Below are 115343 nucleotides of genomic sequence, written 5' to 3'. Positions count from 1 at the left end.
GTCCCTCGTGTTGGTGTCTCTCGTGTTGCTCGCGGCCAGGTGGTCGCCTGGCTACAAGCCCTCGGCGATCGAGCCGCACGGCCGAATCATCTAGGCGATTCGCCGCTAGACCGCGTCTTGCTAGACGACGAGCGCAGAGTGCACCAAGTGCCCGGCGAGCACCTCGCGGCCGGGCAGTGCCCCGATCTCGAGCAAGAAACCGAACTGCACGGAGGCCGCTCCCGCGCGTTCCAGGAGGTCGGCGACCGCGAGCGCGGTGCCCCCGGTGGCCAGGACGTCGTCGATCACGAGCACTCGCTTTCCCTCGATTCCTTGAGGGTTGAGCGTCAATTCCGATGATCCGTATTCGATCGTCGCATCGGCTTGCAGGAGTTCGCCGGGCATCTTGCCCTTCTTGCGCACCATCGTCATGCCGAGCCCCAAGTCTTGGGCGATCACGGGGGCAAAAATGAAGCCCCTCGCGTCCACTCCCGCGATCAGGTCGACGCCCTCGCCAGGCGGCGGCGTCAGCGCGTCGCACGCCGCCCTGAACAGCGCGGGGCTCGCCAGGATCGGTGCGATGTCGTAGAACAAGACCCCAGGCACGGGGAAGTCGGGAAAGGTGTCGAAGTCGTCGAGCGTGATCATGTGCCAATCCTGGCACGACGCGCGCCCCGGTCTGGCGGGCCCTCGGTCTCGCGGCCGGGAGGCTAGGCTCGCGTCATGACTGAACGCACCCTCATCCTAGTCAAGCCAGATGGCGTCGAGCGCGGCATGTCCGGCCAGATCCTCGCCCGCATCGAGGCGAAGGGCTACACGCTCGTCGCCGTGGAACTGCGCACCGCATCGGCCGAACTGCTCGCCCAGCACTACGAGGAGCACGTGGGCAAGCCGTTCTATGAGTCGCTCGTCGAGTTCATGGTTTCGGGCCCCGTCCTGGCGGTTGTCGCCGAGGGCGACAGGGTGATCGAGGGCTTCCGTTCGCTTGCGGGTGCGACGGACCCGACGGTGGCCGCGCCAGGCACCATTCGCGGCGATCTTGGCCGCCAGTGGCCCACCAAGGTGATCCAGAACCTCGTGCATGGCTCGGACAGTCCCGATTCCGCCGCGCGCGAGATTGGCATTTGGTTCCCCTCCCTGTGAGGGCCTAGCCGCACCCTTCACTAGACTCGCCACGTGCACCTCAAATCGCTGACGCTTAGGGGCTTCAAGTCCTTCGCGTCCGCGACCACCCTTGAATTCGAGCCGGGGATCACGTGCGTGGTGGGGCCAAACGGCTCCGGCAAGTCGAACGTCGTCGATGCCCTCGCCTGGGTGATGGGCGAGCAGGGCGCCAAGACCCTGCGCGGCGGCAACATGTCCGACGTCATCTTCGCGGGCACGGCAGGCCGCCCGCCGCTTGGGCGCGCCGAGGTGGCGCTGACGATCGACAACTCCGACGGTGCGCTGCCCATCGAGTACTCCGAGGTGACGATCAGCCGCACGCTGTTCCGATCAGGCGGGTCCGAATACGCGATCAACGGTGCGCCTTGCAGGCTGCTCGACATCCAGGATCTGCTTTCCGACTCTGGGCTGGGCCGCGAGATGCACGTGATCGTTGGTCAGGGCCAACTCGACGGCGTGCTGCGGGCAACGCCCGAGGAGCGCAGGCACTTCATCGAGGAGGCCGCGGGCATCCTCAAGCACCGCAGGCGCAAGGAGAAGGCGCTCCGCAAGCTCGATGCGATGCAGGGCAACCTGACCCGAGTACAGGACCTCACGGCCGAATTGCGCAGGCAGCTCGGCCCCTTGGGCAAGCAGGCGGAGGTCGCGCGTCAGGCCCAATCGATCCAGTCCGAGGTGCGCGATGCACGCTCTCGGATTCTCGCCGACGACATTTCAATGCTCACGATCGCCATCGCCAAGGATCAGGCCGACGAATCCGCGATCAAGGAGCGTCAGGCGCAAGTCGATGCGGCACTTGCCGAGGCGAAGGCGCGCATGGCCGAACTGGAAACGGCATCGGCCGAGGCGACGCCCGCGTTGACGAAGGCCAACGACATCTACTACCGGTTGACCTCCCAGCGCGAACGCCTGCGCAACCTCGGCACGTTGGCCGAGGAGCGCGTGCGGATGCTCGGTTCCGCCGTCGATTCGCAGCCCGTCACCGACCTCATCGACCTCGCGGACCAGCTCGAGCGTGCCCATGCGGCGCGCGAGGAGCTCGACGGAGAGGTGCAGGAGGCGACGACGGCTCTCGAATCGGCTGAGTCCGCGCGCGCGGAGGCGGAACAGGTGGCCGAGGCGTCAGAGAGGCATCTGGCCAACCTATTGCGCTCGGTTGCCGATCGCCGTGAGGGTGTCGCGCGGCTCGCGGGCGACGTGGCCGCCCGCCGGTCGAGCGTCGAGGCGATGGAAGCGGAAATTGGTCGCCTGCGTGAGGCACACGACGCGGCGCAGCGCAGGGCTCGCGATGCGGCGACTGAGTTCCAGAGGCTCGAGACCACCGTGATGGACGTCGAGCGCGGCGAGGAGGACCTCGACGCCGCCCATGAGGCCGCCGTCGGGGCGCTTGACGAGGCCAAGGAACGGCTCGAGCACGTGAAACAGGGCCTGCGCGACGCCGAAAGGGAGCGCGACACCTGGGCGGCGAAGGCGGAGGCGCTGAGTCTGTCGCTCACACGCAAGGACGGCGTGGGCGAGCTTCTCGCGGCGGGAGTCCGCTTTGTGCGGGGAACCGTCGCATCGCACATCACCATTCGGGACGGGGCGGAGGACGCGATCGCCGCGGCGCTCGGCACGCTCGCGGAGGCCGTCGCCGTTGACTCGGTTGACGACGCGGTCGACGCCATCAGGTGGCTGCGCGACGAAGACGCGGGGCGGGCCAGGTTCGTCGTTGCGGATTCCTCCGCGGTGGTCACAAACCCCGACGCGGCACTGCCGCCTGGCGCCGAGTGGGCATCCGACCTCATCGAAGACTCGTCGGCGCTCGCCTCGACCGTGAGGGCCTTCGTCTCCGGTGTCGTTGTCGTCGAGGACCTGGCGGCCGCGAGGGCGCTCGTCGCGGCACATCACGACGTGGTGGCGGTGACCCGCAGGGGAGACCTGCTCGGCTCGCGCAACGCATCGGGCGGAGCCGGAGACGCGCCAAGCATCATGCATCTCCAGGCGGCCTTCGACGACGCGTGCCACAAGCGAGACGCGGCAGCTCACCAGGCGGAGCAGCAGCAATTTGCGCTGCGCGCCGCGGCCGAGGAGGAGCAGCGGGCGTCTGTGGCGCACGAGGCAACCCTCGCCCGTCTCCACGAGTCCGACGCGAGAATGTCCGCGGTCGCCGAGCAACTGGGCCACCTGTCGTCCTCCGCGCGTTCTGCGGGCGCGGACGCCGAGCGCCTCGAGAGTCAAATGTCGGATGCGAGCGCACGCATCGAGGCCAACCAAGGCGAGCTTGCGGGTCTCGTGGAGCGGCTCAGGGCCGCGCAGGCAGAACCGGAGCAGACGGAGTCGGACACCAAGTCGGCGCACATCAAGCGCGACGAGGACTCGGCGGCCGCGCAGATTGCGCGCGCCAAGGAGACCGAGGCGAGGCTCGCCCTGCGCACGGCGGAGGAGCGGTCGCGCGCACTCGCGGCGCGTGCGGAGAGTCTCGAGAGGACGGCGTCCGCCGAGCGCGACGCGCGGGCGCGGGCCGATGAGGCCGCCCAGCGCAGGCAGAAGCAATCCGAGGCGGCGCGTGAGGTCATGGCGGGCGTCGCCGCCACGCTCCCTGTCATCGACGCGTCCGTGGCGAGGGCCGACGACGCGAGGGCCGACGTTGAGTCGAGGCGGTCGGAGCGGACGACCGCTCTCGTCGAGGTGCGCGCCCACGTCGAACAACTGTCGGGCGAGTACGGCAGGCTGACGAACGAATCGCACCGCGACGAGGTGATGCGCGCTCAGCAGCAGGTGAGGCTCGACCAACTGAGCGAGCGCGCGATCGAGGAACTGGGCATGGACCCCGGTCAACTCGTCGACGAGTTCGGTCCACAGCACGACGTGCCCGTGATCGACGCGGAAGGCAACGAGAAGGCGGAGCCTTTCGTGCGTGAGGCTCAAGAGAAGCGGCTGCGGCATGCCGAGCGCGGGCTCGGTCAGTTGGGGCGGGTCAATCCGCTCGCGTTGGAGGAGTTCGCGGCGCTGGAGGAGAGGCACAAGTTCCTCCAGGACCAGCTTGCGGACATCAAGTCGTCACGCGAGGACCTGTTGAGCATCGTGACCGAGATCGACCAGCGAGTGGAGCAGATCTTCACCGAGGCGTTCAACGACACGGCCGCTCAGTTTGAATTGATCTTCCCGCGCCTCTTCCCCGGCGGGGAGGGCAGGCTCGTGCTGACCGATCCCAAGAACATGCTCGAGACGGGAATCGACGTCGAGGCAAGGCCCGCGGGCAAGAAGGTGAAGCGGCTGTCGCTGTTGTCCGGCGGCGAGCGTTCGCTCACCGCCGTCGCGATGCTCGTGGCGATCTTCAAGGCGAGGCCAAGCCCGTTCTACGTCATGGACGAGGTCGAGGCCGCGTTGGACGACACCAACCTTGGACGCCTGCTCGAGATCATCAGGGAACTGCGGGATGAGTCCCAGCTCATTGTGATTACGCATCAGAAGCGCACGATGGAGGTCGCGGATGCCCTGTACGGCATCACGATGCGTGGCGATGGTGTGACGACGGTCGTTTCCCAGCGCATGGGTGACGACGCGGCCTAGACGACGCGGTCACGACGACGCGGCCTAGCGGGGAACGCAAGGCCGCCCGAAGCGTTATTACCTACAGAGGCCTTCGCGAGAACGGCCCTGCACCCAATGTCTCAACGGCGAGACTTTATGTACAAACTGTCCGTTGTTGGAGGCATCATGGTATTTGGCGCTATGTTCGACATTTTCGCGTGGGGCATCGTTCTGTCCCTGTTCTCCATGGGCTTGGCGTTCCTCGCCGAGGGCCGCGGAGCTCAGGCGATTCGGGCGCTTCGTCGCGCCAAGTCGCACAAGGAACACATCGATCTTTACGCCACCCTTCGCCGTGACGAGGGCGATTGGCAGTTGGTCGGCAGGTTGTCGGAGATCGACAGGGCCAAGGCCGATCGCGCTGGCCTCCGGCCGGTCGGCGAGCACCTCCGCTGATGTAGACGGGCGAGCCTGGACTCGTCGGCGCGCCCAGAGGCCGACACGTCACATGCATTTGCGACACTAGAGATGTGGACATTTCCTGGATTCCCGGCCAAGCAGACCTCGCCGTCGTAGTAGTCGCCTCCGTGGCGATTGTGGGAGTGGCCCTCGCCACGTGGCGATTGCGTTCTCGAGGCGAGAAGGCGAAGCCAAGCACCCCAGCTCCCGTGGCGACAGCGGCCACGGTCGAAGCGCCCGCCCCGACCCGGACGCCCGCGGGTCCGGGTGCCTTCGAGATTCCAGAGAGCGTCGATTCGCGTTTCGCGCTGAGGCGTTCACGCGTCGGCGGTGCGCTGGGGGAGCGGCTCGCCGGCTTCTTCGGGCGTCGCGACCTCGGTCAGGATGCCTGGGATGAGCTCGAAGAGGCGTTGCTCCTCGCCGATGTGGGCGCGGCGGTCACCGAGCAAATCATCGCGGAGGTTCGCGCGAGGGTCTCCGGGGGCGAAGAGAGCCCCAAAGCGGCGGTGCGTGCAGCGTTGCTGGCGGCCATTGACCCGGAGGCGGACCGCTCCTTGAGAGTGGGCGTCGCTGGCGCAGGAGTACTCGCCCCCGTTCTCGTCGTCGGAGTGAACGGTGTGGGCAAGACCACGAGTGTCGGCAAGATCGCACGCGTCCTTGTCGCCGAGGGCTATTCCGTCGTGCTCGCCGCAGCAGACACGTTCAGGGCCGCCGCCGCAGACCAACTCGAGACGTGGGGAGCCCGCGTGGGCGTCGCCACGGTCAGGGCCGATGCCGAAGGAGCCGATCCCGCATCGGTCGCCTTCGACGCGACGCAGACCGCGCAGCGCGACGGCGTCGACATCGTGCTGATCGACACCGCGGGAAGGCTGCAAAACAAGGCCGGGCTGATGGATCAGCTCGGCAAGATTGCTCGCGTGGTCACCAAGGTGGCTCCGATCAGCGAGACGCTCCTCGTCCTCGATGCCACGACGGGCCAAAATGGTCTGGCCCAGGCACGCGTGTTTGCGGAGGTCGCGCCGCTCACGGGGATTGTGCTCACCAAGATGGACGGCACCGCCAAGGGCGGGATCGTGCTCGCGGTTCAAAGGGTGCTTGGCGTACCCGTGAAGTTTGTGGGCCTCGGCGAGGGCGCCGACGACCTCGCTCCCTTCGATCCCGAGGGTTTTGTCGACGGTTTGCTTGGCGACTAGCGCGACAAAAGGGGCGCCCAGAGGAATCGGGCGGCAAGGCCATACGGTCGAGTTCCCCAACTGCTACCGTGCACTTAAGCGCCGTAGCGCGGCGACGAAGGGGCGGAATCATGACGCAAGCAGCAGCAGGTTGGTACCCGCAGCCGGATGGAACCCAGCGGTATTGGGACGGTTCGGCGTGGACTGAGCACATTGCTCCCGCCGCAGAGCTCGCCACGCCGCCCGCGCCGCCCGCTGCTCCCGTGAACGGCTATGCGGCGTTGCCGTCACAAGAGCCCCTGGGGGTCGCGTCGTCAGCGCCTCGCCGGCGCGTCTGGCCCTGGATCGTTGGAATTGGCGGAGGACTCGTCGTACTCGGTGTCATTGCTGTCGTTGCCGTCGTGATGCTCGTGGGCAAGGTCACCGCGGGCCCCAAGAGCGTCGCGGATGCCTTCAACACCGCGTACATGTCGGGAGACTGCAAGACATACCTCGACCTCACCACTGCCGACTTCAGGGACGGAGATGGTTACCCGGGGACGTGCGAAGAGGCCGCGGTCTCATACTTTCCCGATCCCAGTAACGGGACGTTCTCGATCAGCCTTGACGGCGTCGAGACAAGTGGATCGACCGCGACCGTCACGGGAACGCTCACGTCGCCAGACTTGGGAGACGGCCCGCTGACGTACCACCTCGTCAAGGTGGACGGAAAGTGGATGGTCGACTCCATCGAGTGACGTGAAAGTCGGTCGAATAGTGCCCCCAATCATTGGGGCAGCGGCTCTGCCCCTCGTGCGCAACACGACTTTTACCTGGCCGGCGATTTCGTAACGGTACGGAAACACGGGGGAGGTTCGTGCGAAACCATCCTGCGGGAGTCTTGCATCACTGCTGGCCGTCCGGCTCGCGGAGGGAGATTAGACAATGGATTTCACGCTTGATACTGGCAACACCGCGTGGATGATCGTTGCGACCGCACTCGTGCTGCTGATGACGCCCGCGCTGGCGTTCTTCTACGGCGGCATGGTTCGCACGAAGTCCGTGCTCAACATGATGATGATGAGCTTCATCACCATCGGAACCGTCGCGGTTGTCTGGGTGGTCTACGCATATGGACTGGCCTTCAACGGCTCCAGCGGCCTGCTGGGCAACTTCGTCGGCAGCCCCAAGGGCTTCTTTGGACTCAACGGAGTGAGCGACAGCACAAGCCTCGCGGCCTCCGCGGGGGTGCCGTTCCTGGTCATGGTGGCCTTCCAGGCCACGTTCGCCATCATCACGGTGGCCCTGATCTCGGGCTCGCTCGCCGACCGTCTCAAGTTCAGCACCTGGACCGTCTTCACGGTGCTGTGGGTCACGCTCGTCTACACGCCCGTCGCACACGGTGTGTGGGACGGCGGCTTGCTCGGCTCGTTCTCGCCGACCCCGGTGATTGACTTCGCCGGTGGAACGGTCGTCCACATCAACGCCGGTGCCGCGGGTCTTGCATTCGCGCTCGTGCTAGGCATCCGTAAGGGCTTCGGCAAGGAGCCTTTCAAGCCTCACAACCTGCCTTACGTCATGCTCGGTGCCGCGCTCCTGTGGTTCGGCTGGTTCGGCTTCAACGCCGGTTCGGAGTTCGCCGCAGACCCGACCGCCGGTCGGGCCTTCCTGAACACGACGGTCGCTCCCGCGGTCGCCATGCTTGGTTGGCTACTCGTCGAGAGGATTCGTGACGGTCACGCCACGTCGCTCGGTGCCGCCTCCGGCATCGTCGCGGGTCTGGTCGCGATCACCCCCGCGGCCGCCTCGGTGGACACCTGGGGTGCGCTCGCCATCGGCCTCATCGCAGGTATCGTGTGTGCCTACGCGGTGGGTCTCAAGTACAAGTTCGGCTTCGATGACTCGCTTGACGTCGTGGGAGTCCACTTGGTCGGCGGCATCGTCGGCACGATCCTGATCGGCTTCTTCGCGCACCTCAATGAGGGCACCACCTTTGCGCCGAAGGGTGCATTGAATGGCCTCTTCTACGGAGGCGGTGGGGAGCAGCTCGGCTCGCAGGTCATCGGCGCGCTCGTGGCGGTTGTCTATTCATTCGTCGTGACGCTCGTGATTGTTTACGCACTGAAGTACACGATGGGTCTGCGCGTGAGCGAAGATGTAGAAGTGGCGGGCATCGACTTCGCCGAGCACGGCGAAACCGCATACGAGGAGGCGAACCAACGATGAAACTGGTCACTGCGATCATTCAGCCACACCGCGTGGACGAGGTCCGCGCCGCAATTGAGGCCGTAGGCGTCAAGGGCGTCACGGTATCCGAGGCTGCCGGCTACGGCCGTCAGAAGGGCCACACCGAGGTCTACCGCGGTGCCGAATACACCGTGGACCTGGTTCCCAAGACTCGTCTTGAGATCCTCGTCGAGGACGCCGATGCCGCAGCAGTGACCGACGCGATCGTGTCGGCCGCTCAGACGGGCAAGATCGGCGACGGCAAGGTCTGGGTCATTCCCGTTGACGACGTCGCTCGCGTTCGCACCGGCGAGCACGGCGCCGACGCTCTCTAAGGAGTTCAATAAACGATGGGTCGATCGGACGCAGTCCGGGATGATTCTCATGCTGAGGTCCCGCATCCCCTGGGGGTGCGGGACCTCAAGCGTGAGAGGCAAGAGTTGGCGCTAGCGCTCTCTCACAGTCCCGGCCGAGAGCGGCGGCAGGCGCTCGCCGCGCTCGTCAACGAGCGGCTCGCCGAGCACTTCGCGATGGTGGTCGACGGTGTCGACGGCTTGACGCTCGCCGCCGTGGGGAGCGTCGGGCGGGCGGAGGCCGGGCCGCAATCCGATCTCGACCTCGTGTTGCTTCATGACGGCACCTCCAAGGGCAAGGCGGCCGCAGCCGCCGCCGCCCAGCGCCTGTGGTACCCGATCTGGGACGCGGGCCTTCAGCTCGATCACTCGACCAGGTCACTCGTCGAATGCAGGCAGGTCGCCTCCAAGGACCTGGCCGCCGCGGCGGGGCTGCTGGACCTGCGACACATCGCGGGCGATGAGCTTCTCGCTCAGCAGGCGAGGTCGGCGATCCTTGCCGACTGGCGGTCGGCCGCCCGCAGGCGCCTTCCCGATCTTCTCGCAGCGTCCCGCGCCCGCGCCGAACGCTGTGGCGAGCTCGCGTACCTCATCGAGCCGAACCTCAAGGAGTCGCGCGGTGGACTGCGCGACTACGTGAGCCTGACCGCGCTGTCCGCGACGTGGCTCACCGACAAGCCGCACGGCTCGGTAGACGACGCGGCAAACCACCTCTTGGACGTGCGCGACGCCGTGCAGATGGTGACCGGCCGCGCCACCCACATCGTGGGTAGGCACATTGCATCGGACGTGGCGGAGCACATGGGCTACGACGATGTCGACGAGCTCTTGGCATCCGTTGCGGGGGCGGGGCGCGTCATCGCCTTCGCCGTCGATACGACGGAGAGGGGCGCGCGACGCTCGCTTGAGAAGTCGGGCGTCGGTTCGCGGGCCTTCCTTGCCAAGCGGAGGGGTAGCGCCCCGCGTCACGTTCACGTCGCGCAGGGCCTCATTGACGTCGACGGAGAGTTGGCCCTCGCTCCCGGCTATGTCGCCGAGGACGACGCGGCACTGCCCGTGCGGGCGGCCGCCGCCGCGGCCACCAAGGGGCTGGCCTTCACGCCGAGCCTGCTGGAGGCGTTTGCGCGCTGCCCCGAGCTGCCTGTGCCGTGGCCGGAGGAGGTGCGAGAGCACTTTGGAGAGCTTCTGCGAGCGTCCCAGCACCTCGCGTCGGTATGGGAAGCGCTCGACGTCGCAGGACAGATCGTCAGGTGGATTCCGCAATGGGCGCCGGTCCACAACCGCCCGCAGCGCAACCCGTTCCACGTGTACACCGTCGATCGCCATCAGGTCGAGACCGTGGTGCTTGCCGGTCGCATGCGTCGCCAAGTCGGTGACAGCGACCTGCTGCTGTATGCCGCACTGTTCCACGACATCGGCAAACAAGCGGGAGTGATCGACCACTCGGCGTACGGCGCCGCGCTCATTCCGGGGATTGCCGCACACATCGGCCTGCCCGAGGCGGTGGCGGCCGACATGCAGATCCTGGTACGCGAGCACCTCACGCTCGCCGACTTCGCGACCACGCGAGACGCCGGCGATCCCGCGGTGGCCACGGAGCTCATGGAGCGGCTTGACGGCCGGCACGATCTCTTCGAGACGCTGCGCGTGCTGACGGAGGCCGATGCAAGGGCCGCGAGCCCCAAGGCATGGACGACGTGGCGCGAACAGCTCATCGAGAACCTCACGTCGCGTGTGCGCGCCTCTTTAGGGCCGGAGCCGCAGGTACGCTAGTCGAACCGCTCACGCCGAAGGGAGAGCCATGTTCGCCAGCTTGTCTGATCGACTGACAGCCACGTTCCGCACCCTGCGCGGCAAGGGGAGGCTCACCGAGGCCGACATTGACGGCACCGTCGCGGAGATCAGGCGCGCCCTGCTCGACGCCGATGTGGCCCTGCCCGTCGTCACTACTTTCACGGATCGGATTCGCGCCCGCGCCGTCGGCGCCGAGGTATCGGGGGCCCTCAACCCGGGCCAGCAGGTCGTCAAGATCGTCCACGAGGAACTTGTGGAGATCCTGGGTGGCAGTGCGCGGCCCCTGAGCTTTGCCAAGTCGGGACCCACGGTCATCATGCTTGCTGGCCTCCAGGGTGCGGGCAAGACGACGTTCGCCGGCAAGCTCGCGCACCACCTGAAGAGCCAGGGCCACACGCCGATCCTGGTGGCGGCCGACCTGCAGCGCCCCAATGCCGTGACGCAACTCGAGGTCGTCGGCGAGCGCGCAGGGGTGCCGGTCTACGCGCCCGAGCGGGGCGTCACGCGGGACGACGAGCGGTCCAAGGGTGATCCCGTCAAGGTCGCGAAGAACGCGATCAAGGAGGCGGTGAAGCGCCAGCATTCGGTCGTGATCGTCGACACCGCCGGACGCCTTGGCGTCGACGCGGAGCTGATGAAGCAGGCGGGTGACATCCGCAAGGCGGTAGACCCTGACGAGGTCTTGTTCGTCATCGACTCCATGATTGGCCAAGACGCGGTCGCGACGGCACAAGCCTTCCAACAGGGCGTTGCCATGACCGGCGTGGTGCTCACCAAGCTCGACGGCGACGCGCGCGGTGGCGCGGCGCTCTCGGTCCGTGAGATCACCGGAGTGCCGATCCTCTTCGCGTCGACTGGTGAAAAGCTCGACGAGTTCGAGGTGTTTCACCCCGAGCGCATGGCGAGCCGCATCCTCGACATGGGCGACATTCTCACGCTCATCGAGCAGGCCGAGCAGAAGTTTGACCAGGTCGAGGCCGCCCGCATGGCCGACAAGATGGCCAAGGGCGAGGACTTCACCCTCACCGACTTTTTGAGTCAGATGCAGCAGCTCAAGAACATGGGCTCGATGAAGAAGATGCTCACGATGCTCCCCGGCATGGGCCAGGCGCGCGAGCAGATCGAGAACCTCGATGAGCGCGAACTCACGCGCACCGAGGCGATCATTCAGTCGATGACACCGTACGAGCGCGACAATCCCAAGGCCCTCAATGGTTCCCGACGCTTGCGCATCGCATCGGGATCGGGCACGACCGTGGCCCAGATCAACTCGCTGGTCAAGCGGTTCGAGGACGCGCAGCGCATGATGAAGGCGATGGCTGGCGGCGGCGGAATGCCGGCCATGCCAGGCATGGGCGGTGGCCCTGGCGCCTTCGGTGGAATGCCGGGCGGCAAGAAGTCAAAGGGAAAGCAGGTCGCTCCGCGCCAGGTCAAGGGAAAGTCGGGAAACCCGGCCAAGCGCGCCGAGCAGGAGAAGGCCTTGCGCAACCGTGCCGATGCTCCGCCTGCCCCTGGCAGCGCCTTCGGCGTGCCTCAGGCCCCCGCACCCGAGTTTGATCCCTCGCAACTGCCAAGCCTGGGCAAGTACCTGCGCGGATGAGCGCCTACGAGCTGACCGGTCCCATCCTTGCGGACGAGGATGTGGTGGTCGGCCGTGCGTGGGTGGTCGGTGGGCGCATGACCTACGAGAAGCCGCGCCACACCGACGTGGTGCGCGTCGACGGTTGGGTACTCCCCGGGTTCGTTGACATGCATTGCCACCTCTCCGTGGGTCCAGCGGGCCTCGTCGAGGGCGATCAGATCGTCAAGCACGCCGTGATCGAGCGCGATGCTGGCGTCCTGCTCCTTCGCGACACGGGAGCGGCCGGGTCGCTCGACGCGCTGGTTGGCCGCGAGGACCTTCCCAAGGTCATGCGTTCGGGGCGCTTCATCGCCCGACCCAAGCGCTATCTCAAGGGGTACGCGGTCGAGGTCGAGCCCGGTCATCTCGTGGCCGAGGCTGCGACCCAGGCCCGCGCCTCGGGCGATTGGGTCAAGATCATCGCCGACTGGATCGATCGTGACCTGGGCGACGATGCCGACCTCACACCGCTATGGGCGGATGCGGAGCTTGCGGATGCGGTGGCCGCCGCCCATTCCGAGGGCGGGAGAGTCACGGCACACACGTTTGCCACTGAGTCTCTTGACGGGCTGCTCGGTGCGGGGATCGACTCCATCGAGCACGGCACGGGCATGACCGCCGCGCATATGGAGCGCGCAGCGGCAGCAGGCATTCCCGTGGTGCCGACGCTTCTGCAGGTGGCGAATTTCGCGTCCTTCGCGGCACTGGCGGAGGAGAGGTTTCCCGTCTTCGCCGCACGAATGCAGCGAATGTATGAGCGCAGGTACGTGCAGGTGGGCGCGATGCATGACGCTGGAGTCACACTCCTGGTGGGCACCGACGCGGGAACGTCCGTCGCTCATGGCGACCTCGCCCGCGAGGCCGCGGAGATGGCCACGTGCATGCCCGCGGCGGAGGTGGTCGCCGCGGCCACCTGGCGCGCACGCCGATTCCTTGGCGCTCCGGTGCTCGCCGAGGGAGATCCGGCCGACCTGGTGTTGCTCCGGGTAGACCCCCGGGAGGACATCTCGGCCTTGTCTGCGCCCTCCGGGATCATGATGCGAGGTCTACCCGTTCTCTGAACGTGCTCTGATCGGTCTGTGAGGTTCGGGCATCAGTCTTGTCGTATCGCGCCGGGAAGGGCGCCTGGTACTGGGAGAGATTAAATGAAGCGAAATGCCGTAGCGGTTGTCACCACGGTGTCAACGGTGATGCTTGGCGCCGGTTGGGCGGCTGGCATCGTTGGCGCCGCAACGAGCGCGAGCCCGAGCGGCACGTCGATCAGCGCCGTTGGCAATAGCGCGGTGGGGTCCACCATGGCACCGTCGGCGACGGCCACGGGTTCGCCGACGCCCTCGCCTTCGCCTTCGACTTCGACCAGTCCGTCCGCCAGCGCCTCGTCGGCCCCCGCGGCGACTTCGGCCCCAGCGACGACTTCTGCGCCGCCCCCGGCTCCCGCGAAGACGTCGGCCCCGGCCCCGGCTCCCGCGAAGACTTCGGCCCCGGCCCCGGCTCCCGCTCCGGCCGCCCCGTCGGGCACCTTCAGTGGTTCGGCCGTCAACACCCGCTACGGCAGCTTCCAAGTCGAGATCACTGTCGCGGCGGGCAAAATGACCAACATCAAGATGCTGCAGGACGGCGCCCAAGACTCGACCTCGCAACAGATCACCGGATACGCACTGCCCCTGCTCATCAACGCGGTGTTGCAGCAGCAGAAGGCGAATGTGGGTTACGTGTCCGGCGCGAGCTACACGACTCAAGGCTTTGAGGGCGCTGTACAGTCCGCAATGCAAAAGGCAGGGCTAGCGTGAGCATCGACATGAGACCAAGAATTGCGACTTCGCGGGTAGACCTTGAACAGAGGGCGGAGACCGACTCCGCGTGGAGAGACACGCTGGAGACGGTGTTCTGGCTGTCAGGTGTCGGCGCGATATCGCTCATGCTTGCGGCTGGCGCGCCCATCACCACGGTCGGCGAGTCCTTGACTGCCGTCGGCCGTGCGACGGGAATCGTCGCCGCCTCGATGATGATGATTCAGCTCCTCGTGATCGCGCGCATCCCGATCGTGGAGCGTCGGCTTGGCCACGACCGCGCAGCCTTGCTTCACGGACGTTTGGGGCGCATCGGCTTCTTCATGATCGCGGCCCACGTCTTCACGCTGATCTTGGGTTACGCCGCCAGGACCCACACGGGTTGGTGGAACCAGGCGTGGAACTTCTTGCTGAACTTCAGCACGCAGATGACGCTGTCGGTGATCGGGTTCTGGCTACTGATCGCGGTCGTCGCAACGTCGCTCGCGGCCGTGAGGCGCAAGTGGAAGTACGAGAGTTGGCACACGGTCCACCTGCTCACCTACCTCGTGGTCGGGCTGTCTATCCCTCACCAGTTCACCTCGGGCACGACGTTTTCGGGCATCGCGCATTCCGCAACCGATACCTTCGCCAGATGGTACTGGGCGATCCTGTGGACGGTGAGTGTCGGCGGATTCTTGCTTTACCGCATCATCAAGCCCGTGTGGACGCTTGCGAGGCATAACCTCACGGTCGAGAGGGTCGACCGCAACCCGGACGGCACAATCTCCGTGTGGATCGTCGGTCGCGGCCTGTCGCGCATGAAGACCAAGGCGGGACAGTTCTTCCTGTGGAGGTTCCTGACCCCCGGAATGTGGCTCGAGGCGCACCCGTTCTCGCTGTCGCGCTCCCCGCGAGGGAACGTGTTGCGCATCACGGTCAAGCCCGTCGGCGACTTCACGGCGGCCATGGCCGATCTGCTGCCTGGCACCAAGGTGATGGCCGAGGGCCCGTTGGGTCGATTCACTCCTCACCACCGGCGGGCGCACGGAACGGTTTTGATCGGCGCGGGCTCGGGAATTGCCCCGATGGTGTCCCTGCTTGAGGACCTCGACGGTTCCGGCCCGATCGTGGTGATGTTGCGGGCACGAACGCCGGAAGAGATCCCTCACCTCGACGAGGTGCGTGCTCTGGCCGCGGACCGCGGAGCGACGCTCTATCTGCTCACCGGGCGTCGGGCACGCGGCTGGCTCCCTCAGGGAATGGCGGCTCGCATGACGCAACTCGCTCCGGCACTGATCGCGTCCGACGTCTACGTGTGCGGTCCGCAGGTATGGGCGAACACGATTCTGGCGGAGGCGCGCGCCTGCGGCGCCCCAGAAGAGCACCTGCACATCGAGGAATTCGCCTGGTGACTCTTCACCTGTAGCGCTCGGAGTTGTGGCGCAGGGGTGGAGCCTTTAGACCGACTACGTGGGCGTGCGTGCGGCTCGCCGTCGGAGGGCCTCGCGCGCAATGGTGGCGAGGTGGCGCAGGCCGTCGCGTAGGGGGTGCAGGTTGGAGCGCCGTCCGTTGGCGGGCGCGTGCAGGGTGATGGGTGTTTGGGCAATGCGCAGGTGCTGATGGTGGGCGTGGGTGAGCATGTGGGTGGCGAACTCCATGCCCGTGCTCCACGTGGGCAGGTCGGTCATGGTGGTCCGGGTGAAGGAGCGCAGCCCGCAGTGCAAGTCATGGACGGGGGTGCCGGTGGTGGCACGGGTCAGGGCGGATAGCGCCCAGTTTCCGGCACGGTGGAGGCTACTCATGGCGACGCGCGCGGGTGGTTGGTTGAAGCGGTCGCCGATGACGATGTCGTGGGTGTGGTCCAGGGCGATGGGGTCATAGAACGCGTCGAGGTCGGTCAGGTCGTAGGTGTTGTCGGCGTCGGCCATGATCACGATGCGTCCGCGGGCCGACCCGATCCCGGTGCGCAGGGCGTTGCCGTAGCCGACGCGAGGCTCGTTGATCACGCGGGCGCCGGCCGTGCGGGCGTTGGCGGGGGACGTGTCGGTTGAAGCGTTGTCGACGACGAGGACCTCACCGGTCAGGTTGCGGCGGGCGATCCACGCCAGCGCGAGGGTGGTGCAGACCGCGACGGTGGCCGCCTCGTTGCGGCACGGCAACAGGATCGTCACGTCAAGCGGGGTCGCGTCTGGTAGCTGGATGGCGAGGCTTGCGAGCCGGGCGCGCGGCTGGCCGGTCATGGTTGGCAGCTGCTGTAGAGGGCCCAGTCGGCGTTGGATTGGCGGGGCGGGGCATCGGTGGGGAAGGTGGCTTGTTGTGTCAGCGGGGTCATGGGTCCGTAGCCAGCGAGTTGGGCGGCATCGTTGTTCAGGGGCTGGAGCAGCACACCCTTTCCGGCTTGGTCGGCGACGGTGATGTCGCGCAGCGGTCGGTCGAGGGTCAGTGCGACCATGGCCACCATGGCGGGGCTGCGGACCACGACGGGTGCATCGCAGCGACGGGCAAGGTCGGTGTCGAGTAGTTGTGAGGCGGCGGTGAAAGCGTCGGCGCGCACCTGGCGTGCGTAGCTGACGTCGTGCCAGGCGGACACGTTTGACCCGGCGGAGGCGCCCACGAGCACCACCCCGACGGCCGCCGCTACGGCCGTGGATAGCCGCGGGTTGCGGGCGAGCCGGGCGGCGAGGGGGATGCAGCGTGCTGCTAACGCGACGCACAGCAGCGCCGGAAGTAGCAGGTAGCGGGCGACCAGTGGCGTTCCGGTGAGTCCCTGGGCAAGGTAGGCGATCAGGGCGACGCCGACGAAGATGCCCGTGATGATCGTTGCGTGCTGTTGAGCGTCACGCGCGACCGGGGCAGCCTGGACTTGACGCGCGGAGGCTCTACTCACCGAGGTTTTGTGTGCGGAGGCATTGCGTGCGGAGGCATTGCGTGCGGAGGGCTTGCGTGGGGCGGACCTTCCCGGACGGGCCTGCGGTGTGAGGGCACGTCGCGCACGGGAGCGCCCAGCCAACACCGCCACGACAAGCGCAGTGGCGGCTGCCCCCACGGTGAGCCAGCCGGTGGGGCCTGCCAGCCCGGGCAGGGCGTGGGTCAGGGCGACGATCGGCCCGCGTGGGTTGTTGTTGACCTGTGCGTTGGTGCTGGCCGAGTGCAGTGCGACGAGCGGGTCTCCTCCTGCCGCGCCCGTCGCGAGCCATGCCACTACTGCCAGTGCCAGGCCGGCGGCGAACATCCAAGCGGTGCGAATCCAGGCGGGCCGGGCTGCGGGGCCCTCTTGATCAGGGCCGTGGTGATTGGCGCTGCGGCTATCCGCGCCCCGGTGGGCCATGAATGCCAGTGCGAGCGGTACCACCGCGAACAGGACCGCCTCGGGGCGCAACAGTGCCGCGCCCACGAATGCCGCGACGGCGAGGGTTTGCCGACCTCGCAGGGTCAGGAGTACCGCGCCCAGCCCGATCGCGCTGTAGGCGACGTCGGCGGAGGCACCGAGCACGAGCAGGCCTACTGCGGCGCTGCCCGCGGTGCAAGCGACCGCGGCGCCGACGGCGATGCGGCTTGCGGTCACTTCGAACGTCACGAGCCCAAGAAGTGCCAGCGTGGTGAGCCCCGCCGCGACTCCCAGGCCGCCGGCGGCATTGATGGCAAAGTGAACCGGCGCGAACCCGGCGCCGAGCCCCGCGAGCAAGGCCAGGGGGTGGGGTGTGGGGGAGGAGGGGTGCGTGAAATCTAGGCCGTATCCGTGGGCAAGGTCCCGACCCCACGCCAACGCGAACGACGTGTCGTAGCCCGGCGTGATCGACGGTGCAAACACCGCTACCAGGACACCCGCAACGATGATGCCGAGGATGAATACGGCAAGGTGCCGGGAGGTATGCCGTTCATCCATTTGGTTGACCCCCCCGGCGAAGACCCCCATGGCCGCCCATCGTCGTGCTACCCTACCGCTTGATTGCTCGAGGTCGAGTGAATTCTCCAAGGGGGGGACTCAACGCAATGCGTCCAATACACGTGCACCCATCCGTGCGGCACACCGCATCTCATTCATCGCCGCGTAGTTTGGCGGTCGCCTTTCGCAGGTTGATTGCCGTGCTAGCGACCGTGGCGGTCAGCCTGGGTGTGGTCACGGCGTCACCTGCGTTCGCCGAGCCGCAGGTTCCCGTACCTCCCGCCGCCGCCGCGGCGCCATCCGGCACGGTCGCCGGTGCGGTGGCCCCTGCGGTGCAGACCCCCACGTCGGCGCCCGTCTCGACCGCGCGGATGGAGTCCTGGACCCCGACGAGTCACTCGGTAACAGTGGATGGCCAGACGACGCTGGATCTGTTTGCCCAACCGGCCTTCAAACGCAGTGCCGACGGGTGGTCGTCAATCGATTCGACGATCACCGCTGGCACGGGCGACTACCCGTTTGAGGCGCTGGGCCTCGCAAACCCCGTGCACTTCGGTCTCACCGCTGATGCTCTGATGACGATCGATACCGTCAACGGGTCGGTGGTGTTCGGACTTCCGGGCGCCACCATCAACACGCCGACGCTGACTGACGGAGTGGTCACGTATGCGGGGGTCTTTCCGGGAGTCGATCTGGAGTTCCGCACCGATGGCGGACGCATCGGCAAGCACTTCGTCTTGGCCGACGCTCAAGCCAAGTCTGACTTCCGCTTCACCATCACCGACCCGGGGCACACCCTGGGAACCCCGATCGAGGGGGCTGGGGAGTCTTGGACATTCTCCGCTGCGGTCGCCTACGCCACCGGCATCGAGTTGCCCGCGCCCGCGGCCTGGACGCAGGCCGACCAGGGACCGGGCCTGCCAGGGAGTGCACACCAGAACGTGTCGGTCACCGGAGGCGGGTATGCGATCGACCTGAGCGTCGACCCGCTGTGGGCCGAAACGGCCTCGTACCCCCTGGTGTTGGACCCTGCCGTGCAGTGGACCGATGAAACCTGGACCGACAACAACGGGCTTTCGGTGGCGTTCGGACCCACGGGTGCTACCGACTGCGCCGGCAGCCCGTGCCAGTTGGCGGACCCCGTTGACGGGGGCATCAAGGTTGGCTCGATTCGAGACGCCATTCCCGTAGGTGGGGGGCAGATTACGTACACCTCTTACCTCGCCTATGTAGGTGCGGATGTGAGTGCTCTCGCTGGCCGTCAGGTCACCTCAGCCGTGATCGGCAGCTACGAGTATTGGACGTCGCTCGCAGTCAAGGCGTTGTGTTCGCCGATCGGGACCGACAGCACGGGTGCGGACCTCGCGGCCGCCCGATGCGGTGATTTCAAGTCGCCAGTCGAGGGGAGCTGGTGGCACGGCTCGGACACTGGCTGGGACAATTGGAACTGGCACTGGGCTGCCGATGTGACTGCAGACGTGCGTGCCGCGGTGAAGGGTGACGGTCCGACGGGATCGATCGCGGGCTTCGCCATCGACGCTGGCTATATGGGAAAGGATGCAAACGGGAACGACATCTGGATCCAGGGCGGGAACGGTGTGGACGTGCCTGAACTCCGCTTGGTCTACACCGGATACCCCGTCCCGCGCCCGCTGACCGCAGACCAAACGTTTGGTTGTGACTGCTGGGCCGGCCACTCGTCGGGGAACCAGGCGATGGCGGCGGATCCGGTGAACACGGCGACTGGTGCGCTCATGGAGCAGTTCGGCGACGTGTCCGTGGCGGGTGTCGGGCAGTCGATCAGCCTGTCGCGGACGTACAACTCCTTGGACACGGCATCGGGACCGTTCGGCCCGAGCTGGTCATACGCGTACGGGGCGTCGCTCGTGGAGAACGCCTCCGGTGAGTTTGTCTTCACCGACGGGTCAGGGACACGCACGCGCTTCGGCGCGCTTGTCGGCGGAGGGTATGCGCCGATCGATCCGGCCGTCTCGGCGACCCTCACCGACGGCCCAGACGGAACCCGCGTGATGCGCAACCTGTCGGGCAACACCATGACGTTTGATGCCTCCGGGGCACTCATCGCGGCGGCGGACGAGCGCGGTCAAGGCCTGACTTTCGCTTACACCGGCGGCGCCTTGACCACGATCACCGACGCCCTGGGGCAGACCCTCACGTTCGGCTGGGACGGGACGGGGGCCGACGCGCGCATCGTGTCGGCGACGACTTCCGACGGTCGCGCCGTGGGTTACGCCTACACCGACACCGCTGGTGCGAAACGCCTGACCGGCGTGACCGCAGTCGACGGGACCACCACGACGTACGCGTATGCGACCACGGGTGGCCTGTCGAGCATCACCGACCCGCTGGGCCACGTCAGCGCACGCAACACGTACAACAAGGCGGGACGCATCGTCAGCCAGCGTGACCAGACCGGCGCGAAGACCACGTTCGCGTGGGACGCAGCCACCCAGACCGCGACCGTGACCGACCCGACGGGCAAGGTCCGCACGGACGTGTACAACGGCCTCAACCTCGTCAAGCAGATCGACGGAAACGGGGCGGTCGTCGAGCAGCTCTACGACGGCGACAACAACGCCGCCGCGACGGTCGACGCCGCGAACCGGCTCTACCGCAGCGAGTACGACGACCGCGACCGGCTGGTGCTCAGGGTTGCCCCTGCGCCGCTGTATTACGCCGAGTCGTGGACGTATGACGACGCGGACCGGGTCACGAGCCACACCGACGCCGATGGCTACACCACGTCTTACACGTACGACGCCGCGGGGCTGGTGACGTCGGTGAATAACCCCGATGGCGGCACCAACACCTACACGTACACGACGGGTTCGGAGGGGGCTCCTGCGAACCTGCTCGCGAGCTCCACAGACGCCCTGGGTCGGACCACGACCTTCACGTACGACACTGCCGGTGACTTGGTCTCTACGACCACGCCGGGCGGGCAGACCACCACGTCGACGTACGATGCGACGCACCGGCGCACCTCGACCACCAGTCCGTCGGGCGCTGTCACGAGCTACACGTACGACGCTGCCGGTCGGATGCTGACGGTCACCGACCCCACTGGGGCGGTCACGACCAACACCTATGACGCTGCGGGGCGGTTGACCGCGACTGCGGATGCCCTGGGTCGCACCACGAGGTTTTTCTACGACAGGTCTGACCGGCTCATCCGGACCAGGGACGCTGCGGGGAACAACACCAGGACGTCGTATGACGGGGCGGGTCGTGTCGAGACCACCACCGATGCTCTGGGTGCGGTCACCACGTACGCGTATGACGATGCGGGACGCCTGATAAGCACCACGGATGCGCTCGGACGCGTCACCACCATGGCGTATGACGCTTTGGGTCAGTTGACGTCGACCACGGACCCGACGGGTGGGGTGACCTCTTACACCTACGACGTGGTGGGCCAGCGGACGTCGGTGACGGACCCTGACGGGGTGACGCAAACCACGACGTATGACAGGCGTGGGCATGTGGCGGCGGTGACGAATGCTGCGGGCGGGTTCCAGCAGACCTATTACGACTCGATGGGTCGCCCGTCTCAGACGACGGACTCCGATGGGGTTTACACCAACTACACGTACGACCTGGCTGGCCAGCTGGTTGTGCAGGCCAAGGCCCGGTCGACGTCGGATTACATCGCGGGCTACGACGAGGATCGCACGACGTATGCGTATGACGCGGACGGTCATACGACCTCTACGGTCGATCCGCGCGGGAGTGTTCCCGGCGCGGACCCGGCGGCCTTCACTACGACGGTGACGTACGACGCCGACGGCCGTCCCGTCACGTCGACCGACCCGTTGGGTCGCACCGTCACGACGGAGTACGACGCGGATGGGCGTCCTGTGACGGTCACGGATCCGGCGGGCAACGTCACCACCACCTCGTATAACGCGGTGGGGTGGACCACGTCGGTCAGGGCGCCGGGTGAGGGCAGGACTCATTACCGCTATGACCGGGTGGGGAACCTCACCAAGCGGATTGACCCGTTGGGCAGCGAGACGACCTACACGTACGACGCTGCGGGCCGGGTGCTGACGCAGACCGACCCGTTGGGTCGGGTGACGAGCACGTCGTATGACGCGGTGGGTAACGTCGCGCAGGTCGTGAAGCCCTCGGGCACCCAGACGGTTGATGACCCGACGGACGGCACGGTGTCGTACACGTACGACGCGGCGAACCGGCCGGTGGCGACCACGTTCTCTGATGACACGGCCGGGTTCACGTATGACTACAGTGCGGCTGGGCGGTTGTTGACGGCGGCGCGCGTGCAGAACGGTGGTGTGTCGGCGTCGAGCGCGTACACGTATGACGGCGCGGGTCGTAAGACGTCGGTGGTGCGTACGGGGCCTGGTGGTGGGGATGCGAACTATTCGTATACGTCTGCGGGTCGCCTGTCGGGTGCTGCGTGGTCGACGGGGATGCAGGTCGCTTACAGCTACAACCAGGCCGGTGAGTTGACGGCGGTGGCCCCGTCGGGAACGGGCAGTGTGCCTGCGGTGAACTATGGGTATGACCCGTCGGGGAGGGTGTCGACGGTGACGCGTCAGGGTTCCACACCGGTGACGACGGCTGCGGTGTATGACGCTGCGGGGCAGTTGGCGTCCCTGTCGCATGCGACGGCTGCTGGGGTTTTGGAGGCGTATGGCATCACTCGTGACACGCGTGGGAACCCGACGCAGGTCGACACGACCACGGCGTCCGGTACGACGTCCGCGTTGTACACGTATGACGCGGTGAGCCGGCTCAGGAGTGAGTGTTACCCGGCCACGGGTGACGTGTGCACGGGCAAGTCGCCGCGTAACGCCTACACCTACGACTTGGTGGGAAACCGCGCCACGGAGACCTCCCGCACCGTGGTCGGCACCAAGGCGACGACGGTGTCGACGGTGTCGACGGATTACGCGTATGACGCTGCTGATGAGTTGCTCACGAAGTCGGTGGACGGCACGGCGACGGTGACGAACACGTGGTCTGCGAATGGGGCGTTGGCAACCTCAACCACTCCGACGGGCACGCAAACCTATGTCACTGACCTGACCGATGAGCTGGTGTCGTACACGCCGTTCGAGAACGGGCCCACGGTGGGTTACACCCAGGATGCGCAGGGTAATCGCACGTCCCGCACGGTGGATGGGTTGTTGGATGCCACGTGGGCGTGGGACGACTTGTCGAGTTTGCCGATGCGCATCGGCGAATACGACCCGGCCGGCACGCTGACCACAGGGTGGCTGCCGGACCCAACATCGTCCACGGGGGCGTCTTTGGCGCAAACGTCGGGCTCGGTGAGTTCGTGGTTGCTGTCTGACCCGTTCGCGAACACTGTCGCCACGGTGTCCACCATCGGGAACACGGTATCGGGCACCAGGACCATGGACGCGTTCGGTGTTCAGCGCACCACGGCAACAGGGTCACTGGCCGACGCGTCGAGCGGATTCGCCGGACAGTACCTCGACGGCGCGACGGGTTTGTATGACATGCGGGCCCGCGACTACGACCCGGCAAGTGGCCGCTTCACCGCCACCGACCCCGTCGCAGTGCCCACCGGCATGCCGTACGTCGCCGGGTACTCCTACTCATACAACAACCCGTTGATGTTCTCCGATCCCAGTGGCATGTTGCCGGGGTGCAATGGGTTGTTCTCGTGGGTGTGGGGCCTGGCCAACATGAGTTGCGGTAGCAACAAAGGGGCGAACGACGCTGGCAAGGTCACCGGCGGCTTCGATGAGAAGTCGAAGGAGATGGCGACCAGCGCTGCGGCCGGTGCAGTCATGATGTCCACGCCTGGCGGACAGGCTCAGATCGCGGGGGGTTACGCGTCCTCCGTGCAACAAGACGGCTGGCTCAAAGGCACGCTCAAGGCAAGCGGTGCCTACGACTTAGCAAACGACGCATACATGACTCCCATGTATCTCTACCAGGGCGATTATTGGGACGCAGGTAGAAGCGCGGCAAACCCGACCTGGACCGGAGTGCTGACGTACGACTCAGCGATGCTCGGGGCAATGGACATCGCGGCCGGGGCACTGGGCCCGCTCGAGGCCGCAGGATGCACCGCGCGCACAGAAGCAGGTGCGGCCCCCAGCGTTGCGCGCTTTGTGGCCTCTGCCGATGGCACGATTATCGACACCCAATCGTCGGCGCTATTTCAACAGATTGAAAACGTCGTGAAGTCACTGCGGACGACGAAGAAGCCGCCGCCTGGCGTCTATCAGGGCGGCTACAAGAACCAAAAGGGCGTGTACGCGAATCTTGGGGGCGATCTGCCGCCGAAGCCTCTCGGCTACTACACCGAGAGCGCCGTCTGGCCTGGTGCGCCTGGAACCGAGCGTATTGTCGTCGGGCAGAAGCCTGGCGAGGTGTGGTATTCGCCCGATCACTACGGGACGTTTAGGAGTTGGCCGTGACAACCGATTGGATCGCAATGCCAGGTTCGCCGACCCTCGAGGAGAAAAGTGAACCGTACCTAGTTCGCGCGAGCGAAAGCGGCCACCTTCGCCAGTTTCTTTCATCCGCAGGGGCGAGCGTTGTCGACGTAGACCTTGGAGACTCGACATCCCTCGTCGACGTGGTCGGTGTGCTCCGGGAGGGTCTTGAGTTCCCCTCTTGGTGCGGATCCGGTTGGGATGCGGTTCATGATGCCTTTCCCGAGTTGCGAGCCGCTTGGCCCCTTCCGCTGGCCATCGTCGTAGCGGGTCTGCCGAAACTGATGGCAGCGAAGCCGCATCTCGCGCTGAACACCGTTCTGGGGTTGAGCAGACTTTGTGAGGAGTTCTCGATCGCTGGAGATCAAGTGCTGGTCTTCTACGTGGGTGACCGCTGGGACGACTGAGTCTTGGGGTTCTGGGGGCGAGCTGACGGCGGTGGCCCGTCGGGCACGGGCAACGTGCCTTCCGTGAATTACGCGTATGACCCGTCGGGGCGGGTGTCTTCGGTGACTCGTCAGGCACAGACCCCGGTGACGACGGCTGCGGTGTATGACGCTGCGGGGCAGTTGGCGTCCCTGTCGCATGCGACGGCTGCTGGGGTTTTGGAGGCGTATGGGATTACGCGTGACACGCGGGGTAATCCGACGCAGGTGGATACGACGACGGGATTGCTGCACAGGTTCACCACGGTTTGTGCAGTAACATGAAACTATGGCACTAGTAACACGTTGGTGCAATGCAGACTGGGTGCTTCAGATCCCGCGGCTGCACAGTTCCCACCCGCGCAGTGCAGCAACATGAAACTATCTACATAGTTCAAGTGAGGAGCAATCATGGGGCACTACGCTCGCGTCACAGACCCGTCCGTCAACGACGGGCGCTCCTACGAGGCATACATCCCCTCGCGGCTCCAGGATATTCAGTTGCGTCTGTCTCCCACAGTTGCCACGAAAATCGACCGGGCTACCCGAAGCATCGCAGCCATCGACGCTCGTCTCGGGCAGTCCTCATCCCTGCCTGCGCTCGAAGCCCTCATCAAGTCCGAAGCAATTGCTTCCTCGTACATCGAAGGGCACCTCGTGTCTGCGGCGGAACTCGCGCGCAGCGCCAATGACTTCCGCTCCGCCTCGGCAGACGTGCGCGCCGTACTGGGAAACATCGAAGCGACACACCGTGCCGTGCGAATTATGGGGGACCCGTCTCGCGCCATCTCGGCCGAAGACGTCGTCAGGATTCAGTCGGACCTCATGGAGGCGCATCCCCGAGGTGGGGCCCGCTCGCCTTACAACGGGTTCCGCAACAGCCAAGCCATCCTCATCCCGCCCAACGCGCTACGGGGTGAGCTCGCGACGATCGCCGACGCCACTCACATCCCACCGCCTGCAAGTCACGTGGGCGGTGCGATGGCTGACCTCTTGGACTACATCAACACACCCCCCACCGATGCGCCGCCCCTCGTGCGCGCGGCACTGGTCCACGCCCAGTTCGAAACGATTCACCCCTTCCCCGACGGAAACGGGCGCACGGGCCGCGCCCTCATCCAGGCCATGTTGCGGCGCGACGGCGCGGTACGCCACGCGGTGCTACCGCTGTCGCCCTACTTGGCAATGAATTCGGACGCCTACGTTCAGGGCTTGAACTCCGTGAGATTCACGGGGCTCGAGCCCGATCAAGAAGCCCTTGGGGCCTGGTTCGAGATGTTTGCCGACTGCGCCTACAGTGCGGCGCTCAATGCCGCCGAAGCCGCACAGAGCATCGAACTAGTCGGCGAAGTGTGGACCAGCCGCCTGCGGAACTCTGGCGTGCGGACCGGGGCGGCCGCATATTCCGCATCGGACTACCTGCTCGGAGCAATAGCCACCACGACCAGAGATCTTGCCGCCAAACTCGACGTCGGTGAAGACACCGCACGAACGGCACTGAGGCGACTGGAAAAGGTGGGGGCCGTGTCTGCCACGAAGACCGGCGATGGCACCGTCGTCTTTGTCGCCGACGAGGTCGCAGGCGTCATTGCTCATTCGCAACGCGACATCGCGGTGATCCAAACGCCACCCGTCGATGATGTCTTCGTGAATGCCGTCGGCGTGGCAATCAAACGTCCTGCGCCTAGCCGGACCAGTCGCGGCAAGGTGTGCGGCGCACCAATGCCTCGCTCGCGTACGCACTGCAACTTGCCGGAAGGTCACGCAGGCTGGCCCACATCGGGTCACCGACACGTTCGCCGCTGAGACGCGGACCAGAACCGCAAGGCGCGACACCTCCGCGCCTCGGGAATGACGACCGCGATACCAGCGTTGCGCTCATGAGCCGCAACCGAGGCTCGCGAGTCCGAGAGGTGCAGGCATGGAAGCGGTGAGCCGCCACACGGCGAACGTGTATCAGGACACGGTCACCGCGATGGGCATGCCGTTCCTCATCGAACTTCACGCACCCGAGTCAGAGACCGCTGCTGCGGCTGCGGTACGGCAGTTTCACGCCGCGTTGAGGCGTGCAGACGACGTCTTCTCCCTGTTCAACGACGATTCCGAGCTTTCGCGCCTCAATCGCGGTGAAATCACCGTGGACGAGTGCGAACCGGAGATGCTTGAGATCCTCCAGTCGTGCGAGTGGTACCGAGGCGCGACCCTCGGGGGCTTCGACGCAAGGCTTCCGGATCGGCTCGACCCCTCCGGCATCGTCAAGGGGTGGGCCATTGCCAAGGGGGCGGCGGCCTTCGACCGCGTGGGCGCGAGCGCCTGGATGGTCGGAGTGAGCGGGGACATCCTTGTGTCGGGCGAGGGCCACACGTGGCGCGTCGGCATCGCCGATCCCCGCCTCAATGGCGACCCCACGGGCACGCCAGTGATCGATGTGGTCACGCTCGGCGGTCCGTTCAGGGCCTTGGCGACATCGGGTTCCGCTCAGCACGGCGACCACGTGTGGGATCCGAGAACCGGTCAAGGTGCGCGACACTACCTGCAAGTTTCCGTCGTCGCCGACGACATGGTCAACGCCGATGCCTGGGCGACGGCGATCGCCGCGGGGGGTGAGACGGTGCTGTCCGCCGCTCTCGATGCTGGCTATGAGGCCCTGGTCGTCACGAACGAATTGTGCGACGGCTCCTTCAAGGCGCATGCCTCGGCAGGCTGGCCTTCCGTTCTCGAGTAGTAGGCCGCGCTCACCCCGCGACGGATGGCCACCCGGGGCTCTTTTGCGCCTCGAAGGTCCCGTCGTACCGCCCGCCAATGATCATCAGCACCTCATACCCGTCCTCCATCGCGAGGCCCGCCGTGCGCAGGCCTCCGGCACAGATGGCCGTGGCCCACGCGTCGCACGACACGAAGTCGGTGCCAGCGACGCTGACCTGCATGAAGTGCCGTGCCAGCTCGCCGGTCACGGGATCCCAAATGTGGTCGACGACCTGAGCGCCCCCTGACGTGGCGAGCGCGGGGTGCTCGGGGCCGAGCCTGACGACGTCGACGACGTCCGTGCCCTGCGGGCTGCCCTTCACGTGCGGGTTGGCGATGCCGATGTCGCGCACGCCGCCCCGCGTCATCACGTCGCCCGACGCCCCGACCATCCAGTTCGATGCGACGGCGTCCAGGCGCCAGACCGCGCGCGCGACCGCCCACGACTTCACGATGCCAGTGGGGTCGAGCGAACCGCCTGGCTTGTGTGCGTCGAAGGCACCGCCCGTGCGCTCGCGGTACCACTCGCATGACTCGAGCACCTCGCGGACCTCGCCCGGGCACTCCTCGAGCGTGAGTTCGCCGCGCAGGTGGCGCGAGAGCACCGAGTCCGCGTCCCACAGGGAGAACACGTCATTGGCCCACAGCAGATCTTGGTGGAACGACTCGACACCAAGCGCGGCGGCGTCGGTGTCGACGACGCCATCCAGGAACACCTCGAAGGGCATCGCCATCGCGTCGACCGTGCGCCGGTACGTCCCGCGTGTTTTGTCTGACATCAATTCAGCCCCGCCTTCATTCAGCCCCGCCTTTATTCAGCCCCGCCTTCGCGAATACACCCGGGTGGGATTCCGTAAATCCCGACGACGTATGTGACGCGCCGTTGGCCCGTCGGCTAACGGCGCGATGCGATCATGCCAGACCGGCGGCCTTCATGGCCGACTGGACGGCGCCCTCAAAGCCTTGAGTCGTGTAGCTCGCACCGGACACGTAGCCCACATTCGCAGTCTGCTTCTGCAGCACGGCCTTGATGAGCATGGGCAGGGCGTAACCGGTGATCTGTCGCGACGTCCCGTCCTGAGCGCCGCTCTGCAGCATCGAGATGTCGGTGATCTTGCCCGCCGCGACCGTGAGCTCGACTTGGAAAGTGCCATAGCGGGTACCGACAGGACTACTGTCGAACTTCCCGCTCGCCGCCGCCGCGGACGTTGTTGGTGCGGATGCTGCACTGCTCGAGCTGGCGCCTGCGCTTGAAGAGGCCGCTCCCGACGTGCCCTGAGCGGATGCGCCGAGATTCGTCCCTGACGCCGAGGCTGTGCCGCTGGTAGCGCTCGTGAGTCCGTTGCCAGCGGCCCAGCCGCCGATCAGCATCGACGTCGAGGCGGCTACCAGTGCTACGGAACGTCCGGTCTTCATGTGTCTATGATGCCTACGGAATGCTCAAGGTTTCCTGAGTCCCTGGACCGAGTTCCCTGTGAGGCGCGCCAACGACGGCACGGCACCGCGCGGAGACCGAATCGCACGGCACGTGGAATCGGGACTCGCGTCGGCGACCAAAACTCTGGCATACTTGTCCGCTGTCGCCTGCGTTGCGGGCGGCCATTCGTCTTGTCAGGCGCCCCGCACCCGTGGGAAGTTCGCCCGGCTCACACCGAATACAGGAGATACGGCCATGGCTGTCAAGATTCGCCTCAAGCGCTTCGGCAAGAAGCGCGCCCCTTATTACCGCGTCGTCGTCATGGACTCGAAGACCAAGCGTGATGGTCGTGCCATCGAAGAGATCGGCAAGTACCACCCCACCGAGGAGCCCTCGGTCATCGTCATCGACTCCGAGCGCGCGCAGTACTGGCTCTCCGTGGGCGCCCAGCCCACCGAGCAGGTCGCCGTGCTGCTGAAGCTCACGGGCGACTGGGGCAAGTTCAAGGGCGACAAGGACGCGAAGAACACCGTCAAGGTTGCCGCGGGCAAGGTCAGCCCCGAGGACGCGATCAAGGCTCACGCCGACGTCGCAGAGAAGGCCAAGGCCGAGAAGTCGGCCTCCAAGGCCGCCGAGAAGGCCGAAGCCGACGCAGCCAAGGCCGCCGAGGCTGCCGCCGCCGAAGTCGCCGCAACTGAGGCAGCAGCCGCAACCGCCGCCGCGGAGCTTGCCGCTGCCAAGGTCGTCGAAGCCGACGCAGTCGCCGACGAGTCTCACGAGGTTCCCTCCGACGAGGGCACCGAGGTCGAGATCGAGATCGCCGAGGGTGACCCCAGCGACGGCGATGACAAGGTCGAGGGCATCCTCGACGAGGAGAAGTAACCCATGATTCACGACGCCGTGGAGTTCCTGGTCCGCTCGATCGTCCGCAACCCGGATGACGTGCGCGTGACGGAGCGTGCAGGGCGTCGCGGCGTGACCCTCAACGTGGTTGTCCACCCGGACGACCTGCCGCGCGTGATCGGTCGTCATGGCCGCACGGCCACGTCGATCCGCACGCTCGTTGACGCGGTCTCGCGCGAAGACGTGAGGGTAAACATCGTCGACGTGGCCTAACCGCCGCATCGTAGAAAGGCCCGGTTCCCTGCAGAGGGAGCCGGGCCTTTTGTGTGTCTCGCGCCATTGACGCTCCGAACCAAACTCGCGCCGACTCGCGGAACGTACCGGCGCTGCGCCGGCAGTTCCTCGGCGTGTTGGGGAGCGGGTTGGTTCGTAGCGACGCCTGGGGCAGAGAATGAGGCCCGCGTCCCCGTACGCTTGACCCCATGAAGGTGACCGTCGCGCACATTGGCAGACCGCAAGGGCTCAAGGGCGAGGTTTCGCTCGATCTCCGCACGGACATTCCCGAGGAGAGGCTCTCCCCGGGCTCGGTCCTCGAGACGATCCCCGCCGATGCTGGTCCCCTCACGGTCGCGACGTCGCGCACCGCATCGGGCCGCTGGTATGTGGGTTTCGCGGGCGTGGCCGACCGTAACGCCGCCGAGGAGCTGCGCGGCATCGAACTGATCGCCGAGGCCGACGACGGCGATGAGGACGACGCCTGGTACGTCCACGAGCTCGTGGGTCTGCGCGTTGAGCGGCCGAGCGGCGAGGTGCTCGGAAAGGTCACCGACCTGCTGAACATGCCCGCCCAGGACCTGCTGGAGATCAAGCAGACGAACGGGGTCAAGGCCCTCATTCCCTTCGTCGAGGAGTTCGTGCCCGAGGTGGACATCGAGGGCGGTCGCGTTGTCTTGACCCCGCCTTACGGCCTGCTCGCCGGCGAGGAGCCGATCGTGACCGACGAGACCCGCGGCGACGATGCCGGAGACGAGAAGGCCTGATGCGCCTCGACATCGTCACGATCTTTCCCGAGTTCTTCTCGGCTCTTGACGTATCGCTGTTGGGCAAGGCGCGGGCCGCCGAATTGGTCGAAACGAACGTCCACGACCTGCGCGACTGGGCCGCGATCAGGGCCGACGGCACCCCCGATGTGCACCGCACCGTCGACGATTCGCCGTTCGGCGGGGGCGCGGGAATGGTCATGAAGGCCGACGTGTGGGGCAAGGCGCTGGACGACGTGCTCGAGCCGGGTGGCGTCCTCGTCGTCCCGACGCCCGCAGGCGTTCCCTTCACCCAGGCACTCGCCCTCGACCTCGCGACCGCGCCCCAGCTCGTCTTCGCCTGCGGGCGCTACGAGGGAATCGACGCCCGGGTGCCCGAGCACTACGCATCGGCGGGCTTTCGCGTGCTGGAGGTCTCCCTGGGCGACTACGTGCTCAATGGGGGAGAGGTCGCGGCGTTCGCGATGATCGAAGCAGTGACGCGACTGATCCCCGGCTTCATGGGAAACGCGCAGAGCATCGTCGAGGAGAGCCACGCCGACGGCCTGCTCGAGTACCCGTCGTACACGCGCCCTGCGTCCTGGAGGGGCCTGGACGTGCCCGAGGTGCTCATGAGCGGTCACCACGGCAAGATCGAGAAGTGGCGGCACGAACAGAGTGAACAACGCACGCGCGAGCGCAGACCCGATTTGCTCAGCCCCGACTTACTCGGCCCCGACTTGTTAGCGCCCTAGGACGCAGGTGTGGCAGAATAGCTCGTTGGTGCCCGCGGCGCCGGGACCTGCCACAGGGGGCCCTGCACAGTTCGCGATGACATCACAACAGACAGATGCCGCAAGGCAGAGATCGCAGATGTCCTGTGGCGTGTGCGAGGAGTGACACATGAGAAAGCTTGACGGCGTCGTTGCCGATCAGTTCCGCGACGACATGCCGGCGTTCCGCGCCGGAGACACGGTCAAGGTGCACGTGAAGGTTATCGAAGGTACCCGTTCACGTATTCAGGTCTTCCAGGGCATCGTCATCGCGCGCCAGGGTTCCGGAATCGGCGAGACCTTCACGGTCCGCAAGGTTTCGTTCGGCGTGGGTGTCGAGCGCACCTTCCCGTTGCACGCGCCGACCATCGACACGATCGAGGTCGACCGCCGCGGCGACGTCCGCCGCGCGAAGCTGTACTACCTGCGCGGACTGCGCGGCAAGGCAGCTCGCATTCGCGAGAAGCGCGAGAAGTAGTCATCGCTCACACAGGCGACGTCCCGGCGGCTGGCTTCGGGCCGTCCGTCGGGCGTCGTTTGTGGTTGTGGATCCGTGAGGTCCTCATCGTGCTTGTGAGCGCACTGCTCTTGTCGCTGCTGCTCAAGACATTCGTCTTTCAGTCCTTCTGGATCCCCTCCGGGTCCATGGAGAACACCCTCCAGATCAATGACCGCATCCTGGTGTCGCTGTGGCGACCCGGTCCGCTTGACTTGCGACACGGCGACATCGTCGTCTTTAGGGATCCGGGCGGCTGGCTCAACCCCTCGGAGGTTCCCGTTCCCACCGGCGAGGCCAAGGCGTGGAACTCGTTCGCGACCTTCGTGGGCCTGTTGCCCCAAGACGCGGGTCAACACCTCGTGAAGCGCGTCATCGGCTTGCCAGGTGACACCGTCGCTTGTGATCCTTCCAATGATGTGGTGACCGTCAACGGCGTCGCGCTGAAAGAGGATTACCTCAAGCCTGGCTCTGTCAGTTGCAGCTATGCCTGGTCGGTTACCGTCGACCCGGGCAGGCTGTGGGTTCTCGGCGACAATCGCTCGAACTCCGCCGATTCCCGCGCGCACATCGGTGATCCGGGAGGCGGAACGATTCCGCTCAGTTCGGTCGTCGGCACCGCCTTCGTGACGGTCTGGCCCGTGGATCACTGGAAGTCGCTCGGAAACCCCTACCCGAAGAATTGATCGCGGTGGGCTGTGATGGCGCAGAACTGATGGAGCTGCACTGATGGTGCTCTCCCTCGGCTATGAATCCGCGCTCTGGGATGCAGGTGCACGGGTCGTCGTCGGCATCGATGAGGTGGGCAGGGGAGCGCTCGCAGGCCCCGTGAGCGTCGGGCTGGTCGCCGTCTCGCGTTGCGACTCCTGGCCGGATGGCCTCGCGGACTCCAAGCAACTCACGGCTCGCGCGCGAGAGGCCCTCATCGCGCCCTTGTCCGCATTCGGCGTGGGCCGCACGGTGGGGCATGCGAGCGCCGCCGAGATCGACCAACTGGGAATCATCGGCGCCTTGCGCCTGGCGGGAGTGCGCGGGCTGGCCGCGCTTGCCGGGGAAGGCATCGTGGCCGATGCCGTCCTCCTCGACGGCACCCACGATTGGCTCACTACCCCTCCTGCGGACTTGTTTTCAACTGCCGCGGACGACGTCGTGACCCCGCCGGTCACCATGGTGGTGAAGGGTGACGGCCTGTGTGCGTCGATCGCGGCCGCGTCCGTGATTGCCAAGGTGGAACGCGACGCGATCATGCGCGCGGCCCATGTCGAGCACCCCCACTTCGGTTGGGAAGGCAACAAGGGCTACGGCGCGGAGGCACACCTCGACGCGATTAGGGAGCATGGGCCCAGTGACTGGCACAGGGTTTCGTGGAAGTTGCCCGAGCGAGAGCCGTCGTCCTAGGACCCCTCCGGCCAACCAAGCCGGCGCATGATCGCCTTCCTGCCAGCGGGGTTGAGCCCGCTGGCGCCCACGCCGAGGTATCGTTCTGCGATACCAAGCATGGCCCGCGCGGCATGCTCCGGCTCCTCTGCGATGGCGGCCGAGATCTGTGCCGCGAGATCTGGCAACGCTAGTTCGACGCGGCGCAACCCGTCTAGGCGATCAAGAGCGGAGAGATCCTTGTGGCTGCGAGTTCTTGCGGCGCGTAGGAGAGCGTGAACCGCGTCTCCTCGGATAATGTCTCCTGCGCTCAAGGACTCTCCTCTGCGGGCCCTTCCCACGCCGTGCAGCAGTGCCGTGAGGAACATTGCGGCGTCGCGGGTTGCATCGGGCACGTTGGCGGGGAAGGGCGTCGACACGGCTTTTGTCATGACATCCGCGACGCCGCCGCGGTCGAGGAGCACTGCGTAGCCGTCCGCGGCCCATGTGCCGAGGGACTCGACGGTCGCGACGCCCCACTCGACCAGATGGCCGTCGTCGTAGACGGCCTTTCCTCCGCCGTGGTATTCCTCGAGCGTCAGGACGATGCGATGCGACTCAGGCATCCAGTCGACCTGTCCCACGTACCGGCCCTCTGCGCCGGGAACGACGATGATCGCGACGTCGTGATCCGACCACTCGTCAACTCGGGTGGGGTCCGCCGTTGATCCCATCGCGACGACGCCCACCACGTCGTCTCGCGCGGCCAAGATCGCGAGAGCGGCTTCGAGCCACGCTCTGTGCTCTTCAGGCGTCATGTGGCGCGGTGGAACAGGGGACCGAGCCGGTCCCAAGCGGACGCGCGAACGTAAACAGGCACCCTGTGCCGACGGGTGCGGGTGGAGATAGTCTTGCCGCCCTCGACCGGCTCGCCGGTCCAGGCGTCACGCCAGTCGCCGCGAGGCACGTATACGTCCCACTCCTCGCCGGGTGCGAGAACGGGCGCGACGAGCACGTCGTCGCCGAGCGTCCACTCGGGCGGGGCAGACCATACGGCCGGGTCGTCGGAGTAGTCAAAGAACAGCGGACGCATGAGCGGGCGAGAGGTCTCCACTGCCGCTCGCGCCTGCTCGGCGATGTAGGGCCGCAGTCGCTCCCTGAGTGCCACGATCTCGCGCACCTCCTCGATCACGGCAGGGTCGTTCCACCGCTCTGCAATGTTCCACGGCGTGCGGTCCCGCGATGGCGTGCGGTGGTGGTTGAACTCCGAGTGGTACTGCATGATCGGCACAAACGCGCTGGCGGCGAAAGCCCGCACGTATAGCTCCGGGTCGGGGACGTCGCCCGAGAATCCGGCAATGTCCCAACCCCAGTAGACGATGCCCGATGCCGCGGCGTTGAGGCCGGCCCACATGGACCATCTGAACGCGTCCCAGGTGGAGTTTTCGTCACCAGCCCAGAACGTGCCGTGGGCTTGCGAACCGGTGAAGCCGGCGCGAGAGAAGGTGACCGGCGCCTTGCCGCAGCGCCTCATCAGGTCGCCGTAGGCCTTGGCGTAGGCCACCGGGTTGAGGTTGTTGGCCTCGGCCCCTGAACGTCCATCGATATACACGAGGTCCGAGCCCCACGCGTGCTCGCCGCCGTCGGTCTTGAAGCCGTCCACGCCCATCTGCTCCACCAGGTAGCGCCGTTTTTCGGTCCACCATGTGGCGGCCTCGTCGTCCGAGAGGTCCGGCATGAGGCTAAGCGGGAACCACCAGCCGCGATTGCGGTACGGCCGCAGCGACCCGTCGGCGTGGCGCGTCCGTATGAGGTGGCCCTCGAGGATCGCCGCGTCGGCGTCGAGTCTCGCCTGACCCTGGGGATGGGGTCTCATCTTCATGAGCGGGATTTGCCACAGCAGCAGGTGAATGTCTGCGTCATGCAGCGCGTCCGCCATGCCCTTGGGGTCGGGCCACGCGCCGTCGGCGGGAAAGGTGAAGTCTTCGAGGCGGAGGGGGCCACCGTCTTCTCGGAGCTTGTATTGCGCGTCGCGCCACACGGTGAACATGCTCTCATCGCTCCAGGCCTCGACCACGATGGAGCCCACCGGGATCTCGTGCTTCGCATGCAGGGCCGCTTGTCGTTCGACCTCGGCCTGAGTGTTCCATTCGTTGCCGCTCGCCCATAGGCGCAGCACCCAATCAGGAAGTTCTTCGGGGCGACCGACGCACTCAAGGAACGCGTCGAGCACCTCGGTGGGCGAACCCGTGAATGTCCGCACTGAGAGGGCCGTCGTCGCATCGGAACGTGCGGCGGTCTCCGCCTCGATCGTGAGCAGGCCGCCGTCGGACTCGCCGACGTCGAACCACACTCGCCGCGAAGTGTCGACGTGGAAGCCCCAGCCCGAGCCGCCGACGACGTGGGCGAAAGGCATCGGCATGTACGTGCGCCGCACGGCGCCTTGAGACTTGTACTGCTCGAACACCACAGAATCGAGGCTGGTGCCGCAGTGATCGAGGCGGTCGAAGCGTTCGCCGAAGCCCGCCACGTGCTCACCGCTTGCGAGGGGGAGGGAGCACCGCACCTTCGCGACCTGTGTAGCGGTGCGTAGTGCGCGTACCGAGCCCGGAACGATGCCGCGCCGGCCGTCCACCGCAACCAGGCCGTCCGGTTCCTCGCTCCAGTGCGCGACCTCAGCACTGGAAGTGCGAGTGCGCCGCTTGGTGGTGCCATCGGACGCCGTCAGTCGGTAGGTCAGTGACACCGCGTCGGCGGCGACGTCGATCGTGGCTTCCCATCCACCCGACTTGCGGGCCAGCTTGGCTTGCGCGGACGCGAGGTGGCCGCCATCTACTTGGTGGCCGCGCGATGACCTCGCCACCGGCTCGCAAGGGACGTCGCGCGTTGTTTGGGAACCGTCCGCCAGGATCTCGGTCAAGTGGAGGGTCACCTCGACCACGTCGGTGGAGGTTCGCGAGCCGATGCGCATGGGTTCGCCGGCAACCGGCAGGATGGGCCAACGCTGGTCTGTGTCGGGCGAGTACGGATGCCCCGAGCCCAGGGGACTGTGGCGGATCATCATCGTTCAAGCTCCTTTGCAAGGCGAAGAACCATCGCGTGTGACCACAGCAGCGGGGTTGCCACCTCGCCCCACCGGTCGACCCACTCCTGCTTGCGGTCGGGTGCCAGCAGGTGGTGGTCCACCTGTTCGGGAAGGTCCAGCGTCTCCGTGGCGGTCGACATGGCCCACGCCAAATAGTCGGCGGCGCGCTCTGGCTCGCCTAAGGCGGCACGCGCGAGGCCGGCGAAACAACTCAGCAGCGGCCACTGGCCGCCTCCGTAGAACGTGTCAACGACAAAGCGGTGTACCCCGTAGGCCACCGCGAGGTCGGCCTCGACCGCGTCGACGGTTGCGCGCGCGACCGGGTGGTCGGCTGCAATGAAACCGAGGGGCGCGATGAGAGACGTGAGCGAGCCGTCCACGGCGGCCGACCCTACCCACTTGACGAGGTGGCCGTCGATCACGCCTTCCGTGAGAACGAAGTCGCGGATGGCCGCAGCGGTGGAGGCCGCCAGTTCGGCGTGTGCGAGGTCGAGCACGCCCATGCGGGAGGCAGCATCCAGGCCGGCGCCAATGCAGCCAAGGGTCGAGATGTGCAGCTCGTCGAGGCTCTCCTCCCACCAGTCGTAGCAGGGGCGTTCCCAGGAGGAGGCAAGGTACGCGACCGTGAGTTCGATGGCTTCGCGATAGGGCTGCGAGTCAGTTGCGTGTCGCGCGACGTGCTCGCCGAGCGCCCAGAGCCAGGTGCCGTAGCCGTCGAGTTGAAAGTCGGTCCAGTCGCTTTCGCCTCGAGAGCCGTCGAAGTGGAACCGTGCGGGCAGCATGTCGGAATCCGAGAGTGGGGCGTCGGAGCGTGCGGCGGCGACGGCCTCCCGAATCTTGTCTCCGTGCAGCATGGTGGTGGATGCGCACCACCCGAAGAACGCCTCGGCGGAGTCGATGTCGCCACATGCAGACATCGCGTCGGCGATGAAAGCGCCATCGCGAAACCAGCAGTAGCCGCGGTAGGCCGAGAACTCGGGACTCGCGGGGTATGCGCCTTCGGGGGTTTGCAGAATCCGGATGATGGCGCGCGAGTGCTCCGCCAGATCCGCATTCGACGCGTTCTCGACCGTGGACATGTGTTCTCAATTCTTGGGGTGCCAGGGGTACGGTGTGAGGGCCTGGTGGCGGCGATTACTGGGCGCCGCCACCAGGCTTCGCGCGAGATCAGCCGAGGAGTTTGTTGATCTCCTTCTCAGCCTTCGCCAGCGCTTCTTCGACCGTCATACGGCCAGCCGCGGCCTCGGTCAGGTCCTGACCGACGAGGTCCTGCATCTGTGCCTGGTTGTCGCCGATCGTCGGGGGTAGTGCGACGCCCTTGAGCGAGTCGAACACGGCCTGCCGGTTGGCGGGCGCACCCTTGTCGAGGTAGGGGGCGAGCTGTGCGTCATCCGCGATCGCGGGAAGTTCCCAACCGGAGTTGAGGCGTATGTCCACCATGATCTTGGAACTGGTGAGGAATTCCGCGAACTTCTGAGCGGCGTCCTTGTGCTCGGACGTGGCCGACACTCCAACGGCGTTCGAGAACACGGCGCTCGCCTGCTGAGCCGAACCCGGCTCGACGGCAATGTCCCAGTTGAGCGAGGTGTCTGCTGCAAGGGTGCCGAACAGCCAAATGCCGGTGTGCCACATCGCGAGTTTGCCGGCGGTGAACAGGCCGGTGTCGAAGTCCGGCGTACCCGCACCCTGCTCGGCCGTGGGCATGACGGAACCTGACTTGTCTACGAGCCAGTGCGCAGCGGCAATGCCCTCGGGAGAGTTGAACGCCACAGCGGTGCCGTCCGCGTTCAGGAACGAGCCTCCCGCCTGCACCAGCGTCTTGTAGAACTCGTAGTAGCTGATCGGCTGGTAGTCGCCGAAAACGTCGCCCTGTGTGAGCTTTTCGGCCGCAGCCTTCTCGTCGGCCCACGTCCAGCTGGACGTCGGGTAGGAGACGCCGGCCTTGTCGAAGAGGTCCTTGTTGTAGAACAAGACGACCGTGGAGAACGACGTCGGCAGTGCGTACGAGGTGCCGTCGGTCGCGTAGGCATCGACGAGCGACGCGCGATAGGCCGAAGTGTCGACTCCCTTGAGCGGAGCGAGCACGCCATCGGCCTGGTAGCCCCGGTAGTTGGCGTACTCGATGTCGAAGACGTCGGCCTGAGTGCCGCCCGCGAGGTCGGTCTGGAGCGCGGTGAAGTAGTCGCTGTATGGCAGCGTCTTCACATCAACGGTGATGTTCGGGTTTGCCGCCTCAAATGCGTCGACGATTGTCTTGAGGTTCCCCTCGTTTCCGCTATTGGAGATGAAATTCGAGTACGTGATCGTGACCGGTGCGTTCGCGACGGGGGCGCCACTGCTGCTGCCCGTGGGGTCTGGGCTGGAGTTCGAGCACGCCGCAAGCGTCATGCCGAGGGCGGCCGCAAGGCCGACCCCCGCGATTGCTGATTTGCGCATGGTGTGGTTCCTTTGGTTACTGGGTGATCCCGGGCTATTTGAGGCCCGAGCCTGCTACGCCCTGGATGATGTACTTCTGGGCGAAGATGTAGAGCGTGAGCATCGGGATGATGCTGACGATGGAGCCGGCCATGATCACGTCCCACTGGGTCGTGAACTGGCCTTGGAGCGAAGCGAGGGCGAGCGGAAGCGTCTTGTGGTCGTCGGAACGCAGGATGATTAGCGGCCACAGGAAGCTGTTCCAGCTGCTCATGAACGCGAAGACTGAGAGCGTCGCGAGCGCCGGGAGCATGTTGGGCACGATGATGCGCGAGAAGATTCGGAAGTGGCCGGCGCCGTCGAGCGTCGCGGCCTCGTCGAGTTCGCGGGGGATGGTGTTCATTGCCTGGCGGAGCAGGAAGACGCCAAACGCGCTCGCGATGGACGGCAGCAGTACGCCGAGGTAGGTGTCGAGCAGCTTCAGGTCACGCATCAATACGAACAGCGGCACGAGAAGCACCTGGAACGGAACCATCATGGTCGCCAGGTACGTCGCGAAGATTGCCTTCTTGCCGCGAAACTCGAAGCGACTGAAGCCATATGCGGCGAGCGTGCTCGTGACGAGCTGGGCAACCGTGATGGCGACAGCGAGGCCGATCGAGTTGAGGACCACGCGGGCGAACGGGGTGCGCGTGAAGAGTTCGCGGTATCCGTCCAGAGAGGGGTGGCTCGGGATGAGGCTCGGGGTCGCCGACAGGCCGGCGCCGTGCGTGAGCGAGGTCGAGAGGGTCCACACGAACGGGAACACCATGGCGAGTGCGCCGATGACGACGATCGAGTTCAGGGCGATGGTGCCGGCGCGGGTCCGGGTCCGGGTCCGGGTGTGAGTGTGGCTAGACATACGTCACCCACTTCTTCTCGCCGCGCATCTGGATCAACGTCACCGCGAGCACCACCACGACCAGCAGCCATGACAGCGCCGACGCGGTGCCCGCCTGTCCGTATCGGAACGTCAGGTCGTAGATGCGTTGAACCACGACCTCCGACGAGCCCGCGGGCCCACCACCGGTAAGCGCGTAGACCTGGTCGAAGACCTGGAAGCCGTTGATCAAGGAGATGATCACGACGAAGAAGATTGAGGGCGTCAGGAGCGGCAGGGTGACGGACCACAGGCGCCGCCATGCCCCTGCGCCATCGATGGTCGCGGCCTCTTGCACGTCCACGGGAATGGTCTGGAGTCCCGCGAGCAGGATCACCATGACGAAGCCCAGGTCCTTCCACGCGCTCGCGAAGATGATCGACGGCATTGCCCATGAGGGGTCCGTCCACCAACCGGGGCCGTCGATGCCCACGGCCTCGAGCACCTTGTTGACGATTCCCACCGAGGGGTTGAGGAGCCAGCGCCACACGAGCGCGACGGCGATCCAGCTCGTGACCACGGGAAGGAAGTAGAGACCGCGCACGAAATTGCGGCCGCGCATGGCGCGGTTCAAAGCCAACGCGAGTGCCAGGCCTCCGACGAAGACGAGAGGGAAGTAGCCCACGATGTAGTACACGGTGTGCCCGAACGCGGCGCGGGTGTCGGGATCCTTTACTAGTTGGACGTAGTTGTCGAAACCCACCCAGCGCATCGGTCCAATGAGGTTCCACTTGTGGAGGCTGGTCCACATGGCCCGGACCATGGGGATCAGGGAGAAAACGAGCAGTGGGAGCGCCGAGGGGGCGAGGAAGGTGAGCGCGATCAGGGTGTGCCGACGGTGACGCGATGCGCGGGTGGGTGTGCGGACGTTGCGGCGCGGCGCGGAACCGAGGTTCAGCCGCGAGGTCACGGGACGTGTGCTCACGAGGAGCTCCTGCTGCCGCGCGGCTCCATGAGACGCTCGCGAACTAGGCGGCCCTGTTCGCCGGAGGCGCCGTCGGCGTCGAACGGTGTCGACAATACGAGGGAGGCCGCCCCTTGGGCCCACCTGTCGTCTTGCCAACCCTCGACCGCCACTTCGATTCCTCGTTTGCGTGGCATGACGGACGAGCGTAAAGCCGGCTCGAAGCCGAGGGACCAGTGCTTCCACGACTCGGCGCCCTCGCCAAGGATCACGATCAGTTCCGGGTCGAGGGTGTTGACGACGCCCGCTATCGCGCGCCCAAGGAGGTGTCCCGCCTCGGCGAAGATGCGTTGTGCCGCCTCGCTGCCACCGCTTGCGACGCTGGCAAGGGCGGCGATGCTGGCATTGGCTCCGATGACGCCTTCACGCCGAGCCGTTTCGATGAGCGCCGCCTGGCCGATGATGGCCTCGAGGCATCCGAGCGCGCCGCACTGACAGCGGGGCCCATTCTCCGCGACAGGGATGTGGCCGATCTCGCCTGCATTGCCCGAGTGGCCGCGCACTACGGCGCCTCCGGCGACGATTCCAGCTCCGATGCCGGTGCCAATGGTCACCACCAAGAAGTTCTCGTGACCGCGGCCCGTGCCGAAGAGTGACTCCGCGAGCGCCAGAGCGTTGACGTTGTTGTCGATGAGGACGGGTAGGCCCGTCGCGTTGCGCAAGGTGAGCCCCAGTGGCAACTGGCTCCAACCGAGCTGGGTGGAGTCCACCACGCCTTCGCTCTGTTCAAGGACGTTGCCCGGCAAGCCGACGCCCACCCCGAGGAGGTTGGCGTGAGTGGAGTGGGAGCAGAAGTTGCTTACTGTGGCGGACAGGCGCGCTAGCGCCATGGTGTGGCTCGCGTCGAACTGCTCCGTTGCGGTGCGAGTCACAGTGCCGCCGAGATTGACCTCCACGAGCGTGAGGTGATCGGGCGCAACCTTGACCCCGATCACTCCGAAGCTGCCCGTAGTCAGGCCGAGCAGTAGGGCCGGCCGGCCACCACGCGAGGGACTGTGTTCGAGTTCTGTGAGTAAGCCGTCGTCAAGGAGGTCGCGAGTCAACTTGGTGATGAGTGCGGGGGAGAGTGTGAGAACGCGCGCCAGATCCGCGCGGGATGTGGCGCCGTGCGCACCAATATGAGCGAGTATGGCCGCCCGGTTGGTGTCGGTGCGGGCCGAGGAAATGGCCACGATTGAACTCCTTTGTTCACAACTAAAAGAACTATATGACTAAGTCTCGTCGTGTGTCAATCATTTCCAGTTTCGGCGTCGCGATGCCACAGTGCGGCGCGATATCGGCCATGATGGTGAGGTGAGCAGCGAAGACCTGGAGAACTACGAGACCGAGGCGGAACTCGCCCTTTACAGGGAGTACCGTGATGTCGTTGGGCTCTTCCGCTACGTGGTCGAGACCGAGCGCCGCTTCTACCTGTGCAATAAGGTCGACTTGCAGGTGCGATCGGTGGGCGCCGACATCTACTTCGAGGTCACGATGGCCGATGCCTGGGTGTGGGACGTTTACCGCTCCGCGCGGCTCGTGCGCAATGTGCGCGTGGTGACGTTCAAGGACGTCAACATTGAGGAACTCGACCACGACGACGCGATGCCCGACATCAGGCAGCTGCGCGGAGGTCGCTAGCGGCGCCGCAACGGTCGCGGCCCGCACCCCGCACCACATTCGGTGCAGTTTGCGCAATTATGCAGAGTCTGCAAGAATGCAGATCATGCACACTGTAGAGACGCCCGACGAGGCCATCGTGTGCCCTCAACCTGGGTTACGCGAACGCAAGCGCGAGGCGACTCGCAGGCGTGTCGAGAAGGCCGCGATCGAGCTTGCCTTGGCGAACGGCCTCGAGCACGTCACCGTGGATCAGATCTGCGAGGCCAGTGACATTTCGGCCCGCACCTTCTTCAACTACTTCGGATCCAAGGAAAACGCCATGATCGGCATCGGATCCAAGCTGCCGTCCCCAGAGGCCGTCGAGGCCTTCGTCACCGGGATGCGAGGTCCCATTCTCGAAGATTTCCTCGTCATGCTCGCGCGGACCTTCGCCGAGCGCGGGCCCGATGTGGCGCTTTTTCGCGCGCGTCGCGATCTGTTCAGCAGGGAACCGCAACTCGCGGCCATGCAAATGGCCAAGATGACGGCCGAGCGAGACGAGTTCACGACCATCGTCAAGCGTCGAGTTGCCACCGCCAACCCGGACCTGATCGAGGCCGCCCAACTCGAAGAGGCGATCTTGGTGGTCGGCGTCGGCATGGGTGCGCTCCACGTGGTCGGACATCAATGGCACGAATCTTCCGGCGAGGCGTCCCTCGAGGACCTCGTCCACCAACTTCTGCCGCGCCTCAGGCGCGTCACCGAATCCAGCCGACGTCCCATCGGCGCCTAGCAAGGAGAATCCATGACTGAGTCACCCATTACTCAGGCACCCAGAGCCGCGGTCACGCCGCATGGGCGGCGCAACATCCTTCTCATCTTTGTGGGACTGATGACGGCCATGCTGCTGGCGTCGCTCGACCAGACCATCTTCAGCACCGCGCTGCCCACCATCGTGGGCGAGCTCGACGGCGTCGACCACATGCTTTGGGTGACCACCGCCTACATCCTCGCCGCGACAATCATGATGCCGGTCTACGGCAAACTCGGCGATCTGATGGGCCGGCGCAGCCTTCTCATCGTCGCCATCACGCTGTTCGTGACCGGTTCCATCGTGGGCGGGTTCTCCCACGGCATGACCGAGCTCATCGTCGGCCGCTCCATTCAGGGCCTCGGCGGCGGTGGGCTCATGATCCTGTCCCAGGCGACGATCGCCGACGTCGTGCCCGCCCGTGAGCGCGGTCGCTACATGGGCATCATGGGCGGCGTCTTCGCCCTGTCGTCTGTGGCGGGCCCGCTGCTGGGGGGGTGGTTCACCGAATCGATCGGCTGGCGCTGGTGCATGTGGATCAACATCCCGCTGGGCGCGATCGCGATCACCTCTGCAGTGCTGTTCCTTCACCTTCCCAAGCGTGAGCGTTCGGGGCGGAAAATCGATGTGCTCGGCATGATGCTCCTCGCCATCGCGGCGGCGTCGCTCGTGCTCGTGAGCTCGTGGGGCGGCAACACGTACCCGTGGGGCTCGGCGGTCATCATCGGCCTCATGGTTCTTACGGTCGTGGCCGGATTCGCGTTTGTGCGGGTCGAGCTTGCGGCTGAGGAGCCGGTGATGCCCATGTACCTGTTCAAGAACCGCAACTTCCGCCTGACCACGTCGGCCGGGCTGCTCACGGGAGTGGCCATGTTCGGTGCGCTGGCCTACATGCCCACGTACCTGCAGATGGTGACCGGCGTCAGTGCCACGAACGCAGGCCTCCTCATGATCCCCATGATGGGCGCCTTGCTGATCACCTCGATCATCTCGGGCCAGTATGTGAGCCGCACGGGCAAGTACAAGTCACTTCCCGTGGCTGGCGCCGTGTTCGTGACGGCCGCGCTTTACCTGCTGTCGACGATGTCAGCGACTCAGCCGGTGGCGCTCACGTGCTCCTACCTGGCCGTGATGGGCATCGGCCTCGGCCTACAGATGCAGATACTCGTCCTCATCGTGCAGAACTCGTTCTCCATCAATATCGTGGGCACCGCCACCGCGGCGAATAACTTCTTCCGCCAGATCGGGGCGTCGCTCGGTGCCGCGGTCGTGGGATCGCTGTTCACGTCACGCCTGGTCGCGTTGCTTGCGGAACGACTTCCGTCTACCGCTGCGGGCGGCGACACGAACGCGCTCACCCCTGCGGCCGTTCAAAACCTGCCCGCTCAGGTGCGCGACGTGATCGTGGGTTCCTACAGCGATGCGCTCGCCCCCGTGTTCTTGTACATGGTTCCGCTCGCGATTCTGACGTTCGTGTTGCTGCTGTTCATCCGCGAGGACGTACTCGCGACGACGATCGATCGCAGCGACATCCTTCCCGAATCGATGGACATCGACCCGTCGTCATCGGTGTACCTCGAGGAGCATGAGCCCGTGGCTGCATCGGAGGGTGGACGCGAGGAACGCTAGCTGCACGCACGCACGCACGCACGCACGCGCGCCGTCAGTGTCGTCCCCAACCTCGCGCCACGCGCCTGATCCCCAACGCGAGTCTCCGCGGAGCCTGGCCGTGGCCCCCTGCTGACAGGGTCGGCCATGGGAGGTGAGCCATGGCGGCCAAGGACGAGGTGGGGCGGCACGGCGAGGATGTCGTGGCCCGCGCCCTTGAGGAACAGGGCTGGGAGGTTCTCGCCCGCAATTGGCGATGCCCGATCGGCGAGATCGACATCGTGGCCAGAGATGGCGCCGATGCCGTGACCGTTGAGGTCAAGACGCGCAGGTCGGCCACGTTTGGCTCGCCACTCGAGGCCGTGACTCCCGTCAAGCGGGCGCGGCTCAGGCGTCTCGCGGGGGCGTGGCTCGCCTCTCAAGAGCGGCACTTCGACGGAATCAGGATCGACGTCGTGGGGGTCACCCTCCCGCCCGCTGGCGCCGCAATCTTGACGCATGTGAGGGGCATCGAGTGATCGGTCGCACGCGCTCGGTGGTGCTGACGGGAGTGGTGGGTCACGTCATCGACGTGGAGGCGCACCTTGCGCCATCCCTGCCTGCGTTTACGCTTGTGGGATTGCCCGATGCCTCGCTCAACGAGTCGCGGGATCGCGTGAGGGCGGCGGTGACGTCGTCGGGCCTGGCATGGCCGCAACGCCGTATCACCGTGAACCTTTCGCCAGCGTCGCTTCCCAAGTCCGGCTCGGTGACCGACGTCGCGATCGCCGTGGCAGTGCTCGCGGGGGCGGGACTGATCGACGCTCGTCAGGCGGCGGGCGCCGTGCACCTGGGTGAACTCGGCCTCGATGGCCAGTTGCGACCCGTCCGCGGCATCCTTCCCTCCGTCGCGGCGGCGGTTGAGGCCGGGGCCACTCGCGTGGTGGTCGCGGAGGGCAACGCGGACGAGGCCAGGCTCGTACCGGGCGCGAAAGTCACCGCGGTCTCGTCTCTCGCCGAGCTGGCGGCTATTTATGGAAACGAGGACGCGCGACCGGATCCACGGAGCGTCGACTCTCGCGTCGTCTCTTCGCCGAGGAGGGTCGAGCCGGTCGCTGACCTGGCCGATGTGAGGGGTCAGCCCGAGGCCCGATGGGCGCTCGAGGTCGCGGCCGCTGGCGCGCACCATCTGCTCATGGTGGGGCCGCCCGGAGCGGGAAAGACCATGCTCGCGTCGCGCCTTACCGGAATCCTTCCAGACCTCATCCCCGTAGACGCGCTCGCGGCGACCTCAATCCACTCGATATCGGGAACCCTCAGCCCGGAAGAGGGCCTCCTCGTGAGGCCGCCGTTTGAGGCGCCTCACCACTCGGCGTCGGCCGCGGCGATCGTCGGGGGTGGGGCACGCATCGCGCGGCCGGGCGCGATTTCCCGTGCGCACGCGGGCGTTCTCTTCTTGGATGAGGCCCCAGAGTTTCCCGGGGCGGTGCTGCAGACCTTGAGGCAGCCGCTCGAGAGTGGCGAGATAGTGCTCCATCGTGCGTACGGCGCCGCGAGATACCCCGCTCGCTTCCAGCTGGTACTCGCGGCGAACCCCTGCCCGTGCGGGCACTTCTACGGCATGGGAGAAAGGTGCACCTGCAGCGCGCTCGCCAGGCGCCGCTACTTCTCGCGGTTATCGGGCCCGCTGCTCGATCGCGTCGATATCCAGGTGGAGGTCATGCCGGTGGCGAGGGGGGCCTCAGAGTCGGGGGAGGCGACCGAGGTGGTTGCGGCGCGGGTTCGCGAGGCGCGGGGCAGGGCACAGGCGCGATTCGCGGGGCTGCCATGGTCCGTCACGTCGCACGCTCCGCCATCGTGGTTGAGAGAGTTCACTCCGCGCGCATGCGTGGCGGTGGTGCACGCGGCGCTCGACAAGGGGAGGCTCTCAGCGCGTGGTGCCGACCGCGCGTTGAGGATCGCCTGGACGTTGAGCGACCTTGAAGGAATTGACGCGCCATCGCCGGATCACGTCGCGCGAGCGATGATCCTTCGATCGAGGGAGGGCCCCCTATGACACAGTCCGAAGAGGCCGCGCTTGTCGCGTGGAGCGCCATGGCGGCACCCGCCGATGAAGCTGCGGGGGCGCTCGTTGCGTCGATTGGCGCGGCGGAGGCGCTCGAGTGGGTCCGGTGGGGTGCGCGAAGCCTTCCTGCGGCCGCGGCATCCCTGTACGGTCGCTGCACGCGGGAGGTCGCGGAGGCGGCCGTGTTGGCGCACGAGCGGTGGGAACGGCGCCTGGATGTTGCCGACGAGCCTCACTCGCGCAGGGCGACGGCTATCGGCGCGAGAGTCGTCACCAGGGGCGCGCCCGGTTGGCCATCGGCTCTGAGTTCACTCGGCGCCGCGGAGCCGTTTGCTCTCTACGTGAGGGGCTCGGCCGATCTTGATGCGGCATGGAGCCAAGGCGTGGCCATCGTGGGAGCGCGGTCGTCCACGGCGTACGGATCTCACATGGCGGCCGAGCTCGCGTCCGGCATTGCCGCGGCCGGTCGCGCGGTCCTGTCTGGCGGCGCGTACGGCATCGATGCCGCCGCGCATCGGTCGGCTCTCGCCGCCGAGGCACCCACGGTCGCGGTGATGGCGGGAGGTGTCGACAGGCTCTACCCCGCCGGAAACGACGCGCTGTTACAGGCAGTCATGAACGTTGGGGCGATCGTGAGCGAGGTGCCGCCCGGCTTTGCCCCTCATCGCTCGCGCTTCCTCACTCGCAACCGATTGATCGCCGCAGCGTCGGCCACGATCGTGGTCGAGGCGGCCCTGCGGTCAGGTGCTCTGAGTACCGCACGGCATGCCGCCGGGCTGCTACGTCCGATCGGTGCGGTTCCCGGCCCCGCCACGTCGCCGTCGTCGGCTGGATGCCACGCGCTCATTCGCGATGGCATCGCCATACTGGTCACGCGTGTTGACGACGTGCTCGAGCTCGTCGACAGCTCGACCGAATGGGCCGAGAGGAATGTGGGCGAGGTCGAACGTTTGGGTGAGCGCGGAAGGGAGGGGGTCGCTCGCCCGAGTTTCGACTCCCCAGCCGACCGCGCGGTATACGACGTGACGTCGAGCCGAGCGATAACAGTCGAACGGGTGGCCGAGCGTGCCGGCCTGGCGTGGATTGATGCGACGACCGCAGCGGGACGCCTCGAAATGCAGGGACTCATTGAGCGAAGCAAGGGCGGCTGGAAGCGAGCGCGATAGGTCACGAAATACCCCAAACGAGACAAAATGGCCCAAAAAGGGGGTTACTTGTGGGTCTGATGTGACAAATGTGGCTCAAGGGGTTGATTTGACGGGTGTGACGATGCCAGAGTGTCAACATGTCAACGACGTCTGGCACGGTGGTGGAGCGCTTCGCGTCCTCGCTGCGCCATGGCGCCGGCGCCTCGGACCACACTGTGAGGGCCTACGTCGGAGACGTCGAAGCACTGGCCGCCTTCCTTGGCCTGGACGATGACTCCACGTGGACCGACGTCGCCCTTGCCGATTTGCGCGCGTGGCTCGCGCGCCAAGCGGCCGACGGTAAGACCAGAACAACCCTTGCGCGCCGTGGCGCGTCGGTGCGGGCCTTCTTCGCCTGGGCCCACCGTGTCGGCATCGTGGAGCACAACCCCGCCGCACGGCTGGCATCGGCAAAGGCTTCCGTGACGCTCCCTCACATTCTTGATGTTGATGAAGCGTCCCGGTTGCTTGATACGGCGGAACTGCACGCTCAGAGCGGCACGGCGATCGACGTGCGGGACTGGGCCATGGCGGAGTTGCTGTACGCCACCGGGATCCGCGTCGGGGAACTGGCAGGAGTCAACGTCGGTGATGTGGATATGAACGAGCGCACCGTTCGTGTGCTTGGCAAGGGTGACAAGGAGCGCGTCGTACCGTTCGGCGTTCCAGCACAGCGCGCGCTCACCTCATGGTTGGAGAACGCTCGCTCGCAGTTGGCAGGCGATACCGCCGCGTTGTTCGTCGGTCACAGGGGATCGCGGGTGGACCAGCGGCAGGTTCGCGAGGTCATCCACAGGCTCGCCTCCGGTGCGGGCGTCCCCGACATTGCTCCGCACGCACTGCGGCACTCGGCTGCCACGCACCTCCTCGAGGGGGGATCCGATCTCAGGTCGGTTCAAGAGGTGCTCGGCCACGCGTCTCTGGCCACCACTCAGCGCTACACCCACGTGACGGCGGACCGCTTGCGGCACGCCTATGAACTCGCGCACCCGCGGGCCTAAGGGGACAAGATAATGACGACCTTCTCGGATCCGCTCGACCTTGACGCACGTGATGCCGATGTCGCGGCAGCATGGGAGTCCCTGGCGTTTGCCGACAGCGAGAACCGCCGTGCGGCGCGCGAGCTGCTCATTACGCGCTACGCGCCACTCGTGACCCAAGTGGCGACCCGGATGATTGGACGGTTGCCGGACACCGTCGAGCTCGCGGACCTGGTGTCGTATGGAATGTTTGGCCTCATCGACGCCATAGAGAAGTTCGAGCTCGACCGCGGCTTCAAGTTCGAGACCTACGCAAGCACCCGCGTGCGCGGCGCGATCATCGACGAACTGCGCGCCGCCGACTGGGTACCGCGTTCGGTGCGCGCCAAGGCGCGAGCAGTCGAGAACGTGACGAGGTCCCTTGAACAGGGACTCATGCGCAAGGTGACCGACGACGATGTGGCGATCGAGCTCGGTTGGGAGTCGCGCGAGGTGAGGACGGTGCGCGCGCAAGTGGCGTTGAGCCATATTGGCGCCCTCGATTCGATGAGCCCCGACTCCGACTCGTTCTCTCACGAGCACGCCACTTGGCTGAGCGTTCCAGGCGTGGCCACGTCGATGGAGGTCAAGGAGACTCACGCGCTGCTCTCCACCGCAGTTCAGGGGGTGCGCGACCGTGAACGCCAGGTGCTCCACCTGTACTACTACGAGAACCTGACCTTGGCACAGATCGGCCAGGTGCTTGGAGTCACGGAGTCGCGAGTCTCGCAGATTCACTCGGGTGCGGTGAGAAAGCTGCGCGAGAGCCTGGACAAGACCGGCGCCTTCTCTTAGTCGTCGTCTGCCTCTTAGTCACCATCTGTGGGGAGCAGCCGAACCGGCCCGAACCCTTCGAGGTAGTCGAGTGGGTCGACGTAGGTGCCGTTGAGCCTGAGTCCCCAGTGAACGCACTGGCGCCGCACACAGTGGAGCGGAGTGTCTGCCACCGTTCCGATCGTTTGTCCCCGCGCGATGATGTCGCCAACGACGGCCGTCGAGTCGACGGGCTCAAATGAAGACACGAGGCCCTGAACGTGTCGGATCGAAACCACCGGCCTGTCGACGACAAAACCTACGTAAGTGACGACCCCGGTGGCGGGCGCGGTGACGCGCTCGCCGGTGTCGGCCGCGAGGTCCACACCGCGATGTCCCGCGAGCCATGGTTGCGGGGGCAGCGAAGCCAAACGCTGGACGGTGAAGGGTGCCACGGGCGCCGACAAGGCAACGCGCCTTGTGGCCGCATCGGCAGGGTGCGCGCACGCGAGAACCCCGATAGAGAGGGCAGCCAGCACCGCAAGGGCGCCGAGAAATGCATGCCGATGCGTCGGGCGAGCTTGCCGCATAGGCCGATTTGCGCGCCGCTCGGACTCAATTCTGGGAAACGCTGTCATGGTGCCCATCGGACCGCGTGAGGCCGTCATCGGTTACGGAACGCGTTCGGAGCGGAGGAGGGCGGGCGCCCGCGCGTCATGGGGACGACCGCGCGTACCTGTCAGACAAGCTCGGGGACCACGCGAGGGCGCTCATCGGCTACGATTGACCCCGCACCTTCGCAATGGAGGTGACAACGCGCGTCATTCGTGCCCTTGGTTTTTCAGGGGCGCGCCGGGAAGGCGATGGTCCGAGGCGACTCGGTGCCGGCCCGCGTTGGCGCTAGGGGTAGTCCCACACGGGATTGCCATCAACCGAAGACTCCGGTTGGGCTCACGCCCGCCGGCCACTTAGCACGCGCAAGCGTGCGGACAAGGAACTCTGCCATGGCAGTTGTGACCATGCGCCAGATGCTGGATGCGGGCGTCCACTTTGGACACCAGACCAGCCGCTGGAACCCCAAGATGAAGCGCTTCATCCTCACCGAGCGCAACGGCAACTACATCATCGACCTGCAGCAGTCGGTCTCCATGATCGACACCGCCTACGAGTTCGTGCGTGACACCGTCGCACACGGCGGCAGCGTGCTGTTCGTCGGCACCAAGCGCCAGGCTCAGTCGACCATCGCCGAGCAGGCCGCTCGCGTCGGAATGCCCTTCGTCAACGAGCGTTGGCTCGGCGGAATGCTCACCAACTTCCAGACCGTGAGCAAGCGCATTCAGCGCCTCAAGGAACTCGAAGAGGTCGACTTCGACGATGTCGCCGGTTCCGGCCACACCAAGAAAGAACTTCTCATCATGCGCCGCGAGAAGGACAAGCTGTTCAAGGTGCTGTCCGGCATCCGCGACATGGGCAAGACCCCCTCAATCGTGTGGATCGTTGACACGAACAAGGAGCACCTCGCGATCGACGAGGCCAAGAAGCTCGGCATCCCGGTCGTTGCCATCCTCGACTCGAACTGCGACCCCGACTCGGTCCAGTACGGCATCCCTGGAAACGACGACGCGATTCGCTCCGTTGGCCTGTTGACGCGCGTCATCTCCGACGCTGTGGCCGAGGGCATCCGTTTGCGCCACGCCGCCAAGACGGGGGACGAGGCTGCGGTCGCCGCCGAGGCAGAGCCGCTCGCCGATTGGGAGCAGGAACTCCTCGGTGGAGCTGACGCTGCTCCTGCCGCTGACGCTCCGGTGGCCGAAGTCGCCCCCCTCGACGCAGCAGCCGCCGCGGTTGAGACCCCCGCACCTGAGGTGAAGGCCGCACTAGCCGAAGACGCACCTGCCGAGGCTGCACCTGCCGAGGAAGCAGTTGCCGTTGAGGCTCCCGCCGCCGTTGAGGCTCCTGTTGCTGACGCTGCACCTGTTGTCGCCGACGCACCTGTTGTCGTTGAGGCTCCTGCCGAGGAAGTCATCGTCGTCGAAGAAATCGTCGTCGAGGCTCCTGCCGAGGAAGTCGTCGTCGTTGAGGCTCCCGTCGCTGACGCTCCTGCTGCAGAGGCCCCCGCGGCCAAGCCAGCCGCGAAGCCTGCAGCCAAGCCCGCCGCGAAGCCTGCGGCGAAGAAGACCACCAAGAAGACCGACGCCGCCGAGACGGCCGACGCTGACGCCGACAAGTAAGGGACGCACATGGCGAACTACACCGTTGCCGACATCCAGACGCTCCGTGAGCGCACTGGTGCTGGAATGCTCGACGTCAAGAAGGCCTTGGACGAGACGGATGGCGACCTGGACAAGGCCGTTGACGTGTTGCGCATCAAGGGCCTGAAGGGCGTCAGCAAGCGCGAGGGTCGTTCGGCTTCCGAAGGGCTCGTCATCACGCACATCGGAGCCGTCGGTGACGGCCAGGTGGGCACGCTCATCGAGCTCAACTCCGAGACCGACTTCGTCGCCAAGAACGACAAGTTCGTGGCGCTTGCGCAGTCCGTGCTCGGTGCGGTCGTAGCCGCTGACGCTGCCGACTTGGACGCGGCCCTCACGGCCCCGCTCGAAGGTAAGACCGTCAAGGAGGTCATCGACGAGAACGCTGGCGTGCTCGGCGAGAAGGTCATCCTTCGCCGCGTGGCTCGAGTTGCGGCACCCGTCGTGGTCGACTACCTCCACAAGACGAACAAGGATCTTCCCGCTCAGGTGGGCGTGTTGGTCGGCTCGGACGCGAAGGCTGCCGATGTGGCCAGGGATGTGGCAATGCATATCGCCGCGTACTCGCCGCTGTACCTCACGCGGGACGAGGTTCCCGCGGACGTGGTCGACAACGAGCGTCGTGTTGCCGAGGAGACCTCGCGTAACGAGGGAAAGCCGGAGGCCGCCCTTCCGAAGATCATTGAGGGTCGCATGAACGGCTTCTTCAAGGAGAACGTGCTCGTCGAGCAGGCGTTCGCCAAGGACCCCAAGACCACCGTTGGCAAGGTCGTTGAGGCTACGGGCGGCGCGGTGGTCGGCTTCGCCCGTTTCCGTGTGGGAGCCTAGGACCCAACACCCGTTTAGCTGCGCGCCGCGAGGAGATTCTTATGCCCGATGTCACCAATGAGTCGGGCGTAGTCCCTCCCGCGGCGCGCCGCGTTTTGCTCAAGTTGTCTGGAGAAATGTTCGGCGGCGGTGCCGTCGGTCTCGACCCCATCGTCGTGCGCAGGGTGGCAGACGAAATTGCCGATGCCGTGGGTCAAGGCGTGCAGGTCGCGATCGTCGTTGGCGGCGGCAACTTCTTCAGGGGAGCGGAACTCAGTGCCTCCGGGATGGAGCGCGCGCGTGCCGACTACATGGGCATGCTCGGCACGGTGATGAATGCGCTCGCGCTTCAGGACTTCCTCGAGCAGGCAGGGGTCGCGACGCGCGTGCAGACCGCGATCACGATGGGCCAGGTCGCGGAGCCCTACATTCCGTTGCGCGCCATCCGTCACATGGAAAAGGGCCGCGTGGTGATCTTTGCCGCGGGCGCAGGCATGCCCTACTTCTCGACCGATACGGTGGCGGTGCAGCGCGCCCTGGAGACCCTATGCACCGAGGTCATCATGGGTAAGAACGGCGTGGATGCGGTCTACACGGCAGACCCGCGCACCGACCCCACGGCGGTGCGTCTTGAGACGGTGACCTATCGCGAGGCGTTGCACAAGCGTTTGGCAGTGATGGACTCCATGGCGTTCTCGCTGGCAATGGACAACCGGGTGCCCATGGTGGTGTTCGGTCTCGATACGCACGGCAATGTGACGCGTGCCCTGCTAGGTGAGAGAATCGGGACGCGGGTCACCCCTTAGGTGACCGCACGAAGGGACAGACGTGATTGACGACATCCTCCTCGAGGCCGAGGACAACATGGACAAGGCCGTCGAGGTCGCCAAGGATAGCTTTGCCTCCATCAGGACGGGGCAGGCCTCGTCGGCGATGTTCGCGCACATCCTCGTTGATTACTATGGCGCGCCCACGCCACTGCAGCAGCTCGCGGCGATCGCTGTCCCCGAGCCGCGCACCGTCACCATCAGCCCCTACGACGCGAGCGCGAAGCGCAACATTGAGACGGCGCTGCGCAACTCGGATCTAGGCGTCAACCCGTCCGATGACGGCACGCTCATACGCGTGAACTTGCCAATCCTCACGGAGGAGCGGCGCAAGGACTACGTCAAGCTTGCCAAGTCGAAGGCCGAGGACGCCAAGATCACGCTCCGCAACATGCGACGCAAGGCCAAAGACGCGATCGATGCCGCCGTCAAGGACGGCGACGTCGGCGAAGACGACGGTTCGCGGGGTGAGAAGGAGCTCGATTCCCTCACCAAAAAGCACACTGACGTCATCGATGCGCTGCTCGCTCACAAGGAGAGCGAGTTGCTGACGGTCTGATGGCGGCCGACGACTCCGAGCGCTCGCGGTCGGCACCCGACGAGCAGCCTCGTGAGCAGACTCCGCCGCGCGGGAAGCGTCAGCGCGCGGCCGACCTGTTCTCCCCGCATCGGTACCGCGCCCTGCAGTTGAAGGCTTTTGAGCGCAGGGCAGGGCGCGCGACCGAGCCCGACGCAGACGTCCCAGACGACGACGACGTGATTGATCCCCCTTTGTATTCGGACATGCCCGCGGCGGAAGCAGCCCGCGCCAACTTCGAGGGCATAGAACGCCACGAACCATTTGACCTGTTGTCTCCCATCGACGCTCCGCAAGTCTTCGACTTCCCCTTTGATCCGAACGCGGGGGTTGACGACGGAGAGTTGGGCGACGACGACGAGGTCGAGCACCCCGAGTGGGAAGAGCCGGCGTCTGGCGAGTTCCAGACCGGTGAGCTTCCGGACGGCGAGGACGAATCCGGTGCGTTGGAGCCCGCGGAGCACGAATCCGGTGAGGTTGAGGGGGCCCAAGTCGAAACCGTTCAGCTACAGACCTATCGGCAGGCCGAGTTCGGTGGACCCGGGGATTCGCTTGAACCCGACGGCACCGAATCGTGGGAGGAACGGCCGGACGTGCCATCCGGCAAGGGCGGGCGTTTGGCAGGCAGGAACATGCCGGTCGCCACGGCTGTCGGGCTGGCCTTGCTCGCCGTCACCGTCGCTGCCTCGTACTACCACGAACTCGCCTTTGCCGCGGTTCTCTACACGTTCGCCGTCGGTGCCGTCATCGAGTGGAAGCGGGCGCTCGAAAGGCACGGTCGGAGAATTCCGGTAGTGCCGCTCGTCGCTGCCACCCTTGGCCTCGGAGTCGCGACCTATTACGGCAAGGCCGAGGGTCTCGTGGTGGCTTTGCTCGTCGGCTGCGCGGGAGTTGTTGCGTGGCGCATCGGCGATGAGCGTATCGAGAACACGCTGGCAGACTCGCTTGCCGGAATCCTCACGCTGCTGTGGATCCCTTTCCTCGCGTCGTTCCTCTTCCTGCTTGAACTCGCGGACAACGGTTGGGAGCGGGTGGTGATCGTCGTTCTCGCCGTGGTGGGCAATGACACGGGCGCCCTGATCGCGGGCTCGCTCCTCGGGCGACATAAACTCCTAGAGCGCGTGAGCCCAGCGAAGACCTGGGAGGGCGCGATCGGCGGCCTCCTGTTGGGCACCGCAGCGGCGTCCGTGGCTGCGTACTTCTTCTTTGACGGTAAGTGGTACATCGGCGCCGCGGTCGGTTTCGCGTCGGCCGTCGCGGCCGTGATCGGGGACCTCGCCGAGAGCGCACTCAAGAGGGACATCCAGGTCAAGGACATGTCCAGTGCGCTTCCCGGACACGGAGGCATCCTTGACAGGATCGACTCGCTCCTCTTCGCGGCGCCCGTCGGCTATGTCGTCTTTGCCATCTTCCTTGGCACCCTGGGCGGAGGAGGGCTCTGATGGAGGTTCGACCCATGCCGGCGATCCAGATGGCGGCTCCCAAGCGCGGAAAGCCGCCGCTTCATTTTGCCGACCTCGATACCGAGGGAAGGGCCGACGCCGTCGCGGGGCTCGGTCAGCAGAGTTTCCGCGCCAAGCAGCTCGCGACCCACTACTTCGAGCACCTCACGGTCGATCCCGACGACATGACGGACCTGCCGGCTGCGGCAAGGGTCGGACTCGCCGAGGCGCTCTTCCCGACGCTCATGACTCAGGTACGCACGCTCGAGGCGGACAAGGGCGCCACGGTGAAGACGCTTTGGTCCCTGCATGACGGGGTCAAGGTCGAGTCGGTGCTCATGAAGTATCCGGAGCGCGCGACGCTGTGCGTCACGAGCCAGGCCGGTTGCGGGATGGCATGCCCGTTCTGCGCAACGGGGCAGATGGGTCTCACGCGAAACCTCTCGGCCGCCGAAATCATCGAGCAGGTTCGCCTTGCGGCACGGGCGTCGCGTGACGGCGTCCTCGGGGGCGATCCCGTCCGGTTGTCGAACGTCGTCTTCATGGGTATGGGGGAGCCGCTCGCCAACTACAAGGCGGTCATGGTTGCCGTGCGCGCACTCGTCGCACCCGCTCCGCTCGGCTTCGGCCTATCGGCACGCCACGTGACGGTGTCGACCGTGGGGCTGGTACCGGCCATCGACAAGCTGGCTGGTGAGGGTATACCGGTGACGCTGGCCGTGTCACTGCATGCCCCCGATGATGAGTTGCGCAATGAACTGGTACCGATCAACAACCGCTTCAGCGTGGACGAGACCCTCGACGCCGCCAAGCGCTATTTCGACGTGACCGGCAGGCGAGTGTCGATCGAGTACGCGCTGATTCGCGATATCAACGATCATGCGTGGAGGGCCGATCTTTTGGGTCGCAAGCTCACTGGGCGTGGCACCGGTTGGGTGCACGTCAACCCCATTCCGCTCAACCCGACGCCGGGAAGCAAGTGGACAGCATCGGACCCGGCCGTGGAACAAGCATTTGTTGACACGCTCAGTGGTCACGGGATACCCGTCACTATCCGCGATACTCGTGGCAGTGACATTGACGGAGCGTGCGGACAGCTCGCCATCAAGGAGGACTCATGAATGACCTGTTCCCGAGTGCGGGCTTCATGCGAAGGGGATACCAGCGTGGGCAGGTTGAGGCGTTCTTCGCCGAGGCCAGGTCTGCGTATGAGCGGCCGATGCTCGACGACCAGGCGCTGTCGTCCCTCGACGTCAGGCGTGCGGCCTTCGACTTGAAACGCAGCGGCTACAAGTGCGGTGCGGTCGATGCGGCCCTCGACAGGCTTGAACTGGCGTTCTCTTCGAGGGCGCGCGACCAGTTCGTGCGCGCCTACGGCCAGGAGGCATGGATGACGCGCCTTGCCGAGGGAGCCCAGGCGCTCTATCCGCGGTTGCGCCGTCCTCGCGGAGATCGCTTCCGCGCTCCCGTCGGTTCGCGGCGCGGCTACGACGCCCGCGAGGTCGACATGTTGATTGAACGGCTCATCGCCTTCTTTGACAAGGGCGCGCCACTTGCCCCAGACGAGCTCCGGAGCGCGACGTTCCGCCGCAAGGGCAAGAGAGCCGCCTACGACGAGCGCACCGTGGATGCCTTCCTCGCGCGGGCCGTCGACATCCTGCTGGGAGCACAGTGATCTCTCGGTCGATCTCGCTATTGGGATCGACCGGCTCGATCGGCGTTCAGGCCCTGGACGTCATCTCGAGAAACCCCGCTCGCTTCGAAGTGGTCGCTCTGGCCGCGGGGGGAGCGGATCCTGTCGCACTTGCCGCGCAGGTCGCGGCCGTGCGTCCGCGGCTCGTGGCCGTGGCCAATGCGTCGGCCGTTCCAGCCGTCGTCGCCGCGTGTGAAGCGGCGGGACTGGGGCGAGTCAACGTGGTGGGCGGCTCTGCCGGCGTGATCGAGGCCGCCAGCATCGGCGCCGATGTGGTCTTGAACGGCATCACGGGCTCCGTGGGGCTTCGGCCCACACTCGCGGCGATCGCCGCGGGCTCAACCCTTGCGCTCGCAAACAAGGAATCCCTGGTCGCCGGGGGTGCGCTCGTGCGCGACGCGCTCCTCAGGCCCGATCAGATCGTTCCGGTCGATTCCGAGCACTCCGCCCTCGCCCAAGCGCTGCGCGGAGGTTCGGCGAACGAGGTCAAACGGCTCATCCTTACGGCCTCGGGCGGTGCTTTCCGCGGCTGGAGCAGGGAATCGCTCGAGACGGTGAGCCCCGAGCAGGCGCTCAAGCACCCCAACTGGGACATGGGACCCGTGGTCACGATCAATTCCGCGACCTTGGTCAACAAGGCCCTCGAGGTCATCGAGGCTCATTGGCTCTTCAACATGCCGTACGAGCGCATCGATGTGGTCGTCCACGCCCAGTCGATCGTGCACTCGATGGTGGAGTTCACGGACGGTTCGACCCTGGCTCAGGTATCGCCTCCCGATATGCGGCTCCCGATTGCCTTAGGGCTGTCGTGGCCCGATCGCGTGGCCGAGGCGATTCCCGCGCTCGACTGGACGCGCGCGTCGTCGTGGGACTTCGAGCCTCTCGACGAGGACGTGTTCCCCGCGATCGCCTTAGCGCGCGAGGCCGCAGCCGCATCTGACCTGCATCCGGCCGTGTTCAATGCCGCGAACGAGCAGTGCGTCGCCGCCTTCGTTGACGGCCGTTTGCCCTTCCTCGCGATCGTGGAGACGGTGCGCGAAGTGGTCGAGGCCTACGAGTGGCCGGGCGTCGTGTCGCTCGAGGCGGTCGAGGACGCGGAGCGTTGGGCGCGGGCTCACGCCGACGCGCTAGTCGCAGCCCGATAGCGACTGCAAATGACAAGAGCCAGATAGCGACCTCGCGCTGGCTTACAGTAGGTGCATGCTTAGCGCGCTTGGGATCGCCTTCCTCGTAGTCGGACTCGTGGTGTCGATCGCGCTCCACGAGGTCGGCCACATGGTTCCCGCCAAGCGCTTCGGAGTCAAAGTTAGCGAGTACTTCGTCGGATTCGGGCCGACGCTGTGGTCCCGCAAACGGGGCGAGACCGAGTACGGCATCAAGGCGTTTCCCCTGGGCGGCTATGTCCGGCTCGTGGGCATGGTTCCTCCCGGAAGCGCGGTCAAGCCGCTGCGGGTGCGCGGTTGGATGCGCGACCTGATCGAGGACGCGCGCTCGGCTTCGGAGGCCGAGATCGGCGAAGACGACGCCCGCGCCTTCTATCACCTTGCCTGGTGGCGCAAGGTCATCGTCATGGCGGGTGGCCCCGTCGTGAACCTCCTGATCGCCATCTTCCTTTTCACCGTGGTTCTCTCCGGGATGGGCGTACCGATGCAGACGCTCACCGTGAGCGACACCGTCCCGTGTGTGCCCGCAACCGCATCGTCGCAGTGCACCGCCGCCGACCCCGCTTCTCCCGCCTCGATTGCGGGGCTCCAGGCAGGCGACACCTTCGTGTCAATCGACGGTCAAGCGTTCACTAAGTGGTCGGATCTGACGGTGTATGTGGCCGCGCGACCCGGGGTGCCGCTCAACGTGGTCGTTGACCGGGCGGGAACCGATGTGACGCTGAAGCTCACTCCCGCCTCAATCCAACGAGCGGTCGCCGGTGATCCCAACGCCACCGAGACCGTGGGATTCATGGGCGTGTACTCCGCCCAGAAGCGTGAGCGCCTCCCGATCGGCTCGGGTGTGTCCCTGACAGGTCAGTACACGGTGCAGACCTTCGGCGTCGTCGCGCATTTGCCTCAACAGTTGTGGCACGTCGCGCGTGCTTCCGTGGGTCTCGAGCAACGGTCTAGCTCCTCCGTGATGGGCCTTGTCGGCATCGGCAGGGCCGCGGGTGATGTCGCATCGTCGAACGTCGCCGGGATCACCTGGGTCGACAAGCTCCAGGAGGAGCTGTTGCTGCTCGCGGGCCTTAACCTCGCGCTCTTTGTGTTCAATGCGCTGCCGCTGGTGCCGCTCGATGGCGGGCATATTGCGTCCGCGATCTGGCAGGCGATCAAGATTGGGTGGGCGCGATCACGGAACGCTCCGCGCCCCGCACCCGTTGATGTGGCACGGATGATGCCGGTGGCTTACGGCGTCTTCGGAATACTTATCCTCATGAGCCTTGTTCTTGTCTTCGCCGACATTGTGGCGCCCGTCCGCGTGGCGTGACAGGCACAAACCAAGGAGTGACTCACGTGACTGTTGGACTGGGAATGCCCGCCATGCCGGCCCCCACCCTCGCTGCAAGAAGGCCCACCAGGAAGATCAAGGTGGGCAGTGTCTACGTTGGGGGAGACGCACCCGTTTCGGTGCAATCCATGTGCACCACCAAGACAGAAGACATCAATTCGACTCTCCAGCAGATCGCGGAGCTCACCGCGGCCGGTTGCGACATCGTGCGTGTGGCCTGTCCTACGCAAGACGACGCCGACGCGCTGCCCGCGATCGCGAAGAAGTCGAACATCCCCGTGATCGCCGACATCCACTTCCAGCCGAAGTACGTATTCGCCGCGATCGAGGCGGGCTGCGCGGCGGTGCGCGTCAACCCAGGGAACATCAAGAGGTTTGACGACCAGATCAAGGAGATCGCCCAGGCCGCGAAGGACCACGGCACGTCGATCCGCATCGGCGTCAATGCGGGCTCCTTGGACCCTCGCCTGCTCGCGAAGTACGGCAAGGCGACGCCCGAGGCGCTCGTCGAGTCCGCGGTGTGGGAGGCGAGCCTCTTCGAAGAGCACGACTTCCACGACTTCAAGATCTCGGTCAAGCACAACGACCCCGTGGTGATGGTGCGCGCGTATGAGATGTTGAGCGAGCGCGGCGACTGGCCGCTGCACCTTGGTGTCACCGAGGCGGGCCCCGCGTTCCAAGGCACCATCAAGTCGGCGACCGCGTTCGGCGCGCTGCTCAGCCAGGGCATCGGCGACACGATTCGCGTGTCACTCTCGGCTCCTCCCGTTGAGGAGGTCAAGGTGGGCATTCAGATCCTGCAGGCACTGAACCTCCGCCCGCGCAAGTTGGAGATCGTGTCGTGCCCCTCATGTGGGCGTGCGCAGGTCGACGTGTACGAGTTGGCCGAGAAGGTCACGGCTGGGCTTGAGGGCATGGAGGTGCCACTGCGCGTCGCCGTCATGGGCTGCGTCGTGAACGGACCCGGCGAGGCGCGGGAGGCCGACCTCGGAGTCGCGTCCGGCAACGGCAAGGGCCAAATCTTTGTCGGGGGCGAGGTCATCAAGACCGTGCCCGAGAACATGATCGTCGAGACCCTCATCGAGGAGGCCTTGAAGCTGGCCGAGACGATGGAACCCGTCGAGGGGGCGACCCCGCAGGTGGTTACGGCGGGATGACCGACTCGCTGTTGCGGAGGGGCCAGTATTCGCTGGCTCCCGCGCAGCGACGCGATGTTGCGGAGGGGCTCGCCTTGTGCGCGCTCGACCCCGTCACCAATGTTGTTCCGGCAATGCACCTCGAGACCGCATCCCGGGCAGGGGTCATTCCTAGCGGGCTGTGGGTGGTGCGCAAGCGCGGCCGCGTGAGCAGGGACCTCGCGGGCGTGATCTGGTGCGGCGCCAACCTCACGGCTGTGCTTCCCGCTGGCGATGACGACGAGACGGACAATGCGAGAGCGGAAGTTTCGTCGGCCATCGTCTCCAGGCTGACCAGGCCCGCCGCATTGGTAGGCGAGGCGAATTTGACGCTCGACCTGTGGGGCAGGGTCGAGCGCTGGTGGGGGCCCGCGCGGCAACTGCGGCCGTCTCAGGTGTCCATGTCGATCGACGGAAACCCTCTTCCCGTTGCGGAGGCCTCTGTTGACGCCGAGCCGATGCGCAGGGCCACGATGGCCGACTACGACGCCTTGCTGCCGGCCGCGGTCCACATGTTTGTGGGAGAAGTGGGCTACGACCCGCTGACTTACGGCAGGGACGCGTACGAGGACAGGCTCACGCGACTCGTCCGGCAGGGCCGTAGCTATGTGCGTTATGGCGTGGTCGACGGAAAGCGGTCGGTGTTGTTCAAGGCCGAGGTGGGGGTGGTTGGCGGAGAGGTTGCCCAGATTCAAGGCGTGTGGGTCCATCCGGCGATGAGGCGTCGTGGGCTCGGGGCCGAGGGGATGGCAGACCTGGTGCGCCACGTGCGTGCCGATCATGCGCCCACCGTGGCGTTGTACGTCAACGACTTCAACGTCGCGGCGCTGCGCGCGTATGAGGCAGTTGGCTTCGCGCGCGTGGGGACCTTTGCGACCGTGATGTTCTAATGCGAGTTGCCCTTGGAGCGGGGGCGACCGCAGCGGTCATGATGCTTGCCGCGTGCGGCATTGACGCCCCGCGGCTGCCTTTCGAATCGACGCCCGAAGGTGTGCAGACTCAACCCACTGTCGTGGCCGACGCGGGAGCCTCGGCTCCGCTCGTGACGCCGGGGTTGACCATCGAGTACGACATCGACGACCCGTCGGCGATCACGGTGGTTGTCACCAAGACGCGGCCGCTGGACCCCATTGACTACGCCCCTGCCGACCTGGTGTCAGTGGTCGGAGTGCCTGGTCGTGGGAGTCAGAGCCTGCGAGCGGTCGCAGCGGAAGCGATGACGCGCATGTACGAGGCCGCCCTCGAGGCGGGGGCTCCGTTCAGTATCTTGAGCACGTACCGCCCGTATGGCGTGCAACGGTCGCTGTACTCGGGATACGTGTCAGCCTCCGGTCGTGCGGCCGCCGACAGGGTGTCGGCACGGCCGGGATTCTCGGAGCATCAAACGGGACTTGCCGCCGATGTCTTCGATGTCCAGGCGAACCAGCTCAAGGCTTCCTTCGGCACGTCCGCCGCGGGAGAGTGGCTTGCCGCCAACGCCTATCGCTACGGCTACATCGTGAGCTATCCGAACGGCAAGGAGGCCGTGACGGGCTACAAATGGGAACCCTGGCACCTTCGCTTCGTTGGCCTCGACGTCGCCGCCTCGATGCACGACCAAGGCGTGGTCACGCTGCAGGAGTTCATGGGCGTGGGCGCCTCGCCTTCCTACGAATGATGGGTTCGGGGTAGGGACGCGCGCTTCGACTCCTCGAGGGGACGGACGCGCGCGCCGCCCGACTACGCTTAGCCTCATGCTCCGCATGACGACTCTTTTTCTCCGCACGCTCCGTGAAGACCCCGCCGATGCCGAGGTTGCGTCGCATCGGCTCCTGATTCGCGCGGGGTATATCCGCCGCGCGGCTCCAGGCATCTACACGTGGCTCCCGCTGGGCCTCAAGGTGCTCGCCAAGGTCGAGCGCGTGGTCCGCGAAGAGATGGACGCCGCTGGTGGCCAAGAGGTGCACTTCCCTGCGCTGCTGCCGCGTGAACCCTACGAGGTGACCGGCCGCTGGACCGAGTACGGCCCCAATCTCTTCCGCCTCGCAGACCGCAAGGGCGGCGACTATCTCCTCGCGCCCACGCACGAGGAGATGTTCACGCTGCTGGTCAAGGACCTGTACTCGTCGTACAAGGACCTGCCGCTCACGATCTACCAAATCCAGACCAAGTATCGCGACGAGGCGCGCCCCCGTGCGGGCCTGCTGCGCGGCCGCGAGTTCATCATGAAGGACTCGTACAGCTTCGACATGGACGACGAGGGCCTCGAGCGCTCCTACGCGTTGCAGCGCGAGGCGTACGTCCGCATCTTTGACCGCCTCGGCATTCCGTTCGTGGTGGTGCAGGCGCAATCGGGCGCGATGGGCGGATCCAAGTCCGAGGAGTTCCTCGCTCCCACCGAGGTGGGGGAGGACACGTACGTGCGTTCGGCCGGCGGCTATGCGGCCAACGTCGAGGCAGTCACGACGCCGGTTCCTCCCGCTCTCGAACTCGCCGACGCTCCCGCGGCACACGTCGAGAACACCCCCGATACCCCGACCATCGCGTCGCTCGTCGCCGTGGCGAATTCCGCTCACCCCCGCCCCGATCGCGAGTGGGTGGCGGCGGACACCCTCAAAAACGTCGTGCTGGCGCTCACGTCCCCCGCGGGCGAGCGCTCGCTCCTGGTGGTCGGCATTCCCGGCAACCGCGAAGCCGACATGACGCGACTCGAGGCGGCCCTCTCGCCGGCGACGGTCGAGGCGGCCAACGAGGACGACTTCAAGAAGCACCCCGAGCTGATTAAGGGCTACATCGGCCCAGGCGCCCTCGGCCCGCAGGCTCGCGCGGCGGGTGTGGTGCGCGGCGCGGAGGACGACACCGCCATCCCGTACCTTGTGGACCCGCGGGTCGTCGTGGGCACGCGTTGGATCACCGGCGCCGACGCTCCAGGCCGCCACGTCTTCGACCTCACGATGGGTCGCGACTTTGTGGCAGATGGCACGATCGAGGCCGCCGAGGTGCGAGCTGGTGACGAGGCCCCCGACGGCTCGGGACCGCTCGAGCTCGCGCGTGGCGTCGAGATCGGCCACATCTTCCAGCTTGGACGCAAGTACGCGGCCGCGCTCGACCTCAAGGTGCTGGACGTCAACGGCAAGCAGGTGACCCCCACGATGGGCTCCTACGGCATCGGCGTGACCCGTGCGGTGGCGCTGCTGGCGGAGAACAACCACGACGAGCTCGGCCTCACGTGGCCCATCGGCGTGGCGCCGTATCACGTGCACGTCATGGCGACGGGCAAGGACGAAGCAGTGTTCGCGGTGGCGGATGAGCTTGCTACGGGACTCGAATCCGCGGGCATCGAGGTGCTGTACGACGACCGTCCGAAAGTCTCGCCAGGCGTGAAGTTCAAGGACTCCGAACTGCTGGGAGCGCCGTACATCCTGGTGGTGGGCCGCGGCCTCGAAAACGGGACCGTCGAGTTCAAGAACCGCGCGACGGGGGACTCGGTCGAGATCCCGGTGGGCGAGGTCGTGGCGGTTGTTGCCACTGCAGTGCGCGAGGCTCTTGCGGGGTAGGTAGCGCGCAGTGAGGGGGCAGCAGTGATCGTTGAACGAGGAGTCCTCGCGCGGTTGAATCATGGGCGCGCAGACGGTCTGAGGGTCAAGGGGTAGCGTCGGTCAGGTCAGCCCGCCGTCACCGCGCCGCAAGCCATGCGACACCGGCTCGGCCTAACCTCGTCTCATGACCGCCATCTGGGCCCACCGCGGCTCGCGCCTGCGCGCACCCGAGAACACGATGCCCGCCTTCGAACTCGCCGTAGCCGAGGGCGCCGATGGCATCGAGCTGGACGTGCACCTCACGGCCGACGGCCGCCTCGTGGTGTGCCACGACCCGACCGTCACGCTCCTCGACGGCTCCACCGCGCTCATTCGCGACCTCACGTTTGACGCGGTGCGGGGCGTCGACTTGGGGAACGAAACCTCAGGCGCCGTGGGCATCCCAGAGCTCCACGATGTCTTCGAGCTCCTTGCACCCACCAGCCTCGTGCTCAACATCGAGGTCAAGAACGGCCCCATTCTGTACGCAGGAATCGAGGAAGCGGTCATCGCCGCCCACCGCGCCTCGGGCATGGCGGAGCGCATCGTGTACTCGTCCTTCAATCACCTCACGCTCGTTGCCTTGCGCGAGCGTGAGCCGTCAGCCGCGATCGCGCCGCTCTACGAGGAGGCGCTCGTCGACCCGTGGGCCTACGTGCTCCACATGGGCGCCAACGCAGCGCATCCGTATTATCCGACGCTCGGTCTACCAGGGATGATCGAGGGATTTGCCGCCGCAGGAGTTGCGGTGCGGGCGTGGACGGTGAACGACGAAGCAGACATGCGCGCGCTCATCGGAGCAGGCATCGACGCCATCGTCACCGATGACCCGACAGCCGCACTTAAGGTCCGCGCCGAATTCGACTAGCCCGGACACAAACGGCGCGATGGCTGCTAGGACGATGACGCGGGAGTGGGCACAGACGATGACGAGGGGGACGACGCCGAAGGCGCCGCGGATGGTGTCGCGGATGCCGATGACGTAGCGGCGCCCACGCGGAGCCCTGGCAGCGTCGGCAGGTCGGCCGTCGTGAAGCCGGGCGTGGCCATCGCCCTCGCGTAGGAGTCGAACGCGGCGTTGAGGAGCCACGCGGCATCGGCCGTGGACGCGCCATCAAGCAAGGCGGCGTAGTGATCGCCGAGGTCGATCTCGATCGAGCGTTCGAGGGCATCGCGCGAGTCGGGGTCCGGCAGGTTCGCGTCCCGCAGTTGGTACAGCGGTGTGCGCGGGTCGGCGGCGTCGGATTTCGACGCCAGCACAGTGGCCAGGGAATCCGAGCGCTCGCCGTGGAGGCGCATCCTGGCGAGGATGCTTTCTCTGAGCGAACCGAACTCCAGGGCGGCGATCGTCTCATACGCAAAGCGCGCTTCGTCCTCGGCAAGGGCGAGAGTGCTCAACTGCTCGTCGCTCAGACCCGACGTGGCGGCGCTAGGCGCGAAGCCCGCCGAGCCCGACGCCGATCTGCTGGCAAGAGGGAAAGGCGCGTCGCCGGAGTCGCCGGGCAGGGGCGTCGGCTTGGTCGCATTGGGCGAGGTGACCGACTCCTCGGGTGTGGGTGACGCCGACGCCTGCGCCGATGCTTGGGCTGCGGCGTCATCGGCAGCCAAGGTGGCTGCGGCGCGTGCCGCCGACAGTTCGCGCAGCGCCCAGTCGAGATCGATCGAGCGGGCCAAGAAGGCCAGGTCCGCGTCGTCCGTCGTGGCCGCGACCTCCTCGGCCTTGGTTCGCACCGCGTCGATCGCGTCGGCCAGCGTGGCAGCCGGAGCGGGAGTGACGCTGGGGCTGGGGGCGGGCGTCGTGCCAGGGTGCGCTACATACACGCCGCCCAAGACGTCGAGGTGCGTCTGAGCCGTTGCTGCCGCACCGGGGGCGGCCCCGTCCGCCGAGGCGCCCGCGTCCGTGGCCGCGGCGAGCACGGCGGCCTCGGCATCGGCGAGGGAATTTCGCGCGACGGCGGTCGCGTCGGGGGAGGGGAAGGTGACGGGATCCGTCTCGAGGCGAATGTCGCAAGCCGAGAGCACCAGCGCCGACGCGCACACAAGCGCGGCGACTGCAGTACGCAGCGACCCCGCACGCAACGACCCCACACGCAGCCACCCCGAGCGTCCGCCCAACCCCACATCTGCCATGCGCGTCAGTCTCCCACGCCTCCGCCGCAGGCCGTAGAATCATGGCCAACGACAAATGAAGCAACGGGAGGCAGCGAATGAAACTCGACGAACGCATCGCCGACCTAGCGCGACCTGCTGCAGAGGCCGCTGGCCTCATTGTGGACTCGGTGACGGTGTCCGCCGCCGGCAAGAACACCAAGGTGCTCGTGACCGTTGACCTTCCCGAGGACGCCGTCGGTTCGGTCGACCTCGACACCGTTGCGACGGCCTCGCGCGCGATCGGCGACGCGCTTGACGCGGCCAACGTTCCCGCGGGCGCGTATCTCCTCGAGGTGTCGACTCCTGGCACCGACCGTCCGTTGACGCTGCGAAGGCACTTCATGCGCGCACGGACGCGCCTGGTAGACCTAGAAATGGTCGAGGGAAGCGCGCAGACTGGACGAATCGTTGACGTGACGGGTGACGCGTTGGTGCTCGACATCGACGGCGAGACAAAGACTGTGGCACTGGACGACGTGAAGCTCGGACGCGTCCAGGTCGAAATGAAACGACTCGACTGACGCCGTTTGGCCCAGTCGACAGAACGGACGGAAGACACAAGTGGACATCGACATGATGACCCTCAGGGGGCTCGAAAAGGAGCGCGATCTCAAACTCGACGTGCTGATCGACGCCATCGAGCAAGCGCTCCTGAGCGCTTATCACAAGACTCCCGACGCTCACGATCACGCTCGTGCACTCGTGGATCGCAACTCGGGCAAGGTGAGTATCCAGGCCCGCGAGGAGCTTGAGGACGGAGAGCTCGGCCCCGAGTTCGATCACACCCCCGCCGACTTCGGGCGCATCGCCACGTCGACGGCGCGTCAGGTCATCGTGCAGCGACTGCGCCAGGCGGGTGACGACGCGGTACTGGGCCAATACGTGGACAAGGAAGGCCATCTGGTCTCGGGAGTCATCCAACAGAGCGCCGATCCCCGCAACGTCCATGTGGACATCGGCGACGTCGAGGCCCTCCTTCCCGGCCACGAACAGGTGCCCACCGAGGTGTATGGCCATGGCGAGCGCATCCGCGCGTACGTGGTGAGCGTTGGCCGCGGCCAAAAGGGTCCAGCTATCACGCTTTCGCGTACCCACCCGGCGCTCGTGCGCAAGCTGTTCGAACTCGAAGTGCCGGAGATCGCCGATGGCACCGTCGAGATCATGAGCCTCGCTCGTGAGGCCGGTCACCGCTCCAAGATGGCCGTCAGGGCCACGGTTCCGGGCGTCAATGCGAAGGGCGCCTGCATCGGCCCAATGGGGGCGCGCGTGCGCGCCGTCATGAGCGAGTTGCGCGGCGAAAAGATCGACATTGTCGACTGGGCCGAAGACCCCGCCACGTTCGTCGGCAACGCACTGTCTCCATCGCGCGTCGTCTCCGTGACGGTCGTCGACGAGGAGGCAAGGGCCGCCCGTGTCATCGTTCCCGACTTCCATTTGTCGCTCGCCATCGGTAAGGAGGGCCAAAACGCCCGCCTCGCCGCCAGGCTGACCGGCTGGCGCATCGACATCCGGTCCGACGAGGCCGTCGACGAGCCGGGTGCCTCAAACTGACGGGGAGCGGTAGACTAGTGAAGCCGGACCGCTCTTCTGAGTCTTCTGCGCGCCCCCATGGCTCACTGCCGATGCGGACGTGCGTCGGATGCAGGCAGAGAGAGGTCCGGTCGGTTCTCGTGCGAGTGGTGTGGATGGTTGATCGCGTAGCGGTCGACGAATCCGCATCGGCGCCCGGAAGGGGAGCATGGCTCCATCCCAACGGGACGTGCCTTGCTCACGCGGCGAAGCGGAAAGCAATCAGTCGCGCATTGCGCGTGGCCGATGCCGGTGTGGAGGCCTTGGCCGAGCACCAAGCCTTTCGTGAGAACCGAGAATTGTTGCCCACCATCGACCGACGGGATGAAAGCCCATGGCCACCTAATGAGTACCCAGCAATGAGTGCCCCGCAGTAACGATGGTTCGACCCTGTCTTGGTCGGACCGAGACAGGAGAATTGTGGCAAAGCCCCGCGTTCATGAGATCGCGAAGGAAATCGGAGTATCGAGCAAGGACTTGATGGCCAAGCTTTCTGAACTTGGTGAATACGTCAAGGGACCGTCCTCGACACTGGAAGCACCCGTCGTTCGCAAGGCCAAAGAGGCCTTCCCGAACGCGACGGGTCCCGCTCCGGAACCCTCGACCCCCAAGGTGGCGAGCGCACCCAAGCCGGGCGCACCTCGTCCCCCAGCGCCCAAGCCGGCCGTTGCACCCGAAGAAGCGGCACCCGCACCCGCGGCATCCGCACCCGCGGCACCTGCTGGTTCGTCAGCGGGCGCACCCGCGACGACCGCCGACGCCGCGAGCCCGTCCAACAAGTCGGCCGCAGCGTCCGCACCTCAGGCGGCCCCGGCGTCTGCCGATGCTGCCACCGCAAGCACCGACGCGAGTGGCACTCCCGCCGCGACGCCCTCCGACATGCCCCGGCCGCGCCCCCGTCCGGGCGGCAATAACCCGTTCCAGCCTCGCGAGGGCGCCCCGCGTCCGCGTCCGGGCGGCAACAATCCCTTCCAGGCGCCACGTCCAGGTGCGCCCCGTGGACCACGTCCGGGCGCTCCCGCAGCGGGGTCCCCAGGCGCCCGTCCGGGCGCTCCGGGCGCACGTCCCAGCGGTCCGGGTGGCGCAGGCCGTCCCGCTCCGGGTGGCGCTCGTCCTGGCGGCTTTGTTCCGCGCACAGGTGCCGCAGGCGGAGCTCCAGGCAGCCGTCCAGGCTTTGGCGGAGGTCCGGGTGCAGCCGCACCAGGCAGCCGTCCAGCCGCAGGTAGCCGTGGTCGCGGTGGAGGCACCGCTGGTGCCTTCGGCCGTCAGGGTGGCAGGCCGACGCGTGGACGGAAGTCCAAGCGGGCCAAGCGGGCCGAGTACGAGCAGCAGCAGGCGCCATCCATTGGTGGCGTGCAGATCCCTCGCGGCGACGGAAACACGCCGTTGCGCCTTCGTCGCGGTGCGACGCTGAGCGACTTCGCCGACAAGATCGATGTCAATCCAGCTTCGCTCGTGACCGTGCTGTTCCACCTCGGTGAGATGGCCACTGCCACGCAGTCACTCGATGAGGACACCTTCGCGGCGCTGGGCGCCGAGCTTGGCTACCGCATCGAGATCGTGTCGCCCGAGGACGAGGACAAGGAACTGCTCGAGGACTTCGGGCTTGACCTTGAGGCCGAACTCGCAGCAGAGACCGACGATGATCTCGAGGCGCGTCCCCCCGTCGTCACCGTCATGGGTCACGTTGACCACGGTAAGACCAGGCTTCTTGACGCCATCCGCAAGGCCGACGTGGTGTCGGGCGAGGCCGGAGGTATCACCCAGCACATCGGTGCCTACCAGGTGCGTCGCGAGCACGAGGGCACCACGCGTGCCATCACGTTCATCGACACCCCGGGTCACGAGGCCTTCACAGCCATGCGTGCCCGTGGTGCGAGAGTCACCGACGTCGCGATCCTTGTGGTCGCGGCCGACGATGGTGTCATGCCCCAGACGATTGAGGCCCTGAACCACGCTCAAGCGGCGAACGTGCCGATCGTGGTGGCGGTCAACAAGATCGACAAGGAAGGCGCCAACCCTGGCAAGATCCGCCAGCAGCTCACCGAGTACAACTTGGTGGCAGAGGAGTACGGAGGCGAGACGATCTTCGTTGACGTGTCCGCTACTAAGGGCCTGAACATCCAGGAGCTGCTCGACGCGGTGTTGTTGACGGCTGACGCAGGTCTCGACTTGCGTGCTAACCCGAACAAGGACGCTCGTGGCGTTGCGGTCGAGGCTCACCTCGACAGGGGCCGTGGGCCTGTGGCAACCGTGCTTGTCCAGTCCGGAACGCTGCGTGTTGGCGATGCGATCGTGGCGGGTACCGCCTACGGCCGCGTGCGTGCCATGTTCAACGAGTACGACGAGCTTGTCGAGGAGGCACTACCCGCGCGTCCCGTCATGGTCATCGGCCTCACGTCGGTGCCCCGCGCTGGCGACAGCTTCCTGGTGGCGGACGATGACCGTACGGCCCGTCAGATTGCCGAGAAGCGCGAGGCGGCCGACCGTGCCGCATCTCTCGCGAAGCGTCGCAAGCGCATCAGCCTCGAGGACCTCACCAAGGCCATCGAGGAAGGCAAGGTCGACACGCTCAACCTCATCATCAAGGGCGATGTGTCCGGTGCCGTCGAGGCGCTCGAGGACGCACTGCTCGCGATCGACGTGGGCGACAGCGTCGACCTGCGCGTCATCCACCGTGGTGTGGGTGCCGTCACGCAGAACGACGTCAACCTGGCCACCGTCGACAACGCCATCATCATCGGCTTCAACGTGCGTCCCGCCGAGCGCGTTCAGGAGCTCGCTGACCGCGAGGGCGTAGACATGCGCTTCTACTCGGTCATCTACCGAGCACTCGAGGACGTCGAGGCTGCGCTCAAGGGCATGCTCAAGCCCGAGTACGAGGAGAGGCAGACCGGCGCCGCCGAGATCATGGAGATCTTCCGCAGTTCCAAGTTCGGCAATATCGCCGGTTGCTTGGTCCGCGAGGGCACCATGAAGCGCAATGCCAGGGTCCGCATCACTCGGGGCGGCAACGTCATCGGCGAGGCATCGCTCGACACGCTGCGCCGCTTCAAGGACGACGCCACCGAGGTTCGCGAAGGGTTCGAGTGCGGTATTGGGCTCGGCAAGTTCAACGACATTCAGGTGGGCGACCGCATCGAGAGCTTCGAGATGGTCGAGATCCCGAGGTCCTAATGGCTGACTCACCCAGAGCACTCCGGATCGCGGGCACGATCAAGAAGATCGTCGCCCGCGCTCTGGAGAGCGAAATCAAGGACCCTCGCCTGGGGTTCGTCACGGTGACCGACGTACGCGTCACCGGAGACCTGCAACAGGCGTCAGTGTTCTATACGGTCTACGGCTCCGAGGAGGATCGCGCCAACACGGCCGCGGCCCTCAACTCGGCCAAGGGCCGCATACGTTCGATGGTGGGTGGTGAGCTGGGTATCCGGCTCACCCCCTCGATCGAGTTCCACTTGGATGCGGTGCCCGAGACCGCGGCATCTCTCGAGAAGTCGCTTCACGAGGCGGCCATTCGCGACGCCGAGCTCGCCAAGATGCGAGAGGGCGCCCAGTTCGCTGGGGAGGCCGATCCTTACCGGCGTCCCGCCGATGAGGACGACGCGGACGACGCCAACGAGGACGACGCCGAGGACGAGGACTGATCGGGTGGCTCGCGCCGCCGATGACCCCACGCCTGGTCTGTTGCTCGTCGACAAGCCTCAAGGCCTGACGTCTCATGACGTTGTTGCACGCGCGCGCCGACTGTTGGGCACGCGCAAGGTAGGTCACGCGGGCACTCTGGACCCGATGGCCACCGGCCTGTTGATCCTTGGAGTCGGCAAGGCCACGCGCCTCCTCACCTACGTCACTGGGCACGACAAGTCCTACGACGCGACCATTCGCCTCGGTCAGTCCACGGTGACCGACGATGCCGAGGGTGAGGTCACGACCACGGCCGACGCGTCTGGCGTCACGGATGAGGCCCTCGCGGCGGCGATTGCGTCGCTCACCGGCGACATCATGCAGGTGCCGAGCGCGGTGAGCGCGATCAAGGTCAACGGCGAGCGCGCCTATGCGCGCGTGCGTGCGGGGGAGGATGTCACTCTGGCCGCAAGGCCAGCGACCGTCTCTCGGTTCGAGGTGCACGAGTTGCGCCGCACGGGCGCGGTGGTCGACATCGACGCGACCATCGACGTGTCGTCGGGAACGTACATCCGCGCCTTGGCTCGCGATCTTGGAGCCGCGCTCGGCGTCGGGGGACACCTGACCGCCTTGCGCCGCACCCGCATCGGCGCAGTGAGCGTTGCGGAGGCCCACACGCTCGACGAACTTGGTGCGATGGTCGATGCGGGTACCCCCATTGCCCTCGCGTCTCTTGCCGACGCCTCTCGCGCGCTCCTACCAACCTTGGCCGTGACCGATGCCGAGGTCGCGTCCCTCTCCTATGGGCAGGCGCTGCGTGAACGCGGCGCCGAGTTGGGGGAGCCCTCCGATCCGGACGACTTCACTCACGATGCCGTGGCCGTGAGTCCCGAGGGCGTCGCCGTGGCGATCCTGCGCCGCGTCAAGGGCGCGGCCAAGCCCGTGATCGTGTTCGAGCCTGCGGGGCAGGCGTCGTAACCAAGGCCGCCCAGGTGGTTCCGGCCCGGTGGTTTCGGCCTGGGTCAGCCGGGACCGAGTGCCACCCTCGCGGCCAAGATGGCGAGCATTGCGACGCTGGCCGCAGTCCCACTCCATACGTGCCTCATCATCTTGGGATGCACGAGGTCCGCCGGAACGTCACGGCGCGGCGAGAAGCGGCGGCGTCGGTCAGCAGTGATGGCGCGCAGCAGGAAGTCGGCCATGTCCGCGTGTGCCGTGACCGTGAGCGTCCCGTGGCGTCGCGTGGAAACGGACAGCCTCGAGCTGGTGCCGTTCCTGTGGGTTTCGACGACGGTGACGGGTGTGGTCATCACGGGGCGGCTGAACATAAAAAAAACTCCCGCGCACATCACGAGCAGCAAGGCAATGGCGATGAAGATGGGCCACCAAGCCTCGGTGAAGGGGAGCAGCAGAGCGAAGGTCAGCGCGCCAACCCACAGCAAGGACGAGTAGAACCACAAGAGTTTGACCTCAGCCATCTTGATGCGGCCGAGGAACTCGTCGTAGAGCATGTACTCGCGACCGTTGACCAGGATGACGCTCGGCGGACGTGTCGCAGCATCGTCGATCATGTCCATGGGGAGATTAACGGCTGACGAGGAGGACGACCACAAAGACCGCCAGAGCGAGATTCGAGACCCAGTGTGAGTAGGAGCCCCACGCGAAGCGCCGTGCCTTCGGGTTCCTGAGTTCCGTCGGGATGCGCGGTAGCGAGCGTCGTCCGTGGGCTCGGTCGGGACCGATGGCGCCTAGCAGGAAGTCCGCCATGTCGGTGTGCACCGTAGCGGTGTATCTGCCGTCGCGGCGCGTCGTAAAGCCGCGCACCGAACGCAGGAAAATGTACAGCGTCGCGGAGGGTCCCTGCCTGTCCTTTTCGACGACGGAGACGGGAATAACCGCGACCGAGTGGCTGTCGATGTAGTGCCCTACCACCACGGCAGCGAGGATGAGCATGACCAACCCGAAGACGGACCACAACAGGTCGTGAAAGAGCACCTCACTCATCATCAGCGCGACCCACACAGGTAACAGGAGGTTCTTGGCCCCGTCGAGCCATAGCAGCTTCACATCCATGAGCTTGGTGCGCTCGCGGAACCCTTGATAGAGCGCGTACTCGCGGCCCTCGATCATCAAGATGCTCGGCGAACGTGTCACCGTCTCGTCGGTGGTGTGCATGTGCGCCCCCGCAATCTCCCGCGCCTTCGCGCCGTCCTCGTCACACTACAGGGGCGTCGGCCACGCTCCACAGGAAGCGAGGGGGAACGCGGCCAAGCGCTCACGAGGCGTCGCGCAGTCGTTGGGCGTCCTCCTATGAGGCAGAATGAGCGAATGACCTTGGTGTGGCACTCACTCGCGGACGTGCCGCGTGACCTAGGCCCCACGGTAGTGACCGTGGGCAACTTCGACGGCGTGCACAAGGGCCACCGGGCGGTTCTCGCGGAGTTGGTCGCGGCCGCGCACGCCCGTGGTGCCAAGGCCGTTGCCGTCACCTTTGACCCTCACCCCAAGGCGGTCCACGCTCCCGAGCATCAGCCGGAGCTCATCACGGGCATCGACGACCGCATTGAGCGCATCGCGCAGACGGGCGTCGACGGCATCCTCATCCAGGAGTACACCCTCGACTTCGCCATGGCGACTCCGGAGGAGTTTGTGCGCGACTACCTCGTCGGCGGAGTGGGCGCGGTGGCGATAGCCGTTGGCGGAGACACCCGCTTCGGCCGCGGCAACGCGGGAGACATCGAGACACTGCGGGAACTGGGGGAGAAACTCGGAATCGACGTCGACATCATCGGTGACGCGGCAGCCCCCCATGATGGCGCCCGCCGTTGGTCGTCCACGTGGGTGCGCGAACTCCTCGATGAGGGGGACTTGCGCGCGGCGGCCGACATCCTCGGCGCGCCGCACCGGCTGCGTGGCACTGTCATTCACGGCGACAAGCTCGGTCGTCAGATTGGCTTTCCCACGGCAAACCTCGACGTCTATGCGGGATTCATTCCCCGGCACGGCGTCTACGCCGGATGGCTCGAGGTCGTGGACCCTGGCGACAACGCGTCGGCCGCATCGCTCTTGGGCGAGCGTCTTCCCGCCGCGATAAGCCTCGGCATCAACTACACGGTGGGCACCAAGGACCTGCGGGTCGAGGCCTTCGTCCTCGATCGCGAGGGGCTCGACCTGTACGGAGCCCGCGTGGCGCTCGACCTGATCGAGTGGGAGCGGCCGATGCTCGACTTCGGCGGCATCGAGGGCCTTGTTGCCGCGCTTCACGAGGACGTCGCCTGGACCCGCAAGGTCCTTGGGGTCCCCGCGCTGTAGTTCGCGTGGCACACGGGCGAATGCTCCTGTATAGTTGGCGGTCGCCGTGAAACGGCCGCGGATCCCAGTGCCCCGGAGAACAAGCCCGGGTGCGCCGCGCAACGATCTATAAGGAGAACCTGTGCCGCTCGAGCCAGACGTCAAGAAGTCCATCATGACCGATTACGCCACCCACGAGGGTGACACGGGTTCACCCGAGGTTCAGGTGGCGATGCTCACGCAGCGCATCCTCGACCTCACCGAGCACGGCAAGGTGCACAAGCACGACCACCACTCGCGTCGTGGGCTGCTGCTCCTTGTTGGCAAGCGCCGTCGCCTCCTGGGTTACCTCCAGAAGGTCGACATCGAGCGCTACCGCGCACTGATTGAGCGCCTGGGCCTGCGTCGCTAGTCCCTCACCGGACCGACGCGCCAGACGGCGCTCGGGCCCGGCTGTTCGCCCCTTACGGGAGCTGAGCAGCCGGGCCCTTTCATTTGCCTCAAGCATTACCCCGCCCGACGCGGCCCGCAGTGATAGGGTTGAACCGCTCGCGACGTGCGAGTTCTACCTGCATACCGAGCGGGTCGGCAAACCGCTGATCCTCGGTGGAGATGAGCAGAGCCCCCCTTAGCGCTGGCGCTCTGAGCGTGTCGACTGACGATCAGCACTGGCTACATGGCCGGGTTGTGCCTGCCTGCTCCCTTTTGAAAGAGGAGCGTGAGACCTTAATGGAAGGTCCCGACATCCAGTTCGCCGAAGCAATCATCGACAATGGTCGCTACGGAACCCGTACGGTGCGTTTCGAGACCGGCCGCCTTGCACAGCAGGCCGCCGGTACCGTTGCCGCCTACCTAGACAACGACACCATGTTGCTTTCGGCCACCACGGCCGGTAAGCACCCCCGCGACGGCTTCGACTTCTTCCCCCTCACGGTGGACGTGGAAGAGCGCTCGTACGCGGCAGGAAAGATCCCCGGCTCGTTCTTCCGTCGCGAGGGTCGTCCCTCGACCGACGCGATCCTGACGTGCCGTCTGATCGACCGTCCGTTGCGCCCGACCTTCGTGTCCGGTCTCCGCAACGAGGTCCAGGTCGTCATCACCGTCCTCGCCATCAACCCCGAAGACTCGTACGACACGCTCGCCATCAACGCCGCCTCGGCGTCGACGCAGCTGTCGGGCCTGCCGTTCACGGGCCCCATCGCCGGTGTGCGCATCGCGCTCGTCGATGGCCAGTGGATCGCGTTCCCCAAGTACTCGCAGAAGGAACGCGCCGTCTTCGACATGGTCGTTGCCGGCCGCATCGCTGGCGATGACATCGCCATCATGATGGTCGAGGCGGAAGCCACCAACGATTCCTTTACCTTGATTGCGGAGGGCGCCCAGGCACCCACCGAGGCCGTCGTGGCAGAGGGTCTCGAGGCGGCCAAGCCGTTCCTCAGGGCGCTGTGCGAGGCGCAGATCGAGCTCGCGGGCAAGTCTGCCAAGGCGCCCAAGGAGTTCCCCAGGTTCCTCGACTACCAGGACGACGTCCTGGCCGCGGTGACCGCTGCTACCGAGGCGGACCTGTCCGCCGCGCTGCAGATCGCCGACAAGCACGAGCGCGAAGACCGCCTCGATGAGATCAAGGACGCGGCGCACGCCAGCCTTGACGCTCAGTTCGAGGGTCGCGAGAAGGAAATCTCGGCAGCCGTTCGCTCGGTCACCAAGAAGACCATTCGCCAGCGCATCCTCAAGGATGGCATCCGCATCGACGGCCGTGGCCTCAAGGACATTCGCCCGCTGACGGCCGAGGTTGGCCCGATCCCGCGTGTTCACGGCTCGGCTATCTTCGAGCGCGGCGAGACCCAGATCCTGGGCATCACCACGCTCAACATGCTCAAGATGGAACAGCAGATCGACTCGTTTAACCCCGAGAAGAAGAAGCGCTACGTCCACCACTACAACTTCCCGCCCTTCTCCACGGGCGAGACCGGCCGCGTGGGTTCCCCCAAGCGTCGTGAGATTGGCCACGGTGCGCTCGCAGAGCGTGCCCTCGTGCCCGTTCTCCCTTCGCGCGAGGACTTCCCGTACGCGATCCGTCAGGTCTCCGAGGCGCTGGGCTCGAACGGCTCGACGTCGATGGGCTCTGTCTGCGCCTCGACCTTGGCCCTGCTGAATGCCGGTGTGCCCCTTAGGGCCCCCGTCGCAGGCATCGCCATGGGCCTCGTGTCCGACATGGTTGACGGCGAGATGCGCTACGCGGCACTCACCGACATCCTGGGCGCCGAGGATGCATTCGGCGACATGGACTTCAAGGTTGCCGGTACCCGCGAGTTCGTGACGGCCATCCAGCTCGACACCAAGCTCGACGGCATTCCCGCGTCGGTTCTTGGCGCTGCGCTCTCGCAGGCAAAGGACGCTCGTCTGCACATCCTCGACGTGATGGCCCAGGCCATCACCGAGCCCGATGAGATGAGCGAGTTCGCACCGCGCATCATCACGGTCAAGGTGCCGATTGACAAGATCGGTGAGGTCATTGGCCCGAAGGGCAAGATGATCAACCAGATCCAGGACGAGACCGGCGCCGACATCTCGATCGAGGACGACGGGACCGTGTTCATCGGTGCCGTCGACGGCCCTTCGGCGGAGGCGGCCCGTGCGGCCATCAACGCCATCGCCAACCCGCACATGCCCGAGGTTGGCGAGCGCTTCGTCGGTACCGTCGTGAAGACGGTCGCCTTCGGCGCGTTCGTGTCGCTCAGCCCCGGCAAGGACGGTCTGCTGCACATCTCGCAGATCCGCAAGCTCGTGGGCGGCGCTCGCGTGGAGAACGTCGAAGACGTGCTCTCCGTGGGTCAGAAGGTTCAGGTTGAGGTCACCGAGATCGACCCGCGCGGCAAGCTGTCGCTTGGCGTTGTCGACGCTCCCGGTGCATCGGCCGACGTTGCAGAGGGTGTCGACAACTAAGCGGTTCACGACGCTGAGTCACCACCTCTCGTCCACGAGGGCGAGCCTCTCGTCCACGAGGGCGGTTCCTGGGAAACCAGGGGCCGCCCTCGTTGCGTCGTACCGCAAGCGCGGTTGCGGCGCTTCGGGTAGCCGTTGCAGACGGGATAGGCTCACCCTCATGCCTCATCCACTCCCACTCGTCGCGTCGACGTCCCCTGATGCCCACCTGATCCTCGAGCAGGACCACGGCGCGGTCATCCGACGCACGATCCTCCCCGGCGGGGTGCGGGTGTTCTCGCAACACATCCCGGGAATGCGTTCGGCCACGATCGGCGCATGGATTGGCGTCGGTTCGCGCGATGAGGGCCCCGAGCACGCTGGCTCCACGCACTTCCTCGAGCACTTGTTGTTCAAGGGCACTGCGACACGCACGGCCCTCGACATTGCGGAGTCCTTCGACCGGGTGGGCGGCGAGTCCAATGCCGCTACCGCCAAGGAATACACCTGCTATTACGCCCGCGTCATCGACGTCGACCTGCACATGGCCACGTCGGTCATCCTGGACATGGTGACCTCTGCGACCCTTCGCGACGACGAGTTTGAGCTCGAGCGGGGAGTGATCCTCGAGGAGCTCGCGATGGCGGACGACGACCCCGCGGACGTCGCCCATGAGCGCTTCTCCGAGGCGGTGCACGGCGGCCACCCGGTGGGGCGGCCCATCGGCGGCACCCCAGCGATCATCAAGGCCGTCACGCGCGAGGCCGTGTGGGAGCACTACCGCCAGCACTACGTTCCCGAGGGACTCGTCATCACCGCCGCCGGTGGCGTCGATCACGATGAGTTGTGTGGGTGGGTCCTCGAGGCCCTCGACGCGGGCGGTTGGGCACTCGACCCCGCAGCAGTCCCGCTCGCTCGTCGCGATCAGTTTGCGCCCGTCGTGGCAACTAGCACGCCCAGAGTCGACGTGGCGCGCGATATTGAGCAGAGCCACATCGTCATCGGGTGCGAGGGCCTGCGTGCTGCCGATCCGCGCCGCAACACCATGGGTGTGCTGTCGACCATCCTGGGAGCCGGAATGTCCTCCAGGCTGTTCCAGGAGGTGCGCGAGAAGCGCGGCCTCGCCTACGCGGTGTACTCGTTCGCGCAGCCGCTCGCGGAGGTGGGCCAGTTCGGGATGTATGCCGCATGCGGCACCTCAAAGGCGGATGAAGTGGCGGGGCTGCTCATGGCCGAGCTCGAGCGCATGGCCTACGACGTGACGCCAGGCGAGCTCGAGCGCGCGAAGGGCCAGATTGCGGGGGGCACCGTGCTGCGGCTCGAGGACTCGTATTCACGGATGTCGCGCCTCGGCAAGGCCGAGCTCGCGTTTGGCGAGTTGTGGAGCATCGGCGAGGCGTTGGATCAAGTGCACGCCGTGACGGGTGACGGCGTGGCCGCACTAGCCGCCGAACTCGCCGCCCGTCCGCGGGTTGAGGTGAGGGTCGGCCCGGCCACTTAGGCTGCATCACGAGCCACGGGTAGGCTCGGGTCATGATCAACGTGGCTGTGCTTGGGGCATCTGGACGTATGGGTGGCAACGTGGTGCGAGCGGTCGAAGCGGCCGATGACCTCGCTCTCGTCGCCGCGCTCGACATGGGCGACGACATCGCGGTCGCCGCGCACGCGGGCGCACAGGTCGCGGTCGACTTCACGGTGCCGAGCGCGTCCGAGGCAAACGTCCACGCGCTCATCGACGCGGGGATTCACGCCGTCGTCGGAACGAGCGGCTGGACCCCGGATGCGATCTTGCGTGTCGAGGACCACCTCAAGGAGCGTCCGGAACTCGGCGTACTGATCGCCCCCAACTTCGCTCTTGGCGCGGTCCTTGCGATGCGCCTGTCCGCGGCCGCCTCCAAGTACTTCGAGTCGGTGGAAATCATCGAGCTCCACCATCCCGACAAGGTCGATGCCCCGTCGGGCACCGCTGCACATACGGCCGCGGGCATCGCGGCGGCGCGGCAGGCGGCGGGCATTGGCCAGTCGCCCGATGCCACCACCCACGACCCGGACCACGCCCGTGGCGCACTCGTCGACGGCGTGCGCGTCCACGCGGTGCGCTTGCGCGGACTCGTCGCGCATGAGGAGATACTCATGGGCAACCCGGGGGAGCAGTTCACCATCAGGCACGACAGCTTCGACAGGGCGAGCTTCATGCCTGGAGTCCTCTTGGGCATTCGCCAGGTGGGGCTTCACTCGGGTCTCACGGTGGGTCTCGAACACTTCATGGACTTGTAGTGGGTCTGCTACGTAAGCGCGGATTCTTGGCCGCAGCCGCCACGAGTTCGATCGTCGCGCTGTACTTCGCGCTCGTCGCGGGCCGCGCCGTCGTGTTCATCGCAACGGGCGATCCGGTCGCGAGAGCGCTTGGTTTTGCACTGTTGCTGTTTCCCGCGCTCGGCGCGTGGTGGCTCCTTCACGAATGGCGCCTCGGCACGGCGGTGCAACGCATGGCCGACGAGCTCGAGGCGGACGGCAGGTTGCCGGTCCACGAGGGGGACCGGGATTCCCGCGGAAGGCTCACGGCCGAGGCACAAGACGCCGTCTTCGAGTTCGCAAAGCGGGAGGTCGAACTCCGGCCAGACGACTGGGCGGCCTGGTTCCACGTAGGTTTTGCTTACGACGCGGCCGGTGACAGGTCGATGGCGCGCAAATCGCTGGGGCACGCGGCCACCCTGTACAGGACGCGTCGCGCGCGCAGCGCGCAACAAAAGGACAACGGGAAAGTGACACCAGCGGAGTGACGGCGGCGAACTGAGGGCGGCGAACTGAGGGCGGACGCCCCGAAATGGGAGCGGACGACCTAGGCCTCGAGCGACGCGTGCCAGAGCTTTTCGGGGATCGCGATTCCGAGGCCATCGAGCTCGCGCACCATTCCCGATTCGGCAAAGCCGGCCGACTGCAAGAAGTGTGTCCGCACGGAGTCGTTCGAGAGCGACCACAGCTTGATGTCGGTGGCGCCGTGAGCCTTGAGGTGATCGACTGCTGCCGCAAGAAGCCGTGAGCCGTGGCCCCTGCGCCGACGCTCGGGGTCGACCTCGAGCGCCACAATTTGGTTGGGAGGCGCGACAGCGGCAAAGCCGACGACGACGCCCCCGTGCGTCGCGACGAACACCACATGGTCCGGCGTTGGCGGCTGCGAGATCGAGTTTGCCCACCCGCTCACGATCGCGTCGTGGTCGAAGACCTCGTGGCGCTTGCGCCCCAACTGCTCGCCGATGGCGCCGACCCAGGAGTCGATTTGGATACTTCCGATGGCTTCTTCATCGCCTGGGCGCGCGGGGCGGACGGCAACGTCTGCAGTGGGGGAGTCGCTCATACTTCCGAGCGTAAGGCCTCCGGCGCGCGCAGGTGACGACCAAACGTCCGGTCTTAGCCCCATCCGAGCGCACGAAGCCCCGCCGCGACACCGGCAGCCACCGCAACCACCACGATGAACGGCGCTTTGCGCCACAACAGCACGGCGGCGACCGCGAGGGCGGGGACGCGGGCGTCGACCTCGAGACCCTTGCCCACGGTCAGGGTCTGCAGGGCCGCGAGCGCTGTCAGGAGTGACACCGTCACCAGTGCCGCGATCCTCACCAGGCGAGGATTGTCGAGAGCGTGTTCGGGGACGCGATGACCCACGGCCTTGATGAGCCACATGGCGGCGCCCGCGCCCACGATCGCGACCCAGGTCCACGCGTACGGCGTCATGAGTTCTCCTTGGGCGCTGCGGCCGTGGTGCCGGCGCGCGGGGTGGGCCATCCCGCAGCCACCGCGACGACTGCGGCGACCATGATCGGTACGCCTACCGGGGCAAACGGGGTCAGGGCGAGGGCGATCACGGACGCGACCGCCGCGACGGCGAGCGCGCGGCGGTCGGCGAGGCGTGGCCACACGAGACCAAGGAACGCGGCGGCGGCGGCAGCATCGAGCCCCCACGCCGAGGGGTCGCCGACGCGTTGGCCCACGAGAGCGCCCAGGATGGTGATGGCGTTCCACAAGACGTAGACGCCGACGCCCGTCCACCAGAAGCCCGCACGACGCGCTTCGGCATCGTGTTCGGGTTGGGCGATCGCTACTGCGGTCGACTCGTCGATCGTTACCTGAGTGCCCCACCACGACCGCCAGCCGTGCCACGGCCGCAATACGGGCGCGAGTGCCACGCCGTAGAAGCCGTTCCGGATGCCAAGGAACGTTGAGGTGGCCGCGGCCACAGCCGGGATGCCACCCGCCCCGATGACGCCGACGAACGCGAATTGGGAGCCCCCCGAAAACACGAGAAGCGACAGCGCGGATGTCTGCCAGAGGTCGAGGCCGGCCGCGACGGAAAGGGCCCCGAAGCTCAACGCGTAGGCGCCGGTCGCGATCGAGACGGACAGGGCCTGCTGGCGCGCGGGTGTGAGGCGCGCGCCTAGGACGGCCACTCGAGTCCCCATCCTGCGGCGTTGTACAGGCGGGGGCGCGGCGTCGATCCCAGCATCCCGGTCTTGAGGTTGTCTGCAGTGGCCACCCAGACGTCGGCGGCCTCTAACTCATCGACTCCGGGCATCAGGGTCTCGTGCCTGCCCTCGTAGGTGAAGCCGCAGCGCTCGGGGATCGCCCTGCTGTGGAGGTTCCTCGGGAGGTGGTGGATCTCGACGCGCTCCGCCCCGGCGAAGTCGATCGCGACTTGAGTGAGCGCCGTCGCGGCCTCGGTCACGTAGCCGTTTCTCTGCCGATCCGCGGCGATCCAGTAGCCGATCTCGAGGATGCCCTCTCCCAGGCGTGTGTGGAGGCCGGTGCCGCCAACGTACGCGCCAGAGTCGCGCAAAAACATGCCCATCACGAAGTCGGTGCCCTCGTCGTATTCGCGAATATACGTCGCGATGTGCTCGGACCTCTCCGTCAAACTGATCGGTTCGTCTCGCGCCCAGGGCATCCACGGCGCCAAGTAATGCCTGCTCGCGATGATGACGCGCGACATTTCTTCCACATCGGATGACTCGTAGCGGCGCAACACGAGACGCTCGGTCTCGATGCGGTGCGGAATGCGCCACGGGGTTTCCGGCATGCGCCGATTGTGGCATGCGCAGTGCGTCCAGGCGTAGCGCCTTGGGCCGGTCACACGGGCAGGCGGGGACCCTAGGCGGTCAGGACGCGCCGCACGTAGGTGACAAAGCGATACTGCAACCCGCCCGCGCTGAGCGCCCACGGCATTTTCGCCTCGACCTGCCAGGCGTGCGCGGGAATCTCAGGCGCGAAGGTGTCTCCTGGGACCGTCAGGTCAATCTCGGTCACTTCCAAGGCATCGGCTACTCCGATCGCGGCGGCGAACAGGCGCGCACCGCCGATGATCCACCTGGTCGCGTCCTCGGCGAGGTCGCCGGATTCGACCAAGGCATCGGCAAGTGCCAACGCGCCCGCAAGCGAGCCCGCCGTCGCCGCACCGTCAAGAGCGTCGACCGACGTCACGACGATGTTCGTGCGGCCGGGAAGGGGCCGGAACCGCTCGGGCAGAGACTCCCACGTGCGCCTGCCCATGATGACGGCGTGTCCGCGAGTAAGCGTCTGGAAGCGGACCAGATCCTCGGGGAGGCTCCAGGGCATCTCACCCTCGAAGCCGATCACCGCGCGCCCAGAGTCGTCGCGCGCCTGCGCCCACATCGCCTTGATCGTCATTGCGTCAGACCGCCATCGTTCTAGACCGCGATAGGGGCTTTGATCCCCGGGTGGTGGACGTAGTTCTCAAAGACGACATCGTCCATGTCGTAGTCGAGCAGGGAGGCCTTCGGTGCCAGGCGCAACGTGGGATAGGGGTACGGCTCGCGGCTGAGCTGCAGCTCGACCTGGTCCATGTGGTTGGAGTAGATGTGGCAATCGCCGCCGGTCCACACAAAGTCGCCTACCTCGAGGCCGGTCTGCGCCGCGATCATGTGCGTGAGCAGCGCGTACGAGGCGATGTTGAACGGCACGCCAAGGAACAGGTCGGCGCTCCGCTGGTAGAGCTGGCACGAGAGCTTGCCGTCTGCCACGTAGAACTGGAACATCGCGTGGCACGGGGGCAGGGCCATCTCGTCGATCAGCGCGGGGTTCCACGCGGACACGATGTGGCGGCGCGAATCCGGATTGCTCTTGATGGACTCGATGACGTTTGCGATCTGGTCGATGTGGCGACCGTCGGGCGTGGGCCACGAGCGCCATTGGTAGCCGTAGACGGGACCAAGCTCGCCATCGGCATCGGCCCACTCGTCCCAAATGGTGATGCCGCGCTCCTGGAGCCAGCGCACGTTCGTGTCCCCGCGCAGGAACCACAACAGTTCGCCCACGATCGAGCGGGCGTGGACGCGCTTGGTGGTGAGCAGGGGGAATCCCTGGCTGAGGTCGTAGCGAATCTGGCGGCCGAACGTCGACAGGGTGCCCGTTCCGGTGCGGTCGGTCTTGGGCCTGCCGGTGGCGAGCACGTCGCGCAGCAGGTCTTCGTAGGGGGTGGGGATCGCGTTCACGCGCCCAGGTTACGCCGACGGTCAGGCTTCGAGACGGCGGCACGGCGGCTTGCGTCGCGAATTGGCCACAGCGCGACGGGGCGCGGACCTCTCTTCTCGCACGCTCACACGCGGTAGGTTTAGCACATGACCAACCCCGCGCGGCCGTTCGGCACAGTGCTGACAGCCATGGTGACGCCGATGCACGAAGGCGGCGCCGTCGACCTCGCCACTTCCCAGCGTCTGGCGAAGTATTTGGTGTCACGTGGCTGTGACGGCCTTGTGCTTTCCGGCACGACGGGCGAGGCGCCGACGACGCACGCACCCGAGAAGGTCGACCTCCTGCGCGCCGTGCGCGAGGCTGTTGGCCCCGATGTCACGATCCTCACAGGGGCGGGCTCCAACGACACCGCTCACGCCGTGCGCATGGCCGAGCAGGGTGCGGAAAATGGCGCGGATGGCATCCTCGCGCTCACGCCGTACTACTCCAAGCCGACTCAAGCGGGAATCGTCGCGCACTTCAGGGCGATCGTGGGCGCCACTGCGCTTCCGGTCCTTGTCTACGACATTCCGGGCCGCACCGGCGTCGCTATCGGCGAATGGGCGTACGACGAGCTCGCCGCGATGAGCCGCATCGTCGCCATCAAGGACGCGACGGGCGACCTCGTGGCCGCCAAGGCGCGCATCGAGCGCACTGGCCTCGCCTGGTATTCGGGCGACGACGCTCTCACTCTTGACTTCTTGCGCGCGGGCGCAGTGGGCGTGGTCTCCGTGTCGTCGCACATCGCGTCACGCGAGATCGCGGCCATGATCGCGGCCTTCGAGGCCGGCGACACCGCCGAGGCAGAACGGATCCACGAGGCCCTGCTGCCCGTGCATGCCGCAGTATTCAATGGTCCTGGCGCCACTAATGCCAAATCCGCAATGTATTGGGCCGGAGTGATTCCCAGCAGGACTATGCGCCTGCCGCTCCTTCCCGCAAGCGACGCAGAATACGTCGCCCTGACAGCGGCCCTGGAGGCCGCAGGAATGACTCGATGAACTTTCACCCCGAACTGCCCACCCCTCCCGCTCTCGCCGACGGCACCCTGCGCATGATTGCGCTCGGTGGCCTTGGTGAGGTCGGCAGGAACATGCACGTGATCGAACTCAACGGCCGCCTGCTCATCATCGACTGCGGCGTTCTCTTCCCAGAAGAGAACCAGCCCGGCGTCGACCTCGTGCTTCCCGACCTCAGCTACCTCGAGGATCGCCTGGACGACATCGAGGCCATCGTGCTCACGCACGGTCACGAGGACCACATCGGCGCCGTACCGTATTTGCTCCGCATGCGCCAAGACATCCCCATCCTGGGTTCGCAACTGACGCTCGCCTTCCTCGAGGCGAAGCTCGCGGAGCACCGCATCAAGCCCATCACGCTGGCTGTTAAAGAGGGCCAGCGAGAGAAGATCAAGGCATTCGACCTCGAGTTCGTCGCGGTCAACCACTCGATCCCCGATGCTCTCGCAGTGTTCATCCGCACGGCCGCGGGCACGATCCTCAACACCGGTGACTTCAAGATGGACCAGCTGCCGCTCGATGGCCGCATCACCGACTTGCGCTCGTTTGCCCGCTTTGGCGAGGAGGGAGTCGACCTCTTCCAGGTGGACTCCACCAACGCCGAGGTTCCAGGCTTCACCACGTCCGAGATCGAAATCGCGCCGACGCTTGACCGGCTGTTCGCGAACGCCACCGGCCGCATCGTCGTCGCCTCGTTCGCGAGCCACGTGCACCGCGTCCAGCAGGTCATCGACGCCGCCCACACGCACAAGCGTCGCGTCGCATTCGTGGGCCGCTCGATGGTGCGCAACATGGGCATCGCGGCGGACCTCGGCTTCCTCAGGGTGCCGGATGGCATCCTGGTCGACCCCAAGAAGGCCGACAACCTGCCTCCGGAGCAGGTCGTCTTCATGTCGACCGGTTCCCAGGGCGAGCCCATGGCCGCGCTTAGCCGCATGGCGAACGGCGACCACAAGGTCGAGGTGGGCAAGGGCGACCTGGTGATCCTCGCGTCGTCGCTGATCCCTGGCAACGAGAACGCGGTATTCCGCGTCATCAACGGGCTGCTGCGCCTCGGTGCCACCGTGGTGCACCAGTCCAACGCGCGCGTGCACGTCTCCGGCCACGCGAGCGCGGGCGAACTGCTGTATTGCTACAACATCCTGCGCCCCAAGAACGTGATGCCCATCCACGGCGAGGTGCGCCACCTGCTGGCCAACGGCGCCCTGGCCATCAAGACGGGGGTGGCCGCCGAGCGCGTGATGTTCGCCGAAAATGGCGTCGTCATCGACATGAAGAACGGCATCGCCAACGTGGTGGGTGCCATCGAGTTCCACAACATGTACGTTGACGGCTCGTCTGTGGGCGAGGTGACCGAGGCCGAGCTCAAGGACCGTCGCATCCTGGCCGACGAGGGCTTCGTTTCGGTGTTCGTGGTCATGGACTCCTCGAATGGCCGCGTGCTGTCCGGGCCCGAGATCCACGCGAAGGGCATCGCCGAGGACGACTCGGTGTTTGACGCGCTCATGCCCGAGCTCAAGAAGGCACTCGAAGAGGCCGCGAAGTCGGGATCCACCGACAACCACCAGTTGCAGCAGGTCATGCGTCGCGTGGTCGGACGGTTTGTCGGTACCAAGCTGCGTCGTCGGCCCATGATCATCCCGATTGTGATCGACGCCTAGGGACGGCCTCCGCCGCGCCCCGCCCTCCGCCGCGCCCCACCGCCTCCCGCCACAATGGCGTAATCTGTACCGGTTTTCGACATGAATCTCCCGCCAGTGGCGGAATTTGTTCCGGCCGACGCGGGGTCTGAGGGGCTACGGTCGCGCCGTCGGGAGGAAAACGCGCATCGTCGACGGACCCCTATTCGCCCACCTGGCGTACGGGATCATATCGGCGACGATGGCAGGGCCTGCGTCCGTATCCGTGGTGCTGGCGCCGTCATACGGCCATGGGAGTTCGCGGTCCGTGCGCCGACGCAAGGTGACGCGTGCCCCCGTGGGTGTCGACTCAATAGGGGACGACAAGTCGATCTCGACGGACTCCGTGTCGACGCCATCGGGCAGATCGATCGACTCGAGGGCGAGGACGAGTGGTCCGCGCTCGATCGCGACCTGCCCGCGCACGTCGTCGATATGAGGGTCTGGGCTTACGACGCGCGGGGTGAGTGGGAGCGAGAGCAGCAGCCCGGTGTCGGCGGACACGATGCCCGTGACGCGGAGGTAGCCGTCGCCCAGCGCGACGGTCAGGCCGTCGCCATTGACGGACCACGTGGCCTCTGCCTCGGCCCACGCGGGCACGCGCAGAGCGATTTCGACGGGCGAAGAGGGCGCCGCGATGACCTTGAGCACGACATCGCCCTCGAAGGGGTAGGCGGACGCGATCTGGACGGTCAGTTCCTCACCGCCGACCTCGGCGGTCGCGGTGAAATCGCCGAACTGGTGGATCTGGAGCCCTGCGTCGGAGCGGGTCGCGAAGTACAGATGCGCCGATGCGAGCGTGCGTGCGACGTTGGTGGGGCAGCACGAGACCTCGAACCAGGGCGCACGCATGCTCGACTGTGCCCGCGGGCTGGTGGAGTCCTCGGCTGGCGGTAATCCGGGCGTGCGCTGGTGCAACGTGTTGGAGTAGAAGAAAGCCTTGCCATCCCTGCGGGGGCTCGCGAGAACCGCGTTGAGCAGTGTGCGCTCGATGACATCTCCATACCGGGCCTTGCCCGAGTGAAGCAGGAGCCGCCAGCTGACCATGACCGAGCCGATCGCGGCGCACGTCTCTGCGTACGCGCGATCATGGGGCAACTCGAAGTCGTCCCCGAAAGCCTCATCGCGATGGTGCGAGCCCATGCCGCCGGTGACGTAGGTGCGGCGCGCGAGAGTGGCCACGTACTGACCCTCGACAGCCTCCACGAGAGCCTCGTCGTCGTGCTCCACGCCCACATCCACCGCACCTGCGGAGAGGTAAAGGGCGCGCACCGCATGGCCGTGGAGCACCGCCCCCGAGCGCACCGGCTGGTCGTCTTGGAAGTACTCCTGCCCGTGCTCGATGGGGGCAAGCAGGCCGTGTCCGCGGCGCTCCACGAACGTCGCCGCGAGGTCGATGTACGTGCGAGTGTCCGTGGCGCGACCGAATTCCGCGAGCGCCACTTCGATCTCGGGGTGGCCGCCGACGGCCGTGCGCCCGGTCTCGCCGAACTCGACGACGAGGAAGTCTGCGAGGCGACGTGCGACCGCCGGAAGCTGGTCATCGTGACCTGAACGAAGCCTGGCCACGGCGGCCTGGAGGAGGTGGCCGAAGCAGTAGAGCTCATGCCCCCACTCCAGGTCGGAGAAGCGCGCGCGCTGGCCGGGCCTGCCGAAGAAGGTGTGCAGGTAGCCGTCTTCCTCCTGGGCGGCGGCGACCCGGTTGACGAGATCGCGGTACGTGTCGGCTAGTTCGCCCTCGTCGTCGGTGCCGATCTCCCACGCCATCGCTTCGAGCAGCTTGTAGACCTCGGAGTCGACGAACTCGATGCCCGCGTGATCGGCCTCGAGTGAGCCGTCGGCCGCGCGGTCGAAGTTTGCAAGCCAGCCCACACGCTCGACCCATGCGAGGCAGTGCCCGATGATCGTCGACGCGTTGAGGCGCTGCAGGTCGTGCCAAAAGCCCCCTGTCACGCGTACCTCGCCGGGAGCGAGCGGTGTGAGGGTGCCCGAGCGTGGCTCCACGGGCCCTCCGCGTCTGGGGGCGGCGGCAGCGGAGGAGACAGTGTGAAGGGCGGAGGGATGGGTCACTGAGGGATCCTTTGTCATGGTTGTCGGTGTCACTCTTTGACGGCGCCGGCGGTCACTCCGGCAGCTACATAGCGCTGGGCGATCACGAGCAGGATGGCCGCGGGCACGGATGCCACCGCCGCAGTCGCCATGATAGCGATCCAGTCCTGCGTGTTGTTCCCCAGGTAGCGGTAGATGCCGATCGTGACCGGTTGCAGTGACCCACCTCGGTTGAGCGTCGAGGCGAAGAGAAAGTCGGACCACGACCACAGGAAGGCAAAGAGGGCCACGGTGACGATCGAGTTGCGGCTCATCGGCAACACGATCGAGCGAAAGGTTCGCCACTGGCCGGCCCCGGCGATGCGCGCGGCCTGAATCAACTCGTTCGGGAGGCCCATCATGAACGCAGTGAAGATCAGCACGGCGAACGGCACCGCGAGCGTGGTATCGGCGATGATCAGGCCAAGAATCGTGTTGAGCATGCCCCAGTTGTTGAGAATGAGGTAGAACCCCATGGCCATGATGATGCCGGGGATCATTTGCGCCACGAGCAGCAGGAAGTTCAAGACGGAACCGCCTATCGGGCGCAGTTTCGCGAGAGCGAAGCCTGCGGGTGCGGCCAGCGCCAGAGTGATGGCCACGGTGCCGAGTCCCACGAGCAGGCTAGTTCCCAAGTAGGGGAACTGCTCGTGGAGCACGCGCGGGTAACCCTCGAACGTGGCGTGCATGGGAAAGAGGTTCGGGGGGTCTTTGCGCAGCTCGTTGCGCGGAGTCAGGGAGACGTTGACCATCCAGTACAGCAGGAACAGCATGATGCCGGTGAGTACGAGCGCTATCGCCGTGGTGTGCCACCGTCGCTGGCGGGTCACGAGTTCATCGCCTTTTGCTGGGCGCGGATGTAGAGCAGTCCGGTGACGTAAGCCAATAGATGGGGTTGAGCCCGATGCTCTCGAGAAACCAGTTGACGACGCCCGAGTCGGAGTTCAGCATCCACGCCCAAACGGACGCCGAGACGAGCAGCGGCAGTAACCACGGCACGAGAAAGAGCGCGCGAAGTGTGGTGGCGAGAGGGAACCTGCGGAAGAAGAACACCGCGAGTGCCAGCCCGATCGCGTACTGGAATAGCAGCGATACGCCGGTGAAGACGACGGTGTTCCACAGCGCGGTGCCAAACGCGGGGTCGGTGAGAACGTCGCGGTAGTTTGCGAGACCGACGAAGTCCGCGGACCCGCTGATGAAGGATCGCAACGTGTAGTCGCGGAAGCTCAAGTCGAGGTTGCGGTAGAGCGGGTAGGCATAGAAAAGCACGAGATAGATCGCGACGGGAGTGATGAAGAGCCACGCAGCGAGCTGTTGTCTGCGTGCGGCGCGGCGGCGAGCCCCGCGTGAGGAGGCGGCTTGCGCCGCCCCCTCACGTCGGTTTCGACCGTCAGCAGGCGCCTGGTGGCGCGTGACTGACGTGGTCATTGTTAACCTCCTGCGATGAATGATGGGTAGGTAGTTTCGTGCCTACTGCGTCATCCCAGATTCTTCACCGCTGCAGCCTGCGCTGCTGCGAGAGCGTCGGCCGGTGAGGATCCGCCACTGAGCGCCACCTGAATTGCCGTGTACAGCTGCTCCGAGATGATGCTGTACTTGGTTCCCAGGTTCCCAGGTTCCCAGGTTCCCAGGTTCCCAGGTTCCCAGGTTCCCAGGTTCCCAGGTTCCCAGGTTCCCAGGTTCCCAGGTTCCCAGGTTGTCAGTAGTGCGCGGCTTGGCGTCGGCGACTGCCTGAACCCAGAACGAGTTCGCACCAGGTGTGTTCGCGGACGCCTGTGCGTCGGCACCGGCCGTTGTCGGTGCGACGTACCCGAGCGCCGTGGCACCCGCGGAACCCTCCGTCAGGCATTCCACGATCTTCGCCGACATGGCGTAGCGCGAGGTGTCCTTCTGGATCGGGATCGTGATGAACTCGCCGCCGGTCGGGGCCGGTGCGGTTCCACCATTGATGCCGGGGATCTGGATGACCTTGTAGCCGTTCGTGTCGGCCGTGCTCTGGAACCACGACTCGTTCTCGGCAAATCCGAAGTCGCCAGTCAGGAACTCATCCCAGCTGGTGCCCTGGGTGTTGGTGAGGACTGACTGAGGTGCCAGGCCGTTCTTTACCCAAGCGTTCCACAGCGTCAAAGCCGAAATGGCCTCGGGGGAGCGTCGCATCCCGGCGTCAACCGACTTCCCGTGCGAGTCGTGCCGCGTGAGTCGACGGCAAGCATCGAGTAGGGCCGACGCTTGGGGCGGCCGACGCTGGGGTTGAGTCTTGCCGCCGGGTCGCCCTGGTGCGCGGCCCGACGTCGCTCCCTCACGGCGATCAGGCTTGCCCTCGGAAGCAACGCCGCGCCGCGTGCAGGTTGGGTCCGCAAGACGGTCGGGGTGTGCCGGGTTTACACAGGCCGGGTTGACGGCTGGCGTTCACGCGGTCCACTCAGATCGACAAGTCCGCGCAACGTCGTAAAGTGACGAACATGGACGCAACAGAAATCTCGCGGGCCGCAGCGACGTGGACGGGATGGGGCCACACGACATGGCCGACACGCGATGATGCAGCCGTGGTGGAAGAATTCGGGGCCGCACGGGGGACCGAACTTCTCGCGCTATTGCGTTCATTGGAAGAGGACTTCTACACATCGGACGCGCGGATTGAAGCGCCAGACCTTGCGTCCATGGGTCGCCAGAGTTCCAAGGAGTTTCGGCAGAGGCACCCTGAGCTCGAGGCGGAGGTCGCCACCGCATTCGCCTGGTGCTACACATTCGACTTCAAATGAGCGCGACAAATCCGCTCCGGGTGCACCGGGCGGCCGCCTCCGACGGGGTGGATTAACGACAGGCCGGGTTGGCCACTGGGGTACGCCCCGTGAATGGGCGTGACGGTCACGCAGGGTGCACCGGGCGTTAACGAGTGGGCGTGACGGTCACGCAGGATGCACCCGGCGCCAAATAGTGGTCGCCAGCGCCACGTCTGCCGGGTGGATTGGCGGCAGGCCGCGTTTCCCACGTGTGGGGTCTGTCCCGCGTCAAGCAGTGGGCAGGGTTTCTTGTCTTTCGAAGTTGGGGTCGGCGAGGGCGAAGTGGACCTCGGCGGGCCGGTTCCAGTCGATAACTTCGTGGGGGCGAGCGTGCTCATTGGCCCTTCCCTGGGCGGGCCCAGGAACCCGATGCTCAGTCGCTGACGTCGATGGCGCGGTGGCGTTGGTCGGCGCCAGCTGCACCGTAGGGATAGTCCGAGACGACGGGGGCGCTCACCTCGTCGAGACGCTTGAGCTCGTCGGCGGTGAGTTCGACGGCGGTGGCACCGAGGTTGTCGGCGAGTTGGTCGGTGTTGCGCGCCCCCAGAATCACCGAGGTGACGGCGGGCTGCGCCTCAAGCCACGCAAGCGACACTTGCGCCTGATTGACCCTCTTGACCTTCGCTATCTGCCCGACCGTGTCGAGGATCCGCCATGTCCGTTCCTGCTTGTTGCGAGGTTCCCACGCCTCCATTCCGCGTTCCGGGTCCTCGCCCAGGCGTGTGGCTCCTGTCGGGTTGGCGTCGCGCTGGTACTTGCCGGTAAGCCAGCCGCCCGCGAGTGGCGACCACGGCAGCAAGCCGATGTTCGCATCCTGGCAGGCTGGCACGATCTCGGACTCGATCTCCCGCACCAATAGGCTGTACTGCGGCTGGAGCGTCACGGGCGGTGTGAAGCCGTTGGCACGCGCCAGGTGCACGGCCTTGGTCAGTTGCCAGCCGAGGAAGTTTGAGAACCCGTAGTAGGCGATCTTGCCGCTACGCACGGCGTCGTCCAGGAATCGCAGCGTTTCCTCAAGCGGAGTCACTGCGTCCCAGGCGTGCATCTGGTAGAGGTCGATCTGCTCCACGCCGAGGCGCCTCAGCGACGCGTCAAGCGCGCGACCGAGGTGGCGCCGGGACGTGCCGAGGTCATTGTGGCCACTGCCCATCGTGAAGCGTCCCTTGGTGGCGATCACCATCTGCTCTTTGTCCGTGGGGTGCGCTGCGAGCCAGCGCCCGATGATCTCCTCCGAGGCCCCCTTGCTGTACACGTCGGCCGTGTCGATGAGATTGCCGCCGGATTCGAGGTAGTCGCCAAGGATGGCGTGCGACGTCGCCTCGTCGGCCTCCGCGCCGAAGGTCATAGTTCCCAGAGCGAACGTCGACACGACGGCTCCGCTGTTTCCAAGGGTTCGATAGTGCATCGGGGTGTCCTTAATCCATTGAACGCATCGATCGAGGGGTCAACGCCAGGAGTGTTGGGGGTCATCACCGAGCATACGGCGTGCCTCGTCGCTCGACAGCGACACGTGTGACTGGCGGACCCCTACGCCGACTGCGGCGGCGAGCGCGCGCTCAGGGTCTCTCAGAACGGCAGCCCGTGGCCGACAAAGCGAGCGCTACGTCGTATCCACCTCGGTCTCCTCTACCTGGACATCCACGAGAGCGGCGACTTCGCCGTCGGATTGGACCTCAACGTCGACCGTGAGCCATCGGCACTCGTAGTCCCGTAGTGGCCGAACGAGATCTCAGCAGACCGTCGCAACGAATGGATCGCTGACATCGCACGCGACATGAAAACTCGGACCACCGATGCCCGGCGGGCTCCAGGATCACGGCCAGGCCTGCGCCAACAGCAACTCTTAGCCAACGACCAACCGGACGCGTCGGCTAATTGCGGGATTGCCAGTGTGACTGAGCGCGTTCCCGCTGACGCGGTGGAGCGGATCTCCGGCCCAACGGAGTCCCGCGTTGGACAGCGGTACCGGGTTGATTAGCGGTAGGCCGGGTTGGCCACTGGGATTCGCCCCCTGAATGGGCGTGACGGTCACGCAGGATGCGCCGGGCGTTGACGAGTGGGCGTGACGGTCACGCAGGATGCACCCGGCGTCAAATAGTGGTCGCCAGCACCACATCTGCCGGGTGGATTGGCGACAACGAGGGTTACCGACGGGGATTCGCCCCATGAGTGGGCGTGAGCGCAGACTGAGATGCAGCGGCGGCTCGTGAGTGGTCACCAGCGCCGACTCGGGTGTCGGGCGTCAAGTCAACTCCCTTGTTCTGCATTCACGTGCCGAGACGTAGCCTTACAGGGCAAAGAGATCCCGACAGCGCCGATGCGCGTCGCACGCGAAGCACACCACCGGTTGGCTCGTTCGACCAGGGACAAAGGAAGAGCAATGAGTCCGGTCCCGATGTCTCACGAGGAGTTCGAGGACCTCGTGCGGGACGCGATGGACTCTCTTCCGGACTGGACCGCTCCGATCCTCCAGGAACTCGCGGTGCTCGTGGAGGATGCGCCCGCGCCCGGCACTACGCAACCGGGGACCACACTCCTGGGCCTGTATCGCGGGATCCCCGCGACGGCACACGGCGGCCGCGTGGCGGGCTCGATGCCCGACACCATCAGTCTGTATCGGCTGCCCATCCTGTCGGTGTGCACGCGCCGCGAAGACGTTCCGGCGCGCGTGCTCAAGGTGCTGGGCCACGAGGTCGGCCACGCCATGGGCATCTCCGAGGCAGAACTGCGCGAACTCGGCTGGTTCTAGGCGCTCTCGCCGTCGGCCCCTGCGAGGGGTGGTCCCAACGTTCCGACGCACGGTTTGGGGCGTGCGGGGTTAGCCTCGTACTTCGAGCCCGCAGCGGCGGGCGCGCAACGAGGGGAACTGCGATGACAGTGACCGACATGAGTTCGCCTGCCGCTTCCGCGACCGGCCTCCCAAGGGGTGTCAGGCTTGCGATCGCCCTGACGCTGGGCCTCGTGGCGCCGATCCTGACGGCATTGGTGATCCTCGGGGGCGTCACCGCAGCGACGGTGTCCGGTGCGACGGTCATTCGCGGGGCCAACGGTGGCAGCGTGCTCGAGTGGGCCGCGCCCCTTTCGGTGTGGCAGTGGGAGATCGCGGGCGTGATTGAGTTCGCTCTGATTGCGGCTGCTGCGATCGCCTGGTGGTCGGCCCTGACCGTGTGGCGCGGGCAATTCGTGCCCGACTACAGGGCCTTGTCCGCGCGGCGCTTTGCCGCAGGTGCCGGGTCCACAATGGTTGCCGCGACGGTCCTCGCGCTCGTGGTGCACATCCGCAACTGGAGCGCGTGGCACACGCTCATCGCGCAGCACCCCGAGTGGCACGAGAGCGCTCAGTCGTGGCAGATTCCCGTGGGCGGGGCTGTCGCGTTGCTGATTGTTGCCGAAGTCGTGGCGGGCTACGGGTTCCTGCGGCGCCGCACGCGGGGTCTCTAGTGCGCCGAGTGGTCACCAGCGCCGACTGAGAGGCGAGGGGCGCTCGCGAATGGTCACCAGCGCCGACTTGCGGGTCTTGGCTCCAAGTGATCCCCGCAGGGTTACTCACCCGTCTGCCCGCCCGTCGTCGTGGCTCCACCTCTAGGTGGGTGCGTCAACGTAGCCTGGGGGGACCATGGCACAGTCACGCCCGTCACGCTCGCGTTCCTCCTCGTCCAATTCGACGAGGCGCGCTCCCGCGCGGTCCAATACCACCCGAAAGCAATCCACACGCGGGCGGCAGCAGACCTCGGCGTGGCCCGTGCGCGCGCTGAAGGGCGTTGGGTCAGGCTCGGCTCGGCTCGTTGGCGGCGGAGTGCGGCGCCTGGGTCGAGGCGCACGCGATGTTCCGCATGAGGTGCGCAGGGATGGACTCGCTCTCGGCCTGATCATCATCGCGATCCTCGTGGCGGCGAGCGAGTGGTTCCAGCTCGACAACCCGTTTGGACAGTTCCTGCACCGGTTGTCCGCGGGCACGTTCGGCGTGCTTTCGGTAGCGCTTCCCGTGTTGCTAGTCGCGATGGCGATTCGCCTGTTCCGCGCCCCGGGTGCGGGAGACGCGAACTACCGCATCGTCTTTGGATCCGTCCTGCTTGCGCTCGCGGTCACCGGAATCATCCACATCGCCGATCATCGACCGTCGCCCTCGGATGGCCTTGAGCCGGTGCAGAAGGCGGGAGGGGTGCTCGGCTTCATTGTTGGAACTCCGCTCGCGGCCTTGCTCACACCAGGTCTGGCCATCACGGTGTTGGTGCTTCTAGGGCTCGCCTTCGTGCTCTTCATCATCGGCAAGCCGTTGCGTGAAGTCATTGCGTTCCTCGTGTCGCAGGCGCGGCGCGCGGTGTCTGGTCGTGGGGGAGACGCAGACGACGAAGGCGAACTGGACCTTCCCGAGCACGGCACGCTCGAGCGGCGCAAGCGCGCGAGCTTCAAGGAGCGGGTACAGGCGAGGCGCAAGCTCGACGGCTACGAGGCCGATGAGCCCTTCGCCAGCCCAGCCCTGCGGGACGGCGTCAACGGGCATCGCGACTTTGACGCGATCGTCAACCCCTCGATTTCGCCCTATGACAGGGGCCCGTCGACTCAGGAAGACGCTCGCGTGCCGACGCCGCTCCACGGATACCCTCGCCACGGCACCCCGCTCGGAGGCATTCCCAACCCGTATGCCCCGTCGGGGGATGCGGAGAGGGACGCGCTTGACGACGCCGATGCCACCGCGCTCGCGGCCCGTACCGAGGTCCTCGAGGTGCACGGCGAGCGGACCGCGCCTCCCACCGCCGTGGTGCCTGTAGGGGAGCAAGGCGAACTCGAGAACTCGAGCCCGTACGTGCTTCCCAACCCGGCCATCCTCAAGCCGGGCGCTCCGCACAAGACCCGGTCCGCGGCGAACGATCGTGTCGTCGAGTCGCTCACCAGCGTCCTGGAGCAGTTCCAGGTGGACGCGCATGTCACCGGCTTCTCGCGTGGCCCGACGGTGACGCGCTACGAGGTCGAGCTTGGCCAGGGCGTCAAGGTCGAAAAGATCACGCAGCTGGCCAAGAACATCGCGTACGCGGTGGCGAGCCCCGATATCCGCATACTTTCGCCCATCCCCGGCAAGATGGCGATCGGCATCGAGATTCCCAATACGGACCGCGAGACGGTGTCTCTTGGGGACGTGTTGCGTTCTCCCGTGGCAACCAAGAACGACCACCCGATGGCGATCGGCATCGGCAAGGACGTCGAGGGCGGCTACGTCATGGCGAACCTCGCCAAGATGCCTCACCTGCTGGTCGCGGGCGCGACCGGTGCGGGTAAGTCAAGCTTCGTGAACTCGATGATCACGTCCGTTCTCATGCGCGCCACCCCTCAAGAGGTGCGCATGGTGTTGGTTGACCCCAAGCGCGTCGAGCTCACCGTCTACGAAGGTATTCCGCACCTCATAACTCCAATCATCACCGACCCCAAAAAGGCGGCCCAGGCCCTCGAGTGGGTCGTGAAGGAGATGGATACTAGGTACGACGATCTTGCGATGTACGGATACAAGCACATCGACGACTTCAACAAGGCCGTGCGGGCGGGCAAGGTCAAGCCGCTGCCGGGCTCGGAGCGTCGCATTACGACCTATCCGTACCTGTTGGTCATCGTCGACGAGCTTGCCGACCTCATGATGGTCGCGCCTCGCGACGTCGAGGACTCGATTCAGCGCATCACCCAGTTGGCGCGCGCCGCAGGCATCCACTTGGTGCTTGCGACGCAGCGGCCGTCGGTCGATATCGTGACGGGAACTATTAAGGCAAACGTGCCCTCACGCCTTGCCTTCGCCACGTCTTCGCTTGCGGACAGCCGCGTCGTGCTCGACACTCCCGGTGCCGAGAAGCTCATCGGACAGGGCGATGCGCTCTTCCTGCCCATGGGGGAGTCCAAGCCGATGCGCGTTCAAGGCGCGTGGGTCACGGAAAGCGAGATCCACGCGGCCGTCGAGCACGTCAAGAAGCAGGCTCAACCCCAATTCAGGGATGACGTCATCACGGTGGGTAATCAGGCCAAGGTCGCCGCGGACATTGGCGACGACCTGCAAGACCTGCTCGCCGCAACGGAGCTCGTCATTACGACGCAGTTGGGGTCGACGTCGATGCTTCAACGGAAGCTCCGCGTGGGCTTCGCCAAGGCTGGTCGACTCATGGACTTGCTCGAGAGTCGAGAGATCGTTGGCCCCTCTCAGGGGTCCAAGGCGCGTGAGGTATTCGTCACTCCCGACGAACTGGCGTCCACGTTGGCTATTCTGCGGGGCGCATCCTCGGATACGGTGGGTGAACCGTACGTCAGTGACTCCGAGGATGGATCATGGGAGGATTCCTAGAGTTACTCCAAAAGCCCAATGTGGCTACTGGAGTGGCCGTGTTTGTCCTCGTGGCGCTCGCAGGAGTATTCGTATCGTTCATCCGCTCCGGACGCGTCCGCCGTTCCCGTGATTTGGCGCTCCGCAAAGAGCGCAGCATGCGCAAGCAGTTTGAAGCCATCTTGTCTTCCGCACGCGACGGAGTCCTCATCATTTCGCGCACGAGCGAGATCGTTGTCCTGACCGACATGGCCGCGCACATGATGGGCATCGACAAGAGTGCCGTGCTCGGGACCCCGCTCGGACAGTTGCCCTTCAAGGCGGTCGACGAGCATGGCCGTCCGTTGCTCGTACAAGAGGTGTTCGCCCCTGGAAGGGACGACGACCGGCCCCGCGTTATCGGAGTTCCGGGACGGCGGGGCAGCGAAGATGTGCGGTGGCTCCAGGTGAAGTCTCGCAAGGTGCCAGATGCCGTCGATGGCGACTCGGCAACCGTGACCACGCTCATGGATACTAGTGGCCTTCAGGAGGCAGCCGAGGCGCTCAATCGCTCGGATGCCCAGTTCCGCAGGGCGATGGAGAACGCCCCCGTCGGCATGGCACTCGTCGATCTGGAGTGGCGCCTGATGGCCGTCAACAGGGCCTTTGCGACGATGATGGGCTCCACGGTGGCCGCGCTCAGGGGGACGCCGTTCAGCGCCCTTTCTCACCCTCGCGACGTCCAGGCGGAACGCGAGCAATTGCAGCGGCTCTACGACGGCCTGCAAAATCACTTCTCCTTGGAGAAGCGCTACGTGCGGGCTGATGGGAACGTGGTGTGGGCCGTTCTCGACGTCGCGCTCGTGCGGTACGCGGGAGGCGCGCCAGACCACTATGTGGTTCAGGTCCGTGATTCGACCGACGACCGCCTCCACTCCGAGCTGATGGCCCACCGCGCCATGCACGACCCGTTGACTGGCCTCGCCAACCGCACCCTGATGCAAGAGGTGCTGCAGAAGGTGCTCGATCAGCCCGATGCCACGTCCAGGGTGGGAGTGATCGCCGTCGACCTCGACGGGTTCAAGGGCCTCAACGACCGCTTTGGGCACGCCGCCGGTGACAGCGCGCTTGTCCACGTCGCCGGCGTGTTGCGATCGGCCACCGCGGGGCGAGGCACCGTCGCACGCATCGGCGGCGATGAATTCGTCATCGTGGTCCAGGATTCCGATTGCGGCAAAGCGCTGTATGAGATTGCGGGCGCGATCCACGCGGGACTCAAGCGGCCGCTTCAGGTCAAGAGGCATCAACTGAACCTGCACTGCTCGGTGGGCATCGCGATGGCGGACGGCGACACCGTCGCAGGCGGTGCTCCCAGCCTCTTGAGCGCGGCAGACGCCGCGATGTACCGCGCCAAGGCGCTGGGAAAGTCGCGGACTGAGGTCTACGACCCATCCATGCAATCGACAAATGACCACCATTCCGTTCTCGGTGGCGAGCTCGCCAAGGCGATCGAGCACGGGGACCTCGTCCTGCACTACCAACCCGTGATGGACCTCGCTTCGCGTTCCGTTGTCGGTTACGAGGCTCTTGTTCGATGGCAGCATCCGACGCGCGGTTTGCTCCTTCCGGGGGCCTTCCTCGGGCTCCTCGACGACCGCAAGCTCGCCACGGAACTCGGAACCGCTCTGGTGGAGCTGGCCGCGGCGTTCCTTGCCCAGTTCCCCGAGCCCGGCGTATGGGTCTCGCTGAACGTATCCGCCGACCAATTGGGCGACAGCGAATTTGCCAACTCGGTGCTCAGCGCGATCGCCCGCTACCGGCTGAGCCCTCAGAGGCTCGTCGTCGAGCTCACCGAGGCCTCACTCGTGGCGCCAAACACACGCATCCGCCATGAGTTGACCGAGTTGCGCAACGCGGGCGTCCCCATCCTTCTCGACGACTTCGGCACGGGAGTATCGCCGCTGTCGTACTTGAGAGACTTGCCGGTCTCGGGGGTCAAACTCGACATGTCCTTCGTCGCGGGCATTCCGGAGGACCCCTCCGGCGCCCGTGTGTCTCGGGCGCTCGGTGCCCTCGCGAGGGAGTTAGGCCTGGCCACGATTGCTGAGGGAATCGAAACCGAGTCTCAGGCCGACTTCCTGTCGCGATGCGGATGGAAGTACGGCCAGGGGTGGCTCTTCGGTGTGGCTCAGCCGGCCGCCGCGGTCTTCGCCATGGGATTGCCCTTCATGGAGAGCCTCATCGAGGCGCGTCCCCAGGAACTCGACAATCCATTTGACCTGCCGTCGGCGCGTAGCGCCCACTAGGAGAGAATCGCCGGGCCGCACGGAGCCGTGGCGACAGTATGCCCAGGCAATGCAGGTAACTGGCGGGCCCAAAGGCACCGTGACCAGTAGCGCCGCCGCTAGGGTGATGACGTGGTGCGTGAGGTTCCGAATTTGCTGACGGTGTTGCGGCTGCTAGCCGTCCCCGTCATGGTGGCGTGCCTTCTCGTCGACAACGGTGCTCAAGAGCGATGGCGATGGATCGCCTGGCTCGTGTTCGTGCTTGCGGCCGCGACCGATGCGCTCGATGGCTATCTCGCGCGGCGTTGGGAAGTCGTTTCTGCCTTCGGCAAGCTTGCCGACCCCCTCGCGGACAAGGCGCTGGTGCTTGGCGCGCTCGTCATGCTGGCCGTCGGAGGGGAGACGCCTTGGTGGCCGCTCATCGTGGTGGCCATCAGGGAGGCCAGCGTCACGATCGGGCGGCTGGCTGTTGCCCGCGACGTCGTGATTCCCGCTTCGGCCGGAGGAAAGCTCAAGACCGCGCTCCAGGTTCTGGCGATCTCTATGTTGCTCTTGCCGGTCCAGACCACGTGGGTGGACGCCGTCGGCTTGTGGGTGCTTTACGCGTCGGTTGTGGTTGCTGTCGCGACGGGCGTCGATTACGCATGGCGCATCGGGAGGATTGCCATGCGGCATCGCGTGTTTCCGGTTGCCGACACCGCGGACGCGATGGGCGAAGGCGGTCATGTCGCCTGAAGCGGCCGCCATCATCGAGCTTGCCAAGCGGGCCGGAGTGACCCTTGCCACGGCGGAGTCGTTGACGGGAGGGGCGGTGTGCGAGGCGCTCGTGTCCGTAGCTGGAGCGTCGGCAGTGGTGAGGGGAGGCATCGTCGCCTACCACACGGAGGTCAAGGTCGGCGCTTTGGGAGTGAGCACACTGCTCATCGAACGCGAGGGCCCGGTGGCTCACTCCGTCGCGATTGCGATGGCGCGCGGAGCGCTCAGGTTGTTCGGCGCAGACGTCGCGGTTGCCACGACGGGAGTGGCGGGACCCGAACCGCATGGGGGGCGCGAACCCGGAACCGTCGTGGTGGCGGTCGTGGGACCGGGCCCTGAGTTGGTGACGACTGTTTACATTGAGGGGAATCGTGACGATGTAATGCATGGGGCCGTCGCAGTCGCGCTCGATCACCTGACGCGGGCGCTGTCTTCCCTGGATGCGCGGTAGCAATTCCGCAGGTCGGGAACAGGACTGCGGTAGTCTGCGTTGGAGAGTACATGCAGGTTTCCAGCCTTATGAAGGGAGCACGAATGCCGATTCTGCGCAATGAACTTGGCGACGTGCTTCGCGACGCCCGACTCGGACAGGGTAGAACCTTGAGGGATATCTCCTCCGATGCCCGTGTGTCCCTTGGGTACCTCAGCGAGGTTGAAAGAGGACAGAAGGAAGCCTCGAGCGAATTGCTTGCCTCGATCTGCTTGGCTCTGGACGTTCCGATGTCAGCCATTCTCCGCGAGGTGTCTGTGCGGTTCGAGATGGCCGAGGGTCTGATCGATACCCGGTCACTGCGCCGCATGCCAGTCATGCCGGCCATTCCTGACACGGTCCCCGAACTGCTGCGGTCGATTAAGCAGTAGCCCGACGTGCGGTTGTCGGAGTTTCGTTTGGCCGTGGTCGAGGCGTTTGGCGATGCCTACGCCCCCACATTGTGTAAGCAGCTGGCGCTCACCACGTTGGACTCACTCACGGCCAACGAGGCCCTCGAGCGCGGCGTGGCGCCGCGGGACGTGTGGCACGCCCTGTGCGATCAAATGGACGTCGCTCCTGCCGTCAGGTCGGGCGTCGATGTCAAGCGCCTCATTCCGCCTAGGCGTTAGGAGTGAGGCGCCGGAACGCTTGTGTGGCGCGGTCGGCGGACTTGGAGCGGACAGATCGGCAGCCCCGCTTGTGACACACACGGCGTGTCGCCTTCGTTCGAACACGCGTTCGATTACAGTCGTACCCAAGACGTAGCGGCAGAGGTGCTCCTCACCAAAGGAGAGCCCGCGGCGCGAATGTCAGAGGCGCGTCATAGCGTCGTGCTGTAAGACACCGCACTCCCGGGTGTTCAAGAGCCAGCGTAAGCGGGCACGAGCGACGAAGGACAAGCACATGGCACAGGCACCTGACCGGACGAAGGCGCTCGAGGCGGCGCTCGGCCAAATCGATAGGCAATTTGGTAAGGGCTCGGCGATGCGCATGGGCGACAGCGAGCGCCGCGCGGTTGCCGTCATCCCCACGGGCTCGATCGCGCTTGATATCGCGCTCGGCATCGGGGGTCTCCCGCGCGGCCGCGTTGTCGAAATATACGGACCCGAGTCCTCGGGCAAAACCACGGTGGCACTGCATGCGGTGGCCAATGCGCAGAAGGCGGGAGGAGTTGCCGCGTTCATCGATGCGGAGCATGCGCTTGATCCCGAATACGCGAAGAAGCTTGGCGTCGACATCGACAACCTGATCATCTCCCAGCCCGACACCGGTGAGCAGGCGCTAGAAATTGCCGACATCCTCATCAGGTCAGGTGGAGTCGATGTACTAGTCATCGACTCGGTAGCGGCCCTTGTGCCGAAGGCCGAGATCGAGGGCGAGATGGGCGATAGCCACGTGGGACTCCAGGCCCGGCTCATGTCGCAGGCGCTGCGAAAGATCACGGGAGCTATTGCTAACACGGGGACCACCGCGATCTTCATCAACCAGCTCCGCGAGAAGATCGGCGTGTTCTTTGGCTCGCCCGAGACGACAACGGGCGGCAAGGCGCTCAAGTTCTACGCCTCCGTGCGACTGGACATCCGTCGCATTGAGACCCTCAAGGAGGGCAACGAGCCCGTGGGCAACAGGACGCGCGTCAAGGTGGTCAAGAACAAGATGGCGCCGCCCTTTAAGCAAGCGGAATTCGACATCCTTTATGGCTACGGCATTTCGGCCGAGGGAGGAATTATCGACCTCGGTGTGGAGCACGGCTTCGTCAAGAAGTCCGGCGCTTGGTACACCTACGAAAGCGACCAGTTGGGTCAGGGCAAGGAAAACGCCCGCCAGTTCCTCAAGGACAACCCGGCACTCGCGATCGAGATCGAGACCAAGATCAAGAACAAGTTGAACATTGGCCCCGTTGTGGCGGTCGAAGAGGTTGACGTTCCCGCAAAGGGCAAGCGTGATACGGCGGCTGTCGACACCGCCGCGATCGGCGACGCCGCAATCGAAGCTGCCATGGCCAAGGAGGCGTCCTCCCTTTAGGAGGCCCAACTTCGAGTCATGACAACACGCGCTCGGCAGGAATCCTCCACGACGGATCCTGCCGAGCGCGCTCGTGCGTTGGCACTGGCCATGCTCGACCGGGCCCAACGGTCGTCTGCGGACTTGCGGGCAAGACTCATCGCAAAGGACGTGGATCCCGCCGTCGCAGACGCCATCGTCGCGCGCTACATCGAGGTCGGTCTGCTCGACGACAAGTCGCTTGCGGCGATGATCGCACGGACCCGGCAAGCGGAACGGGGCCAGGCCCCCCGCGTGATTGCGGCGGAACTGCGGCGCAAGGGGTTCGCCGAGACCGACATTGAGTCTGCTCTCGAGCACATCACGCTGGATGTTCAGTTGGAGTCGGCAAGGACGCTTGCCGAGTCGAAATGGGGACGGATGTCGGGCCTGAATTCTGAGGCAAAGGTGCGAAGGCTCTCCGCGTTCCTGGGTCGCAAGGGATACCCCGCATCAATGGTGTTCGGGGTCGTGCGAGACTTGATACGTGCCGATAGTGAGGTAGCCGAACCATTGTGAGGGAGCGCCGTGTCGACAATTGTGACTATTGCGACGCTTGTGCTGCTCTTGGCGTCGCTGCTGGTTGTCAACCGTGCGCGCAAGGAAGCCAACGAGGAGCGGAGTTCGGCCCGGGCTGAGGCTAGACAGATCCGCGACGAGGCCCGAGATGTGATCTCGGAGGCGCAACAGCGGGAAGAGCGGGTGGCGTTGCGTGAGCGGCAGTTGGCCGAGGACCAGCGCAATGTGCAGACGTACTCTCGCGGACTCGAGGAGCGCGTGGCGGTATTGGCGCGAGACGAGAAGAAGCTCGTCTCCCGGCGTGACGAGTTGGAGGCCGCGCACGAGGCCGCGATTGCGTCCCTCGCGGGGCTTACCGTCACGGAAGCGAAGGAGGAACTGACTGCGCACCTGAGGGCGGTCGTAGAGGCGGACATTGCCCGCGATGCCCATCGGCACGCCAAGAAGGCCAAGGCGGAATCCGAAAAGCGTGCGCGCGAGGTCCTCGTTGAAGCGATGCAGCGCGAGGCTGCGCCCACGAGCGCACAGGCGTCAGTGACGCGCATCGAACTTCCTTCCGAGGAAATGAAGGGCCGCATCATTGGTCGGGAGGGCCGCAACATTCGGGCCTTCGAGGCGTTGACGGGCGTCAACTTGATTGTCGACGAGGGCGTCAACGCGGTGCTCCTTTCCTCGTTCGACGTCGAGCGCAGGGAAATTGCGGTAGCGACCCTCGTAGCGCTCATCGAAGACGGACGCATTCAGCCTCACCGTGTGGAAAGCGCCTACGCGAAGGCTGCCGCAGATGCGCCGCGTAGGGCCATGGATGCCGCACTCGAGGCCGCGGAGCAGGCGGGCGTGGGTTCCATTCCGCTGTCGCTCCTCGAACTGCTCGGCGCACTGCGGCTACGTACGTCCTTGAGTCAAAACGTTCTGGCTCACCTCGTGGAATGCTCGACTCTCGCGGGGTCGATTGCCTTGTTGGTCGGCGCGGATGTCGAATTGGCAAGGCGTGCGGCCTTCCTCCACGACATCGGCAAGGCGATGACGGGAACTCGCGAAGGCACTCACGCACAACTGGGTGCTCGCGCAGCGCGCGAGGCCGGTGAACCGGCTGACGTCGTGAACGCGATAGCCGCCCACCACGACGAGGTGCCTCAGGAGACTCTCGAGGCGGTCATCGTTCAGATAGCAGACGCGGTGTCCGCTTCGCGGCCGGGCGCTCGTCGAGACGACGTAGATGGTTATGTCGAGCGCATGGAGGCCCTCGAGGCGCTAGTGATCGCCTATGAGGGCGTGGCGCAGGTCTTCGCAATGGCGGCAGGCCGCGAATTGCGCGTTGTGGTGGAGCCCTCGAAGGTGAGCGACACGGGGACGGCAGAACTGGCACGTACGATCGCGGAACAGATTGAGAAGGACTTTGGCTTTGGCGGGGAGATCAGAGTGACGGTGATCCGCGAGACTCGTGCGGATTTCGTTGCGGGACAGGCGTGAGCACGGTGGCACAGACGGCAATGGCACGGACCTACCTGGTGAAGACCCTCGGCTGCCAGATGAATGTGCATGACTCGGAGCACATGGCCGGACTCCTTGAGGGCGCCGGGTACGTATCGGCGCCTGCGGGAGCCGACGAAGCCGACGTCATCGTTATCAACACGTGTGCGGTTCGGGAGAACGCCGCCAACAAGTTGTACGGAAACCTGGGTCAACTCGCTCCGGTCAAGGCGGCTCGGCCGGGAATGCAGATCGCGGTAGGTGGTTGCCTCGCACAGAAGGACCGTGGCGAGATCGTCGAAAAGGCTCCTTGGGTGGACGTCGTGTTCGGCACGCACAACATCGACGTGCTGCCCGCGCTGCTGGATCGCGCCCGCCACAACGAGGCAGCCCAGGTCGAGATCCATGAGTCCCTTCAGGTCTTTCCGTCGACGCTGCCCGCGCGCCGCGACAGCCACGCCTCGGCGTGGGTCTCGATCTCGGTGGGCTGCAACAACACGTGCACCTTCTGCATCGTGCCGTCGCTACGTGGCAAAGAGCGCGACCGCAGGCCGGGGGAGATCCTCGCCGAGGTCGAGGCCTTGGTGGCGCAAGGCGTCATCGAGGTCACGTTGCTGGGCCAAAACGTCAACTCGTACGGTGTCGAGTTCGGTGACAGGGGAGCATTCTCCAAACTCCTGCGCGCGTGTGGCGAGATCGAGGGCCTGGAGCGCGTGCGCTTCACTTCACCCCATCCGGCGGCCTTCACCGATGACGTCATCGAGGCGATGGCGGAGACCCCCACCGTGATGCCTAGTCTGCACATGCCGCTCCAGTCGGGATCCGACAGCGTTCTGCGCGCGATGCGCCGCTCATACCGCTCGGACAAGTTCTTGGGAATTCTCGACAAGGTGCGAGCCGCGATGCCCGACGCTTCGATCACGACCGACATCATCGTCGGCTTCCCCAGCGAGACCGAGGAGGACTTTGCCCAGACGATGCGCGTCGTCGAGCTCGCGCGATTCACGAGCGCCTACATCTTCCAGTACAGCCCACGGCCTGGTACCCCCGCATTCGATCTCGAACCGCTCCCCAAGGCCGTCGTTCAGGAGCGTTTCGAGCGACTCCACGCCTTCCACGAGGAGATCACGTTGCGCGACTCGGTCGCGCTAGAAGGGCGCACTGTCGAGGTGCTCGTGCTCGATGGGGAGGGACGCAAGGGTAAGGGAGATCGTATGAGCGGCCGCGAGCCGGGCAATCGACTTGTTCATTTTTCCGTGCCCGAGGGTGCCGACGTTCCCAGGCCAGGCGACATGGTCACCGTTCGCATTTCACATGGTGCGCCCCATCACCTCATCGCGGATCCCCACGCGGGGGGTCCGTATCAAGTGCGCCGTACCCACGCGGGCGATGCGTGGGAGAGTGCCGCAGGCGGCGGGCCCGAGCCTGACTCGTGCGGAACTCCTGGCCCGGGCGGTCCCGTCGGGCTTGGCCTGCCGCGACTGCGGGTCGCCTCGACGTGACGCAGCCGATCGTCGCGGTCGTGGGGGCCACCGCTACCGGCAAGTCGGCGGTGAGTCTGGCGCTCGCGCAGCTCATTGAGGGCGGCGGCGAGATCATCAACTCCGATTCGATGCAGTTCTACGCGGGCATGGACATCGGCACGGCCAAGTTGCCGTTGGGTGACCGGCAAGGGGTGCCGCACCACCAGCTGGACACTCTCACGGTGGGGGAAGACGCCTCGGTCGCACACTTCCAGGAGTCCGGGCGCGAGGATATTGACGCGATTCATGCGCGGGGGCGCAGGGCCATCGTGGTCGGTGGTTCCGGGCTCTACCTGCGGGCGTTGCTCGACCACTTCGACTTTCCTGGCACCGATCCCGCACTCCGGGCCCGGCTGGAGTCCCGTGCGGAGGAGGAAGGTCCCGGCATCCTCCACAGAGAACTGGCCGCGTTGGACCCTGTGGCGGCCGCCAAGATCCACCCGCGCAACGCCAAGCGCATTGTCAGGGCGCTCGAGATTATCGAGCTTGCGGGGGACTACACGAGTTCCCTTCCCCGACACGAGTACTTCGCTCCCGCCGTACAGGTTGCGCTCGAGCTGCCTTACGAGTTGCTCGATGCGCGGATCGAGGCGCGCGTCGACGCCATGTGGGAGCAGGGTCTCGTTGAAGAGGTGCGGAGCCTCGCCGCGCGCGGCCTGCGCGAGAGCGTGACGGCGAGAAGGGCGGTCGGCTACGCGGAGGTGCTGCACTACCTCGACGGCGATCTAACCGAGGCGGAGGCCCGTGAGCTTGTCAAGAGAAACACGAGACGCCTGGCACGCAAGCAAGACAGGTGGTTCCGGCCGGACCCACGCGTGACCTGGGTCGCGGGGCCGCGAGACGGGGACGATGTGGATCGTGCCGCAAGGGAAGTGCTCGCGATCGTGACCGCTCAGGCGACCTCGACGTCGGCGTAGGCTTTGGGAATGACTTCGCTCGCCTTCACCAAGGGCCACGGCACGGAGAACGACTTCGTGTTGCTCTTTGACGAGCGCGGCGAGCTCGAACTCACTCCAGACCTGGTCAGGTATCTGTGCGATCGCCGCGCGGGCATCGGCGCCGACGGCGTGATAAGGGCGGTGCGCTCCGGCGCCTTGGAGGCTGGCAAAGACTTCGATGAGTCGATGTGGTTCATGGACTACTGGAACTCGGACGGGACACTTTCGGAGATGTGCGGAAACGGCGCGCGGGTCTTCGGAGCATTCCTGGAGCGCGACGGGGGAGTGGACGCGCGCGGCGGCATCATCATCGGTACCCGGGCGGGTGCTCGCACCGTGACGGCGCTTGGCGGAGGGAGATATTCGGTAGGCATGGGCACATGGCGCCTTGGCCCGGAGGACGGGCCGTCCGGCGTGCCGGCGGCGTTCGACTCAACGGTTCACGCGAAGGGCCTCAACCCCGCGCGGCCGGCGCTCAGCGTCGACGTGGGCAACCCTCATCACGTCGTGGCGCTCGCCTCGCCAGCGGAACTTGAAGGCCTTGACCTGACGGTGGCGCCCTCGGTGGCGCCCACCCCTCCGGAAGGCTCGAATGTGGAATTTGCGGTGACGCTTGGCGGGGAGGTCATTGACGGCGTGGCGCACGGTCGCGTGCGCATGCGTGTCCACGAGCGCGGCTCTGGGGAGACACGTTCGTGTGGGACGGGCGCGTGTGCCGTCGCCCTTGCGGTGAAGCTGTGGGCGGGTCCGGGAGGCCCAGATATCTGGGATGTCGAGGTACCCGGCGGTCTCGTCACCGTGCGTGTGATGGGTGATCGGACGACCCTTGAGGGCCCGGCGGTGCTGGTGGCCAACGGGGTAGTGACCGTTCCGTAGCGTCGGGCGGCGGAGTCGTGCGGCTGGGTCGTGCTCCTGCCGTCAGCCAGCGCGCGTGAACACCAAAACGCGGAAGCCCTTCGACGAGCGGACCTTCTCGACCGCGCCCCAGGGAGCCCCGGCGTCGTCCGTCTGCTCCGCAACCCACTTCGCTAAGGAGTCGGCGCCCAGGTTCTTCTGCACCACCAACCACGCCTCGCCTCCGGGGACCAGCCGCGGCAGCCACGCCGCGAGCAGTTCGTGGAGTGCCTGCTTGCCGATGCGGATGGGTGGGTTGGACCAGATGGCATCGAAGCGCAGGTCGGGGTCGATCGCGTCGGCGAGGGTGGGCGCCACGTGCGCAAGGTCCGCAGTGGCCTTCACGCGCGCCACGTTGCGCGTCAGGAGGTCGAGTGCACGCTCATTGACGTCGAGTGCGGTAATGGTGGCTTCCGGCTCGCGCAGGGCCGCTGTGAGGGCTATGGGACCCCAGCCGCAGCCGAGGTCGAGCACCTGACCCGCTGGCGGTGCGCCAACGGTGTCGAGCAGCACGGTCGTGCCCAGGTCAATTCGCCCGGACGAAAACACGCCCGGAGCGGTCTCGAGCGTGAAGCCTCTCCCATCGAGGGTCACGCTGATGGTGCGCCGCTCGTCGGCCGATGCCGGACTGGCCGAGAAATAGTGGTCCACGGGCCACAAGCGTAGTGCTCGACCGGGATTGCGGAACCGGAAGCGCCAGACCCGCGCCGTCCGCCTGAGTGAGACAATGGACCACTATGCCTGAGCAAAACGAATTAGATGCGGTCGAGCCGGAGCCGCGATCGATCGATTCAGTGATCGACCGCGTGTTGTCACGCGCGGGCACGGCCGTCGCGGCGGGCGGCGACGTTCGCACCGACTACGACGGGGATCAATTTGACCGCGAACAGCGCGAGGGCTCAAGCCGCGTCGCGGGGCTATCGACCGAACTTGAGGACATCTCCGAGGTCGAATACAGGCAACTGCGCCTCGAGAAGGTTGTTTTGGTGGGCATGTGGTCCCGCGGGACCGCCCAGGACGCCGAGATCTCGTTGAGGGAACTCGCCGCTCTCGCAGAAACAGCAGGCTCCGAGGTTCTCGACGGCATGCTTCAGCGTCTGCCGCATCCCGACCCCGCGACGTACATCGGCAAGGGCAAGGCGATCGAGCTTCGCGACGTGGTGAAGGCCACCGGAGCGGACACGGTGATCGTCAACGATGAGCTGCAGCCGAGCCAGCGTCGTGCACTTGAAGACGTGGTCAAGGTCAAGGTCATTGACCGCACCGCGCTGATTCTGGACATCTTCGCCCAGCACGCCAAGTCCAAAGAGGGCAAGGCTCAGGTCGAGCTCGCACAGCTCGAGTACCTGTTGCCTCGCCTTCGCGGCTGGGGCGAGTCGATGTCGCGGCAGGCGGGTGGCCAGGTGGGCGGCGCGGCCGCGGGCATGGGTTCTCGCGGGCCAGGTGAGACCAAGATCGAGCTCGATCGCAGGCGAATCCACACGCGCATGGCGCAACTGCGCAGGCAGATCAAGGACATGGAACCCGCGCGCAAGGTGCGACGCGAAAACCGGCTCGCAATTCCGAACGTCGCGATCGTCGGGTACACGAACGCAGGCAAGTCCTCCATCCTCAACCGCCTGACCGGTGCAGGCGTGCTGGTACAAAACTCGCTGTTCGCCACGCTCGACCCGACGGTGCGTAAGGCCCACGTGCCGGACGGCCGCGACATCACCGTCTCCGACACCGTCGGCTTTGTGAAGGACCTTCCGCACCAATTGGTTGCGGCCTTTGCGTCTACTCTCGAAGAGGTGACCCACGCCGACCTCGTGCTCCACGTGGTCGACGCCTCGCACCCCGACCCTGAAGGCCAGATTCTGGCCGTCCATGAGGTCCTCGCCGACGTGCCTGGGGCCCACGAGGTCGCCGAACTCCTCGTGTTCAACAAGGTCGATGTTGCCGAGCCCGATGTCCTGCTGAGGCTGCGCGGACGCCGCGAGCCATCGATTGAGGTATCCGCGCTCACCGGAGAGGGACTTGACGCGCTGTTGCTCAGAGTGGGCGAGATGCTTCCGCGTCCACCCGTGCGCGTCAACGTGGTGTTGCCCTTCACTCGCGGTGACCTGGTGAGCGAGGCCCACAGGGCGGGCGAGGTCGTCAGCGAGACCCACGCCGACGACGGCTACCACTTGGTGGCCGACGTCACGGACTCGCTTGCGGCCCGCATCCACGAGGCCGTCGTCGCGCTGTGACGGACACGAACGACGTGCGTGCGCTGCTTGCGGACGTGATCGCCTCGGTGGGAGGCCAACGCCGCGAGGGCCAGGAATCGATGGCGGAAGCCGTCGCCAAGGCGCTCGAGGACGGGGAGCACCTTCTTGTCCAGGCGGGAACCGGAACCGGAAAGTCCCTGGCGTACCTCGTTCCTGCGGTGGCCAGGGCGATCACGCACAAGGAACGCATCGTCGTCTCTACCGCCACGCTCGCGCTGCAGCGCCAGGTGTTCTCCAAGGACCTGCCCGCGGTCATCGACGCGCTCGAACCGGTACTTGGCTCGCGTGCCACGACCGCGTTGTTCAAGGGCAGGAGCAATTACCTCTGTGTCCACAAGATGGGCGGCGGGTACCCCGACGAGGAGCCCGCTGGAGCATTGCCCCTCGGTCCCACATCCGAACTCGGGCGCGAGGTGGCGAGGCTCCACGAGTGGGCGAAAGCCACGGATACGGGGGACCGCGACGACCTCGTGCCGGGAGTGTCTCCGCGCGCTTGGGCGCAGGTGTCGGTATCCGGCCGGGAGTGTCTCGAGGGCAGCTGCCCCGTTGCGGCGGAGTGTTTCTCGCAGCGATCGCGGGACCACGCCGCACGCGCTCACATTGTGGTGACCAACCACGCCGTGCTCGGCGTTCAGGCGACGAGTCACGACATGCTCGGCGAGCATGACGCCTTGATCGTCGACGAGGCGCATGAATTGGTTTCCAGGATCACGTCCTCCGCGACGCACGAATTGACGCCCAGGGTCGTCGAACGGGCGTCGACGAGGGCACGACGGATCGGCGTTCTCGCCGAGCACCTCGACAGGGCAGCTCGCGCTCTCGACGGCGCGTTGGGGGAGGAACGCATCGGGCTGCTGCGCGGTGGACCGTCGCCCGCGCTCGCCGAGGCCATCGAGCTGGTGCGTGCGGGGGCGCGCGAGGCCCTCAGCGCCGTCACCAAGCTGTCCAAGGAAGCAGGGGGAGCCAAGGACGCTGGGGCTGGTGTCAAGATGGCGAGCGCCGCGCTGACCGACATCGTCGACGTGTGCGGGGAGCTCCAGGCTGATGCCGGCCACTTCGTCGTGTGGCTGGCCTCGGCGGACGGCGACTACGACGCCGTCACTCCCGAGCGAGTACTCACGGCGCCCCTGAACGTGTCGGGGGTGATCTCGGACAAGCTACTTACCGACAAGCCCGCGGTGTTCACTTCGGCGACCCTCGCTTTGGGTGGCGGTTTTGATGCGGTGGCGAGGCACCTCGGCGTGGTGGATCCGGAGACCCTCGACGCGGGCAGCCCGTTCGACTACGCCAAGCAGGGAATTCTCTACGTCGCGGCTCACCTGCCGCGCCCAGGAATGGGAGGCATCTCCGATGAGGCGCTCGATGAGCTGGCCGCGCTGATCGAGGCGGCCGGGGGGCGAACTCTCGGCCTGTTCTCGTCCCACAAGGCGGCCCTGATGGCTACCGAGGCGATGCGCGAGCGGCTTGACGTGCCCGTGATGTACCAAAAGGACGACCAGGTCCCCACCTTGGTGCGCCAGTTTACCGAGGACCCACGCGCCTGCCTGTTTGGTTCTACGACCCTGTGGCAGGGTGTCGACGTCCCAGGCGCGACCGCGAGCCTCGTTGTCATTGATCGGATTCCCTTTCCGCGCCCCGACGAACCCATCTCGCAGGCCAGGACTGAGGCGGTAGGGCGCTCAGGCGGCAATGGATTCCTCGCGGTGAGCGCGACCCATGCCGCGCTCCTGCTTGCTCAGGGTGCGGGCAGACTCATTCGATCGGTCGACGACAGGGGAGTGGTCGCAGTGCTCGACCCCCGGCTCGCTACTGCGGGCTATCGGGGCTTCCTGACCAAGTCCCTCCCGCCGATGTGGGTGACCACCGACCGCGATGCCGTATTGGGTGCGCTGCGACGCCTCGACGAGGTCGCATCGGCCGACGCCTCGCGTGTGGTCGCGCCGAACTAGTGCCGGTTCTCGTACCCTGACCGTGGAGGTAATTTACCGATGACAGAAGACGTGCCGTCCGCCGATTTTGAGCGGGGCCAGCGTGCCGAAAGGGAGCGCTTCGCGGAGTACCTTGCGCACTTTGAACGGTCGAGCCGCGCCCTCGCTGATCAAGCGGTTACCGATGAGTCGCGGGTGTACCAAGTCACGATCGCCAACGCCATGAGGGCCATGAGCCAAGCGATCATGGGCGGCTTCCACTGGCAAGAATCGTGGCGCAAAGAGTAGGACGTCTCCGGCTCCTGTGCGTCAGCGGCGTGCGTGCAACGCCTGCCGCGCACGGCCGACGACCTACAGGCGCCTCATGACCGAGACAACCTTGCCCATGATTTGCGCGTGCGTGCCATCGATGGGCGTGTAGGCCGGGTTATGCGGCATGAGCCACACCTGGCCGTCTCGGCGCCGTAGCGTCTTGACCGTGGCCTCGTCGTCGAGCAGGGCCGCGACGATGTCGCCGTTCTCGGAATCGTTCTGACGTCTGACGACCACCCAGTCGCCGTCGCAAATGGCCGCGTCGATCATCGAATCGCCCGACACCTTGAGCATGAACAGTTCGCCGTCTCCCGTGAGTTGACGGGGGAGAGCGAAGATATCCTCCACCTGTTGGTCGGCGAGGATCGGTCCGCCGGCTGCGATGCGGCCGACGAGGGGGACCTGCACCACACGGTCGTCATCAACCATCGTCGAGTGTGAAGCGGAGGCGAGGGACACGACATCGGTGTCGTCTTCCGGCATGACGACCTCGAGAGCGCGCGGCCTGTTCGGGTCCTGACGCAAGAACCCTTTCGCCTGCAGCGCGGTGAGCTGATGCTTCACCGAGGAACTCGACGTGAGACCGACAACCTCCCCGATTTCGCGCATCGACGGTGGGTAGCCGCGTGTGGTCACCGAGTCGCGGATCGCCTCAAGAATGCGGCGCTGCCTGTCGGTGATGTCGCCGTGCGGCGAGGGGAACTCGTGGATAGTCGCGTCTTGGCCTTCCGCTGACATGCCGCTCCTCCTTTGTGGCCGACTCCGGACGTGGCCGGTGTCAGACCCTTGTGGTCCTCTAGTTGTCGACGGTAGGGCAATATGCCCCCGAAATCAAACAGGTGTTCGAGAAATACTTGTGCGTGTCGGCCAGGGGTGCTAGAAATAGAACAAGTGTTCGACGAACATGTGTTCGAGTGGAGAGGAGTGATCATGAGTATTCGTGTCGTGAAGACCGCAAAGATGAGGGCACGTCGGTGGGCGGCGGTGCTCGTTTTGGCCGTCGTTGCACTTGTGGTCGCCCCGCAAGCATTCGCGCAAGGCGGGTCGGCGTCCTCCGGCTCGAACACCTACGTCGTCGCCGAGGGCGAAACGCTGTGGTCCATCGCACAGTCGATCACTCCCGCGTCTCGCGATGTGCGCGACACAGTTGAGACGGTCAAGTCGATGAACCTGCTCGACTCGGCGAACATTCGGCCAGGCGATCAGCTGCTCGTGCCGATTTACGGCTGAGGTCCCGTTCCGGGTGGGCCACGGGCGCAGTCCGTGGGACACTCAGGGAATGCACTGCCCCTTTTGCCGACACGCAGATTCTCGCGTCATCGATTCGAGGACGGCCGACGACGGCT

At 66.0% G+C, this 115343-nt stretch carries 106 protein-coding genes and 4 pseudogenes (2 of these 110 only partly in view); 80 read left to right on the top strand and 30 right to left on the bottom strand.

The window, feature by feature from the left end; translation table 11 throughout:
• Positions 1 to 94, top strand: the 3' portion of a protein-coding gene (locus BKA03_RS09975) for a hypothetical protein (RefSeq protein WP_062075730.1). 398 nt of this gene lie to the left of the window's left edge; only the last 94 of its 492 coding nucleotides appear in the window; the start codon falls outside the window, past its left edge; its stop codon occupies positions 92 to 94.
• A 26-nt stretch (positions 95 to 120) separates the two neighbouring features.
• Here BKA03_RS09975 and BKA03_RS09970 read toward each other — a convergent pair whose 3' ends face one another.
• Entirely contained in the window at positions 121 to 627 is a 507-nt protein-coding gene (locus BKA03_RS09970; RefSeq protein WP_062075731.1) for an adenine phosphoribosyltransferase, read from the bottom strand.
• Between the two features lie 75 nt (positions 628 to 702).
• Between BKA03_RS09970 and ndk the strand changes: the two genes are divergently transcribed.
• The 10 genes from ndk to BKA03_RS09920 all read left to right on the top strand — a co-directional run bounded on the left by ndk (position 703) and on the right by BKA03_RS09920 (position 13321).
• A complete protein-coding gene (gene ndk, locus BKA03_RS09965) occupies positions 703 to 1122 on the top strand; it encodes a nucleoside-diphosphate kinase (protein ID WP_062075732.1) in 420 nt (139 codons plus the stop codon).
• A 33-nt stretch (positions 1123 to 1155) separates the two neighbouring features.
• Positions 1156 to 4698 (top strand): chromosome segregation protein SMC, encoded by a 3543-nt coding sequence (gene smc, locus BKA03_RS09960; RefSeq protein WP_179398078.1) that lies wholly within the window; start codon positions 1156 to 1158, stop codon positions 4696 to 4698.
• Positions 4699 to 4845: 147 nt separating this feature from the next.
• Positions 4846 to 5112, top strand: a complete 267-nt coding sequence (locus BKA03_RS09955) for a hypothetical protein (RefSeq protein WP_152649609.1) — start codon at positions 4846 to 4848, stop codon at positions 5110 to 5112.
• A gap of 137 nt (positions 5113 to 5249) precedes the next feature.
• Positions 5250 to 6308 (top strand): signal recognition particle-docking protein FtsY, encoded by a 1059-nt coding sequence (ftsY, locus tag BKA03_RS09950; RefSeq protein ID WP_439645173.1) that lies wholly within the window; start codon positions 5250 to 5252, stop codon positions 6306 to 6308.
• A 110-nt stretch (positions 6309 to 6418) separates the two neighbouring features.
• A complete protein-coding gene (locus BKA03_RS09945) occupies positions 6419 to 7024 on the top strand; it encodes a DUF2510 domain-containing protein (RefSeq protein ID WP_062075735.1) in 606 nt (201 codons plus the stop codon).
• Positions 7025 to 7211: 187 nt separating this feature from the next.
• The gene (locus BKA03_RS09940; RefSeq protein ID WP_062075736.1) at positions 7212 to 8492 is read left to right on the top strand and encodes an ammonium transporter; all 1281 of its coding nucleotides are present in this window, start codon (positions 7212 to 7214) and stop codon (positions 8490 to 8492) included.
• Positions 8489 to 8827 (top strand): P-II family nitrogen regulator, encoded by a 339-nt coding sequence (locus BKA03_RS09935; RefSeq protein ID WP_062075737.1) that lies wholly within the window; start codon positions 8489 to 8491, stop codon positions 8825 to 8827. The genes BKA03_RS09940 and BKA03_RS09935 overlap by 4 nt, the downstream gene beginning before the upstream one ends.
• A gap of 15 nt (positions 8828 to 8842) precedes the next feature.
• Positions 8843 to 10618 (top strand): [protein-PII] uridylyltransferase family protein, encoded by a 1776-nt coding sequence (locus BKA03_RS09930; protein ID WP_062075738.1) that lies wholly within the window; start codon positions 8843 to 8845, stop codon positions 10616 to 10618.
• Positions 10619 to 10646: 28 nt separating this feature from the next.
• Positions 10647 to 12239: a signal recognition particle protein gene (ffh, locus tag BKA03_RS09925; protein ID WP_062075739.1), complete on the top strand. Its 1593-nt coding sequence runs from the start codon at positions 10647 to 10649 to the stop codon at positions 12237 to 12239.
• Positions 12236 to 13321, top strand: coding sequence for an amidohydrolase family protein (locus BKA03_RS09920; RefSeq protein WP_062075740.1), 1086 nt, complete (start codon positions 12236 to 12238; stop codon positions 13319 to 13321). Before ffh ends, BKA03_RS09920 begins: the two co-directional genes overlap by 4 nt.
• A gap of 80 nt (positions 13322 to 13401) precedes the next feature.
• Here the strand turns inward: BKA03_RS09920 and BKA03_RS09915 are convergent, their stop codons facing one another.
• Positions 13402 to 13800, bottom strand: a complete 399-nt coding sequence (locus BKA03_RS09915; RefSeq protein ID WP_179398077.1) for a hypothetical protein — start codon at positions 13798 to 13800, stop codon at positions 13402 to 13404.
• Positions 13801 to 13822: 22 nt separating this feature from the next.
• On the opposite strand from BKA03_RS09915, the pseudogene BKA03_RS09910 reads away from it, so the two are divergent.
• Positions 13823 to 14050 (top strand): annotated as a pseudogene (locus BKA03_RS09910) (FMN-binding protein); the annotation flags it as partial.
• On the top strand, positions 14047 to 15444 hold the full coding sequence (locus BKA03_RS09905; protein ID WP_062075743.1) for a ferredoxin reductase family protein: 1398 nt from the start codon (positions 14047 to 14049) through the stop codon (positions 15442 to 15444). The pseudogene BKA03_RS09910 and the gene BKA03_RS09905, both read left to right, overlap by 4 nt.
• Positions 15445 to 15498: 54 nt before the next feature.
• Here BKA03_RS09905 and BKA03_RS09900 read toward each other — a convergent pair whose 3' ends face one another.
• Together BKA03_RS09900 and BKA03_RS09895 are read right to left on the bottom strand one after the other, a co-directional pair.
• The gene (locus BKA03_RS09900; RefSeq protein WP_062075744.1) at positions 15499 to 16272 is read right to left on the bottom strand and encodes a glycosyltransferase family 2 protein; all 774 of its coding nucleotides are present in this window, start codon (positions 16270 to 16272) and stop codon (positions 15499 to 15501) included.
• Positions 16269 to 17918, bottom strand: a complete 1650-nt coding sequence (locus BKA03_RS09895; RefSeq protein WP_152649610.1) for a hypothetical protein — start codon at positions 17916 to 17918, stop codon at positions 16269 to 16271. Before BKA03_RS09895 ends, BKA03_RS09900 begins: the two co-directional genes overlap by 4 nt.
• 200 nt (positions 17919 to 18118) lie before the next feature.
• Here BKA03_RS09895 and BKA03_RS09890 point away from each other — a divergent pair, with 200 nt between their 5' ends.
• The 4 genes from BKA03_RS09890 (at position 18119) to BKA03_RS09875 (ending at position 27526) form a co-directional block, all read left to right on the top strand.
• Positions 18119 to 24358, top strand: coding sequence for an RHS repeat-associated core domain-containing protein (locus BKA03_RS09890; protein WP_062075746.1), 6240 nt, complete (start codon positions 18119 to 18121; stop codon positions 24356 to 24358).
• Positions 24355 to 24783, top strand: a complete 429-nt coding sequence (locus BKA03_RS09885) for a barstar family protein (RefSeq protein ID WP_062075747.1) — start codon at positions 24355 to 24357, stop codon at positions 24781 to 24783. Before BKA03_RS09890 ends, BKA03_RS09885 begins: the two co-directional genes overlap by 4 nt.
• Before the next feature lie 429 nt (positions 24784 to 25212).
• Positions 25213 to 26607: a Fic family protein gene (locus tag BKA03_RS09880; RefSeq protein WP_062075748.1), complete on the top strand. Its 1395-nt coding sequence runs from the start codon at positions 25213 to 25215 to the stop codon at positions 26605 to 26607.
• Between the two features lie 115 nt (positions 26608 to 26722).
• On the top strand, positions 26723 to 27526 hold the full coding sequence (locus tag BKA03_RS09875) for an FAD:protein FMN transferase (protein WP_062075749.1): 804 nt from the start codon (positions 26723 to 26725) through the stop codon (positions 27524 to 27526).
• 10 nt (positions 27527 to 27536) lie between these two features.
• Here BKA03_RS09875 and BKA03_RS09870 read toward each other — a convergent pair whose 3' ends face one another.
• Both BKA03_RS09870 and BKA03_RS09865 read right to left on the bottom strand, forming a co-directional pair.
• Positions 27537 to 28325: an FAD:protein FMN transferase gene (locus tag BKA03_RS09870; RefSeq protein ID WP_062075750.1), complete on the bottom strand. Its 789-nt coding sequence runs from the start codon at positions 28323 to 28325 to the stop codon at positions 27537 to 27539.
• Between the two features lie 133 nt (positions 28326 to 28458).
• Positions 28459 to 28962: an FMN-binding protein gene (locus tag BKA03_RS09865; protein ID WP_062075751.1), complete on the bottom strand. Its 504-nt coding sequence runs from the start codon at positions 28960 to 28962 to the stop codon at positions 28459 to 28461.
• A gap of 256 nt (positions 28963 to 29218) precedes the next feature.
• Between BKA03_RS09865 and rpsP the strand changes: the two are divergent.
• From rpsP to rnhB, 7 genes and pseudogenes are all read left to right on the top strand, one after another.
• Positions 29219 to 29686, top strand: a pseudogene (gene rpsP, locus BKA03_RS09860) (30S ribosomal protein S16); the annotation flags it as partial.
• Between the two features lie 162 nt (positions 29687 to 29848).
• Complete coding sequence (locus BKA03_RS09855) at positions 29849 to 30079, top strand: KH domain-containing protein (RefSeq protein WP_062075752.1); 231 nt, start codon at positions 29849 to 29851, stop codon at positions 30077 to 30079.
• A 209-nt stretch (positions 30080 to 30288) separates the two neighbouring features.
• A complete protein-coding gene (gene rimM / locus BKA03_RS09850; protein ID WP_062075753.1) occupies positions 30289 to 30846 on the top strand; it encodes a ribosome maturation factor RimM in 558 nt (185 codons plus the stop codon).
• On the top strand, positions 30846 to 31580 hold the full coding sequence (gene trmD / locus BKA03_RS09845) for a tRNA (guanosine(37)-N1)-methyltransferase TrmD (RefSeq protein ID WP_062075754.1): 735 nt from the start codon (positions 30846 to 30848) through the stop codon (positions 31578 to 31580). The genes rimM and trmD overlap by 1 nt, the downstream gene beginning before the upstream one ends.
• A gap of 148 nt (positions 31581 to 31728) precedes the next feature.
• Positions 31729 to 32076 (top strand): 50S ribosomal protein L19, encoded by a 348-nt coding sequence (rplS, locus tag BKA03_RS09840; RefSeq protein ID WP_062075755.1) that lies wholly within the window; start codon positions 31729 to 31731, stop codon positions 32074 to 32076.
• A gap of 59 nt (positions 32077 to 32135) precedes the next feature.
• The gene (lepB, locus tag BKA03_RS09835; protein WP_062075756.1) at positions 32136 to 32780 is read left to right on the top strand and encodes a signal peptidase I; all 645 of its coding nucleotides are present in this window, start codon (positions 32136 to 32138) and stop codon (positions 32778 to 32780) included.
• Positions 32781 to 32823: 43 nt separating this feature from the next.
• The gene (gene rnhB, locus BKA03_RS09830) at positions 32824 to 33492 is read left to right on the top strand and encodes a ribonuclease HII (protein ID WP_062075757.1); all 669 of its coding nucleotides are present in this window, start codon (positions 32824 to 32826) and stop codon (positions 33490 to 33492) included.
• Here rnhB and BKA03_RS09825 read toward each other — a convergent pair.
• The 7 genes from BKA03_RS09825 to BKA03_RS09795 all read right to left on the bottom strand — a co-directional run bounded on the left by BKA03_RS09825 (position 33489) and on the right by BKA03_RS09795 (position 42005).
• On the bottom strand, positions 33489 to 34268 hold the full coding sequence (locus tag BKA03_RS09825) for a hypothetical protein (protein WP_062075758.1): 780 nt from the start codon (positions 34266 to 34268) through the stop codon (positions 33489 to 33491). The genes rnhB and BKA03_RS09825 overlap by 4 nt on opposite strands.
• Positions 34265 to 36514, bottom strand: a complete 2250-nt coding sequence (locus BKA03_RS09820) for a glycoside hydrolase family 31 protein (protein ID WP_202965754.1) — start codon at positions 36512 to 36514, stop codon at positions 34265 to 34267. Before BKA03_RS09820 ends, BKA03_RS09825 begins: the two co-directional genes overlap by 4 nt.
• Positions 36511 to 37614 carry a glycoside hydrolase family 15 protein gene (locus BKA03_RS09815; protein WP_062075759.1) on the bottom strand — a complete coding sequence of 368 codons (1104 nt, stop codon included), beginning with the start codon at positions 37612 to 37614 and terminating at the stop codon, positions 36511 to 36513. The genes BKA03_RS09820 and BKA03_RS09815 overlap by 4 nt, the downstream gene beginning before the upstream one ends.
• An 88-nt stretch (positions 37615 to 37702) precedes the next feature.
• A complete protein-coding gene (locus BKA03_RS09810) occupies positions 37703 to 38971 on the bottom strand; it encodes an ABC transporter substrate-binding protein (protein ID WP_083971892.1) in 1269 nt (422 codons plus the stop codon).
• A 34-nt stretch (positions 38972 to 39005) separates the two neighbouring features.
• The gene (locus tag BKA03_RS09805) at positions 39006 to 39851 is read right to left on the bottom strand and encodes a carbohydrate ABC transporter permease (RefSeq protein ID WP_062075760.1); all 846 of its coding nucleotides are present in this window, start codon (positions 39849 to 39851) and stop codon (positions 39006 to 39008) included.
• Positions 39844 to 40794: a carbohydrate ABC transporter permease gene (locus BKA03_RS09800; protein ID WP_202965755.1), complete on the bottom strand. Its 951-nt coding sequence runs from the start codon at positions 40792 to 40794 to the stop codon at positions 39844 to 39846. Before BKA03_RS09800 ends, BKA03_RS09805 begins: the two co-directional genes overlap by 8 nt.
• Positions 40791 to 42005, bottom strand: a complete 1215-nt coding sequence (locus BKA03_RS09795; RefSeq protein ID WP_202965756.1) for an ROK family transcriptional regulator — start codon at positions 42003 to 42005, stop codon at positions 40791 to 40793. Before BKA03_RS09795 ends, BKA03_RS09800 begins: the two co-directional genes overlap by 4 nt.
• A 121-nt stretch (positions 42006 to 42126) precedes the next feature.
• Here BKA03_RS09795 and BKA03_RS09790 point away from each other — a divergent pair, with 121 nt between their 5' ends.
• From BKA03_RS09790 to BKA03_RS09755, 8 genes are all read left to right on the top strand, one after another.
• Positions 42127 to 42453 (top strand): DUF2469 domain-containing protein, encoded by a 327-nt coding sequence (locus BKA03_RS09790; RefSeq protein ID WP_062075761.1) that lies wholly within the window; start codon positions 42127 to 42129, stop codon positions 42451 to 42453.
• 85 nt (positions 42454 to 42538) lie between these two features.
• On the top strand, positions 42539 to 43207 hold the full coding sequence (locus BKA03_RS09785; protein WP_152649611.1) for a TetR/AcrR family transcriptional regulator: 669 nt from the start codon (positions 42539 to 42541) through the stop codon (positions 43205 to 43207).
• Positions 43208 to 43219: 12 nt separating this feature from the next.
• A complete protein-coding gene (locus BKA03_RS09780) occupies positions 43220 to 44854 on the top strand; it encodes an MDR family MFS transporter (RefSeq protein WP_062075763.1) in 1635 nt (544 codons plus the stop codon).
• A 140-nt stretch (positions 44855 to 44994) separates the two neighbouring features.
• The gene (locus tag BKA03_RS09775; protein ID WP_062075764.1) at positions 44995 to 45351 is read left to right on the top strand and encodes a YraN family protein; all 357 of its coding nucleotides are present in this window, start codon (positions 44995 to 44997) and stop codon (positions 45349 to 45351) included.
• The gene (locus tag BKA03_RS09770) at positions 45348 to 46868 is read left to right on the top strand and encodes a YifB family Mg chelatase-like AAA ATPase (RefSeq protein ID WP_062075765.1); all 1521 of its coding nucleotides are present in this window, start codon (positions 45348 to 45350) and stop codon (positions 46866 to 46868) included. Before BKA03_RS09775 ends, BKA03_RS09770 begins: the two co-directional genes overlap by 4 nt.
• Positions 46865 to 48043: a DNA-processing protein DprA gene (gene dprA, locus BKA03_RS09765; protein WP_062075766.1), complete on the top strand. Its 1179-nt coding sequence runs from the start codon at positions 46865 to 46867 to the stop codon at positions 48041 to 48043. Before BKA03_RS09770 ends, dprA begins: the two co-directional genes overlap by 4 nt.
• Before the next feature lie 119 nt (positions 48044 to 48162).
• Positions 48163 to 49065, top strand: coding sequence for a tyrosine recombinase XerC (locus BKA03_RS09760; protein WP_062075767.1), 903 nt, complete (start codon positions 48163 to 48165; stop codon positions 49063 to 49065).
• 12 nt (positions 49066 to 49077) lie between these two features.
• Positions 49078 to 49878 carry a sigma-70 family RNA polymerase sigma factor gene (locus BKA03_RS09755; protein WP_062075768.1) on the top strand — a complete coding sequence of 267 codons (801 nt, stop codon included), beginning with the start codon at positions 49078 to 49080 and terminating at the stop codon, positions 49876 to 49878.
• Between the two features lie 14 nt (positions 49879 to 49892).
• Here BKA03_RS09755 and BKA03_RS09750 read toward each other — a convergent pair whose 3' ends face one another.
• Complete coding sequence (locus BKA03_RS09750) at positions 49893 to 50426, bottom strand: M23 family metallopeptidase (protein WP_062075769.1); 534 nt, start codon at positions 50424 to 50426, stop codon at positions 49893 to 49895.
• A 414-nt stretch (positions 50427 to 50840) separates the two neighbouring features.
• On the opposite strand from BKA03_RS09750, the pseudogene rpsB reads away from it, so the two are divergent.
• The 14 genes and pseudogenes from rpsB to BKA03_RS09680 form a co-directional block, all read left to right on the top strand.
• A pseudogene (rpsB, locus tag BKA03_RS09745) lies at positions 50841 to 51812 on the top strand (30S ribosomal protein S2); the annotation flags it as partial.
• 264 nt (positions 51813 to 52076) lie between these two features.
• Positions 52077 to 52916 (top strand): translation elongation factor Ts, encoded by an 840-nt coding sequence (gene tsf, locus BKA03_RS09740; RefSeq protein WP_062075771.1) that lies wholly within the window; start codon positions 52077 to 52079, stop codon positions 52914 to 52916.
• Between the two features lie 41 nt (positions 52917 to 52957).
• Complete coding sequence (pyrH, locus tag BKA03_RS09735) at positions 52958 to 53701, top strand: UMP kinase (RefSeq protein WP_062075772.1); 744 nt, start codon at positions 52958 to 52960, stop codon at positions 53699 to 53701.
• A 22-nt stretch (positions 53702 to 53723) separates the two neighbouring features.
• Positions 53724 to 54281 carry a ribosome recycling factor gene (frr, locus tag BKA03_RS09730; RefSeq protein WP_062075773.1) on the top strand — a complete coding sequence of 186 codons (558 nt, stop codon included), beginning with the start codon at positions 53724 to 53726 and terminating at the stop codon, positions 54279 to 54281.
• Positions 54281 to 55741 (top strand): phosphatidate cytidylyltransferase, encoded by a 1461-nt coding sequence (locus BKA03_RS09725; RefSeq protein WP_062075774.1) that lies wholly within the window; start codon positions 54281 to 54283, stop codon positions 55739 to 55741. The genes frr and BKA03_RS09725 overlap by 1 nt, the downstream gene beginning before the upstream one ends.
• Positions 55741 to 56862, top strand: coding sequence for a dual-specificity RNA methyltransferase RlmN (gene rlmN, locus BKA03_RS09720; protein WP_062075775.1), 1122 nt, complete (start codon positions 55741 to 55743; stop codon positions 56860 to 56862). Before BKA03_RS09725 ends, rlmN begins: the two co-directional genes overlap by 1 nt.
• Complete coding sequence (locus BKA03_RS09715) at positions 56859 to 57416, top strand: DivIVA domain-containing protein (RefSeq protein ID WP_062075776.1); 558 nt, start codon at positions 56859 to 56861, stop codon at positions 57414 to 57416. Before rlmN ends, BKA03_RS09715 begins: the two co-directional genes overlap by 4 nt.
• Complete coding sequence (gene dxr, locus BKA03_RS09710; protein ID WP_062075777.1) at positions 57413 to 58579, top strand: 1-deoxy-D-xylulose-5-phosphate reductoisomerase; 1167 nt, start codon at positions 57413 to 57415, stop codon at positions 58577 to 58579. The genes BKA03_RS09715 and dxr overlap by 4 nt, the downstream gene beginning before the upstream one ends.
• Positions 58580 to 58634: 55 nt before the next feature.
• A complete protein-coding gene (locus tag BKA03_RS09705; RefSeq protein ID WP_062075778.1) occupies positions 58635 to 59912 on the top strand; it encodes a M50 family metallopeptidase in 1278 nt (425 codons plus the stop codon).
• A 44-nt stretch (positions 59913 to 59956) separates the two neighbouring features.
• Positions 59957 to 61090, top strand: a complete 1134-nt coding sequence (gene ispG, locus BKA03_RS09700; protein ID WP_062075779.1) for a flavodoxin-dependent (E)-4-hydroxy-3-methylbut-2-enyl-diphosphate synthase — start codon at positions 59957 to 59959, stop codon at positions 61088 to 61090.
• Positions 61087 to 61998, top strand: a complete 912-nt coding sequence (locus tag BKA03_RS09695) for a GNAT family N-acetyltransferase (protein WP_062075780.1) — start codon at positions 61087 to 61089, stop codon at positions 61996 to 61998. Before ispG ends, BKA03_RS09695 begins: the two co-directional genes overlap by 4 nt.
• A complete protein-coding gene (locus BKA03_RS09690) occupies positions 61998 to 62765 on the top strand; it encodes a M15 family metallopeptidase (RefSeq protein WP_062075781.1) in 768 nt (255 codons plus the stop codon). Before BKA03_RS09695 ends, BKA03_RS09690 begins: the two co-directional genes overlap by 1 nt.
• Before the next feature lie 85 nt (positions 62766 to 62850).
• Positions 62851 to 64644, top strand: coding sequence for a proline--tRNA ligase (locus BKA03_RS09685; protein ID WP_062075833.1), 1794 nt, complete (start codon positions 62851 to 62853; stop codon positions 64642 to 64644).
• 166 nt (positions 64645 to 64810) lie between these two features.
• Positions 64811 to 65533, top strand: coding sequence for a glycerophosphodiester phosphodiesterase family protein (locus tag BKA03_RS09680; RefSeq protein ID WP_062075782.1), 723 nt, complete (start codon positions 64811 to 64813; stop codon positions 65531 to 65533).
• Between the two features lie 26 nt (positions 65534 to 65559).
• Here BKA03_RS09680 and BKA03_RS09675 read toward each other — a convergent pair whose 3' ends face one another.
• Positions 65560 to 66795: a DUF4439 domain-containing protein gene (locus BKA03_RS09675; protein ID WP_062075783.1), complete on the bottom strand. Its 1236-nt coding sequence runs from the start codon at positions 66793 to 66795 to the stop codon at positions 65560 to 65562.
• Positions 66796 to 66872: 77 nt separating this feature from the next.
• On the opposite strand from BKA03_RS09675, the gene rimP reads away from it, so the two are divergent.
• The 6 genes from rimP (at position 66873) to truB (ending at position 72990) form a co-directional block, all read left to right on the top strand.
• Positions 66873 to 67337 carry a ribosome maturation factor RimP gene (gene rimP, locus BKA03_RS09670; RefSeq protein ID WP_062075784.1) on the top strand — a complete coding sequence of 155 codons (465 nt, stop codon included), beginning with the start codon at positions 66873 to 66875 and terminating at the stop codon, positions 67335 to 67337.
• 40 nt (positions 67338 to 67377) lie between these two features.
• A complete protein-coding gene (gene nusA / locus BKA03_RS09665; RefSeq protein ID WP_062075785.1) occupies positions 67378 to 68367 on the top strand; it encodes a transcription termination factor NusA in 990 nt (329 codons plus the stop codon).
• 71 nt (positions 68368 to 68438) lie between these two features.
• Positions 68439 to 68762, top strand: a complete 324-nt coding sequence (locus tag BKA03_RS09660; RefSeq protein ID WP_083971899.1) for a YlxR family protein — start codon at positions 68439 to 68441, stop codon at positions 68760 to 68762.
• Between the two features lie 43 nt (positions 68763 to 68805).
• The gene (gene infB, locus BKA03_RS09655; protein WP_062075786.1) at positions 68806 to 71562 is read left to right on the top strand and encodes a translation initiation factor IF-2; all 2757 of its coding nucleotides are present in this window, start codon (positions 68806 to 68808) and stop codon (positions 71560 to 71562) included.
• Positions 71562 to 72032: a 30S ribosome-binding factor RbfA gene (gene rbfA / locus BKA03_RS09650; RefSeq protein WP_062075787.1), complete on the top strand. Its 471-nt coding sequence runs from the start codon at positions 71562 to 71564 to the stop codon at positions 72030 to 72032. The genes infB and rbfA overlap by 1 nt, the downstream gene beginning before the upstream one ends.
• Positions 71980 to 72990, top strand: a complete 1011-nt coding sequence (gene truB, locus BKA03_RS09645; protein ID WP_083971901.1) for a tRNA pseudouridine(55) synthase TruB — start codon at positions 71980 to 71982, stop codon at positions 72988 to 72990. The genes rbfA and truB overlap by 53 nt, the downstream gene beginning before the upstream one ends.
• 44 nt (positions 72991 to 73034) lie before the next feature.
• On the opposite strand, the gene BKA03_RS09640 is transcribed toward truB, so the two are convergent.
• Both BKA03_RS09640 and BKA03_RS09635 read right to left on the bottom strand, forming a co-directional pair.
• Positions 73035 to 73589 carry a hypothetical protein gene (locus BKA03_RS09640; protein WP_062075788.1) on the bottom strand — a complete coding sequence of 185 codons (555 nt, stop codon included), beginning with the start codon at positions 73587 to 73589 and terminating at the stop codon, positions 73035 to 73037.
• Between the two features lie 7 nt (positions 73590 to 73596).
• The gene (locus BKA03_RS09635; protein ID WP_062075789.1) at positions 73597 to 74187 is read right to left on the bottom strand and encodes a hypothetical protein; all 591 of its coding nucleotides are present in this window, start codon (positions 74185 to 74187) and stop codon (positions 73597 to 73599) included.
• A gap of 153 nt (positions 74188 to 74340) precedes the next feature.
• Between BKA03_RS09635 and BKA03_RS09630 the strand changes: the two genes are divergently transcribed.
• The 6 genes from BKA03_RS09630 (at position 74341) to BKA03_RS09605 (ending at position 81011) form a co-directional block, all read left to right on the top strand.
• The gene (locus BKA03_RS09630; protein ID WP_062075790.1) at positions 74341 to 75324 is read left to right on the top strand and encodes a bifunctional riboflavin kinase/FAD synthetase; all 984 of its coding nucleotides are present in this window, start codon (positions 74341 to 74343) and stop codon (positions 75322 to 75324) included.
• 121 nt (positions 75325 to 75445) lie between these two features.
• A complete protein-coding gene (rpsO, locus tag BKA03_RS09625; RefSeq protein ID WP_062075791.1) occupies positions 75446 to 75715 on the top strand; it encodes a 30S ribosomal protein S15 in 270 nt (89 codons plus the stop codon).
• A gap of 317 nt (positions 75716 to 76032) precedes the next feature.
• A complete protein-coding gene (locus BKA03_RS09620) occupies positions 76033 to 78249 on the top strand; it encodes a polyribonucleotide nucleotidyltransferase (protein ID WP_062075792.1) in 2217 nt (738 codons plus the stop codon).
• Positions 78250 to 78409: 160 nt separating this feature from the next.
• Entirely contained in the window at positions 78410 to 79729 is a 1320-nt protein-coding gene (locus BKA03_RS09615) for a M16 family metallopeptidase (RefSeq protein ID WP_062075793.1), read from the top strand.
• Between the two features lie 32 nt (positions 79730 to 79761).
• Positions 79762 to 80505, top strand: coding sequence for a 4-hydroxy-tetrahydrodipicolinate reductase (dapB, locus tag BKA03_RS09610; protein ID WP_062075794.1), 744 nt, complete (start codon positions 79762 to 79764; stop codon positions 80503 to 80505).
• A complete protein-coding gene (locus BKA03_RS09605) occupies positions 80505 to 81011 on the top strand; it encodes a hypothetical protein (protein WP_062075795.1) in 507 nt (168 codons plus the stop codon). Before dapB ends, BKA03_RS09605 begins: the two co-directional genes overlap by 1 nt.
• Positions 81012 to 81070: 59 nt before the next feature.
• Here BKA03_RS09605 and BKA03_RS09600 read toward each other — a convergent pair whose 3' ends face one another.
• The 6 genes from BKA03_RS09600 to BKA03_RS09575 form a co-directional block, all read right to left on the bottom strand.
• Entirely contained in the window at positions 81071 to 81586 is a 516-nt protein-coding gene (locus tag BKA03_RS09600; protein WP_062075796.1) for a GNAT family N-acetyltransferase, read from the bottom strand.
• 53 nt (positions 81587 to 81639) lie between these two features.
• Entirely contained in the window at positions 81640 to 81963 is a 324-nt protein-coding gene (locus BKA03_RS09595; protein ID WP_062075797.1) for an AzlD domain-containing protein, read from the bottom strand.
• Positions 81960 to 82676, bottom strand: a complete 717-nt coding sequence (locus tag BKA03_RS09590; protein WP_373366732.1) for an AzlC family ABC transporter permease — start codon at positions 82674 to 82676, stop codon at positions 81960 to 81962. The genes BKA03_RS09595 and BKA03_RS09590 overlap by 4 nt, the downstream gene beginning before the upstream one ends.
• Positions 82664 to 83302: a GNAT family N-acetyltransferase gene (locus BKA03_RS09585; protein WP_062075799.1), complete on the bottom strand. Its 639-nt coding sequence runs from the start codon at positions 83300 to 83302 to the stop codon at positions 82664 to 82666. The genes BKA03_RS09590 and BKA03_RS09585 overlap by 13 nt, the downstream gene beginning before the upstream one ends.
• Before the next feature lie 71 nt (positions 83303 to 83373).
• Entirely contained in the window at positions 83374 to 83910 is a 537-nt protein-coding gene (locus BKA03_RS09580; RefSeq protein ID WP_062075800.1) for a dihydrofolate reductase, read from the bottom strand.
• Between the two features lie 20 nt (positions 83911 to 83930).
• Positions 83931 to 84734, bottom strand: coding sequence for a thymidylate synthase (locus BKA03_RS09575; RefSeq protein WP_062075801.1), 804 nt, complete (start codon positions 84732 to 84734; stop codon positions 83931 to 83933).
• 126 nt (positions 84735 to 84860) lie between these two features.
• Between BKA03_RS09575 and dapA the strand changes: the two genes are divergently transcribed.
• Positions 84861 to 85754 carry a 4-hydroxy-tetrahydrodipicolinate synthase gene (dapA, locus tag BKA03_RS09570; RefSeq protein ID WP_062075802.1) on the top strand — a complete coding sequence of 298 codons (894 nt, stop codon included), beginning with the start codon at positions 84861 to 84863 and terminating at the stop codon, positions 85752 to 85754.
• Complete coding sequence (locus BKA03_RS09565) at positions 85751 to 87433, top strand: ribonuclease J (RefSeq protein ID WP_062075803.1); 1683 nt, start codon at positions 85751 to 85753, stop codon at positions 87431 to 87433. Before dapA ends, BKA03_RS09565 begins: the two co-directional genes overlap by 4 nt.
• 135 nt (positions 87434 to 87568) lie before the next feature.
• Here the strand turns inward: BKA03_RS09565 and BKA03_RS09560 are convergent, their stop codons facing one another.
• The 4 genes and pseudogenes from BKA03_RS09560 to BKA03_RS09545 form a co-directional block, all read right to left on the bottom strand.
• The gene (locus BKA03_RS09560) at positions 87569 to 89455 is read right to left on the bottom strand and encodes a glycoside hydrolase family 127 protein (RefSeq protein WP_308477973.1); all 1887 of its coding nucleotides are present in this window, start codon (positions 89453 to 89455) and stop codon (positions 87569 to 87571) included.
• A gap of 95 nt (positions 89456 to 89550) precedes the next feature.
• Entirely contained in the window at positions 89551 to 90369 is an 819-nt protein-coding gene (locus BKA03_RS09555) for a carbohydrate ABC transporter permease (protein WP_062075805.1), read from the bottom strand.
• Positions 90370 to 90373: 4 nt separating this feature from the next.
• On the bottom strand, positions 90374 to 90967 hold the full coding sequence (locus BKA03_RS09550) for a carbohydrate ABC transporter permease (RefSeq protein WP_062075806.1): 594 nt from the start codon (positions 90965 to 90967) through the stop codon (positions 90374 to 90376).
• A 42-nt stretch (positions 90968 to 91009) separates the two neighbouring features.
• Positions 91010 to 91708 (bottom strand): annotated as a pseudogene (locus tag BKA03_RS09545) (extracellular solute-binding protein); the annotation flags it as partial.
• 293 nt (positions 91709 to 92001) lie between these two features.
• Between BKA03_RS09545 and BKA03_RS09540 the strand changes: the two are divergent.
• On the top strand, positions 92002 to 92301 hold the full coding sequence (locus BKA03_RS09540) for a hypothetical protein (protein ID WP_062075808.1): 300 nt from the start codon (positions 92002 to 92004) through the stop codon (positions 92299 to 92301).
• A gap of 394 nt (positions 92302 to 92695) precedes the next feature.
• Here the strand turns inward: BKA03_RS09540 and BKA03_RS09535 are convergent, their stop codons facing one another.
• Complete coding sequence (locus tag BKA03_RS09535; RefSeq protein ID WP_062075809.1) at positions 92696 to 93727, bottom strand: aldo/keto reductase; 1032 nt, start codon at positions 93725 to 93727, stop codon at positions 92696 to 92698.
• A 975-nt stretch (positions 93728 to 94702) separates the two neighbouring features.
• Here BKA03_RS09535 and BKA03_RS09530 point away from each other — a divergent pair.
• From BKA03_RS09530 to dapF, 14 genes are all read left to right on the top strand, one after another.
• Positions 94703 to 95071, top strand: a complete 369-nt coding sequence (locus tag BKA03_RS09530) for a metallopeptidase family protein (RefSeq protein WP_062075810.1) — start codon at positions 94703 to 94705, stop codon at positions 95069 to 95071.
• Positions 95072 to 95193: 122 nt separating this feature from the next.
• On the top strand, positions 95194 to 95763 hold the full coding sequence (locus BKA03_RS09525) for a hypothetical protein (RefSeq protein ID WP_062075811.1): 570 nt from the start codon (positions 95194 to 95196) through the stop codon (positions 95761 to 95763).
• A 301-nt stretch (positions 95764 to 96064) separates the two neighbouring features.
• On the top strand, positions 96065 to 98644 hold the full coding sequence (locus tag BKA03_RS09520) for an FtsK/SpoIIIE family DNA translocase (RefSeq protein WP_062075812.1): 2580 nt from the start codon (positions 96065 to 96067) through the stop codon (positions 98642 to 98644).
• On the top strand, positions 98629 to 100908 hold the full coding sequence (locus BKA03_RS09515; RefSeq protein ID WP_083971910.1) for a putative bifunctional diguanylate cyclase/phosphodiesterase: 2280 nt from the start codon (positions 98629 to 98631) through the stop codon (positions 100906 to 100908). The genes BKA03_RS09520 and BKA03_RS09515 overlap by 16 nt, the downstream gene beginning before the upstream one ends.
• Positions 100909 to 101019: 111 nt before the next feature.
• Positions 101020 to 101622 (top strand): CDP-diacylglycerol--glycerol-3-phosphate 3-phosphatidyltransferase, encoded by a 603-nt coding sequence (gene pgsA / locus BKA03_RS09510; protein WP_062075813.1) that lies wholly within the window; start codon positions 101020 to 101022, stop codon positions 101620 to 101622.
• Entirely contained in the window at positions 101612 to 102094 is a 483-nt protein-coding gene (locus BKA03_RS09505; protein WP_062075814.1) for a CinA family protein, read from the top strand. Before pgsA ends, BKA03_RS09505 begins: the two co-directional genes overlap by 11 nt.
• A gap of 83 nt (positions 102095 to 102177) precedes the next feature.
• Entirely contained in the window at positions 102178 to 102504 is a 327-nt protein-coding gene (locus BKA03_RS09500; protein ID WP_062075815.1) for a helix-turn-helix domain-containing protein, read from the top strand.
• 6 nt (positions 102505 to 102510) lie between these two features.
• On the top strand, positions 102511 to 102744 hold the full coding sequence (locus tag BKA03_RS09495; RefSeq protein ID WP_062075816.1) for a DUF3046 domain-containing protein: 234 nt from the start codon (positions 102511 to 102513) through the stop codon (positions 102742 to 102744).
• A 274-nt stretch (positions 102745 to 103018) separates the two neighbouring features.
• Complete coding sequence (recA, locus tag BKA03_RS09490; RefSeq protein WP_083971913.1) at positions 103019 to 104140, top strand: recombinase RecA; 1122 nt, start codon at positions 103019 to 103021, stop codon at positions 104138 to 104140.
• Positions 104141 to 104158: 18 nt separating this feature from the next.
• Complete coding sequence (locus BKA03_RS09485) at positions 104159 to 104677, top strand: regulatory protein RecX (RefSeq protein WP_062075817.1); 519 nt, start codon at positions 104159 to 104161, stop codon at positions 104675 to 104677.
• Positions 104678 to 104686: 9 nt separating this feature from the next.
• On the top strand, positions 104687 to 106150 hold the full coding sequence (gene rny / locus BKA03_RS09480) for a ribonuclease Y (protein WP_062075818.1): 1464 nt from the start codon (positions 104687 to 104689) through the stop codon (positions 106148 to 106150).
• Positions 106151 to 106170: 20 nt separating this feature from the next.
• Entirely contained in the window at positions 106171 to 107652 is a 1482-nt protein-coding gene (gene miaB, locus BKA03_RS09475) for a tRNA (N6-isopentenyl adenosine(37)-C2)-methylthiotransferase MiaB (protein ID WP_062075819.1), read from the top strand.
• Positions 107649 to 108590 carry a tRNA (adenosine(37)-N6)-dimethylallyltransferase MiaA gene (miaA, locus tag BKA03_RS09470; protein ID WP_062075820.1) on the top strand — a complete coding sequence of 314 codons (942 nt, stop codon included), beginning with the start codon at positions 107649 to 107651 and terminating at the stop codon, positions 108588 to 108590. Before miaB ends, miaA begins: the two co-directional genes overlap by 4 nt.
• A 9-nt stretch (positions 108591 to 108599) precedes the next feature.
• Positions 108600 to 109487, top strand: a complete 888-nt coding sequence (gene dapF / locus BKA03_RS09465; RefSeq protein WP_062075821.1) for a diaminopimelate epimerase — start codon at positions 108600 to 108602, stop codon at positions 109485 to 109487.
• A gap of 42 nt (positions 109488 to 109529) precedes the next feature.
• Here the strand turns inward: dapF and BKA03_RS09460 are convergent, their stop codons facing one another.
• Positions 109530 to 110156: a class I SAM-dependent methyltransferase gene (locus BKA03_RS09460; RefSeq protein WP_373366731.1), complete on the bottom strand. Its 627-nt coding sequence runs from the start codon at positions 110154 to 110156 to the stop codon at positions 109530 to 109532.
• 86 nt (positions 110157 to 110242) lie between these two features.
• Here BKA03_RS09460 and hflX point away from each other — a divergent pair, with 86 nt between their 5' ends.
• From hflX to BKA03_RS09445, 3 genes are read left to right on the top strand one after another with little or no spacing between them, the layout of a single operon-like run.
• Positions 110243 to 111736 (top strand): GTPase HflX, encoded by a 1494-nt coding sequence (gene hflX / locus BKA03_RS09455; protein ID WP_062075823.1) that lies wholly within the window; start codon positions 110243 to 110245, stop codon positions 111734 to 111736.
• Positions 111733 to 113706 carry an ATP-dependent DNA helicase gene (locus BKA03_RS09450; protein WP_238579455.1) on the top strand — a complete coding sequence of 658 codons (1974 nt, stop codon included), beginning with the start codon at positions 111733 to 111735 and terminating at the stop codon, positions 113704 to 113706. Before hflX ends, BKA03_RS09450 begins: the two co-directional genes overlap by 4 nt.
• 39 nt (positions 113707 to 113745) lie before the next feature.
• Positions 113746 to 113973 (top strand): hypothetical protein, encoded by a 228-nt coding sequence (locus tag BKA03_RS09445; RefSeq protein WP_062075824.1) that lies wholly within the window; start codon positions 113746 to 113748, stop codon positions 113971 to 113973.
• A 63-nt stretch (positions 113974 to 114036) separates the two neighbouring features.
• Here the strand turns inward: BKA03_RS09445 and lexA are convergent, their stop codons facing one another.
• A complete protein-coding gene (gene lexA, locus BKA03_RS09440) occupies positions 114037 to 114735 on the bottom strand; it encodes a transcriptional repressor LexA (protein WP_062075825.1) in 699 nt (232 codons plus the stop codon).
• Between the two features lie 192 nt (positions 114736 to 114927).
• On the opposite strand from lexA, the gene BKA03_RS09435 reads away from it, so the two are divergent.
• Both BKA03_RS09435 and nrdR read left to right on the top strand, forming a co-directional pair.
• Positions 114928 to 115227 (top strand): LysM peptidoglycan-binding domain-containing protein, encoded by a 300-nt coding sequence (locus tag BKA03_RS09435; protein ID WP_179398075.1) that lies wholly within the window; start codon positions 114928 to 114930, stop codon positions 115225 to 115227.
• A gap of 49 nt (positions 115228 to 115276) precedes the next feature.
• Positions 115277 to 115343, top strand: partial view of a transcriptional regulator NrdR gene (nrdR, locus tag BKA03_RS09430; protein WP_062075827.1) — the beginning only. The gene runs 416 nt beyond the window's last position; 67 of the gene's 483 nt are visible here — the first part of the coding sequence; it begins with the start codon at positions 115277 to 115279; its stop codon lies beyond the right edge, outside the window.

Origin of the sequence: Demequina lutea (assembly GCF_013409005.1) — a bacterium.
Taxonomy (GTDB): Bacteria; Actinomycetota; Actinomycetes; order Actinomycetales; family Demequinaceae; genus Demequina; species Demequina lutea.
This window is presented reverse-complemented; position numbering and strand designations above follow the sequence as displayed.

Bases quoted from the DNA above. Each gene is read 5' to 3' on its own strand.
- rnhB (WP_062075757.1), top strand. From the start codon at position 32,824: ATGGTGCTCTCCCTCGGCTATGAATCCGCGCTCTGGGATGCAGGTGCA.
- BKA03_RS09535 (WP_062075809.1), bottom strand. From the start codon at position 93,727: ATGCACTATCGAACCCTTGGAAACAGCGGAGCCGTCGTGTCGACGTTC.
- BKA03_RS09880 (WP_062075748.1), top strand. From the start codon at position 25,213: ATGGGGCACTACGCTCGCGTCACAGACCCGTCCGTCAACGACGGGCGC.
- BKA03_RS09550 (WP_062075806.1), bottom strand. From the start codon at position 90,967: ATGACCACGTCAGTCACGCGCCACCAGGCGCCTGCTGACGGTCGAAAC.
- BKA03_RS09820 (WP_202965754.1), bottom strand. From the start codon at position 36,514: ATGATGATCCGCCACAGTCCCCTGGGCTCGGGGCATCCGTACTCGCCC.
- BKA03_RS09485 (WP_062075817.1), top strand. From the start codon at position 104,159: ATGACAACACGCGCTCGGCAGGAATCCTCCACGACGGATCCTGCCGAG.
- BKA03_RS09435 (WP_179398075.1), top strand. From the start codon at position 114,928: ATGAGTATTCGTGTCGTGAAGACCGCAAAGATGAGGGCACGTCGGTGG.
- BKA03_RS09525 (WP_062075811.1), top strand. From the start codon at position 95,194: ATGACAGTGACCGACATGAGTTCGCCTGCCGCTTCCGCGACCGGCCTC.
- tsf (WP_062075771.1), top strand. From the start codon at position 52,077: ATGGCGAACTACACCGTTGCCGACATCCAGACGCTCCGTGAGCGCACT.
- rlmN (WP_062075775.1), top strand. From the start codon at position 55,741: ATGGAGGTTCGACCCATGCCGGCGATCCAGATGGCGGCTCCCAAGCGC.
- BKA03_RS09715 (WP_062075776.1), top strand. From the start codon at position 56,859: ATGAATGACCTGTTCCCGAGTGCGGGCTTCATGCGAAGGGGATACCAG.
- BKA03_RS09685 (WP_062075833.1), top strand. From the start codon at position 62,851: ATGACGACTCTTTTTCTCCGCACGCTCCGTGAAGACCCCGCCGATGCC.
- dprA (WP_062075766.1), top strand. From the start codon at position 46,865: ATGACACAGTCCGAAGAGGCCGCGCTTGTCGCGTGGAGCGCCATGGCG.
- BKA03_RS09585 (WP_062075799.1), bottom strand. From the start codon at position 83,302: ATGCCGGAAACCCCGTGGCGCATTCCGCACCGCATCGAGACCGAGCGT.
- BKA03_RS09855 (WP_062075752.1), top strand. From the start codon at position 29,849: ATGATTCACGACGCCGTGGAGTTCCTGGTCCGCTCGATCGTCCGCAAC.
- BKA03_RS09935 (WP_062075737.1), top strand. From the start codon at position 8,489: ATGAAACTGGTCACTGCGATCATTCAGCCACACCGCGTGGACGAGGTC.
- hflX (WP_062075823.1), top strand. From the start codon at position 110,243: ATGCCTGAGCAAAACGAATTAGATGCGGTCGAGCCGGAGCCGCGATCG.
- BKA03_RS09580 (WP_062075800.1), bottom strand. From the start codon at position 83,910: ATGACGATCAAGGCGATGTGGGCGCAGGCGCGCGACGACTCTGGGCGC.
- miaB (WP_062075819.1), top strand. From the start codon at position 106,171: ATGGCACGGACCTACCTGGTGAAGACCCTCGGCTGCCAGATGAATGTG.
- BKA03_RS09955 (WP_152649609.1), top strand. From the start codon at position 4,846: ATGGTATTTGGCGCTATGTTCGACATTTTCGCGTGGGGCATCGTTCTG.
- BKA03_RS09900 (WP_062075744.1), bottom strand. From the start codon at position 16,272: ATGACCGGCCAGCCGCGCGCCCGGCTCGCAAGCCTCGCCATCCAGCTA.
- truB (WP_083971901.1), top strand. From the start codon at position 71,980: ATGAGGACGACGCGGACGACGCCAACGAGGACGACGCCGAGGACGAGG.
- BKA03_RS09690 (WP_062075781.1), top strand. From the start codon at position 61,998: ATGCGAGTTGCCCTTGGAGCGGGGGCGACCGCAGCGGTCATGATGCTT.
- recA (WP_083971913.1), top strand. From the start codon at position 103,019: ATGGCACAGGCACCTGACCGGACGAAGGCGCTCGAGGCGGCGCTCGGC.
- BKA03_RS09500 (WP_062075815.1), top strand. From the start codon at position 102,178: ATGCCGATTCTGCGCAATGAACTTGGCGACGTGCTTCGCGACGCCCGA.
- rbfA (WP_062075787.1), top strand. From the start codon at position 71,562: ATGGCTGACTCACCCAGAGCACTCCGGATCGCGGGCACGATCAAGAAG.
- BKA03_RS09680 (WP_062075782.1), top strand. From the start codon at position 64,811: ATGACCGCCATCTGGGCCCACCGCGGCTCGCGCCTGCGCGCACCCGAG.
- BKA03_RS09775 (WP_062075764.1), top strand. From the start codon at position 44,995: ATGGCGGCCAAGGACGAGGTGGGGCGGCACGGCGAGGATGTCGTGGCC.
- BKA03_RS09810 (WP_083971892.1), bottom strand. From the start codon at position 38,971: ATGCGCAAATCAGCAATCGCGGGGGTCGGCCTTGCGGCCGCCCTCGGC.
- BKA03_RS09615 (WP_062075793.1), top strand. From the start codon at position 78,410: ATGCCTCATCCACTCCCACTCGTCGCGTCGACGTCCCCTGATGCCCAC.
- BKA03_RS09725 (WP_062075774.1), top strand. From the start codon at position 54,281: ATGGCGGCCGACGACTCCGAGCGCTCGCGGTCGGCACCCGACGAGCAG.
- BKA03_RS09530 (WP_062075810.1), top strand. From the start codon at position 94,703: ATGAGTCCGGTCCCGATGTCTCACGAGGAGTTCGAGGACCTCGTGCGG.
- BKA03_RS09825 (WP_062075758.1), bottom strand. From the start codon at position 34,268: ATGACGCCTGAAGAGCACAGAGCGTGGCTCGAAGCCGCTCTCGCGATC.
- BKA03_RS09945 (WP_062075735.1), top strand. From the start codon at position 6,419: ATGACGCAAGCAGCAGCAGGTTGGTACCCGCAGCCGGATGGAACCCAG.
- BKA03_RS09635 (WP_062075789.1), bottom strand. From the start codon at position 74,187: ATGCACACCACCGACGAGACGGTGACACGTTCGCCGAGCATCTTGATG.
- BKA03_RS09780 (WP_062075763.1), top strand. From the start codon at position 43,220: ATGACTGAGTCACCCATTACTCAGGCACCCAGAGCCGCGGTCACGCCG.
- BKA03_RS09660 (WP_083971899.1), top strand. From the start codon at position 68,439: ATGCGGACGTGCGTCGGATGCAGGCAGAGAGAGGTCCGGTCGGTTCTC.
- BKA03_RS09785 (WP_152649611.1), top strand. From the start codon at position 42,539: ATGCACACTGTAGAGACGCCCGACGAGGCCATCGTGTGCCCTCAACCT.
- BKA03_RS09805 (WP_062075760.1), bottom strand. From the start codon at position 39,851: ATGTCTAGCCACACTCACACCCGGACCCGGACCCGGACCCGCGCCGGC.
- BKA03_RS09600 (WP_062075796.1), bottom strand. From the start codon at position 81,586: ATGAGCGACTCCCCCACTGCAGACGTTGCCGTCCGCCCCGCGCGCCCA.
- BKA03_RS09630 (WP_062075790.1), top strand. From the start codon at position 74,341: ATGACCTTGGTGTGGCACTCACTCGCGGACGTGCCGCGTGACCTAGGC.
- pyrH (WP_062075772.1), top strand. From the start codon at position 52,958: ATGCCCGATGTCACCAATGAGTCGGGCGTAGTCCCTCCCGCGGCGCGC.
- ffh (WP_062075739.1), top strand. From the start codon at position 10,647: ATGTTCGCCAGCTTGTCTGATCGACTGACAGCCACGTTCCGCACCCTG.
- BKA03_RS09505 (WP_062075814.1), top strand. From the start codon at position 101,612: ATGTCGCCTGAAGCGGCCGCCATCATCGAGCTTGCCAAGCGGGCCGGA.
- BKA03_RS09895 (WP_152649610.1), bottom strand. From the start codon at position 17,918: ATGGATGAACGGCATACCTCCCGGCACCTTGCCGTATTCATCCTCGGC.
- BKA03_RS09870 (WP_062075750.1), bottom strand. From the start codon at position 28,325: ATGTCAGACAAAACACGCGGGACGTACCGGCGCACGGTCGACGCGATG.
- BKA03_RS09760 (WP_062075767.1), top strand. From the start codon at position 48,163: ATGTCAACGACGTCTGGCACGGTGGTGGAGCGCTTCGCGTCCTCGCTG.
- trmD (WP_062075754.1), top strand. From the start codon at position 30,846: ATGCGCCTCGACATCGTCACGATCTTTCCCGAGTTCTTCTCGGCTCTT.
- BKA03_RS09755 (WP_062075768.1), top strand. From the start codon at position 49,078: ATGACGACCTTCTCGGATCCGCTCGACCTTGACGCACGTGATGCCGAT.
- ndk (WP_062075732.1), top strand. From the start codon at position 703: ATGACTGAACGCACCCTCATCCTAGTCAAGCCAGATGGCGTCGAGCGC.
- rplS (WP_062075755.1), top strand. From the start codon at position 31,729: ATGAGAAAGCTTGACGGCGTCGTTGCCGATCAGTTCCGCGACGACATG.
- BKA03_RS09865 (WP_062075751.1), bottom strand. From the start codon at position 28,962: ATGAAGACCGGACGTTCCGTAGCACTGGTAGCCGCCTCGACGTCGATG.
- BKA03_RS09970 (WP_062075731.1), bottom strand. From the start codon at position 627: ATGATCACGCTCGACGACTTCGACACCTTTCCCGACTTCCCCGTGCCT.
- BKA03_RS09930 (WP_062075738.1), top strand. From the start codon at position 8,843: ATGGGTCGATCGGACGCAGTCCGGGATGATTCTCATGCTGAGGTCCCG.
- BKA03_RS09750 (WP_062075769.1), bottom strand. From the start codon at position 50,426: ATGCGGCAAGCTCGCCCGACGCATCGGCATGCATTTCTCGGCGCCCTT.
- BKA03_RS09675 (WP_062075783.1), bottom strand. From the start codon at position 66,795: ATGGCAGATGTGGGGTTGGGCGGACGCTCGGGGTGGCTGCGTGTGGGG.
- BKA03_RS09620 (WP_062075792.1), top strand. From the start codon at position 76,033: ATGGAAGGTCCCGACATCCAGTTCGCCGAAGCAATCATCGACAATGGT.
- BKA03_RS09540 (WP_062075808.1), top strand. From the start codon at position 92,002: ATGGACGCAACAGAAATCTCGCGGGCCGCAGCGACGTGGACGGGATGG.
- BKA03_RS09815 (WP_062075759.1), bottom strand. From the start codon at position 37,614: ATGTCCACGGTCGAGAACGCGTCGAATGCGGATCTGGCGGAGCACTCG.
- BKA03_RS09940 (WP_062075736.1), top strand. From the start codon at position 7,212: ATGGATTTCACGCTTGATACTGGCAACACCGCGTGGATGATCGTTGCG.
- dapA (WP_062075802.1), top strand. From the start codon at position 84,861: ATGACCAACCCCGCGCGGCCGTTCGGCACAGTGCTGACAGCCATGGTG.
- BKA03_RS09640 (WP_062075788.1), bottom strand. From the start codon at position 73,589: ATGGACATGATCGACGATGCTGCGACACGTCCGCCGAGCGTCATCCTG.
- BKA03_RS09515 (WP_083971910.1), top strand. From the start codon at position 98,629: ATGGGAGGATTCCTAGAGTTACTCCAAAAGCCCAATGTGGCTACTGGA.
- BKA03_RS09920 (WP_062075740.1), top strand. From the start codon at position 12,236: ATGAGCGCCTACGAGCTGACCGGTCCCATCCTTGCGGACGAGGATGTG.
- dapF (WP_062075821.1), top strand. From the start codon at position 108,600: ATGACTTCGCTCGCCTTCACCAAGGGCCACGGCACGGAGAACGACTTC.
- rimM (WP_062075753.1), top strand. From the start codon at position 30,289: ATGAAGGTGACCGTCGCGCACATTGGCAGACCGCAAGGGCTCAAGGGC.
- BKA03_RS09875 (WP_062075749.1), top strand. From the start codon at position 26,723: ATGGAAGCGGTGAGCCGCCACACGGCGAACGTGTATCAGGACACGGTC.
- dapB (WP_062075794.1), top strand. From the start codon at position 79,762: ATGATCAACGTGGCTGTGCTTGGGGCATCTGGACGTATGGGTGGCAAC.
- ispG (WP_062075779.1), top strand. From the start codon at position 59,957: ATGCCCGCCATGCCGGCCCCCACCCTCGCTGCAAGAAGGCCCACCAGG.
- BKA03_RS09445 (WP_062075824.1), top strand. From the start codon at position 113,746: ATGACAGAAGACGTGCCGTCCGCCGATTTTGAGCGGGGCCAGCGTGCC.
- BKA03_RS09705 (WP_062075778.1), top strand. From the start codon at position 58,635: ATGCTTAGCGCGCTTGGGATCGCCTTCCTCGTAGTCGGACTCGTGGTG.
- BKA03_RS09565 (WP_062075803.1), top strand. From the start codon at position 85,751: ATGAACTTTCACCCCGAACTGCCCACCCCTCCCGCTCTCGCCGACGGC.
- BKA03_RS09595 (WP_062075797.1), bottom strand. From the start codon at position 81,963: ATGACGCCGTACGCGTGGACCTGGGTCGCGATCGTGGGCGCGGGCGCC.
- BKA03_RS09695 (WP_062075780.1), top strand. From the start codon at position 61,087: ATGACCGACTCGCTGTTGCGGAGGGGCCAGTATTCGCTGGCTCCCGCG.
- rimP (WP_062075784.1), top strand. From the start codon at position 66,873: ATGAAACTCGACGAACGCATCGCCGACCTAGCGCGACCTGCTGCAGAG.
- lexA (WP_062075825.1), bottom strand. From the start codon at position 114,735: ATGTCAGCGGAAGGCCAAGACGCGACTATCCACGAGTTCCCCTCGCCG.